Genomic DNA, 115077 nt, shown 5'->3' on the forward strand with positions numbered 1-115077 from the left:
GGTTTGCGCCACGGGACCGGGCGCGGCCAGGCCGGTGGTTTCGATGATCACGTGGTCGAAGGCGATCGTCCCGGCTGCGCGTTTCGCGTGCAGCTCGCCCAGGATGCGGATCAGGTCGCCGCGCACGCTGCAGCAGATGCAGCCATTGTTCATTTCCACGATCTGCTCGTCGCTGTCCTGCACCAGCAAGCCATGGTCGATGCTTTCGGCGGCGAATTCATTTTCGATCACGGCGATGCGCACGCCGTGATCGCCCTGCAATATGCGCTTGAGCAAGGTGGTTTTCCCGCTGCCGAGAAAGCCCGTGATGATGGTGACGGGGATCAGTTCTGTCATGGTGTATTCCTGTTCAAGGTTAGTCTTCCAGTTCTTCCATGCGCTGCCATAGTGGAAACGGATCGGGCAGCCGGCGCCAGGCGGCCATGCCCTGGCGCGTTTCCGTGTGGTTGAGTTGACATTTCTTCAAGTTCGCCTTGATGGCGGCCTGGTCCATGTCCTGGCCGATGAAGACGAGTTCCTGGTACCGGTCGCCATAGGGCTCGCTCCAGCCCGTTTTGACTTCCGCCAGCGAGGCGGCATCCGTGGGCCAGCGCTGCTGCGGCACGGACGCCCACCACAGGCCCACGGGTTCGATATTCATCAGCTTGCCCGCGCCGGACAGGCTGGCCACCCATTCGGGGCGGCTGGCCAGCCAAAAGTATCCCTTGCTGCGCACCACGCCTGGAATTGGCTGCGAAATATAGTCATGCAGGCGCTGCGCGTGGAATGGTTCCTTCGCGCGGAACACGAAGCTGCTGATGCCATACGTTTCCGTCTCCGGCGTGTGCACGCCGGCCAGCTCCTGGGCCCAGCCCGGCATGCTGGCCGCCTGCTCCAGGTCGAACAACTGCGTGCCCAAGATGGCATCGAGCGGCACGACGGACTGATTCGTTTCGATGATGCGCGCGCCGGGATTCAAGGCTTTTACGATGGCCAGCACGCGCAGGCGCTCGTCCGCATCGACCATGTCGACCTTGTTGAGGACGATGACATTGGCAAACTCGATCTGTTCCGTGAGCAAGTTGGCCAGCTGCCGGTCGTCACCCTCGCCCGCCGTTTCTCCCCGCTGTTCCAGGCTGTCTTCGCTATGAAAGTCCATCAGCAAGTTGGCGCAGTCGACGACGGTGACCATGCAGTCGATGCGCGCCACGTCGTTCAGGCTGTCGCCGTGCTCGTCCTCGAAGTCGAAGGTGGCGGCCACGGGCATCGGCTCGCCCACGCCCGTCGATTCGATCAATAAGTAATCGAAGCGGTCTTCAAACGCCAGGCGCCGCACTTCCAGCAGCAAATCGTCGCGCAGGGTGCAGCAGATGCAGCCGTTCGACATTTCCACGAGTTTTTCTTCCGTGCGCGACAGGGCCGTACCAGCAGCCGCGGCGCTGTCTTTCACCAGCGAAGCATCGATATTGACTTCGCTCATGTCGTTGACGATGACGGCCACGCGCTTGCCTTCGCGGTTGCGCAGTATGTGGTTGAGCAAGGTGGTCTTGCCGGCACCGAGAAATCCGGACAGGACGGTGACGGGAAGTGTGCGCTGTGACATGGGGATTCCTTCGGCTGGCTGAGTTGGCGATGGTCGCATGAATGCAAATGAATTGCGTTTTCGAATTATAATGCAACTCACTTGCATTTGTCTGGCGATCTTTGCCTGCCACCGTGAAAAAGAGGAATCCATGCGCTACCAGCAGGATCAGGATCCCTGCCCTCGACGTGCTAGAGTGCGAGCTCGTCGGCGATGCCATCGAAGTAAGCGCATGGCGGCTGAACTGTTGTCGACAGCCCCTGGATGACGCGATGAAGACTGATTCTGCCCCCGTGCAGACATACAGCCGTGCTTCTCAGCCGCGCGGCCGCGCGAGCATCACATCGGCTGGCTTCGATTTTATTAGCCCTTAGCAAGCCGCTCTTAAATATTTTATTCTCGCCTGGCCAATGAAAAAAATACTGATAATAAGCCTGCTCGCTCTCATCTCCATATATTCTTTTAAGAAAATGATTTACAACCCGTATATATGGAAACAAACCATGAACAGCCCTGAGCACAAATTGCAAATGGGAAGTTTTATTTTCAGCAAAACAACAGGGGTTAATGGTGGAAGCCAAAGCATTCAAACGGATTATTACATTTTCAAAGTAATAGAGATCAATGGCGATCATGTTAGGCTTTCTGTGGTCAGGCAATTGTCGAAAAGTAACACAATTTCACAATCCGACTTCTCGACCACAAAAGAGAATTTTGAATATTTAAAAAAACATATCAATAAAATTACAATTACAGGAATTTTGACAAAAGACTTATTCGTGGGAAATTATGAGCCATATACCGTGAATGATTATTTGCTAAAGAAGTATCCGTCATTGGAAAAATCAAGGTATTACTTCGAAGATATCCCAGAAGAGATGAAAAATTTGCCGTTACCGACAGACAATAACAAATTACAGGATTATTTTAGTATAATCTATTCCAAAAAAGAAATTATTGAAAATGGCAAACTTGCTCTCTGGGTTTTAAATAATAGCAATAATCCTGAATTGGCCAAAAGATCAGCAGAAAATATAGATTTGATACAAAATTAGAGTTTGTCGCGCTTGATCAATTGTGCTTGCATGGCGCCTGAAGATACTCCATCTTGCCACAGTTCAATTTTCACAATCACCAAGGAATCGATGTTCTTGCGCAACTCCACATGGCTTCTTGCCTTACTTGTTTTGATGATGGGCAGCGCCATTGCCGCAGACATAAAAAAGCCGATCCAGCACTATCTTTACTTTAATCACCGTGAACTGAACGGGGAAAACATCCGCTCGGATAAAGCGTTAAACGATCCCCGCTTCCGTGGCGCGCAAATCGTCTACACCTGGCGCAGCCTGGAGCCGCAACAGGACCGGTATGATTTTTCGGCGATCCGCCACGACATCGCCTATCTCGATTCAATCGGCAAAAAACTGTGGATACAACTGCAGGAAAAATCCTTCACGCCGCGCCATAATGTGCCGGCCTATCTGCTCAGCGATCCTCGCTACCAGGGCGGCATCATCAAGCAAAGCATGCTCTCGGCGCCGGAGCGTGACCCGCACAAACCGGTGACGGATGATGAATACGGCTGGTCGCCAAAGATGTGGGAACAACCGGTGCGCGACCGTTACCAGCGCTTGATCCGGGCGCTGGGCCAGGAATTCGACGGGAAAATCGAGGGCATTAATTTCAGCGAAAGCTTGATCGACATCGGCATCGAGGACAGTAAAGGAAATACGATTTTTCCCGATGATTTCAAGCCGCAACAGTATGTCGATGCCATCAAGGAAAACATGCGGGTGCTGGCCGGCGCCTTTCCTCACACCAATACCATGGTGTATTTGAATTTTTTGCCAGGTGAATGGCTTCCGTGGAGCGACAAGGGTTATATGCGCAGCGTGTTTGCGCAAGCGCAAACGCTACAGATGGGCGTGGGCGGCCCCGACCTGATGCCGTATCGAAAAAGCCATATGGGCCAAAGCTACGGCTTCATCAAGGACTACCCGGCCGATCTGGTCAAAGGCATGGCCGTGCAAGACGGCAATCTGCGCCAGATCAATCCCCGCACCGGGAAAAAAAACTCGGTCGAGGATGTCCTCGACTTTGCCCGCAACTACTTGGGCCTGGACTATATTTTCTGGGTGGAGGATGAACCATACTTCAGCAATGAGGTGTTGAAAAAGCTGCCGGCGCATTGATGCGCCGGCACGACGCCATGCGCCATGCCACACTGTCATGGTGGCGTCATATGCCGGCGTTACAGTCGCGTCTTTTGAATCATTCTAAGGGCGGCAATGAAAACAAATTGGATCATGCTGGCGGCGCTGGCAAGTGCAGGTTTAACTGGCTGCAACGGCGGCTCGACGACGGCGCAGGTCATCCCAGAAGGCACGACGGTCAGCGTGGCATTGCTGGAAACCACCGATATCCACTCAAACGTCCTCAGTTACAATTATTACGCGCTGGCCGAAGACACCAGCCTGGGCCTGGAGCGCACGTCGACCCTGATCCAGGCGGCGCGCGCGGAAAATCCGAACAACGTCTTGCTCGACGATGGCGACGTCATCCAGGGCACCTTGCTGGCCGATTTACAAGCCGTGGCCGCGCCCGTGCCCTGCTCCGGCACGCTGGCCGTGCACAAGGCCATGAACGCGCTGAAATACGATGCGGGCGGCATGGGCAACCATGAATTCAACTATGGCCTTGGCTATTTGAGCCAGATCACCAACACGGATTTCGGCATACCGGGCGTGGCCAAGCCGACGGGCACCTGCGGCGCGCCCGCCTTCCCTTCCGTGCTGAGCAATGTCGTCGGCGTGTCCAGCGGCAAGCCCATCTTCCAGCCGTATACGCTGCTGCCCCGCGATTTCGCCGCCACGGCACCCGATGGCAGCAAGCTGAGCGTGAAGATCAATGTGGGCGTGCTGAGCTTTGTGCCGCCGCAAATCCTCGAATGGGATCAAAAAGTGCTCGCTGGCAAGGTCAGCGTGACGGGCGTGCAGGAAGCGGCAAAACAGTACGTGCCCGAATTGCGCAACAAGGGCGCCGACCTCGTCGTGGCCCTGTCGCATGGCGGCCTGGACACGAGCACCTACAGCCCGAAGATGGAAAACGGCAGCTATCACCTGACCAGCACGGGCATCGACGCGCTGATGATCGGCCACTCGCACTTGATCTTCCCGAAAGGCAAGGAAGAAGGCGCGGCCGCGCTGGATGCCTCGTTTGCCGCCTTCCCGGCCAGCGCGAAGATCGACGCCGTCAACGGTTTTGTGAACGGCGTGCCGACCGTCATGGCGCAAAGCTGGGGCCGCCGTCTGGGCATCATCAAGCTGACGATGGTGTATCAGGCCGGAAAGTGGGTGGTGCAACCGGCCAAGACCACGGTGGAATCGCGCGGCTTCAAGTACACCGATGGCAAGACCCTGGTGAAAGCCGACCCGGCCATCGCACCGCTGGTGGCCACCGAGCACGCGGCCACCATCGCCTACGCCAAGCAGCCGCTGGGCATCAGCACGGATTTCGAAATGTCGGCGTACTTTGCGCTGGTGGGCGACGTCAGCGCCATCCAGCTGGTGAACCAGGCGCAGCTCGACTACGTGAAAAATTTCATCGCCACCAGCACGGATGCCACCTTGTCCAGCTACAAGAGCATCCCCGTCATCTCGTGCAGCGCGCCGTTCAAGGCGGGCCGCAACGGGCCGTCGGACTTCACGGACGTGGCCGCAGGTGCGACGCCTGCCGCGCCAATCGGCTTGCAAGTGCGCAACCCAGGCGACCTGTATTTGTATAGCAACAACAACCTGCAAGCCGTGAAAATCAAGGGCGCGGACTTGAAGGCGTGGCTGGAAACGTCGGCCAGGCAATTTGGCCAGATCGACCCGGCCAGTACTGCCGAGCAAGACCTGGTGCCGTCGTATGCCACGATCTATAACTATGACGTGTTCTATGCGGAAAACAATGCGCTCACGTACCAGATCGACGTGACGAAAAAGCCGGGCAGCCGCATCATCAACCTGACCTACAAGGGCGCACCCGTGGCCGATGGCGATGATTTCATCGTCGCCACCAACGACTACCGCGCCGGTGGCGGCGGCGCCGTGCCCGGCATCGATGGCAGCAAGACCATCATCAAGTCGCCCGATGCGAACCAGGCCGTGGTCAGCAACTACCTGGCGTCGCTGAGCACCAAGGGCGGCAAGGTGAGCCTGGCGGCCAATGGCAGCGCGCGCAGCTGGAGCTTCGTCAAGACGGCCACGGCCGGTCCCGTGATCCTGCGCTCGGCGCCCGGCCACCTGGCGCTGGCGCAAGGCAGCGGCATCGCCAACGTGGCGGCCGAAGGCGGCCTCGACGCCAGCGGTTTCGCCAAGTACCGCATCGACCTGAGCAAATAAGGTCCATGGGCCGGGACTGTGGCAGTTCCGGCCCCTCATTCTGCAAGGTGATCCAGATGAAACACGCACTCTCCCTCCCCGCCGTCGTGCTGGCCGCCGTCCTGGCCGCCTGCCAGGCGTCGCCGCCGCCGACGCCGGCGGAAATCGAAGCGGTCGCCATGCACGCGCGCCAGGCGGGCGACCAGCAGGCCGAGCGCAAGGTCCGCGGCTGGGCCGGCAAGGACATGCCCGTCGCCGAGCGCGAACTGGCGCTGATTTACCAGGCCCGGCCGGAACGCCGCGCCGAGGCGCTGCATCTGTTCGAACAGGCGGCCCGCGCCGGGGATACGGAAGCGGCCTTCGAGCTGGGCCAGATGCGGCGCGCGGCCACGCCCGACCAGGCCTGGCTGTGGTACCGGCAGGCGGCGCTGCAAGGCCATGCCAAGGCGGCATTGATGCTGGGCCTGCTGGCGGCGAATGGCGAAGGCGTGCCGCAAGATCCCGTGATTGCGGCACGCTGGCTGGAAAAATCGAGCGAGCTGGGCAATCCGCATGCCATGTTCCTGCTCTACAACGCCTACCGCGAAGGCCGCGGCGTGCCGCGCGATCTGGTCAAGGGCCATGCACTGCTGGAAGAAGCGGCCCACCATGAGTACCCGCCCGCCATCCAGGAACTGGCCATGACGGTGCAGGCGGACGACGCCCTGCGCGCGGGCCACCTGATGAAGGAAGCGACGGAACACCGGCACAATAACTGGAACAAGTTTTAAGCCAGGTCAAGGCCCAGCCATATTGCGGGATGGCCACATATCGCTAACGCGCCAGAAAATCACGCTGCACTTTGCGCCAGATCAATCGTGTTGGACTAGACATAGCCGAGGGGCTATGATGGCCTAGCTGCGTCCCTGGACGCGGCGGGGCTGTCGCCAGCCTCGAAATCGCACGCTGAATTTGCTTTTTAGAAATTTGTTACTCTGGACCAGCCTCGGTGAGTATGTCGCATACGCTCAGCCCAGCCAGTGTTTGGGCAGGCCCTGGCTCGTCCGTCGACCTCCCTATAAAGAAAGAGTCCAATGAAAAAGCTGACCACCGCCTTTGGCGCGCCTGTCGTCGACAACCAGAACATCCAGACGGCCGGCCCACGCGGCCCTGCCCTGCTGCAAGATGTGTGGTTTCTGGAAAAGCTGGCCCACTTCGACCGCGAAGTCATCCCCGAGCGCCGCATGCATGCCAAGGGTTCCGGCGCGCATGGCACGTTTACCGTCACGCACGACATCACGCGCTACACGCGGGCGAAAATCTTTGGCGCCGTAGGCAAGCAAACGCCCATGTTCGCGCGCTTTTCCACGGTGGCCGGCGAACGGGGCGCGGCGGACGCGGAGCGCGATATCCGCGGCTTCGCCCTGAAGTTCTACACGGAAGAAGGCAACTGGGACCTGGTCGGCAACAACACGCCCGTGTTCTTCATGCGCGACCCGCTGAAATTCCCCGACTTGAACCACGCCATCAAGCGCGACCCGCGCACGGGCCTGCGCAGCGCCAACAGCAACTGGGACTTCTGGACCTCGCTGCCCGAAGCGCTGCACCAGGTGACGGTGGTGATGAGCGACCGGGGCTTGCCGCGCAGCTTCCGCCACATGCACGGCTTCGGCAGCCATACCTTCAGCTTCCTGAACGCGCAAAACGAGCGTTTCTGGGTCAAGTTCACCTTTAAAACCCAGCAAGGGATTGAAAACCTGACGGACGCCGAAGCCGAGGCGCTGGTGGGCAAGGACCGCGAAAGCTCGCACCGCGACCTGTACGAGAGCATCGAAAACAAGGATTTCCCCCGCTGGACGCTGTACGTGCAGATCATGCCGGAAAAAGAGGCCGGCACGTATCACCTGAACCCCTTCGATCTGTCGAAAGTGTGGCCGCACGGCGACTATCCGCTGATCGAGGTGGGCGTACTGGAACTGAACCGCAATGCCGACAACCACTTTGCCGAAGTGGAGCAGGCGGCCTTCAACCCGGCCAACGTGGTGCCCGGCATCAGTTTTTCGCCGGACAAGATGCTGCAGGGGCGCCTGTTTTCATATGGCGACGCGCAGCGCTACCGCCTCGGTGTCAACCACAGCCATATCCCCGTCAACGCGCCGAAGTGCCCGTTCCACAGCTACCACCGCGACGGCCAGATGCGCGTCGACGGCAACCAGGGCGGCACCCTGGGCTATGAACCGAACAGCGAGCAGGAATGGGCCGAGCAGCCTGACTTCCGCGAGCCGCCGCTGAGTATCGAAGGCGCGGCCGACCACTGGAACCACAGGGTCGACGAGGATTACTATTCGCAGCCGCGGGCCCTGTTCCATCTGATGACTGCGGCGCAGCAGCAAGCCTTGTTCGACAACACGGCGCGCGCCATCTCGGGCGCCTCTGAGCAAGTCAAGCAACGCCACATCGGCAACTGCACCCTGTGCGACCCCGCATATGGCGCGGGCGTGGCCGAAGCGATAGCCCGTCTGAGCAAATAGGGTCAGCGCATGCAGGGCAAGGAAGGCCCGCAAGCGGGCTTTTCTTGCCATCCATATACCCTACCCGCGCTGGATGTCGATCTGGCCCGTGATGCTCGTTTCCACCGGATAACCATCGACCTGCGACGGCACGCGCCGCTTGACGGAGGCATCGCGCAAATACACGACGAGAGCTTCGCCGCCGATGGCAGTCTGCCCCAGGCTGACGCCTTCGACGCCATCGATCGCCATCAAGGCCCGCTCATTGCGCCGCTTTGCCGCTTCCAGCCGGCCGGGCGGCGGTGGCGCGGCATGCGCGAGGCCCGCCACCGCGTGGCCACTCGCCTCGTCCGGCACATACGGCATGGCCGCATCCTCGAAGACGGCGTATGGCCCTGTTACAAATTTACTGTTTGACATGACACATCCTCCTGATGCTGCCCATGGCACGCGTGGGACAAGCAGGCACGGCGCGCCTCTTGCCCGCCAGGCCATGCATGGCAGCCACACCTGACCCTATCATCATCGTGCAAAAGGCGGCGCAGTGCAAGGAAGCATCACGCCGCCGCGCCGTTTTCCATGACCCTGCTCAAGTGTACAAAGTGATGTCGAGCGCCACCACCACCCGGCGCATCTGGTTGGCAAAGGTGATATTGCCGCCGCCGGCAAACAGCAGACCGACGGGATTGCGCTGCTGGTTCCAGGTCCAGATGGACGAGCCGGAGTCGCCGCCCGCGCTGAATGCCCCGCTGAGACCCGTAATGGCGATCTGGTCCTGGAACAGCGCGATCCTGCCGCCGCCATAATTGACGTTGATGGTGGCGCCCAGGCCCGTGATGCGGCCCTGCGTCAATTGCGTCGTGCGCCCGGATTTGCCGACCAGCATGCCCAGCGCGGGCGCTGCCAGCGCGTTGCTGATGCGGAAATAGGCCGGCACGCCACCGCTCAGGTAGACCAGTTCGGGACGCACGCGGTCTGGCCATGCCCAGCCGGTGGCGCAATCGACAAAATTGACGCCGCCACTGAAATTGATGGGCACGAAGCGCTCGAGCACGGCCACCTGGTCTTGCGGGCAGCGCCCGCCATCGATGGGGCCCGGCTGCACGATGCAGTCGTTGAACACGCCGCCGTTGGAATTGGCCAGCACGTGATTATTGCTCAGAATCATCAAACGGCTGTTGCGCGGCGCGCTGCGCCCCACGGCCAGGCAGCCGATGGTGCCGGCCGTGATGCGGAAATGCCCGACCGACACGCCGCCCGGCGCCGGACGCAGCCGGAAACGGTGCGGCTGCGCGTCGATCACGCCCGTGACGACGATATTCACGGGCACCCGGTCGCTGGCCACGGCGCGCACGCCCATGGCTCCCACGATGGCGGCCTTGGCGCGGTCGACGGAAGTCGGTTCGGCCACGTACAGGGTCAGGGCCGGCAAGCCCGGCTCGCCGGACGAGGTGTCGCTGGCGCCCTCGCCCAGGCCGATGGACACGCCCTGGATATTGCCGCCGTCGCTGAAGGCGTCGGCCGCGCGCACGCCGGCCGCCTGGGAAATGGCTTGGCGCATGCCGTCTTCGATGCTGCGCTTGATTTCCAGCAATTCCATGCTGACGCCGCTCAAGGCGTCGGGCACGTCCGAGACGGATGCGCTCTCGATCGTATTGTCGTCTTCGCCGGGGGCGGAGAATTGGCCGATGGCCTCTTCATCGTCCGCGCTTTGCCCCCGGCCACTGCTGCCGGGCGGGGCGCTGAAACCGTTCTCATTGCCGATCATCATGTTCTCCTCGTGGGGTGCTTGGGATATCCAGTGTGGACGGGCCGCGCCGGCCGGTATTGATCTGGATTGAATTGCGCAGGCGCGTGGCAGTCCTGCGCTAAAGGGGCCAAAGGAGGGCAAAAATAGTTCCCTCGTCAAGGTTGAGCGAGATCAGGCGTGCGGGCAGAGGCGCCGCCGTATACTTGGCCGACAGGCTGGAACCGGGCCTGCTCCACGGCAGCAAGGTTAGCAACAACAGCAACGCCAGCAACGGCATGGATGGGGAAACAATGACGAGCCCTGGTATGACACGCCACGACGACGCGCCTGCGGGCGAGCAAGCAGGCCAGCATGCCGGTTTTGTGCACGGCATGGCGGCCTGGGCGGAAAAACACCGCATCAACCCCTGGCGCGGCAGTTTTGCCGACTTTATCGAGCAAATCCTGCCCGGCCGCGCGGCTCTGCTGACGCGCAGCGCGCACCAGTACCTGTGGGACATGATGCGCTGGAACGGCCAGACCGATGACAGCGGGCGCTTCCGCTGCCGCCTGTTCGACGACGAACTGTTCGGCATCGACGAGGCGATCGACCGCGTGGCCGCCTACTTCAAGGCGGCGGCCGCCGGCTCCGAAGTGGGCCGGCGCATGCTGCTGCTGCTGGGCCCGCCGTCGGGCGGCAAGTCGACCCTGGTGATCCTGCTCAAACGTGGGCTGGAAGAATACAGCCACAGCAGCGAAGGCGCGCTGTACGGCATCGCCGGCTGCCCCGTGCATGAATCGCCGCTACACCTGGTACCGCACAGCATGCGCGCCGACTTTCGCGCCAGCTATGACGCCGAGCTGCATGGCGAACTGTGTCCCCATTGCCGCGCGCGGCTGGAAGAACAGTATGCGGGCGACTTCCTGCGCATGCCCGTCGAACGCATCCACCTGTCCGAGGCGGGCCGCTGCGGCATCGGCACGTATGCGCCGCACGACCCCACCACGGCCGACCTGGCCGACCTGGTCGGCTCCGTCGACCTGTCGAAAGTGGCGCAGTACGGCGACGAAGGCGATCCGCGCGCCTGGTCCTGGTCCGGCGCCGTGTATGCGGCCAGCCGCGGTATGCTGGAAATGATCGAAATCCTCAAGGTCAAGCGTGAATTCCTCTATTTACTGCTCACCCTGACGCAGGAAAAGAATGTCAAGGTGTCGCGCTTTCCCCTGATTTACCTCGACGAAACCATCCTCGCGCACACGAATCTGGCCGAATTTCGCAAATTCCTGCAAGAAAGCGAAAACGAGGCGCTGCTCGACCGCATGGTCATCGTGCAAGTGCCATACACGCTCAATTACCGCGAAGAGGCGCGCATTTACCGCAAGCTGATCCAGGCGGCCGCGCCCGCCTTCCGCGACGTGCACCTCGATCCGCACGTGCTGCATGCGGCGGCCGTGTTCGCCATCCTCAGCCGCCTGTCCGAAGGCGAGGACAAGGAAGCCGAGCTGGTCAAGAAGCTGCGCGTATATGCGGACGAAGACGTCGACGACTTGCAGCATGCCGACATCCGCCGCCTGCGCGCGCGCGACAAGGCACCCGACGAAGGCTTGTCGGGCGTGTCGCCCCGTTTCGTCATCAATGCCCTGTCGCACGCCATCATTTCCGCCCAGCGCAACAGCCTCTCCACCATGGATGTGCTGCTGGCCCTGAAGGATGGCATCGAAAGCGATGCGCGCATCGAACCGCGGCGCAAGCGCCAGTGGGTCGATTACCTGGTGCTCACGCGCAAGGATTTTTATAACCGCTGGGTCAAGGCCGACGTGCACAAGGCCCTGTTCGTGTCGTTCGAGCAAGAAGCACAGGACTTGCTGAACAAATATCTCGATGAAGTTGAAGCCATGCTCGACAACCGCCAGATCCGCGACCCCATCACCAGCGAAGAACGCCGTCCCGACGAGCGCTTCCTGCGCGCCGTGGAAGAAAAAATCCATATCAGCGACGCGGGCAAACAGTCTTTCCGGCAAGAAGTGGTACGCAAGGCCATGAGCGCCTTCAAGCGCGGCGAACCTTTTGGCCTGGGCAGCCACGCGCAATTGCACGATGCCATCCAGCAATATCTGTTCGAGCAGCGGCGCGATGTGCTGCGCCTGGTCGGTTCAGCCAAGCGCCCCGACGATGACGTGCGGGCCAGGATCTCCGCCGTCGAGCAGCGCCTGGTGGACGAATACGGCTATGACGCCCATAGTGCGCGCGAAGCGCTCAACTACGTGACCACCTTGCTGGGGCAGGAATAGCCATGGCCGCCACGACGTCGCCAGTGTCCACCGCCCCTGCCCTGGCCCAGCCCTGGTACGGCTTGTTCTCGCGCGGCGCGCGCGACTGGCTGCGCCACAACCAGAAAGTACGCGACGCCGTGCAGGCGCACTTGCCCGAGCTGATCGCCACGCCTGACCTGATCGGCGGACCGCAGCAGCGCACGGTGCAAGTGCCCATGCGCCTGCTCGAACATGCGCGTTTCCGCCTGGCGCCCGCGCGCAACGGCGTGGGCGCGGGCCAGGGTGACGGCCAGCCCGGCGATATCCTGCGCGCGGCCCATCCCGCCGCCACAGGCGGGACCGGAACGCCAGGCGAAGGCGGCGATGGCGAAGGCGCCGTGCGCCTGCTGCTGGAATTTCCCATCGACGACATCCTCGACTGGCTGTGGGACGCCTTCGAGTTGCCGCACCTGAAGCCGCGCCACCCGGGCGCGATCGATGACGTGCGGCTGGTACGCAGCGGCCTGGACCGGCATGGCGCCCGCTCGCGCCTGGACCGGCGCCGCACCGTCAAGGAAGCGATCAAGCGGCGCGCCCTGCAAGCGCAGCCCGTGCCCTTCACCAATGACGACTTGCGTTACCGCCAGGTGCTGGCCCAGCCCCGGCCCAGCACGAATGCCGTCGTGTTTTTCGTGCTGGACGTGTCGGCCAGCATGGCGCAAGCCGAGCGCAAGTTGGCCAAATCCTTCTTTTTCTTTGCCTTGCAGGGCTTGCGGCGCAGGTATGCGCGCGTGGAAACGCGCTTCATCGCCCATACGACGCGGGCCTGGGAGTTTTCCGAAGCCGAATTCTTCCAGGTCAATGGCATGGGCGGCACCATGGCGTCGACCGCCTTTCGCCTGAGCCGCGAACTGCTGCAGGAACACTACGCGCCGGGGCGCTACAACGCCTATCTGTTCTATGCCTCCGATGGCGAAAATTTCAGCGAAGACCGGGCCGCCGCCAGCGTGGGCCTGGGCGAACTGGCCGCCTTGCTCAACTACATGGGCTATGTGGAAACCTTGCCCGGCGTGCCACGCAGCCTGGAAACGGAAATGCACAGCCTGTGCGCCGAGCAGGAACGACGGGGCTTGCCTTTGCACAGCAGCATCCTCAGCAAGCCTGACGATGTGTGGGCGGCCATCCGCACGTTCTTCCAGCACGAAGCGGCCGACACGGAGCAAGCATCATGACACGGCCTGACGCGCGCAAGCACGGCGGTGCGCCAGACCAGGCCGGCCAGGTCGACAGCGTCGACACCATGGGCCTGGACGGCTACGCGGCGCGCATCGAAGCACTGGCGCGCAAGCTGGGCCTGGCATTTGCGCCCGTCGAGTTCGAACTGGTGCCGGACAATTTCATGAACGAGATCGCCATCTATGGCTTGCCCGTGCGCATGCGTCACTGGTCGTTCGGCGTGCGCTACATCCACCAGCTCGTGCATCAGAAGATGGGCAATTCGCACATTTTCGAGGTCATGTTTCCCGGCGACCCTTGCCATGCCTACATGGCGGAACACAATTCCGTGGCCGAAAACACCCTCGTCACGGCGCATGTGCTCGGTCACGCCGACTTTGCCAGTCGCAATGCCCTGTTCCTGCGCTTCGGCGCCATGGCGGGCCAGCACATCCTGCAACAAAGCGCGGCGCGGGCGCAGCGTCTGGAAATAGCGCTGCAACGGCACGGGCAAGAGCAGGTGGAAGCCGTGCTCGACGCGGCACTGGCGCTGGAACAGCATGTGGACATCCATGCCGAGCTGCACCGCCCACCCTATGCCGCGGCATCGGGGCCAGCCGGCCTCGCGGGCACGCCAGACCACGCCGCCGCAGACGCCCCGTTTGACCGGCGCTACCGGCGCTTGCCCGGTGAGGCCACCACGCTGGCGGCGCGCGAGGCGGCCAGGGCGCGGCTGGCGCAGCGCCCGCTCCTGCCGCCGCAAGCCGAGTACGACTTGCTGTGGTTCATCGCACAACATGGGCCGGAGCTGGCCGACTGGGAACGCGACATTTTCTTGGCCGTGCGCGAAGAGTCGTTTTACTTCTATCCCGTGTACGCCTGCCAGATCATGAACGAAGGCTGGGCCTCGTACTGGCATGCGCGGCTGCTGCGCGAAGCCGACTTCCTGCCGCCCGCGTTGTATCTGTCCGCCATCAAGTCGCATTCGGACGTGGTGCGCCCTTATGCGGGCGAGCACCAGAAGGCGCTGGCCGTCAATCCCTATCACCTGGGCTTTTGCATGTGGGAACACATCATCGAGCGCGAAGGACTGGCGCGGGCGCGCCAGATTTGCCGCGACGACGATGACTGCAGTTTCATCCGCAACTATCTGGACGGGGAACTGGCTGACCGCCTGGGCCTGTTCGTGCATGAAAGCCGCCACGATGGCGAAACGCGCCTGGTCAGCCGCGACTTGCGGGCCATCCGCGAAGCCATCCTGGCGCCCAAATACAACTATGGCGCGCCGTGCATCGCCGTCACCCTGCTCAACGACGACGGCAGCCTGGTGCTGCGCCACGATCACCAGCGCGATGGGCGCGGCCTCGACCTGGAGCGGGCGGAACAGGTGCTGGCGTATATCGCCCGCATCTGGCGCCGCCCCGTCACCCTGCATACGGCCGATTTCCGCGGCACGCCCCGTGCCCTGCACAGCAAGAGCGACGGCGTGCCCGAACCGCCCAAGCCGGCAACACCGCCAGCCCAGACAGCGGCGCCCGTGCAGCGTTAGGCGCCAAACCTGGGGCAAGCCCTGTGCAGTAGCGATGCAGGCATTGCGCAGCAGGGACGCCGGCCGCCAGTGAGGGCATCTGGCAGGCTCCTCATGCGGACATCATGCGCAATTGATGCGCAATTGATGCGCAGCTGATGGGTACTTGATGTGCACTTGAAGTGCATTTAAGACACATTTGATGTGCATTTGACGTGTATCTGATGCGCCCCCTCACGCCAGGCCCGCCTGCGCCACATACCAGGCGATGGTGTGCCGCAAGCCTTGCGCCAGGTCGTGCGTGGGCACATAGCCGAGCAAGCGGGCCGCCTTGGCGATGTCCGCCTGCGAATGGCGCACGTCGCCGGCGCGAAATTCGCCATACTCAGGTGCCAGCGGCACGTGCTGCGGGAGGGTGGCCAGCAACATCTGCTGCATGCTGGCGTGCAATTGCGTCAGACTGGTGCGGGCGTTGACGGCCACGTTGTAGACCTGGTTGACGGCTGCCGGGTCGGTGCGCGTGGCGGCCAGGAGATTGGCTTGCACGGCATTGTGCACAAAACAGAAATCGCGGCTGGTGGCGCCGTCTCCATGGATGTGCACGGCCTGACCGTCCAGCATGGCGGCGATCCAGCAGGGAATGACGGCCGCGTAAGCGCCCAGCGGGTCTTGCCTGGGGCCAAAGACATTGAAATAGCGCAGCCCGACCGTCTGCATGGCGTAGCAGCGCGCGTACACCTGCGCGTACAGTTCATTGACATATTTACTCAAGGCATATGGCGACAGGGGCGCGCCGATGTGCTCTTCCACTTTCGGCAAGGCCGGATGGTCGCCATAGGTGGCGCTGGACGCAGCATACACGAAGCGCTGCACGCCCGCCTCGCGCGCGGCGGCCAGCATGTTCAGGAAACCGCTGACATTGACGGCATGGCACAGCAGCGGGTCTTCCAGCGAACGCGAGACGGAACCGAGCGCCGCCTGGTGCAGCACAAAATCGACGGCGACGGGGCCGCCCGGATCGGCACGGCCATGCTCGCTCAAAGTGCCGCCGCCATCTGCCTCACCGTCGCCACTACTGGTGGCCGACGCCGGCGCGCCGCACGCGCGCGCGCACGCCTGCGGGTCGCGGATGTCGCCTTCGATGAAGGTGAAACGCCGCCATGCCGCTTCGCCCACGCTGGCGCGCACCTGCTCCAGGTTATGCCGGTGGCCCGTCATAAAGTTGTCCAGGCCGCGCACTTCCTGGCCCAGTTCCAGCAAGGTTTCCAGCAGGTGCGAGCCGATGAAGCCGGCCACGCCCGTCACCAGCCAGCGGCGCGGTTCGCTGGCCAGTTGCGCACACGCTTGCGCGTAGGCGCCGGCAGCCGGGCCCGCCACGCCACCGGCTGACCCCTGCGCCGTGTCTGCTGCGGCGTCGAAAGCGTCGGCCGCCATCACAGCCGCCACACGTGCAGGCCGCCGTCCGCCAGCGGACGGGGGTCGAAATGCGACTTGATGTCGATGAAGCAGCCGTTTTCCAGCACCTTGGCCTGGAAGTCGGCCAGCGGACGGGCCAGCAAGGCCTGGTGCGAGACGGCGCTGATGATGGCCTCGGCCCGCGGCAGCTGTTCCCAGCTTTCCAGGGTCAAGCCGTACTCTTCCAGCGCTTCGCGGCCATCGGCGACGGGGTCATGCACATGCACCTGCACGCCGTACGATTGCAGTTCGTGGATCATGTCGACCACTTTCGAGTTACGCAAGTCCGGACAATTTTCCTTGAAGGTCAGGCCCAGCACGTTGACGTGCGACCCTTTCAATTTGAAACCGGCGCGCACCATTTCCTTGATGGTCTTTTCCGCCACGAATTTGGCCATGCCGTCGTTGATGCGGCGCCCGGCCAGGATCACATGCGGATGGTAGCCCAGCATTTCCGCCTTGTGCGTCAAATAATACGGGTCGACGCCGATGCAGTGGCCGCCCACCAGGCCGGGACGGAACGGCAGGAAATTCCATTTGGTGCCCGCCGCCTGCAGCACCTCCAGGGTATCGATGCCGATGCGGTCGAAGATGATGGCCAGTTCGTTCATCAGTGCGATGTTCAGGTCGCGCTGCGTGTTTTCGATGACCTTGGCCGCTTCGGCCACGCGGATGCTCGACGCCCGGTGCACGCCGGCCGCGACCACGCCTTCGTACAGGGAGGCCACCTTGTCCAGGGTGGCGTCGTCGTCGCCCGAGACCACCTTGCGGATGCTGTGCAGGGTGTGGTCCTTGTCGCCAGGGTTGATGCGCTCGGGCGAAAAACCCACATGAAAATCTTCCTTCCAGCGCAGGCCAGAATGCCGCTCGAGGATGGGGATGCAGATTTCCTCGGTGGCGCCCGGATACACGGTGGACTCGTAGATGACCGTGGCGCCGCGCCGCATGTGGCGGCCGACGGCCGCGCTGGCGCCGGCCAGGGCGGAGAAATCGGGATTGTGCGCGCTGTCGACGGGCGTGGGTACGGCCACGACGATGAAATCGGCCAGTTGCAGCTCGGCCGGATCGCAGCCCACGCTCAGCCACTGCGCCGCGCGCAGCTGTTCCGTGCTCACTTCGCCCGTGGGGTCGACATGGTTGCGGTAACTTTCTACCTTGCGTGCCGACAAGTCAACGCCGATGGTGCGCTGGCGCATGCCGAACGCCACGGCCAGCTGCAAGCCGACATAACCGAGCCCCACCACCGCCACCACGTCCGCCTTGCTATCCACCTTGCTGTCCATATGCATGTGCTCCCAATGGTTGCGGCCTGAGCATCGCCGTCCGGGAAATTCTACGGTCGCCGGCCCGGCCATTCTTGAGCAGGAACAAGGAACACCGAGCGGCGGCAGGCAGGCGCGCGGACAATCGGCGGCTTGTTGAGCGCAATCAAGGAGAGCGGCGCCCATCTTTTTAAGCTAGGCCATGCCCATCCTTCATGCACGCCGCTACCGGAGACTTCCATGGCCCGTACCCTGCCCCGCCCTTTCCCCGGCTTGCCGGCCGCCGCGCTGTGCTGCACCCTGCTGCTGCCCTTGCTGGCGGGGTGCCACGGCACGCAGAACAGCGCATCGCTGCTGGCCGACGCGCAGCAGTACCGCCAGAAGGGCGAGGCGCGCGCCGCCATCATCCAGTTGAAGAACCTGCTGCAACAGGAGCCGGACAATGCCGCGGCGCGCTTGCTGCTGGGCAGCATCTATATCGACACGGGCGAAGCGCTGTCGGCCGAGAAAGAATTGCGCAAGGCAAAGTCGCTGGGCCTGGCGGCGCAGCAAGTGATGCCGTTGCTGGGCAAGGCCTGGCTGATGCTGGGCCAGTTCGACAAGGTGCTGGCCGAGATCGCCGATGATGCGGCGCAGCCCGCCAGCGTGCTGGCCCTGCGCGGCGATGCCTTGCTGGCCCTGGGCCGCAAGGACGAGGCGCGCGCCGTGTTTGCGCACCTGCTCGAAGCCCATCCCGGCCAGGTCGAGGCCTTGCTGGGCCTGGCGCGGCTGGCGACAATGGAGCAGCAGGTGTCGGCAGCCGAGCTGCTGCTGGTCCAGGCGTTGAAAAGCGCGCCCGCCAACCTCGACGCCTTGCGTCTGCAGGGCGACCTGCAGCGCCTGCAGGGCAAGAACGGCGCGGCGCGCCTCGCCTACATGCAGATCCTCAAGCTCAAGCCGGACAATACCCAGGCGCATATCGACCTGGCCAACCTCGATCTCCTGGAAAACCGCTACCTGGAAGCGGCGGCCCAGCTGGCCACGGCGCGCAAGACGGCGCCCAACAGCCTGGGCTTGCTGCAGGCCCAGGCGCTGCTCGATTTCCGCCAGGGCAAGAACAAGGCGGCCCTGCAATCGTTGCAGCTGGTGCTCAAGGCGGCGCCCGAGCACATGCCGTCCATCCTGCTGGCCGGCGCCGTGCAGCTGAAGCTGGGCTCGCCGCAACTGGCGGAAAGCTATCTGCAGCGCTTCCTGGCCGTCTATCCCAAACATGTGTACGCGCTCAAGATGATGGCGTCGATCGAACTGATGCGCGGCAAGACGGATGCCGCCCTCGACCTGCTGCTGCCCGTGCTGGCCACCGTTCCCGACGACGTGGAACTGCTGTCGCTGGCGGGCGAGGCGCATTTGCGCGCGCGCCGCTACGACAAGGCCGCGGCGTATTTCGAAAAGGCCAATACCCTGGCGCCGGACACGGCCAGGCTGCATGCGGCGCTGGGCATCAGCCGCCTGGGCTTGGGCGAGAACAGCCGTGCCATCGGCGAACTGGAACGCGCCAGCATGCTCGACAAGAGCACGCCGCAGGTGGGCACCATGCTGGTGCTGACCTTGCTGCGCAACAAACAGAACGACAAGGCCCTGGCCACCGTCAAGATGCTGGAACAACAGCAGAAAGGCACGAATCCCCTGCTGCTGAACCTGAAAGGCGGCGTCTACATGGCCTTGCGCGACGTACCCGCCGCGCGCGCCAGTTTCGAGCAGGCGCTGGGGATGGACCCTGTCTATCTACCCGCGCTGAACAACCTGGCGCAACTCGACCTGGCCGGAAAAAAACCGGAACAAGCGAAACAGCGCTTCGAGCGGGCGCTGGCGAAAGCGCCGAAAAATGCCGACCTGTGTGCGGCGCTGGCCAAGCTGGCCGCCTCGCAGGGCAACACGGACGAGGCGCGGCGCTGGCTGGAGCGGGCCCACCGCGACAATCCCGACGCCGTCGCGCCGGCCCTGCTGCTGAGTAACTTTTACCTGCAGACGGGCGCGCCTGACAAGGCACTGGAACTGGCACGCACCCTGCAATCGGGCCACCCGGGCGACGCCGATGCGCTGGCCCTGCGGGCACAGGTCGAATACGGCGCCGGCCAGACGCAGGCGGCGCTCGACAGCTACAGCAAGCTGGCCAGCATACAGACGACGTCGGCACCGCTGCAGATGCGCATCGCCAGCGTGCACCTGGCGCTGGGCGACCGCCACAGCGCGCTGCAAGCCGCCAAGCGGGCGCAATTGCTCGATCCCACCCTGCTCGAAGCACGCGTGGTCGAAGTGGCGCTGCTGCTGGGCCTGAACCGCCAGCACGACGCGCTGGCCGTGGCGCGCCAGGTGCAGCAACAGCAGCCGACGCTGGCGGCCGGCTACAAGCTCGAAGGCGACGTGCTGATGGCGCAGAAACTGCCGCAGGAAGCCGTCAAGCTGTACCAACACGCCATCCAGCTCAGCAATATCGGCCCCATGCAGGTGCAGTTGCACCGCGCCATGCTGGCCGCGGGCCAGGTGCGCGAGGCCGATGCGCGCATGGCGGCCTGGCTGAAGGACAAACCCGATGACCTGGGCGTGCGCGCCTACCTGGCCGGCGCCAAACTGGCGGCAAAGCAATACGGCGCGGCCATCGAACAGCTGCAGTACATCGTTGCCAAGGACGCGGCCAATGTGGCGGCGCTGAACGACCTGGCCTGGGCGTATCAGCAGGAAAAAGATCCGCGCGCGCAGGCGACGGCCGAGCAGGCGCTCAAGCTGGTGCCGGACAACCCCATCGTGCTCGACACCCTGGGCTGGATCGTGCTGGAACAGGGCGATGTCAAGCGCGCGACCACGCTGTTGCGCAAGGCGGCCGGCCTGGCGCCGAAGCTGCCCGAAATTCAGTACCACCTGGGGGCGGCGCTGGCGAAATCGGGCGACAAGCCGGGCGCCCGCAAGCAACTGGAACAGCTGCTTGCCGCCAACAAGGAGTTCCCGCAGCGGGCCGAGGCGCAGGCCTTGCTGACCCAGCTCTAGGCCATGCTGGCGCACACGGCCCTGCCCGGCCTGGCAGCACGGCTGCTGGCCTTGCTGGCGGGCGCGGCCTGCATGCTGGCCCTGCGCCATTATCCGCTGGGCCACGGCTGGCCCGGCCTGCTGTTTGCCGCCCTGCTGCCCGCCTATTTCCTGCTGTTGTGCTGGCGTCCCGCCTGCTGGCTGTTCTGCCTGCCCGCCCTGCTGCCCGTGCTCGACCTGGCGCCGTGGACGGGCTGGTTCTTCCTCGAAGAAATCGACGTGCTGCTGTTGCTGACGGTAGCCTGCGGCTATTGGCGCCTGGGCGGACCGCCCCGGAGCGCCGCGGCGCAGCTGTCGCCCGCCGCCCGCGCCTGCCTGCTGCTGTGCAGCCTGGCCTGGCTGGCAGCGCTGCTGCGCGGCGTGCTGCCGCTGGCGCCCCTCGATGTGTATGCCTGGGATAATTACCTGAGCCCCTACAACAGCTTGCGACTGGGCAAGGCCTGGGCCTGGAGCATGCTGCTGCTGCCGCTGCTGCTGCGCGACGGGGATCCGTCCGTCCTGCGCCGCTATGCGCTGCCGGGCATGCTGGCCGGGCTGGCCATGGTGTCCCTGTTCGCGCTGTGGGAACGGGCCGTGTTTCCCGGTGTGACGAACCTGTCCAGCGACTATCGCATCACGGCGCCGTTTTCCGCCATGCACACGGGCGGCGCCGCGCTCGATGGCTATCTGGCCCTGAGCCTGCCATTTGCGGCACTGTGGCTGGCGCGCGCGCGCAGCCGCTGGCAAGCGGCGCTGGCCTTGCTGCTGCTGGCACTGGCCCTGCACGCGGCATGTACCACCTTTTCACGGGGCCTGTACGCGGCCCTGGCGGCGGCGGTGCTGCTGGCCTTGCGCACAGCCCCCGGCGCGGCGCAGCGCCCGACGGGCCGGCGACCCGTACGGAAACCCTGGCCGCTGCTGCTGCTGGCCGGCCTGGGCACCGTCCTGCTCGTGACCATGTTCAGCGTGGCCGGCTACCGGGGCTTGCTCGCCGCCGTCATCCTGCTCACGGCCAGCTTCGTGCTGGCGGCGCAGCCCTTGCCGTGGCGCCTGGCGCCGGCCAGCCTGCTGTGTGCGCTGTGCCTGCAGGGGCTGCTGGCCAGCTGGTGGCCGGAAGGGGCCGGCCAGCCGGCTGCCGGCTGGCTGAAAGGCCCGTATTTCCTGTTCCTGCTGGCCGCCGTGCTGCTGGCGGGCGCGCTGCTGCCCGGCACCCTGTGGCCGGGCGGCGCTGCCGGCATAGGCCCTGCCAGGCTGGTCCTGGCGATGATGGCGTGGACCATGCTGGCGTGCAATCTCGTCTGGATAGGCTGGCACTGGGCCGGTGCTCCCGCCCTGGCGCCGGCCGGGCTGGTCGTGTTGCTGGCCATGCTGATGCTGTGCAATGGACGCTTGCGCGCGCCGCTATGGCGGCTGGACCGGGCCAGCCTGAGCATCGCGGGCGCGGCCGGCATCCTGCTGCTGCTGGCCATCCCCGTCTCGGCCAGCTATTACGCCACCGAACGTTTCGCCACCACGGCCTTCGACCTGCAAGGCCGCTTGCGCCATTGGCGGCAAGTGCTGGCCATGCAGCCGTCCGACTGGGGCGATCAGCTGTTCGGCATGGGCATGGGCAGCTTTCCCGCCACATATTACTGGCACAATCCCGGGCGCGAGGTGCCGGCCAGCATCGCCTATGCACAAGAAGAGGGTGCGCCTGGCAATGCCGGCAACACGTTTGTCCGCCTGGCCAGTCCCGGCTACAGCGCCGGCTATGGCGAACTGCTGCGGCTGCTGCAACGCCTGCCGCTGCAGCCGGCCACGCACTACACGCTGGCGCTGGACGCGCGCCGAAGCGGTCCCATGCCCGTGCTGCTGGTGCGCCTGTGCCAGAGACAATTGCTGTACGCACAAGGTTGCGTGCCTATCCCCCTGCGCCTGCAGCCGCCCCCGCCTGGCAATCCCGTGCCGGCCTGGCAGCACTATGAAGTGCCGTTCGACAGCAAATGGCTGGGCGCTGGCGCCTGGCTGCTGCGCCCGCCCGTGCAGCTGGAACTGGCGGCCAGCGGCACGGCCACCTCGTCCGTGATCGACGTGGACAATCTGAGCCTGCGCGCACCGGGCGGCGAGGAATTGATCGCCAACGGACGCTTTACGCAGGCCAACAATTACTGGTTTTTCAGCAGCGACCACCATCACTTGCCGTGGCATATCAAGAGCCTGGCGCTGCATGTGCTGGTGGAAACGGGCTGGTGCGGGGCACTTTCCCTGCTGGCCCTGCTTTCCCTGGCCGGCCTGCGCCTGCTGCGCCAGGCCACGGGGGGTAACCCGTGCGCGCTGGCCTGCGCCGCCGCCCTGCTGGGTTTTCTCGTCGTCGGCCTGTTCGACAGCCTGCTCGACGTGCCGCGTATCGCCCTGCTGTGCTATCTGATGCTGCTGTGCGCATTGCTGCAGCCCCCGCAACCTCCTCCCCCTGAAAGTGCGCCGCCATGAAAGCCCTGCCGTTGAGATTCTCCTCTGCCCTGCTGTCCGGCCTGATCCTGGCTGTGGCCAGCGCGCCTTGCCGTGCCGACCAGGCGCTGGCGCAAGTCATTGCGCGCGTGAAGCCGTCCATCGTCGGCGTGGGCAGCCTGCAAGCGACGCGCACGCCGCCGATGAATTTCCTCGGCACGGGTTTCGTGGCAGGCGACGGCTTGAGCGTGCTCACCTGCGCCCATGTGATTCAAAAACTGCTCGATGCCAATCCCAACGAAGTGATCGGCATACTCACGGGCCAGGGCGAGGCGGCGCAATTTCGCCCCGCCAAAATCCAGGCGCTGGACACGGAGCACGACCTGGCCTTGCTGCGCCTGGCGGGCGCGCCCCTGCCGGCCCTGACGCTGGGCGACGCGGGCACGGTGCGCGAAGGCCAGGCCATGGCCTTTACCGGGTTCCCGCTGGGCACCTTGCTGGGCTTGCACCACGTGACGCACCGCGCCACCGTATCGTCGCTGACGCCGGTGGTCAGGCCCAGCGCAACGGCGCAGCGCCTCGACACCCGGCGCCTGGCGCAACTGCAAAAAGCGCCGTACACGGTATTCCAGCTGGACGCGACGGCGTATCCGGGCAGCAGTGGCAGCCCCCTGTTCGATCCCGAGACCGGTCTCGTCTACGGCATCGTCAACATGGTGTATGTGAAGGGACTGAAAGAGGCGGCCATCACCGCGCCCAGCGGCATCACCTACGCGATTCCGGGCAGCCACATGCAGGCGATCTTGCTGAAAAATAAATGAGTCAGTTGCGCCCCTGCCTGAGCCGGTCGGTGATGCCTGGTTCATCCCATGTCGGAAAAAAAAAGGGGTAAAACGATCGTTCACCCCCATGCTGCTCCATCATGCCGCCGTACTTGCGGATCTGGGCCCCCATGTAGTCGAGGTCCAGGCGCAGCAAGACGGCCGGCGCCCCCACGCGCGTGCACTCTCGCTCGCCGCCAAAATCCTTGAAACCCAGCATGCGCTTGTAAAACACCACATGGCGTGGATTGACTTCGATCACGTAATCCGTAAAGCCGTGAATATTGTGGGCATAAATATAAGAAATGTGAATCAGTGCCGCAAACACGCGCTTGCTCACGCCCTTGTCGATGGCCAGGCGCGACGGTTCGCACAGGCGCCGGCCCTCCGCCCGCAGCACGTCGAGCTTGTCGCGGAAATTTTCATCGGCGGGCAAGCCCGTCTCGTCATTGTCCAGACACAGGGTCATGGTGCCGACGGTGGCGCCTGCCGTTTCCGCAAACAGCGTGATTTTATTCAGCGCATGCGCGATGCCGGGATCGACGGCATAGCCGCGCCAGCCGTACATCTTGCGGATCAGCAAACTGGCCGCCTCGCGCCGGCCACGCGAATTGGCCATGCGGATATGAAAGCGCTGCAGGTCGAGCTCGTGCTCCATGGCCGGGTCGATCTGGCCCTCGCCCACCACCAGGTCACTGAACGTACCGGGCGTGTCGAAGGAAATAATAGGTTCATCTTCAAAGCTCATCTTGTCCTCACGTTCATCGGCAGCCGTCGAGACGGACTGAAGCCAATGCCTTGTGACAAGATAAAAAGCAGAGAAGTTCCCGCGTCAGGCAAAAAAAACAGAAGAAAGTGCTATTCCATAGCAAAATTGCATGCTGAAATTTGCCAAAAAGTACAAAAAAGCAAATATAAATGCTGTTTTGATATTGCTGAGATCCCTTCTAAAAAAAGCTCTCCGGTATCAACAGCACATCGCCCGGCCGCATCATGACATTCGCGGAAATATCGCCACTCTTGAGCAAGTCGTCCAGGCGCACGCGCAGCTGCTGCTGGCTGCCGTCGCGCATGCGGATGATGCTGGCCTTGTTGCCGGCGGCAAAGTCCGTGATGCCGCCCACGGCGATAAGCACGTCCATCAGCGACATGCCGAGGCGATACGGCAGCGCCTGCGGCTTGGCCGCCTCGCCGATGACCCGGATCTGCTCGCCATACGGGCCCGAGAAATTGGTGACGATGACCGTCACCACCGGTTGCTGGATGAACTTGCCCAAGGCTTGCTCGATATCGCGCGCCAGCTGGGTCGAAGTCTTGCCGCTGGCGGCCAAATCCTCCACCAGCGGCGTGGTGATCTTGCCATCGGGCCGCACGGCCACCGTCAGCGACACTTCCGGATTGCGCCAGACGATGATGTTGACGGAGTCGCCCGGGCCGATCAGGTAGTCGTGCATGGGGGCGCTGTCGTCGGCGGGCGCCAGCGGATAGCGTGTGCGGCAGCCCCCCAGCAAGCTGGCGCTACAGGCCAGGAGCAGCGTGTGGCAGACAAAAGCACGGCGAAACGGATTCATGCGGGGCCTCTTCGAGTCGATGGTGCGTCCATGGCAGGCCCCGCAGAACCAGCCTGGGCCGCGAACTTCCTATGATTATTAAAACCCGGCAAGTGAACCTTGAGGCGTATCAAGAAGCAATCATCTTGGGAAATCTTGCTTCCCAGGCGCCCTATACTTTGCTTACTCAACAGGCAAGCATTTCTTGCAAGACGCCGTTGTCCGCGCCGCCCAGCCATCGACCGTGCAGCACCGTCACCTGAAGGAAGCGACATGGAGCAATTGATACAGCAACTGCTTTCCAGCCTGAAAGGCATCTGGAAGTACCGCTGGCATGCGGTGCTGGTGGCGTGGCTGGTGGCGATCGTCGGCTTCATCAAGGTCATTACCCTACCCGACGACTTCCAGACGTCGGCGCGCGTGTTTGTCGATACGCAAACCATCCTCAAGCCGCTGTTGGCCGGCATGACCAGCGTGCCGAACACGGAACAGCAGGTGGCCATCATGAGCCGCACCCTGCTCAGCCGCCCGAACGTGGAGCGCGTCATGCGCATGGTCGACCTCGACCTCGATTCGAGGACCGTGCGCGAACACGAAGCCCGGCTCGATGAGCTGATGAGCCGCATCAAGATCACCGGCACCAGCGCCTACGATATCTACACCATCAGCTACAGCGGGCGCGACCCGAAACTGGTGCGCGACGTGGTGCAAAGCCTGCTGACCATCTTTGTCGAAGGCAGTTTCCAGGGGAAAAAGGGCGATTCGCAGAAAGCCGTGCAATTCATCGACGAGCAGATCAAGAATTACGAGGACAAGCTGAGCGCGGCGGAAAACCTGGTGAAGGAATTCAAGATCCGCAACAACCTGCTGCTGCCGCGCCAGGGCATCGACTATGGCAGCCAGCTGCTGATGTCATCCGATAGCCTGAACAATGCCAAGCTGGAACTGGTCGAGGCGGAACAGGCGCGCAAGGCCATCCTGAGCCAGATCGAAGGCGACGAACCCGTGCTCGACCTGGAGCCGAACGCTTCGGCCATCACGAACCCGGAACTCGACGAGCGCATCGCCTCGCTCAACAAGAATCTGGACAGCCTGCGCATGCAATTTACGGAATTGCATCCCGACATCATCGCCTCGAAGCGCCTCATTGCCCAACTGGAAGAGCGCAAGATCGAGGAAAGCAAGCTGAAAACGGCGTCCGGCGACCCGGGCAAGAACTACAGCCCCATGCTGCAGCAGTTGAAGGTGGCGCTGACGGACGCGGATGCCAAGGTGGCCGCCATCCGCGCCCGCGTGCAGGAATACAACGCGCGCAATGAGCGCCTGCTGGCGCAAAGCAATGCCGTGCCCGAGGTGGAATCGCAGCTGGCACAACTGAACCGCGACTACATCATCAACAAGGAAAACTATGAAAAGCTGATCGGCCGGCGCGAAGCGGCCAAGCTGTCGGGCGAACTCAGCTCCACCACCGAGATGATGGCCTTCAAGATCATCGACCCGCCCACGGTGCAATATGCGCCCGTCGGCCCGAACCGTCCGCTGCTGTTTTCCGCGGCGCTGGGCGCGGCCCTGGTGGCCGGCATCGCCACGGCACTGCTGATCAGCCAGGTGCGCCCCACCTTCCTCAGCCCGGCCGAACTGCGCGATGCCACGGGCTTGAATGTGCTGGGCACGGTATCGATGAACTGGACGCCGCTGCAGCAGGTGCGCCGCCGCCGCGCCCGCTATGCCTTTGCCGGCTGTCTGGGCAGCCTGTTCCTGCTGTACGGCGGGGTCATGACGGCCGCGCTGCTGAAATTCTAGAACCACCAAGGGAGCGACGATGAGCAGCAAGGACAACGGCAAGCAGGAACCCACGATCCTGGGCGTGGCCGAGGCCAGCGTGGCTTATGGTCCAGATGTTGCGGAGGGTGCGGATGGCGCGGATGGCGCGGCGGCGGCCGCCCCCCGGTACCGTCCGCTGAACCTGGCCCGGCTGGCGCAGCAAGGCATGCTCACGCAGGAAGGCGGACGCAGTTCGGTGGCCGAAGATTTTCGCATCATCAAGCGCCCGCTGCTGCGCCAGGCGCGCGCCAGCGGCGCCGAGGCCATCCGCCACGGCAACCTGATCGTCGTCACCAGCGCCATGCCCGGCGAAGGCAAGACGTATTGCGCCATCAACCTGGCCATGAGCATCGCCATGGAAATGGATATCACGGTGCTGCTGGTCGATGCCGACGTGGCGCGTCCGTCCGTGCTGAAAGTGCTGGGCCTGCCGCCCGAGCCTGGACTGATGGACGTGCTGCTCGACCCGCAGTTGGCCATGGGGGACGTGATCCTGAAAACCAACGTGGCCAACCTGCGCATCCTGCCCGCCGGGCGCAGCAACAAGCACGCGACGGAACTGCTGGCCAGCCGGGCCATGAGCCGCCTGCTGGCGGAAATTGCCAGCCGCTACAGCGACCGCGTCGTCGTCTTCGATTCGCCGCCCTTGCTCATTACCAGCGAAGCCCACGCGCTGGTCGGGCAGATGGGCCAAGTGGTGATGGTGGTCGAGGCGGAAACGACGACGCAGCACGCCGTCAAGGAAGCGCTGCGCCAGATCGAAGCGTGCGAACACATTCATCTGATCTACAACAAGACCAAATCGTTCCCCGGCAGCGACTACTACGGCTATGGCTATTACGACTAGCCGCCGGGTTCCGCTGCCGCTGCTGCCGTTCCTGTCCCTGCTGCTGCCCCTGCCGGCCTGTGCTGTCGACTGGCTGGTGAAACCGTCGCTGCGCCTGCGCGAAAGCTACACGGACAATGCCCTGCGCGCGCCGCCCGGCAAGACGCAAGCGGACTTCATCACGGAAATCGCGCCCGCCATCGCCCTCATCGGCACGGGCCCGCGCCTGCGCGTGGACCTCGATTACAGCTGGCACAAATTCCTCTCGGGGCAGCGCGGCAATAGCGACAACCACGACTTGCACGCCGCGGCCGACGCCGAGCTGGTGCAGGACTGGTTCTTCATCGATGCCAACGCCAGCGTGAGCCGGCGCAACATCTCGCCGTTCGGCCCGCAACTGATAGACGAGCTGCCCGACACGGACAATAGCAGCACCGTGCGCACCACCAGCATCAGCCCCTACCTGCGCCACCGCTTGCGCGGCGTGGCCACGGCCGAGCTGCGCTACACGCGCAATACGGTAGCCAGCGGCGGCGCATTGCTGTCCGTGCATAGCGACGAGCTGGAATTGCTGCTCAGCGGCGAACCGCGCGGCCAGGGCTGGACCTGGAACGCCAGCCACGATGTGCGCCGCACGCAGGACAGCAAGCTGGCGCCCGTGCGCATGCAGCGCAGCAGCGTGGGCCTGCGCTATCCGTTCAGCAGAAAATGGGCGGCCACGGCCAGCGGCGGCATGGAAAAGGAAGGCTATCTGTCGAGCAACGGCAAGGCGCCGGAAGGCCGCTTCTGGTCGCTGGGCGGCGTGTGGACGCCGTCGTCGCGCACCAGCCTGGCCTTCAGCACGGGCAAGCGCTTTTTTGGCACCACCTACAGCCTCGATGCCAACTTCCTGCAGCGCCATACCAACTGGCAACTGAGCTACAGCGAAGACATCACCACCATGCCCACGCAGTTTGCGCGTCTGGGCGATCGCGATGCGGGCCAGCTGCTCGATCAATTATGGCGCGGCATCTTTCCCGACGCGCGCGAAAGGCGCTTGCGCATCAATGCCTTCCTGCGCTACGCCAACAGCCTGGGGCCGGAACGGGGCGCCATCAATTACTTCAGCCACCGCTACTTCCTGCAAAAGCAGCTGAAGCTGACGATGGCGCGCGCCACGGGCAAAAGCACGCTGGTCGCCGGCGTCACGGCCGTCGACCGCACGGCGCAAACGGCCAGCGGCATCGACAGCGCCTTGCTGCCCGGCATGGAGTTCGGCAGCGAAGACCGCACGCGCCAGATCGGCGCCAACGTGGGCTGGAGCTGGCAAGCCAATTCGCGCACCAGCGTGAATGTCAATGCCGGCTACGCCGGCGTGCGCTCGCTGAGCGTGCCCCGGCGCGACAACAACATCACCGTGACGGCCGGCTACAGCCGCATCCTGCAGCCGAACATCACGGCCAGCATCGATGTGCGGCATACGCGGCACGCCAGCAACCGGGGCGGCAACTACCGCGAAAACGGCGTCAGCGCCACGCTCACCATGCAATTCTAAGGAGGCTGCAGCATGTCCAGCATGTCCGATCGTTCGCTACCGTCCGCCGCGCCCGCGCCCGCGCACCTGCTGTGCGTGGTGGCCGCGCGCCCCAACCTGATGAAAATGGCGCCCATCCTGGCCGCCCTGGCGCGCCAGGCGCCCACCGTGCGCGTGACCTTGTTGCATACCGGCCAGCACTACGACACGGCCATGAACGGCCAGCTGTTTCTGGACCTGAACCTGCGTGCGCCCGACATCGCCCTCGACGTCGGCTCCGGCAACCATGCGCAGCAGACGGCCGAGATCATGCGCCGCTTCGATGCCGTGCTCGACGCCTGGCCGCCGCTGGCCCCCGATTGCGTGCTGGTGGTGGGCGACGTCAATTCCACGCTGGCCTGCGCGCTGGTGGCGGCCAAGCGCGGCACGCCCGTGATCCACGTCGAGGCGGGCCTGCGCAGCGGCGACCGGCGCATGCCCGAGGAAATCAACCGCGTGCTGACGGATCAATTGTCCGATCTGCTGCTGACCAGCGAGGAAGGCGCGCGCGCCAACCTGCTGCGCGAAGGCATCGCCCCCGAACGCATCCACTTCACGGGCAACGTCATGATCGACAGCCTGCGACAGCAACTGCCGCGCGCAGTCAAGCCTGCCACCACCCTGCGCGCGCATGGCCACGCCTGTCCGCCCGCATATGGCCTGTTGACCTTGCACCGGCCGTCGAACGTCGATGATGCGGCGCAGCTGCAAGCGCTGCTGCAGGCGCTCGGGCAATTGTCATGCCAGCTGCCGCTGCTGTTTCCCATCCACCCGCGCACCCTGGCCGGCTTGCGCCTGGCGGGCCTGGAACCCTTGCTTGCGCGCCAGGCCATCGTCTGCCTGCCGCCGCTGGGCTACCTGGAAATGCTGGGCCTGATGCAGGACGCGCGCCTGGTGCTGACCGATTCCGGCGGCATCCAGGAAGAAAGCACGGCCCTGGGCGTGCCTTGCCTGACCCTGCGCGACACGACGGAGCGCCCCGTCACCGTCAGTGCCGGCACGAATACCCTGGCCGGCACGCAGCCGGCAACCATTCTCGCGCTGGCACGCGCCATCCTCGAGACGGGAGGCAAGCGGGGCCGCATTCCGCCCCTGTGGGATGGCCACGCAGCCGAGCGCATCGCCGCCGTCATCGCGCCCTGGCTGGCGGCGCGCCGGGGCGCGCCATGACGCCGCCTGTGGTTTTACGCAACGCGCTGACCATCGACGTGGAAGACTATTTCCAGGTGTCCGCCTTCGCGCCGCACATCGCGCGCGCCGACTGGCCCCGCCTGGAATGCCGGGTCGAGGCGAACATCGAGCGCATCCTGCTGCTGCTGGAAAGCCGGCGCATCCACGCCACCTTTTTTACATTGGGCTGGATCGCCGAACGCTATCCGGCCATGCTGCGCCGCGTGGCCGGCGCGGGGCACGAGGTGGCCAGCCACGGCTATGCGCACCTGCGCGCCTGCGACCAGTCGGCCGCCCAGTTCGCCGACGATGTGCGCCGCAGCAAGACCATCCTGGAGCAATTGACGGGGCTGCCCGTGCACGGCTACCGGGCGCCCAGTTTTTCCATCGGCGCGGCCAATCTGTGGGCCTTCGACGTGCTGCAGGAAGCGGGCTACCGCTACAGTTCCAGCATCTATCCGATCCGCCACGACCATTACGGCATGCCCGATGCTCCGCGCTTCGCCTGGCGCCCACGCGGCCCGCACGGCATGCTGGAATTGCCCGTCAGCACCGTGCGCTTGCGCGGGCGCAACCTGCCGGCCGGCGGCGGCGGTTACTTCAGATTGATGCCGTATGCACTGTCGCGCTGGCTTTTGCGACGCATCAATTCGCGCGACGGGCAAGCTGGCATATTCTACTTTCATCCCTGGGAACTCGATCCCGGCCAGCCGCGCCCGCCGGGCCTGAGCGCGAAAACGCGCTTTCGCCACTACCTGAACCTGGGACGCATGGAAGCGCGGCTGGCGCGCCTGACGGGCGACTTCAGCTGGGACCGCATGGACCGTATTTTTTTGGAAAGCACATGATGCACGAGGCCAGCCTTCCTGCCGACCGGGCGCCGTCCAGCGCCGCCATTGCCGTGCGGTCCCTGCAGGCGCACGAGCATGCGCGCTGGGATGCCTTTGTCGAGGCCTGTCCCGACGCCACCTTCTTTCACCGCGCCGGCTGGCACACAATCCTGCAGCAAGGTTTTAAACACGACAGCCATTTCCTGTACGCGGAACAGGACGGGCGCATCGCCGCTGTCTTGCCGCTGGCGCATGTGCGCAGCCGACTGTTCGGCTCGTCCCTCGTCTCGCTGCCGTTTTGCGTGTATGGCGGCATCGCCGGCGGCAGCCAGGCCGTGCGACTGGCCCTCGACGAAGCGGCGCTGGCGCTGGCGCGGCGCCTCGGCGTGGGCCACCTGGAATACCGCTGGCGCGAGGTGGAGGAAAACGCGTCGGGAAACGCGTCGAAAAACGCAGACGCTGCCTGGCTGCACAAACCGCTGTACGCCACCTTCCGCCGTCCGCTGCATCCCGATGCCGAACAGAACTTGCTGGCGATTCCCCGCAAGCAGCGCGCCGTCGTGCGCAAGGCCATGGCCGGCGGCCTGCACAGCGCCATCGACTATGACTTGCAGCGCTTTTACCCGATCTATGCGGCCAGCGTGCACCGGCTGGGCACGCCCGTCTTCGCGCGCCGCCATTTTGCCCTGCTGCGCGCGGTGTTTGGCGACGCCTGCGACATCCTCACCGTCTACCACGGCCAGCAGGCGCAGGCCAGCGTGCTGCTGTTCTATTTCCGCGATGAAGTGCTGCCGTATTACGGCGGCGGCACGCCGCTGGCGCGCAGCACGGGCGCCAACGACTTCATGTACTGGGAAGCGATGCGCCGCGCCTGCGAACGCGGCTACCGCCTGTTCGATTTCGGCCGCAGCAAGCTCGGTACGGGGGCCTGGGACTTCAAGAAGAACTGGGGGTTTACGCCGCAGCCGCTGCCGTATGCCTACCAGCTGGTGCGCGCCACGGCCTTGCCGGAAGTCAATCCGCTGAATCCCAAATACGCGCTGTTCATCCGCGCCTGGCGCCGCCTGCCGCTGCCGCTGGCCAATCTGCTGGGGCCGCATATCGTGCGGCAACTGGGCTGAGCAAGGGGACACACCATGCGCGAACTATTATTCCTCGCCCACCGCCTGCCGTATCCGCCCAACAAGGGCGACAAGATACGCTCGTGGCACATGCTGCAGTACCTGAGCCGGCATTTCCGCGTGCACCTGGGCTGTTTCATCGACGATGACGACGACTGGCGGCACGCGAAAACCGTGGCCGCCCTGTGTGCCAGCACGCGCTTCATCGAATTGCGGCGCGGCACGGCCCGCTGGCGCGCCCTGCAGGCGCTGCTGTCGCGGCAAGCCATGAGCGTGCAGTACTACCGCGATGCACGTCTGCTGCAATGGGTCGATGGCCTGGTGTCTGGCGGCAAGGTACGCCACGCGCTGGCCTTTTCCGGGCCCATGGCGCAATACATCGACGGCAGCGCGGGCCGCGCCCTGCACCGCGTGATCGATTTCGTCGACGTCGATTCCGACAAATGGCGCCAGTACGGCGACAGCAAGCCCTGGCCCCTGTCGCTGCTGTACCGGCGCGAAGCACAGCTGCTGCTGCAGTACGAGCGCCATATCGCCCAGCAGTTCACGGCCGCCAGCTTCGTTTCGCCCGCCGAAGCGGCCCTGTTCCGCCAGTGCGCGCCGATGGCGCGGCGCAAGACGGGATTTTTCAATAACGGCGTCGACACGGCGTATTTCACGCCCATGCCGGCGCAGAGCGCAATCTATCCGCCCGGCGTGCAGGCGCTGGTGTTTACAGGCGCCATGGATTACTGGCCCAACATCGACGCCGTGCAATGGTTCGTGCGCCACGTCTGGCCCGCGCTGCGGCGCCAGTTTCCCCAGTTGCAGTTCTATATCGTCGGCAGCGCGCCCGTGCCCGCCGTGACGGCGCTGACCAGGGTGGCCGGCGTGGTGGTGACGGGCAAGGTGCCCGACATCCGGCCCTACCTGGCTGGCGCGGCGCTGGCCGTGGCGCCCCTGCGCATCGCCCGCGGCGTGCAAAACAAGGTGCTCGAAGCGATGGCGATGGGCAAGATCGTGCTGGCCACGCCGCAGGCGCTGGAAGGCATCGCCGCCCAGCCGGGCCTGGAACTGCTGCTGGCGCGCGACGACGCCGAATTCATCCACCATGCGGCGCGCGTGCTGCGCAATGCCAGCGGCGGCGGGGCCGAAGGCAGTGGCGCGGCCATCGGCGCGGCGGCGCGCCAGCTGGTGTTGCAAGATTACAACTGGGAACGCAACCTGCGCGGCCTGGGCGCCATGCTGGGCCTGCCTGCCGAGGCCGGTGCTGGAGCCAGCGCTGCCGCCATGCCGACGCTGCCCGTGCGGGAGCCATCCACATGAGCGTGCAGCTCGACCGGGTCGCCCGCTTGCCGGACGCGGCCATCCTGCCGCATGCACAGGGCCAGCAGCAAGCCCTGGCGATCCTGCTGCTGGCCCTGGCCGCCGTCGTGCTGCTGTACCACGCCACCTTCTGGTCGATGCTGGAACTGTGGTCGCGCTCGCAGACCTTCGCGCACGGCTTCCTGATCGTGCCCATCAGCTGCTGGCTGGCCTGGCGCCAGCGCGCCCGCCTGGCCGCGCTGGCGCCCCAGCCGTCGTGGCAAGGCTTGCTGCTGCTTGGTGCGCTGGGCCTGGCCTGGCTGCTGGCCGACGCCGCCAACGTGCCCGTGGTGGAACAATATGCGGCCACGGCCATGCTGCCCGCCTGCGTGCTGGCCATCCTCGGCTGGCCGGCCGTGCGCCTGCTGGCCTTTCCCCTCGCGTATCTGTTCCTGGCCGTGCCGTTTGGCGAAGTCTTCCTCGATCCCCTGATCGACTTCACGGCGGCCTTCACCGTGACCGCGCTGCAATGGACGGGCGTACCGGTGTTTCGCGATGGCAACAATTTTTCGCTGCCTACCGGCAACTGGTCGGTGGTGGAAGCGTGCAGCGGCTTGCGCTACCTGATCGCCGCGCTGGCCCTGGGCGCCCTGTACGCCCATGTGCACTGCCACAGCGTGCGGCGGCGCCTGGCCGTCATGGCCACCGCCCTGCTGGTGCCCATCCTGGCCAATGGCGTGCGCGCCTACCTGATCGTGATGCTGGGTCACCTGAGCAACATGCGCCTGGCCGTGGGCGTCGACCACCTGATCTATGGCTGGCTATTCTTCGGCCTGGTGGTGCTGCTGCTGTTCTGGCTGGCCGCGCGCTGGCGCGAATCGCCGCTGGCGCGCGCCGTGCCATCCACGGCCGGGCGCGGCGCCAGCCCGCAGGCCGTCGTGCGCGCCAGCCTGGCTTGCCTGCTGCTGGCGGCGCTATGGCCGGCGCTGGCCCTGGCCAGCCAGCGCGACGCCGGCGCCGTGCCGCCAGGCTCCCCCGTTGTGCTGGCCTTGCCCGATCCGCCCGCCTGGCAGCGCCTGCGCGATGCGGCACCCGCCTGGCAGGCGCCGTATGCGGGCACGCCCGCGCGGTTTGCCGCCACGTATGCACGCCAGACCGGCGACGGCGCGCCGGTGGGACTGCAGCTGCACTGGTATGCACGCCAGGCACGCGATGCCGAACTGCTGACGCACCAGTCCTCGCCATATGGCCCGCGCTGGATGGCGCTGGCGCAACGCGTGCAACACGTCAAGCTGGCCGGCGGCACCCTGGCCGTGCGCGAAAGCGTGCTGGGGCGCGGTGGCGAACGCCTGCTGGTGTGGCGCATCTACCGCCAGGGCGGCATCGTCACGGCCCGACCCGTGCTGGTAAAACTGCTGCTGGCGCAAGCCAAGCTGCTGGGCAGGCGCCAGGATGGCGCCGACATCCTCGTCTTTGCCGCCTACGACGAGCTGGCCCCGCCGCCGCGCGCGCGCCTGCACGCCTTCCTGCAGGCGGCGCTGCCCGTCATCGAACAACGCCTGCAGGAGCTGCCGCATGGCCCCTGACACCGATGCTGGCCGCACACGCGAGGCTGCTGTAGCGGCCAATGACGTCCCGCTGATCGTGCACGTGATCCACCAGCTCGACGTGGGCGGGCTGGAAAACGGCCTGGTGAACCTGATCAACCATCTGCCACCCGAACGCTACCGGCACGCCATCGTCTGCCTGAAGAACGCCACCGCGTTTCGCCAGCGCCTGACCACGCCCGGTGTCGCTATCATCAGCCTGGACAAGCGCGAAGGCAAGGACTGGCGCCACTACCTGCGCCTGTACCGCGTACTGAAACAGCTGCGCCCGGCACTGGTGCACACGCGCAACCTGGGCTGCCTCGAAGCGCAACTGCTGGCCTGCCTGGCCGGCGTGCGCCTGCGCGTGCATGGCGAACACGGGCGCGACATGAGCGACTTGCACGGCACCCGCCGCAAATACCGGCTGCTGCGCAAATGCATGCTGCCGCTGGTGCAGCACTTCATCGCCGTCAGCGCCGACCTGGGCCACTGGCTGGTGGACAGCATCGGCGCGGCGCCCGCACAGGTATCGCACATCGGCAATGGCGTCGACAGCGTGCAATTCCATCCGCGCCTGGGGCCGCCGGCCGCCGTCGGGCCGCCCGGCTTCCTGTGCAACGGCGCCTTCGTCATCGGCAGCGTGGGCCGCATGGCCGCCGTCAAGGACCATGCCTCGCTGGTGCGGGCGTTCCTGCTGTTGCTGGCGCAGCCGGGCGCCCGCGCGCGCCTGCGCCTGATCATCGTCGGCGACGGGCCGTGCCGCCAGGCGTGCCTGGAGCTGCTGCAGCAGGCTGGCGTGGCCCATCTGGCCTGGCTGCCCGGCGCGCGCGACGACGTGGCGCAGTTGCTGCGCGCCATGGATCTGTTCGTGCTGCCCTCGCTGGCCGAAGGCAGTTCGAACACCATCCTCGAAGCGATGGCGACGGGGCTGCCCATCGTCGCCACGCAGGTGGGCGGCAATGCGGAACTGGTGCAGTCGGGCTGGAGCGGCACCCTGGTGCCACCCGGTTCTGCCGAGATGCTGGCCGACGCCATGCTCGACTACTACAGCATGCCAGAACTGGGCCCGCGCCACGGCGCGCGCGGGCGGCGCCAGGTGCTGGCCGAGCACAGCCTGCCCGCCATGGCCGGCGCCTACCTGGCCGTGTACGACCGCCTGACGGGCGCGCGCCAGCCCTCACCCCTGTCCACCTATCCCTGAAAGGCCTCCCATGTGCGGCATCAGCGGCATCTTTGATTTGCAGGGCCAGCGCGACATCGATGTGCTGCTGCTGGCGCGCATGAACCACAGCCTGCAGCACCGGGGGCCGGATGAAGGGGGACTGCACCGCGAGCCGGGACTGGGCCTGGCGCACCGGCGATTGTCCGTGATCGACCTGGCCAGCGGCCAGCAGCCGCTGTTCAACGCCGACCGCAGCATCGCCATCGTCTTCAATGGCGAAATCTATAATTACCGCAGCCTGATGGCCGAACTGCGCCAGTTCGGCCACCAGTTCCGCACCAGCAGCGACACGGAAGTCATCGTCCACGCCTGGGAACAGTGGGGAGAGCACTGCGTGCAACGCCTGCGCGGCATGTTCGCCTTCGCCCTGTGGGACCGCCGGCGCCACCTGCTGTTCCTGGCGCGCGACCGCCTGGGCGTGAAACCGCTGTACTACGGCGAGGCGCAGGATGGCACCCTGCTGTTCGGCTCCGAACTCAAAGCCCTGCTCGCGCATCCGGCCATGCCGCGCGTGCTCGATCCGCTGGCCGTGGAAGAGTATTTCGCCTACGGCTATGTGCCCGAGCCGCGCAGCATCTTCCAGCACGCGCGCAAGCTGCCGCCCGGGCATACGCTGTCGATCCGCGCCGGCCAGCCGCTGCCCGCGCCGCAAGCCTACTGGGACATTCCATTCACGCCGAATCCACCGGCCAGCGAGGCGCAGGCGGCCGACGAACTGCTGGCGCGCCTGCGCGAAGCGGTGCGCATCCGCATGGTGGCCGAAGTGCCGCTCGGCGCCTTCCTCTCCGGCGGCGTCGATTCGAGCGCCGTGGTGGCGCTGATGGCCGGGGCCAGCGCCACGCCCGTCAACACCTGCTCCATCTCGTTCGGCGACCCGGCGTACAACGAGGCGCGCTACGCCGACCTGGTGGCGCGCCGCTACGCCACGGCGCACCACGCGCGCCAGGTCGAGCAGGACGACTTCGGGCTGATCGACCTGCTGGCCAATCTGTACGACGAACCGTTCGCCGACAGTTCCGCCATGCCCACGTACCGCGTCTGCCAGCTGGCGCGCCAGCGCGTCACGGTGGCCCTGTCGGGCGACGGCGGCGATGAAAGCCTGGCCGGCTACCGGCGCTACCGCCTGCACACGCGCGAAGAAAAAGTGCGCAAGGCGATGGACCCCTTGCTGCCGGCCGGCTTGCGCCAGTCGCTGTTCGGCACCCTGGGGCGGCTGTACCCGAAGGCCGACTGGGCGCCGCGCTTCCTGCGCGCCAAGACCACCTTCGAGGGCCTGGCGCGCGACACGACGGATGCGTATTTTCACGGCGTCAGCCTGCTGGGCGACGCCATGCGCGCGCGCCTGTTCAGCCCCGAGCTGCGACGCAGCCTGCACGGCTACCGCGCCGTGGAAGTGCTGCGCCGCCACGCGCTGGCCAGCCCCGCGCAGGATCCCCTGTCGCAGGTGCAGTACCTGGACCTGAAAACCTACCTGCCCGGCGACATCCTCACGAAAGTCGACCGGGCCAGCATGGCGCATGCGCTGGAAGTGCGCTCGCCCCTGCTCGACCATGAACTGGTGGCGTGGATGTCCGGCCTGCCGCCGCAGTTCAAGCTGCGGCGCGGCGAAGGCAAGTACCTGCTGAAAAAAGCCCTGCGCCCGCTGCTGCCGGACACCGTGCTGTACCGCCAGAAGATGGGCTTTGCCATCCCGCTGGCCGACTGGCTGCGCGGCCCGCTGCGCCAGCGCCTGCAACAGCGGCTGCTGGGCCCCACCCTGGCGCAGTGCGGCCTGTTCGACATGGACTACGTGCGCCTGCTGCTCGAGCAGCATGCCAGCGGACGGCGCGACTACAGCGCGCCGCTGTGGGCGCTGCTGATGTTCGAGTCCTTCCTGCGCCAGGTGCTGCCCGTCGATGGCCGCCAGGCGCCGGCGCCCGCGCCCGCCATGGCGGTGGAGTAAATCCATGCGCATCCTGCACATCCTCGACCACTCGCTGCCCCTGCACAGCGGCTACACGTTTCGCACCCTGGCCATCCTGCGGCAGCAGCGCGCGCTGGGCTGGCACACGACGCAACTCACCAGCGCCAAACAGGGGCCGTCCGACAGCGCGCAGCAGCTGGTCGACGGCTGGCATTTCTACCGCACGGCGCCCGATGCGCGCTGGTGGGCGCGCCTGCCCGTGCTGCGGCAAGTGGCCGTCATCATCGGCCTGGCCGTGCGCCTGCGCCAGTTGGCGCAGCAAGCCAGGCCCGACATCCTGCATGCGCATTCGCCCGCCCTGAACGCCATCGCCGCCATCAATGCGGGCCGCGCGCTGGGCATTCCCGTCGTCTATGAAGTGCGCGCCTTCTGGGAAGACGCGGCCGCCGACCATGGCAGCAGCCGGCCCGGTGGCCTGCGCTACCGGCTCACGCGGGCGCTGGAAACCTATGCGCTGCGCCGCGCCGACGCCGTCACCACCATCTGCGACGGTTTGCGGCGCGAGTTGTGCGCGCGCGGCGTGCCCGCGCATAAAATCACCGTCATCCCGAACGCCGTCGATGCGGGCGCCTTCAAGGCCCCTCATAACCCGGCATTGGCCCGCACGCTGGGTTTGGATGGTCATCCTGTGATCGGCTTCATCGGCTCGTTCTATGCCTACGAGGGACTGGCGCTGCTGCTGCGCGCCATGCCGCGCATGCTGGCGGCGCAGCCGGCACTGCGGCTGCTGCTGGCCGGTGGCGGCCCGCAGGACGCGGCCCTGCGCGCGCTGGCGGCGCAGCTGGGCATCGAGTACGCCGTGGTCTTCGCGGGCAGAGTGCCGCATGCGCAGGTGGCCGCGTATTATCAGCTGGTCGACATCTGCGTGTATCCGCGCCTTCCCATGCGCCTGACGGAACTGGTGACGCCCTTGAAACCGTTGGAGGCGATGGCGCAGGGCCGCCTGGTGGTGGCGTCCGACGTGGGCGGCCACCGCGAACTGGTCGAACATGGCAAGACGGGTATGCTGTTTCGCGCCGGCGATGCCGAAGCGCTGGCGCTGGCGGTATTGAACCTGCTGCTGGCGCCCGCCAGCTGCGCGGTACTGCGGCGCCAGGCGCGCACCTTCGTCGAGACGGAGCGCAGCTGGGGCGCCAGCGTGGGCCGCTATGCGCCCGTGTATGCGCGCCTGGCCGCGGCGCGCAGGGTGGCGGGAGTGGCGGGAGCGGCGCCATGATCTTCATGGGCTTGCGCATCGCGCTGGTCGGCCCTCTGCCGCCGCCGGCCGGCGGCATGGCGAACCAGACGGCGCAACTGGCGCGCAAGCTGCGCGACGACGGCGCGCAAGTGCAGCTGCTGGCCGTCAACGGCCCCGTGCTGCCGCCCTGGCTGGAACGCATCAGCTATCTGCGCGCGGCGCTGCGCCTGCCCGTGCACCTGTGGCGCCTGTGGCGGACTGCCAATACGGTGGACCTGTTCCACATCATGGCCAATTCCGGCTGGTCCTGGCATCTGCACGCGGCGCCGGCATTGTGGATCGCCAGCCTGAAAGGCAAGCCGGCCCTGCTCAACTACCGGGGCGGCGAAGCGGCAGCCTTCTTTGCCCGTTCGCCGCGCCTGGTGGCATTGAGCCTGCGCCGCGCCAGCGCCATCGTCGTGCCCTCGGCCTACCTGGCCGGCATTTTCGAACAATATGGCCATACGGCCCACATCGTGCCGAACGTGGTGGACTTGCAGCGTTTTACCCCTGCCGCGCCAGGCGCGTCAGCGTCCGCCGATGGCCCGCGCATCCTCGTGGCGCGCCACCTGGAAAGCCTGTACGACAACGCCAGCGCCGTGCGCGCCTTTGCCCTCGTGCGATCCAGCTATCCCGCGGCGCGCCTGGTGCTGGCCGGCGGCGGGCCGCAGCGCGCGGCGCTGGCACGCCTGGCCAGGTCGCTCGGCGTTCTTGCCTCCGTGCGCTTCGCCGGCCCCGTCGACAATGCCGCCATGCCGGCCCTGTACCAGGCCAGCGACATCGTCCTCAATCCTAGCCTGGCCGACAACATGCCCAATTCCGTGCTCGAAGCGCTGGCCTGCGGCATCCCCGTCGTCAGCACCAACGTGGGCGGCATCCCCGCGCTGCTGCAGGACGGCGTGACGGCGCTGCTGGTGCCGCCCGGCGATCCGGCCGCCATGGCGCAGGCTATCCTGGCGCTGCTGCGCGACCCGCCGCGCGCGCAGGCGCTGGTCGACGCGGGCCTGGCGCACGCCGCCACTTTCGGCTGGCCCGGCATCGCGCCCCTGCTGGCCGCGCATTACCGCCGCATTCGCGCCGCGCCGCGCCCCGGCGTCTACACGCGCTGCGTGGCCCGCTGGCTGTTTCCCCTGCATGAATGGCTCAAGGGCCACCACAGCGCGCGCCTGCTGCGCCGGATGGAACGCTCGCAGTGGTGGAGCGCGCAGCAGCTGCAGGAGTGGCAGCTGGCGCGCCTGCGCGCGCTGCTGCGCCACGCGGGCGCGCACGTGCCCTACTACCGCGCCCTGTTCGCCCGCTGCGGCTTCGACCCGGAACAGGTGCGGCAACTGTCCGATTTGGCGCGCCTGCCGCTGCTGCGCAAAAGCGATATCGCTGGCGCGCGCGACAGCTTCAAGTCTGCCCGCGCCGTGGGCTTGCGCCCGTTCGCCACGGGCGGCTCCAGCGGCGAGCCGCTGCAGTTTTTCCTCGGACGGCGCAGGGTCAGCCACGACATCGCCGCCAAGTGGCGCGCCACGCGCTGGTGGGGCGTCGACATCGGCGACCGCGAAGCCGTCTTGTGGGGCTCGCCCATCGAGCTGCAGGCGCAAGACCGCCTGCGCCGCCTGCGCGATGCGCTGCTGCGCACCACCCTGCTGCCCGCGTTTGCCATGTCGAGCGCGCGCCTCGATGGCTACGTGCGGCACTTGCGCCGCTGGCGTCCGCGCATGCTGTTCGGCTACCCGTCCGCGCTGTGCCGCATCGCCAGCCACGCCGACGCGCGCGACCTGCCGCTCGACGGCCTGGGCGTGAAAGTGGCGTTCGTCACGGCCGAGCGCCTGTACGACGAGCAGCGCGCGCAGATCGCCGCCGCCTTCGGCTGCCCCGTGGCCAACGGCTACGGCGGGCGCGACGCGGGCTTCATCGCCCACGAATGCCCGGAAGGCGGCATGCACATCATGGCCGAAGACATCATCGTGGAAATTCTTGATGACCAGGGCCAGCCGCTGCCGCCAGGGGCCACGGGCCAGATCGTCGTCACCCACCTGGCCACGCGGGACTACCCCTTCATCCGCTACGCCACCGGCGACGTGGGTGCGCTGGGCACGCAGCCTTGCGCCTGCGGCCGCGGTTTGCCCCTGCTGCAGAGAATCGAAGGGCGCAGCACGGATTTCCTCACGGCGGTCGACGGCACCGTCATGCATGGCCTGGCCCTCGTCTACATCGTGCGCGAACTGCCGCAAGTGCGCAGTTTTAAAATCATCCAGGAAAGCCTGCTGCGCACGCGCGTGCTGCTGGTCTGCGTGGCGCGCCTCGATGACGCCACGCGCAGCACCATCGTGCGCGGTTTCCAGGCCAGGCTGGGCGCGCAGGTGGACATCGCCATCGAGGAAGTCGACGAGATCGCGGCCGAAGCGTCGGGCAAGTACCGCTATGTGGTGAGCAAGGTGGCGTAGGCGGGCAGCCCGCAGCGCGATGACATGGCGTTGTCCATGCTCATGCATATATCTTGCCACATCGCTTGCAATGGGCGCACCGTCGACAAGCGCGATCTCGCCTGCGAAGCCATCTCAGAATGCATGCACGCTACGGATCGGGATAGCAACGCCAGTCTGGCTGGCGATTTTCGCACGCAAGTCGCTGTGCTTGAAGTATTCGGCACCGTGCGCTCACACATTGATGTAGATCAATCAATTTTCGAATCGCATGCAGCAGAATATGATCATTCGCAAGTGTCTGTTGACCAGCCCATGGCAGGGCGCGTGACTGACGCCCCTCCAACTTCATAAGGAATAACATGATCCCCACTACCATGCAAGCCGCCGTCGTCGAACAACTGGGCCAGCCGCTGGTGCTGCGCGAGGTACCCGTGCCGGTGCCCGGCCCCGGCCAGATCCTGGTCAAGACGGAAGCGTGCGGCGTGTGCCACACGGACTTGCACGCGGCGCGCGGCGACTGGCCCGTCAAGCCGACGCCGCCGTTCATTCCCGGCCACGAAGGCATCGGCCTGGTGGTGGCCATGGGCACGGGCGTGACCGAAGTACAGCTGGGCGACCGGGTCGGCGTGCCCTGGCTGTACTCGGCGTGCGGCCATTGCGAACATTGCCTGGCCGCCTGGGAAACCGTGTGCGCCGAGGCGCAGTTCGGCGGCTACACCAAAAATGGCGGCTTTGCCGAATACATCCTGGCCGACCCGCGCTACGTCGCGCATATTCCGGCAGGGCTGTCCGCCGTGCAGGCAGCACCCATCATCTGCGCCGGCGTGACCAGCTACAAGGGCATCAAGGAAACGGGCGCGCGGCCGGGCCAGTGGCTGGCCGTGTCCGGCATCGGCGGCCTGGGCCACCTGGCCATCGAGTATGCGGTGGCCATGGGCTTGCGCGTGGCGGCCGTCGACATCGATGAAGGCAAGCTGGAGCACGCGCGCGCCCTCGGCGCCGAAGTGACCATCAACGCGCGCCAGGGCGACCCTGTGGCGGCCCTGCGCGAAGCGACCGGGGGCGGCGCCCACGGCGTGCTGATCACGGCGCCGTCGATTGATGCCTTCCAACAAGGCGTGGCGATGACGCGCAAGCGCGGCACCTGCGTATTGGTCGGCTTGCCGCCGGGCGACTTCCCGACGCCGCTGTTCGACGTCGTCGCCAACTGCGTGACGATACGCGGCTCTTTTGTGGGCACGCGCCAGGACATGGCCGAGGCGCTCGCCTTTGCCGCCAACGGCAAGGTCAAGGCCGGCATCGAATTGCAGCCGCTGTCGGCCATCAATGAGATCTTCAGCCGCCTCGAGCATGGCAAGGTGGCCTCGCGCGTGGTGCTCGATTTCAGCGGCAATTGAGCTACGCCTGAGCAGCGCGCCAACTGCGCCGGTGTGTCGTGCGACGGCAATTGCATTTTCATTGCCATAATTGCACATTACAAAGGACACACCGATGAAAATTTCTCTTGCTGGCTGGCTGGCCTGCGCCGCCCTCGCCTGCTCCGCTCCCGCCAGCGCGGCCGAGCCGGCCGCGTCCGCCTTGCCCGGGCACTATTACCTGCAAGGCGTCATGGAAACGGGCTCCGAACTGCTGCTGAAAAAGGATGGCACGTTCGAATGGATGCTCAGTTATGGCAATACCGACGAGCAAGCCAGCGGCGCGTGGCGCGTTGTCGGCGACACAGTGACCCTGGTGGCGGGCAACGGCGGCAAGGAGCCGCAATTCCGCCTGTTCGAGGAAGCGGAAATGCGCATCCGGAAACCCGCCGAAGCGGGACTGTGGGTGGCCATCGTCGGCTTTCCCCAAGTGGGGCCGATGCCCGGCGTGGAGGTAAAATTCGAAGCGCACAGCGGCAAGACGGCCACGGCCGTCAGCGTGGCGAACGGCGACGCCATCGTGCGCATGCCGGCGTCGGAGCGCTGGGTGCGCGCCGGCTTGCGCCGCCAGGGCTCGAAAGCCGAGTATCAATGGCTGGCCGTGCCGCCCGAGCGCGCGCAGCAACGCCTCGCCGCCTTCGCCGTCACCGACCCGCAATGGCTAAGAGGCCAGGCATTCCAGAAGCTGGCCTTGCGCGTCGTCAAAGGCGGGCTGCAAGTGGACGATGCGGACAGCAGCCTGGCCAGGGGCCTGTACGCCAAACCGCCATCAAAGCAGTAGCCCTCACTCTATCTCGTTCCATTTCCCAAACACGCCGCCCTGGTCAGTATTCTTGACCAGGGCGGCGCCGTTTGCGCCCACGCGCTGCCGTGCGCCGTTGACACCCCGCACGGTCTGTCCTATAGTCGCCGGGTTAACAAGAAATGAGAATGAGAATCATGTTCATTAAAGTGAAAAAATGGCTCGTCTGCTATCCGCTCGTCGCTGCCAGCCTCAGCCTGCTGCTGGCCGGTGGCGCGCAGGCGCAAGTGGCCGATCCTGGCGCCGGTGCCAAGCAATTGTGGCAGTTGATTGATTATGTGGCCGTCGATTACAGCGGCGCCATCGAGCAGGGCAAGGTGGTCAGCGAAGCGGAATACGCGGAAATGCTCGACTTTACCGACAACGCGACGACGCAGATCGCCGCCCTGCCCGCCCACGCGTCGCAGGCGGCCATCGCCGCCGCCATCGCCGACCTGCGCCAAGCCGTCGTGGCCAAGGCCGACGGCGTGGAAGTCAAGCGCCTGGCGCACCACGCGAACGGCTTGCTGATCGCCGCCTACCCGATTCCCGTGGCGCCGAAAGTGCTGCCCAACCTCATGCGCGGCGCGGCCCTGTATGCGGCCCAGTGCGCTTCTTGCCACGGCGTGGCCGGCGGCGGCGACGGTCCGCTGGCGGCCAGCCTGGAACCGAAACCGATCGCCTTCACGGATGGCGAACGGGCGCAGTCGCGCAGCGTGATGGCGCTGTACCAGGTCATTTCGCAAGGTGTGGCGGGCACCTCGATGGCCAGTTTCGGCCAGCTGTCCGACAACGAGCGCTGGGACCTGGCCTTCTTTGTGGGCGGCATGTCGCACGACGCGGCGGCGCGCGCACACGGCGAAAAGCTGTGGCAGGACGATCCACGGGCCAAGACACTGTACGCGGACCTGGCCGCCGTGACGACCCTGACGCAGGAAGCCGCGGCAGCCAAGCTGGGCGCGGACGAGGCGCAAGCCTTGACGGCGTACCTGCGCAGCGCCCCCGACAAGGCCGAGGCGCACAAGCCGGCCGGCCTGGCCCTGTCCCGTTTGCGCCTGGCGGAAAGCCTGGCCGCCGTGCACGCGGGCGACCGCGCGGCCGCCACGCGCCTGGGCCTGTCGGCCTACCTGGACGGTTTCGAGCCAATCGAGCCGATGGTCGGCGCGCGCAACAAGTCCTTGCTGCTGGCCGTGGAAAACGCCATGCTGGCCTACCGTTCCGCCGTTGCCAAGGGCACGGTGGCCGACGCCGAAGCGGCGGGCGACAAGCTGCAGCAACTATTTACCCACGTGGAAGCGGAGCTGGGCGACGCCAAGGCCGAGCCGATGACGACCTTTATCGGCGCCCTGACGATCTTGCTGCGCGAAGGCGTGGAAGCGCTGCTGATCGTGATCGGCATCATCGCCTTCCTGCGCAAGGCCAAGCGCAACGATGTCATGCCCTACGTGCATGGCGGCTGGATCAGCGCGCTGGTGGCGGGCGGCCTGACATGGGTGGCGGCAACGTACCTGGTCACCATCAGCGGCGCCAGCCGGGAAGTGAGCGAAGGGCTCGGTTCCGTGTTCGCGGCCCTGGTCCTGCTCAGCGTGGGCTTGTGGATGCACCAGAAGAGCAGCGCCGGGCGCTGGCAGGAATACCTGCACGAGAAACTCACGGCGGCCATGACGCGCCGCTCCGCCTGGGGCCTGTTCGCCCTGGCCTTCATTGCCGTCTACCGCGAAGTGTTTGAAACCGTGCTGTTCTATTCCGCCCTGGCGGCGGACGGCAATGGCGGCGCGCTGCTGGGCGGCTTCCTGGTGGCCATCGTGCTGCTGGTCGTGATCGCCTGGGCCTTGCTGCGCACCAGCGCCCGCATGCCGATTGGCCAGTTCTTCTCGTGGACGTCCGCCTTCGTGGCCGTGCTGGCCGTGATTTTGATGGGCAAAGGCGTGGCCGCGCTGCAGGAAGCAGGCTGGATCGGCGTCACTCCGGTCGACTTCATGCGCATTGATCTCTTGGGCATCCTGCCGACCCTGGAAACCCTGCTGGCGCAGGCGGCCATCGTGGCCATCATCGTCGCCGGCTATGGCTGGAACCGTTATTCGGCAGGCAAGCACAAGCTTGCCTGATCTTGTCATCACCGGCACGGGCAAGCTGCCTGTGCCGGTGCCGGCGAGCTGGTCAAGGAAGCGTCTCGCGCGCATCCACATAGGCCCAGGCTTGCGCGCCCGACGCCAGGGTGACGCGCTCGCGCCGGTAGGCGGCCACCTCGTATGCGTCCGCCTGGCGCAATTCCTCCAGCGTCACAGCCAGCACGGCGCCCGGCACGCCATCCGCCGGTTCGCCGCGCGAGGCGATCGGATGATGCGTCTTGCCGCTGGTCGCCACCACTTGCGCATCGTCGATGGCCAGCATGGCCAGACAATAGCCGGGCAGCCGGTCGGGCCGGCTGTCGAGCAGCCGCCCGAAGGTGGCCAGTTGCACGTCCGCCTGCTGCAAGGTGCCGTAGGAAAACAGGTGTTCCGTCGCTGCCGCTCGATTCGTTGCCATTTTCTTCTCCCCGTCGATTGTCGATAGCGTACATCGTAGCGCCTTTTGCGCCGGGACCGGTCCTGCGCGGTTTTGAAAATTGAGATATGATGACCATCATGCAGAAATCACCCAACAAGTCAGCGGCCAAAATCACGGCGCAAAGCCGCAAGGAAGCCACCCACGAACGCATCGTCGAGGTGGCCACGCGCGCCATCCGCCGCAGCGGCTATGCGGGCACGGGCGTGGCCGACATCATGAAGGAAGCGGGCCTGACGCACGGCGGCTTTTATGCGCACTTCGCCTCGCGCGACGCGCTGCTGGCCGAAGCGGGCGACCGCGCGGGCGCCGAATCGGTGGCGCTGGCGGCCAGGGTGGCGGCCGCCGCCCCGCCGGGCCAGGCGCTGCAGGCCATGCTGGCCGCCTACCTGTCGCCCGCACACATCGCCGCCATCGAAGTGGGCTGCCCCGTCTCGGCGCTGGGTTCGGAAATGCCGCGCCAGGCGCCCGAGGTGCGGCGCGCCGCCACCATCCACATCAAGGAAATGATCGACTTGTTCGCACGCCAGATGCCCAACTGGGGCCAGCCCGAAGCCCACGCGCAAGCCATGGCGACGGTGTGCGCCATGATCGGCGCCACCATCCTGGCGCGCGCCGTCGACGAGCCGGCCCTGTCGGACGCGCTGTGTGCGGCCACCCTGGCGCAGTTTCAAGACACCAACTAGCCGCAGCGCCCGGGGCCTTGAAGCGTCCCGGTTTTTTTTCAAACAACAATATGACGACCGTCATATTTTATGCAGTCAACCACTGAAGGACTACCATGAAAAACAACAAGATTGCCCTGGTCACCGGCGCTTCGCACGGCATCGGCGCGGCCACGGCCCGGCGTCTGGCGCACGCGGGCTACACGGTGTATGGCACCAGCCGCCGCGCTAGCCAGGCGGGCGCAGCCGCAGCCAGCCATGCGATGCTGGCGCTCGACGTCACCAGCGATGCATCTGTCGCGGCCGCCGTGGCCGAGGTGATGCGGCGCGAAGGCCGCATCGACCTGCTGGTCAACAACGCCGGTTTCGGCGTGGCGCCGGCGGGCGCCGAGGAAAGCAGCATGGCGCAGGCACAAGCCATCTTCGACACGAATTTTTATGGCGTCGTGCGCATGACCCTGGCCGTGCTGCCGCACATGCGGGCGCAGGGCGGCGGGCGCATCCTCAATATCGGTTCCGTCGTCGGCTTCTTGCCCATGCCCTACGGCGCGCTGTATTCGGCCACCAAGCACGCGATCGAAGGGTACACCGAATCGCTCGACCATGAAGTGCGCGGCTGGGGCATCCGCGCCAGCGTCATCGAACCGGCCTACACGAAGACCACGTTCGAAGCCAACCTGCTGGCGCCAGATAGCCCGCTGGCCGCCTACCGGCAAGTGCGCGCCGCCGTCACAAGCCGGCTGCAGGCGCTGATGGCCGGCGCCGATGACCCGGCCATCGTGGCCGACACGGTATTGGCGGCGGCGCAGGCAAGCCAGCCGACATTGCGCTACACGGCCGGGCCGCTGGCGGCACGCTTGCGCCTGATGCGCCGGTTCCTGCCCGCCGCGCTGCTGGACGCCGGCTTGCGCAAGGACCTGCGCCTGGCCTGAACGCCAGCATTTCACAGCATTCAGAGAGAACATCATGCAAGCATTGCAACTCAAACAATATGGCGGCCTCGATCATGTGGCGTTTGCCGAACTGCCCCGCCCCAGACCCGGCCCCGGCGAACTGCTGGTGCAGGTGCATGCCGTGGGACTCAATCCCATCGACAACCTGATCCCCAGGGGCGACTTCAAGCCGATAATCAAGCTGCGCTTGCCGGCCACCCTCGGCAGCGACCTGGCCGGCGTGGTGGTGGAAGTCGGCAGCGGCGTCACGCGTTTCAAGGTTGGCGACGCCGTGTATGCGAGCATTTTCGATACGCCACATGGCAGCCTGGCCGAATTTGCCGTCGTGTCCGAACAGGCGGCCGCCCTCAAGCCCGCCAACCTCGATTTCGTGCAGGCCGCCTCAATTCCCATGGTGGGCTTGACGGCATGGCAAGCCATGCATGAGCGCATGCAGCTCCAGCCTGGCCAGAAAGTGTTCATCCCGGCCGGTTCCGGCGGCATCGGCACGTTTGCCATCCAGCTGGCCAAACATCTGGGCGCCCGCGTGGGCACGACCACCAGCACGGCGAATGTGGCACTGGTGCGCGGCCTGGGTGCCGATGAAGTCATCGACTACACGCAACAGCCGTTCGAGCAGGTGCTGCGCGATTACGACGCCGTGCTGGGCACGCTGCGCGGCGACGGCCTGGAAAAGGCCATGCGCATCGTCAAGCCCGGCAGCCGCGTCGTGTCGCTGATCGGCCCGCCGGACCTAGCTTTCGCCCGCGCGCGCGGCATGCATGTGGTGCTGAAGCTGGTGTTCGGTTTGCTCAGCCGCAAGATTATCGGCCTGGCGCGGCGGCGCGGCGCCAGTTATGCCTTCCACTTCGTGCGTCCCGACGGCGGCCAGCTGGCGCAGATCGCCGCGTTGGTCGAAGCGGGAAGCATCCGCCCCGTCATCGACCAGGTGTTTCCTTTTCTTGAGGCGAAACAGGCGCTGGCCTGCCTGGCGCAAGGCCGCGCGCGCGGCAAGGTGGTGGTGCGGATGACCGTTCCCTGAGGCGCCTATGCAACTGTGACTATGTGTGAGTTTTGCGTTGGCAATTTCCTCCATACTCGTTGTCAAGCCCGTACCTGTTGATACCGGTCAACCTCAATAAAGGTAGCTCATGCGCTTTTTCCCGCGCTTTTTTCCGCCATGCTGCTGGTTCGCCATCAGCCTCGCGGCCGGCATCGGCCATGCCGCCGAACCGGGCGTGAGCGATACGCACATCCGGCTCGGCATGGTCAATGCCCAGACCGGGGCGGCCTCCGGGCTGGGACGGGCCATGCTCGATGGCGCGACGGCCGTTTTCCAGGAAGCAAACCAGCGCGGCGGCATCCATGGCCGCAGCATCGAGCTGGTGGTCGCCGACGATGGCTACGATCCGGACCGGGCCATCAGCGAAACACTCAGGCTGGTCGAGGAAAAACAGGTATTCGCCCTGTTCGGCAACGTGGGCACGCCCACGACCAACGCCGTCATACCGATCGTCGAGGAAATGAAGGTGCCGCTGGTGGGCGCGTTTACGGGCGCCATGACCTTGCGCCGCCCCGTGGTGCATGAAATCATCAACTTTCGTGCCAGTTATGACGATGAGTCCGATGCCCTGGTGCAGTATTTCGTCAGCCGGGGCATCCAGCGCTTCGGTGTCCTGTACCAGGACGATGGCTTCGGCAATGCCGTGCTCGATGGCACCGTGCGCGCGCTGCAGCGGCGCGGCATGCAACTCGTCGCCAAGGGCGCCTTCCAGCGCGGCACCACCGCCGTCAAGGCGGGACTGGCGGCCCTGATCGGGCACGACTTGCAGGTGGTCATCATGGCCGGTCCCTACACCCCGGTGGCGGCGTTCGTGCGCGAGGCAAGCCAGGCCAAGCTGAAGGCGGCCCTGGCCACGGTATCGTTTGTCGGCACGGACAGCCTGCTGCAACTGCTGGGCACGGAAGGCAACAACATCCTGATCTCGCAGGTGGTGCCGCTGCCCGAGGAACGCACGCTGCCCATCGCCGCCGAATGCGCCGACCTGCTGGCCCGGCACGTGCCGGCGGCCAGGCTGTCGTTTGTCAGTTTCGAGGGCTGCATCTCGGCCACCCTGATGGTGGCGGCGCTGCGCCGCACGGGCGCGGACCTCACGCGCGAACGCCTGATCCGGAGTTTCGAAACCTTCGAGCGGCTCGATCTCGGCGGCTTGCAGGTGACGCTGCGGCCAGACGACCACCAGGCATCGACGGCCGTTTTCCTGACCCGCATCGCCGATGGCAGGATCGTCCCGGCCGACCTGGCGCCTGGCGCGAAGTGATGCGCCCCCCCGCCCCTGGAGCATGGCGTGAAAATCAAGACCAAGCTGATCGTCAGTAGCACCGTCCTGCTGGCGGGCGTGGCGGCCATGGCGGCGACCGGCCTGCTGCTGGTGAAGGGCATCGAAACCCATGTGCATGGCTTGACCGACGAGACGGTACCGCTGTACACGGACGTATTGCGCCTGCGCTATACCGTGCAGGATATGGCCTCGGACTTTTTCGAGCTGGGCAAGGCGCAAGACCTGGCGCAGCTCGAGCAGGTGTCGAACAAGATCGTCGCCAATATCCAGACCGCCGAGAGCATCAGCGACGATTTGCGGCGCCACGGCCAATTGCAGGCGCCCCGCTACCACGCGGCCTTCGAACGGGAATTCCAGCGCATGCGCGTGGCCGTGCGCAAACGCCTGGAAAACGAGGCGTATTACAAGGCGCAGGCAACGGAGATGCGCCAGCTGCTGGCGCAGATCAAGGCCGCCGCCAAGGGCGCGCGCGGCAATATCCGCCTGGTCGACAGCCAGGCCCAGGCCACGGCCGCCGAGGTGCAGCTGCAAAGCCAGCGTCTGAACCAGAACGCCCGCTACCTGACGGATTTGCGCCAGAGCATCTACGACATGCAGATTGCGCTGGCCGAAACGCAGGCCGTGCAGAGCCGTTTCCGCATCGCCCCCTTGCGCGAGCGCCTGGCCGCGGCCGTGGCGCACCTGGCGGGCCCCAGCGAGCGCGACATCAGCCCGTCGCAGCTGACCCTGCGGGCGACGCTGCAGGCCACGACGCGCCAGCTGCTCGATCCTGGCACCGGCTTGCTGGCCTTGCGCGCGGGGCTGCTGGCCGAGGGCGGCGCCAGCGCGGCGCAGCAGGCTGCTTACCTTACTCTCAAGAAACAAATCAGCACCGCCCTGGCCACCGCCCACCTGCGCCTGGCCGAAGAACTCGATCCCATCGAATTGCAACTGGCGATAGGGCGCGACCGGCTGGCACAGGCCAGCCGCTACATGCACACCTCGGCCCGCATCGAGGATGCCAGCGGCGAAATCAACCTGGCCGTCGACGCCATCAGCATCGACGTGGGCGAAGTCATGCTCGCCACGGCCGCCGGCGACGTCACGCGCCTGGGCCACGATATCGCCCGTCGCATCAGCGCCCTGCAGCGCGACATGGCCACCATGCAGACCTTGCTGCAAAGCATAGGCCAACTGGGCTTGCTGGCAGAAACGCGCACCGTCAACACCTACCTGGACGCGGTGGAGCGCTCGGGACAGCGGCTGGTGCACGCCAAGCGCAGCGTGCTCGACAGCCAGGCGGCGCTGGACGAGGTCATCGATCATGTGCGCGCCTTCGAACGCGAACAGGCCGCCTATTCGGCACAGCAAGTGGCGCGCATCACGGGCCAGCAGCAGCAGGCGGTGGCCAAGGTGCGCGATGGCGTGCGGCATGCCTTCGTGCTGATCCTCGGCATCGCGCTGGTGCTGCTGCTGGCCTGCGTGGCCATCACAGGCCTGATCAGCGCGTCCATCGCCGGGCCGCTGGCGCGCCTGTCCTACGCCATCGCGCATATCCGCGACGGCAAGGCGCTATCGGTGCGCGTGGCGCAGCACGGCAGCGATGAACTGGGGCAGCTGATCACGGGCTTCAACGGCATGCTCGAACACGTGGAACAGCGCGACCTGGCGCTCACGCAGGCCAAGGCCGAGGCCGACGCCGCCAACCGCGCCAAATCGGAATTCCTGGCCAAGATGAGCCATGAAATCCGCACGCCGATGAATGGCGTGCTGGGCATGACGGAATTGCTGCAGCGTACGGAACTGAGCCCAAAGCAGCAGCGTTTCGTGCACACGGTGCACCGCTCGGGCGAAAGCTTGCTGAGCATCATCGACGACATCCTCGATTTTTCCAAGATCGAGGCGGGCAAGCTGGTGCTCGAACACATCCCCTTCGACCTGCGCCAGCTGATCGACGACGTGGTGGCGCTGTTTGCCAACGGCATCGAGCGCAAGGCCATCGCATTTACCTGCCGCATCGCCCCCGACGTGCCGCAGCACGTGCGCGGCGACCCCGTGCGCCTGCGCCAGATCCTCACCAACCTGCTCAATAACGCCACCAAATTCACCGAACGGGGCGAGATTGGCGTCGATGTCAGCTGTCCCGCCGCCGGCCAGCTGCGCCTGGAAGTGCGCGACACGGGCATCGGCATGGCGCCGGAGGCGGCGGCGGCCGTCTTCCAGCCCTTCCGCCAGGCCGACAGCACCACCTCGCGCAAATACGGCGGAACGGGACTGGGCCTGGCCATCATCAAGCAGCTGGTGGAGATGATGGGCGGCAACATCGTGCTCCATTCCGTGGCGGGCCAGGGTTCCAGCTTCGCCGTGACCGTCGTCGTGGGCAAGGTGGCGCCCGAGGACGTACCGCTGGCGCTGTCTGCCCTGCCCGCTCCGCCTGACACCGGGGCCGCAGGCCAGGCGCCGCTGCGCATGCTGCTGGTGGAAGACAATGCGATCAACCAGGAAATCGCCCTGGCCATGCTGGAAGATAGCGGCTATGACGCCACGCCGGCCGACAACGGGCGGCGCGCGCTGGCCCTGTGGGAGCGCTACCCGTTCGATGTGATCCTGATGGATTGCCAGATGCCGGAAATGGACGGCTTCGAAGCGACGCGGCGCGTGCGCCGCATGGAAGCCCAGCAGGGCCGTGACCGCACGCCCATCATCGCCGTGACGGCCAATGCCATCCTGGGCGACCGCGAACTGTGCCTGGACGCGGGCATGGACGACTACCTCGCCAAACCGTATACGCGCGCCGCCCTGCTGGCCGTGCTGGCCCGCTGGCGCCCGGCGTCCGCCGCACCAAAGGCAGCGCAGACGCCGGCAGTGACGGCGCAGGCTGTGCAGCAGGCGCCGGCCGAACCGGCTGCCCTCCTCGACGCGGCCGCCCTGCAAAACCTGCGCGCCATGCGCCGTCCCGGCCGTCCCGATGTGCTGGGCCGCATCATCGACCTGTTCTACAGCGACGCCCCGCGCCTGCTGGGCCAGCTGGAAGTGGCGGCCGGGGCCAGCGACGCCGCGGCGCTGCAACTGGCGGCGCACACGCTCAAGTCCAGCTGCGCCAACGTGGGCGCGCTGGGCTTGTCGGCCACCTGCCGTGAAATCGAACAATACGCGCGCGGCAATGACGTCGCCAGCGCACTGCAGCATATCCGCGGCATCCAGCAAGAACTCGACCGTGTCCTTGCCGCCCTGGCCATTGAAAAGGAAGCCATATGAATACCGCACTGCCCCCGCAAGCACGGGTCCTGGTGGTCGATGACGACACCATGACGCGCTTCCTGGTGACGGAAGCGCTGGAGCCGGAAGGCTTCCGCATCGAGGAAGCGGCCAGCGGCCTGGAAGCGCTGGCCGCTTTCCAGCGCGGCGTGCCCGACCTGATCCTGCTCGACGTCGCCATGCCCGGCATGAGCGGCTTCGAATGCTGCGCACAGCTGCGCCGGCTGCCCGGCGGCGCGCACGTGCCCATCGTCGTGCTGACCGGCAACGATGACGATGACTCCATCAAGCAGGCGCTGGAAGCGGGCGCCAGCGATTTCATCTCCAAGCCGATGCAATGGCGTCTGCTGGCGCACCGGCTGCGCTACCTGCTGCGCGCCAGCAGCGCGCTGACCGAGCTGAACCGTATCCAGGCAAGCCTCAGCCACGCGCAGGCGCTGGCCCGCCTGGGCAACTGGGAATACCGGCTTGCCGATGGCGACGGCTACTGGTCGCCGGAACTGTTGCGCATCCTGGGCCTGGACGCCGATTCCGGCCCCACCAGCTTCGAACGCCTGTTGCAATGCCTGCCCGAAGACCAGCGCCCCATGCTGCTCGAGGCCTTCATGGAACTGCATGCCAGCGGCACCGGCTACAGCCTGGAACACAAGGTGCTGCAGCCGGGCGGCGGCGAGTGCATCGTCTTCCACCAGGCCGAGGCCGTATGCGAAGGCCAGCAGGTGCTGCTGATGCGCGGTACCGTGCAGGACATCACGGAACGCAAGCGGCAGGAATGGCGCATCGAATACCTGGCCAACCATGATGCGCTGACGGACTTGCCCAACCGCCAGTTGCTGAACGACCGCATCGGCCAGGCCATCGTCCACGCCCGCCGCACCCGCCTGCACCTGGCCACCCTGATGCTGGACCTCGATCGTTTCAAATTCGTCAACGACAGCTACGGCCACCCGGTGGGCGATGCGCTGCTGCAGGAAGTGGCGCGGCGACTGCAGCACGCGGTGCGCGAAGGCGACACCGTGGCCCGCCAGGGCGGCGACGAATTCGTCATCCTGCTGACGGACTTGCCCGATAGCGACACGGCCGAGGACATCGCCAAAAAGGTGCTGGCGGTGTTCGCCGAGCCCTTTTTGCTGGGCGAACATACCTTGCATGTCAGCACCAGTATCGGCGCCAGCCTGTTTCCCGCCGATGGCGACAGCGGCGACATGCTGCTCAAGACGGCCGATGCGGCCCTTTACAGCGCCAAGGACAAGGGCCGCAACGTTTACCAGTTCTACAACCACAAGATGGGCGTGCTGGTGGAAGAGCGGGCCGAGATCGAACACGCCTTGCACCAGGCGCTGGCGCAGGGCGAGCTGGAATTGCACTATCAGCCCAAGGTCAACCTTGTCACTGGACAAATCTATGGCATGGAAGCGCTGCTGCGCTGGCGCCGGCCCGGCATCGGCCTGGTGCCGCCGGAGCGCTTCATTCCCCTGGCCGAGGAAACGGGCATGATCATTGCCATCGGCGAATGGGTACTGCGCACGGCCTGCGCGCAACTGGGCGTCTGGCATGCCTACGGCTTTGCGCACCTGACGATGGCCGTCAACGTCTCGGCGCGCCAGTTCCGCCAGGTCGACATGCCGCAACTGGTGCGCGCAGTGCTGGCCGACAGCAACCTGCCGGCCCACTGCCTGGAACTGGAGCTGACGGAGAGCGTGCTGATGCAAAACCGCGACCTGGTGGTGCGGGCGCTGGAACAGTTGAAGGAAATCGGCGTCACCCTGGCGCTGGACGACTTCGGTACCGGCTATTCCAGCTTGTCCTATCTCAAGCAATTCCCCATCGACGTGGTGAAGATCGATCAATCGTTCATCCGCGACGTGACCGACAGCGTGGACGGCGCTTCGCTGACCCGCTCCATCATCGCCATGGCCAAGTCGCTGCACCTGAGCACAGTGGCCGAGGGCGTGGAAACGGAGGAACAATTGGGATTTCTCAATACCAATCACTGCGACGCCATGCAAGGCTATTACTTCAGCCGCCCACTGCCCGGCGCCGAGATGGATCTGATGTTGTATGCCGGCACCCATTTGCCGCCCGAGAACTGCCATGCCGTGGCGCCGCAGCGCGTGCTGCTGCTGGTGGACGACGAGGAGCATATCCTGTCCGCCCTGCGCCGCTCGCTGCGCAAGGAGGGCTACCAGATACTCAGCACCACCAATCCGCAGGCAGCGCTGGAACTGGTCGCCTCCCACGCGGTGGGCGTGATCCTCACGGATGCGCGCATGCCGGGCATGTCCGGCAACGAACTATTGCGCCGCATCAAGGGCATCTATCCGGAGATCGTGCGCGTGATGCTGTCCGGCTATCCTGAGCTGCATTCAGTCACGGCGGCCATCAACGAAGGCTCGGTGTACAAGTTCATCACCAAGCCGTGGGACGAAACCCTGCTGAAAGACCACTTGCTGGAAGCCTTCCTGCGTTTCGAATCGGGCGTGCAACGGCCGCCACGGGGGCCCCATGGCGTCGAGATCGGCAACCGTGCCGCCTAGCCGGCGTGGCCACTTACCAGTAACCGAGCACCTTCCACCACGTCGTGCCGACGACGGCGAAGATCAGCAGTTCCACCACGCACATGATGAAGCCGACTCTCCACCAGTTACCCATCGTCACGAAGCCGCTGCCGAAGATGATGGGCGAGGTGCCCGTGGCGTAGTGGGTCAGCGTCATCATGATGGCCGAGCCGGCCGTCATCATCAGCATGAACGGCACGTGGTACTGGGCGGGAATCAGGTGCAGGCCCACCGTCAGGAAGGCCAGCAGCATGGCGCTGATGTGGGCCGTCGTGCTGGCAAAGAAGTAATGTGAAAAGACGAACACCAGCACCAGGACACCGGCGATCGGCAGCCAGTCCATGCCGCTGGCGACGATGGCCGCCTTCATGCCGGCCGAGAACCAGGCGATCACGCCCGTCTTGTTCAACTGCTCGGCCATCATGACGAGCGCGCCGAACCACACCAGGGTATCCCAGGCGCTTTTTTCCGACAGCACGTCGTCCCAGTCGATGGTGCCGGTAATGATCAGCACGAACAAGCCGACGAAGGCAACGACCGTCGCATCGAGCGAAAACGCGGGGCCGAACAGCATGGCGGGCACATTGGCCCACAGCAACAGCAGCAGGGCAAAGGTGCCCAGCATGACTTTTTCCGACGGCGACAGCGGGCCCATGCTTTTCAATTCCGCCTTGGCGTAGGTGACGGCGTCGGGCGTGGCTTTCAGTTCCGGCGGCGACAGCCAGTAGATAATCAGCGGCATCACCAGCAGGCAGACCAGGCCGGGCAGCAGCATGCACAGGGCCCAGGTGGTCCACGTCAGGTGGAAACTCTGGCCGCTGGCCTTGGCCACGAAATCGACGACCAGCGGATTGGGCGCCGTGGCGGTGAGGAACATGGCCGACGTGATCGGGTTGGCGTGGTAGTTGACGAGGGCCAGATACGTGCCCACTTTACCTTCCGTGCCCTTGGCCGGGTCCGAATCGAAGGCGTTGGCAATCGATTTCATGACGGGATGGACGATGCCGCCGCCGCGCGCGGTGTTACTCGGCGTAAATGGCGCCAGCACCAGTTCGCAAATCGCCAGGCCATAGCCGATGCCCATGGTGCGCTTGCCCAGCAGGGAGATGAACAGCAGGCCGATGCGGCTGCCCAGCCCCGTCTTTTTCAGGCCGCGCGATATCAGAATCGCCACGACGATCAGCCAGATCAGGGGATTCGAAAAACTGCTGAGCGCATCCGTGATGGCGCCCTTGGACGAGCTTGACGTCACTTGCGACAAGGACACGATGACGATCGCCATCATGGCCATCACGCCGATCGGCATGACTTTCAGGATGATCGCCAGAATCGTGGTGAGGAAGATCGCCACCAGGCCCCAGGCCTTGGGCGTCAAGCCATCGGGCGCCGGCAGCAATAGCATGCTCACCAGCAAGGCCGTGCAAATCAGGGCGGGGACGAGGCGGAATGGGACGGCTTCCTTGAAATGCAGGAACATGTCGCGCACTGTTTTATACATAGGTTTTCCTTTACTGGACAGGCATCCTGGCGGGCGGTGGCGCCCGCGTGGATTGGTGATAATTCTTTTTAGCAACATCATACAACCTCATACGCCGGTGCCCTGCTCCATTACGCCAGCGCGTGCCGGTAAATTCCAGAATCGTTGACTTGCGCGGCATCACATGGCCGGAAGATATTCGCAGCAAGTGACAATAGGTGACTTTTTTGTTAATTTTTCTCTGTATCTTTCCCAGTAGCTGCCGCCAGATATGCCACCAGGATTGCCAACCTTTCAGGGGAAAACTTGATGAATAGCACGGAACAGTACTCGATACACCCATCGATCGGCATTGCCCGCGTGGGCAACAGCCATGATTCGTTCTACCTGGCGCCGGAAACGATCGGCGGGCTGCCGATCGAAGCGGACGGCAACAACGATCCGCAACTGGTCGATGGCAAGCCGGTCCGCGTGACCCAATTCAAGGATGCGGCCGGCCGCGTGCGGCGCCAGGCCGCCAGCTTCCGCATTTACAAGTCGGTGGCGGGCCGTCCCGGCGAAAAAGTCCTGGTCGACCTGCAAGATCCGAGCATTGCCAGGATCGAGTGGACCGTGCACGTGGCAAACAAGAAGGCGGCGTGGTGGAACTTCATTCCCCTGCTGGGCGACCTGATGTTTGGCCCGTACAACAGCTATGAAACCTGGGAAAACACCCCGCCAGCCTGGAATCTGACGCCCACGTCCTGGACCAATCTGCGCAATGGCGATGTGACGGGCGAGGCGGCCCGGCAAAAACTGATCGTCGACCCGGGACCGCGCACGCTGGACGCGCCGCTGGGCAAGGCCCATTTCGACAAGGATGGCGCCGGTTCCTATGCGCACGTGTCCTTCCCCGATCCGCAGGCCATCACGCAAGGCTATCCCGTGCGTACCCTCGGTGAAATGCGCACGGATTCGCGCGGCAACCTGCTGGTGATCGGCGCGTATGGCCGCGCCGGCGGCGCCGAAAGCATCACCGGCTTTGGCGGTGGCGACACGTGGAATGACGACGTGGCCGATGGCCCCGTCAGCGCCACCATCCATTTCAAGGATGGCAGCCCGTCCGTGGAACTGACAGCGTGGGTCGTCATCGGCTCGCCGAAGTTCGCGCCCGAGCTGGTGAACATTTCCACCTGGGATGACGTCGTGGCTGACATGGCCATCCAATACAAGAACGCGCTGCCCGAGGCCTACGACACGGCCCGCTGGAGCGGCAGCGATGGCTGGAACCCCGACTATGTCGTCAATTACGCGCAGGACATCCAGCCATTCCTTGCCAGGATAGGCGATTACCAGTGGGTGGCGACGGTGCCCTCGATGACGGCCTTCATCCGCCCCAATTTCGACGTGGCCGATGCATCGGAAGCGAACCGGCCGCAGCGCGAAAAATTCTTCAGTTACTTCAGGAAGCCGTCGGCCATCCGCCCCGGCACGCAGGAACAGGTGCCGGGATTCACGGGCGGCCAGGGCGGCCAATTGTTCAGTGAAGCCAGCACGGAGAACCCCGGCGCCGGCATTCCCCTCGTGCCCCTGAATTCGGGCAGCAATTCCGTGCGCAACAACGTCATCAGCAAGTTTTCCGTGCTGACGGATACGCAATATTTTGCTTTGCAGCAATGGGCTGCCGGCAAATTCGCCGCCGATGCGCCGGGCCTGGCCTTGCCGGGCATCGACCCGCTCGATCAGGCGGCGATCGGCAATTGCGTGGGCGAACCCATGTGCCCCGGCATCGAAGTGACGTGGAGCGTGCGCAATCCCATCATCTACGCGAAACCGTACGCCATCCTGCACCGCGTGGATGCCGACTACGCAAAAAACGGCCTGTCGCCGGGCCGCGACGAGTGCGAACCGCTGGACTGGAACGACCCGACCGTCGGCACCGGCTGCGAACCGGGCGACCTGACCAAGCGCATGGCCATCCCGTGGCAGGCCGACTTCTATGACTGCTCCGTGCAGATGATCAACTTCGATAATCCGGACCTGGTCAAGAATCCCGACACGCTCATTCCCGTGCCGCCCACCTACTACGCCTACTGGTGGCCCCCGCAAAGCCCGTGGAACGTGATCAATGGCGCCACCACCAAGGAAGAACAGGCGCTCGCGGGCGTGCCGGCCGGCATGCAGGTGATGTACAGCCGCGGCATGAACAGTTTTTCGCAGATGATCAGCTCCTGGCACTACCTGGGTTTCATCGTGAACCAGAACCACGATGCCGAGTCGGGCCGCCAGTACCCGTATTTTGTCGAGAAGGAGCGCAATCACGCCAAGTTCGTGGCCGCCAGCGTCGGTGTCGGCAATGCCAGCAGTTTCATCACGGGCGACGATTCGAACTACCTGCCCGCGTGGTTCCTCAAGGACGAGGATCCGCAGACGGCGCCCGAGAAGGCATCGCAGCTGTTTGCCAGCGGCGGCGCGCAAGTGGCCGTGCATGACACGCCGAAGAAAATCCAGCCTGCCAACCGGCGCCGGTTTTCCCATTGAGTGTCGCGCCAGGCATGTCGTCATCGCGCGACTACGACGTCGTCATTGTCGGCGGTGGTGCCGCCGGCACTGCCGCCGCCCTGACCCTGGCCCGCTACACGGGCTTGCGCGTCGCCTTGCTGGAAAAGCAGCTGTTCGACGATTACCGGGCTGGCGAAACGGTATCGTCGTCGATCTTTTCGATGCTCGATTTTCTGGGCGTTGGGCGCGACCTGCTCGACGGCGCCCAGCTGCCCGCATTTTCCCACGCGGCCGCGTGGGGCAGCGCCGAGCTGATGTCGCGCGACGCCGTCTTCAGCAGCCACGGCCACGGCTTGCACCTGGACCGCAGGCGGTATGACGCCATCCTGCTTGAGCAGGCGCGGCTGGCGGGCGTGGCGCTGCTGCGTCCCGCGCAACTGGTGCAGCTCGAACACGGCGACCCGTGGCGTCTGCGCGTGGCGAGCGAGGGGCAGGAAACGGACCTGACGGCCCGCTACCTGATCGATTGCAGCGGCAAGCAGGCGGCCATCGTGCGCCAGCGCAAACGCCCGATCCACACGGAAGACTCGCTGGTGGCGCTGTACGCCTATTATCAGCTGGCAGAGCCGCAATTCCTGCCGCACCGCACACTGGTGGAAACGACGCGGCACGGCTGGTATTACGCGGCGCCCCTGCCGGGCGAGCGCGTGGCGCTGGCCTTCATCACGGATGCCGACATCCTCAAGCGCCTGCGGTTGAAGGAGCCGGCGCCCTGGCGCGAGGCCGCCGCGGACACCTCGCACGTGCGCGCTATCGTGGCGCGCCTGCCCGCGCCAAGCGCCCTGCGCCACTACGCCATCCACAGCCGGGTGGCGTCGCTGCCGGCCGATGAAAACTGGACGGCGGCGGGCGACGCGGCCGCCTGCTTCGACCCGATCTCCTCGCTGGGCATCGGCCAGGCCATGGCGTCGGGCATCCATGCGGCGCGCGTGGCGGAGGCGTTCCTGGCCGGCGACCGGGACCTGGCGGCGGGCTACCGGCGCAGTGTCTTCGCCGCGTTTGAAACCTATCTGCAGATGCGGCGCGGCTTCTACGGCGCCGAGCAGCGCTGGCGCGATGCTCCGTTCTGGCAGCGCCGGGCCGCGTCCTGACGCCCCCGGCAAAAAACTGAGCCAGGTCAAGAGTCTGCATGCCCACAGCCCGTTTCCGGGCGAATTTCAGCCCCGCCTTGCCATTCGCACTATAATGTCGGCACCGCGTGCGGCAGCAATGGCGGCGATAGACGGTAACAATTTCGTGTGGACGCCAGTACAATAGCGTCTGGGCCTACACAGGGTTTCACTTTTGCCAGCAGTTGCCAGCAACTAACCATTTTTTTGACCAGCCAACAAATACTATGAGTTCGATGAATGAAGAGCGCGTTTTAAGCGTGCACCACTGGACGGATACCCTGTTCTCCTTTACCACCACGCGCGACCCGTCGCTGCGTTTCTCGAATGGCCATTTCACCATGATCGGCCTGCGCGTCGATGGCAAGCCATTGCTGCGCGCCTACAGTATCGCCAGCGCGAATTACGAAGAGCACCTGGAATTTTTCAGCATCAAGGTGCCGGGCGGTCCATTGACGTCGCGTTTGCAACACTTGCAAGTGGGCGACACCGTCATCGTCGGCCGCAAGCCGACGGGCACCCTGGTGTCCGACTACCTGCTGCCAGGCAAGCGCCTGTACATGCTGTCGACGGGCACGGGCCTGGCGCCTTTCCTCAGCATCGTGCGCGATCCGGACATCTACGAGCGCTTCGACCAGCTGATCCTCGTGCACGGCGTGCGCCAGGTCGATGAACTGGCCTACCGCGAGCTGCTGGAAGAGCACCTGCCGAAGCATGAATTCCTGGGCGAAATGGTCAGCGACAAGCTGCGCTATTACCCGACCGTCACACGCGAAGATTTCCGCAACATGGGCCGTATCACGGCACTGATCGAGAACGGCAAACTGGCCGAAGACCTGGGCTTGCCGGCGCTGAACCCGGCCGAAGACCGCGTCATGATCTGCGGCAGCTCGGACATGCTGCGTGACCTGAAGGAAATGCTGGAAGCGCGTGGCTTCAAGGAAGGCAATACCTCGACGCCTGGCGACTTCGTCGTCGAGCGCGCGTTCGCCGAAAAGTAATCCGGCGTGTTCGCCAGGGGCCCGGTCCCGCCGCAGCTTGCGGCGGCGCCGGGCCTTATGCATTGGCGGCTCAGCGCACCAGCGCCGGCGTGCCGCGCTGGTAGTGCAATCCATTCATGAAGCGCTGCACGGGCAAAAAGGCGCCGCTGAGGATATCGTCATGCGCCGCGTAATAGCGCGTCTCGATCTTCAGCAAGCCCAGCACGGTCGCATCGAGCTTGTCCGTCTGATACGGCCGGCTTTCGAGCGCGGCGCGCGCGGCCGTCGATTGCGGTGCTTGCTGGTTGTTCCAGATCAACATGGGAATTTCATAGCCGCTCTTGTCGGAGGCGGAATGGCCCGCGTGATTGCGGCTGTAGCCCACTTCCTGGCCATGGTCGGAGACGAACAGCAGCGAGGCGGCGCGCCCGGCCTTGGCGGTGTCGGCCATGCCGATCAGGGTGCCCAGCACGTAATCGCCATAGCGGATGGCGTTATCGTACTCATCGCGCTGGTGGCGTATCCAGCTGGACCTGCCCTGGCTGGCCATCTGCGCGCTGACGGCGTCCTGCACCTGGTCGAAATGCGCAAAACGGCGGGGATAGCGCATGTCATAGCTGGGATGGGCGCCCAGCAAATGCACGACGATGAGCTTTTTCGGCGCCGTATCGGCCAGCGCATGGGCGAACGGCTGGAACAGGTTGCCGTCGAAATTGTTTTCGCCGCGGCCAGTACCATAGTTGATGAAGTCGCTTTCATCGGCCTGGCCCGCCAGCAGGCCGATCCAGCCGTCGTTGCGCGTCTGGTTCGAGACCCAGAACGTCTTGTAGCCGGCCGCCTCGGCCAGCATCAGCAAATTCGGCTTGGCCATCCACGCATCGGGGTTGCCGATATCGGCCGGCGTGAGCATCGTCATCATCGATTCCACCGTGCTGGACGCGGGCGAAATCACATCATTGAACACCAGCAGTTTTGCACGCATGGCATCGAGCCGGGGCGTGGTGGCGCGCGGGTAGCCGTACAGCGACATCGAGGCGCGATTGGTGCTCTCGCCGATCACCAGGATGACGGTGCGCGCATCCTCGCCCGCATAGCGCACATGCCAGTCGCGCGGCGCGGCCATGGCCGTCGTCAGCGCCTGCTGCATCGATTGCATCGCTGCCAGCTGCGCGCTGTACTGCTGGTAGCGCAGCGGCCAGAACAGGGCCGGATTTTCGCGCCGCATGGTGGTGTTGACGTGCAGCAGCACAAGAAAGACGGCCATGCCGACGGCAAAGCATTTTTGCGCCAGGCCCGGCGCGCGACTGGCGCGCGCCGCTTGCCGGCGCAACAGCTGGCGGTCGGCCAGCAGCACGGCCGCCGTCACGAGGACAAACCAGCCCGCCGCTTGCGCCAGCGCGACGCTATTGTGCAGGAAAAATTCTCCCGTCTCGGCTTGATCTGTCGCAAACATGGCCTGCAAAACGGCATTCGGATTGGGCCGCATGCCAAAATAGCCACGCAAGAAGCCCTTGATGGCGGCGTCGAGGTAAAACACGGGCACCACGATGCGCAGCAGCACGGTGACCGCGCTGGCGCTGGAACTGCCGCGCCACGCGTGCAGCATGCCGCCCACGCCCAGCAGGAAGGCCGCCAGCAAGACGCACAATTTCAGGCATTCGTTCGCACTTAACTGATCGAAGAGGAAGAACAGCAACAGGCCAGCAATGCTGAGCAGGACACGACAAAACAGAATCAGCATGGGGGTGATGGCAAGTAAACAATGAACGGGGACAGGCTCGCGCGAACGGGCCAGCGATTGTAGCGTAGTCCCTTGTCACCTGCACCATCATTTCACGCGCGCTCCTGACAGAAATTGTCAGTGCTTTTCATTATGCTGTCGGCACCAGCAGGCTGGGTAGCCAGCCTGCAACATTGATCTACCCACCTGCGACAGGACATTCCATGACACGTGCCATCACCATACTGACCGAGAACTTTGCCGATTGGGAAACCGCCCTGATCAACTCCACGGCGCGCCTGTATTACGGCTTTTACACGCAGTTCGCCTCGCCGGGCGGCCTGCCCGTCACCTCGTCCGGTGGCATGCTGGTCACGCCGCAACTGGCGCTGGAAGAGATTGTGCTCGATGAACTCGATTTGCTGATGGTGTGTGGCGGCAGCCACTGGCAAAGCGGCAAGGCGCCCGACCTGGGCCCCTTGCTGCGCGCCGCCCGCGACAAGAATATTGTGCTGGCCGGCATTTGCGACGGCACGCGCGTGCTGGCGCAGGCAGGCGTGCTCGACACCGTGCGCCATACGTCCAACAGTGCGGACAACCTGTTACAAACGGGCTATGCGGGCGCGGCCCTGTACCAGGATGTGCCCTGGGCCGTAGCCGACCAGCGCATCGTCACTGCACCGGGCACGGCGCCCGTCACCTTTACAAAGGAGGTCTTGCGCGCCCTGGGCATCGCCGATGAAAACCTGACGGCTTATCTGGCCATGCATGGGGCCGAGCACGGCCAGGCGGCAGCGGCGCGCTAATCGGCGCCCAGCGCTCGCAGGCGCGCCACGGCGTGCGTGTTGCCGGGGTCGAGCTCCGGCGAACGGCGGTAATGCGTGATTATCAACGTCAATGACAATCTTGCCGGTAAGAAAGCTACTCTTCCAGCCACACGTCCTCGTAGCCCTCGCGGTCGAGGATGAACTTGGCGCCGCTGGGCAAGGCCAGGTAATCGACCACTTGCGGCAGCATGTCATGCAGGTGTTCCGCATGCAGCGGCTGATAAAAGCCGCTGGCGTCGTCGTGTTCGCCGCAGTGGATAAACCAGCTGATGCTGCCGTTGTCCGGCAGCACGATGCGCGTGCCGTAGATGGGCGACTGGTCCAGGCTGCCGATGGCCAGGGCCACCATCGGTTCGGGCGCCTGCGCCGGCAAGCCGAATTTGTCGCAGATGCGCTGCTGTATTTTGCTGATCGGTGTGGTCATGCTGCCCTCAGGATCCAATGTATTGATAATGCAGGCGCAGCGCGCCGTCGTCGCCGGACATTTCCAGGTGCAAGATCGCTTCGCCCGGCTTGCCATCGGCCAGCAACAGGCATTCCAGACCCAGCGGCCCGCAATCGGTGGCATACACATCGACGGCGGGACGGCCACCCTTGCCCGGCACAAAGGCCTCGGCCAGCGGCGCCAGGGACAGCGCCTGGTGCACCGCAAAATAGCTGTCGAGCATCTCGATGATCTCGTCGGCCACGCCCGGCGCCAGCGACCAGTCGCGTTGCAGCGCAAGCCGATCGCGCCGGTCGAGCGTGTGCACGAAGGCCGCCGCCTGTGCATAGGCCTGTTGCCGCAGGCTGTCGGTCATGCGCATGTCCATGCTGCGACTCCTCTCTCTTGAACAGGCGCCATTATAGTGCGCCTCGCCACGCCGGCAGTTGATGACAGTACGGCAACCCTGTAAACTGGGTCACGATGAAAAAAACCTACCATGGCAGTTGCCACTGCGGCGCCGTGCGCTTCGCGGCCGAGATCGACCTGGCGGCCCCGAGTTTGCGCTGCAATTGTTCCTATTGCCTGAAAATTCGCTGCTGGGCCAGCCTGGTGCCGCCCACGGCCTTCCGCCTGCTGGCCGGCGAAGCGGACTTGAGCGAATACCGCTTCGGCGCCGGCCGCGAGCGCCATTATTTTTGCCGCCATTGCGGCGTGCGTCCGTTCGGTCGCGGCGATTCTCCCCGCAGCGGCCCGTTTGTCGGCATCGGCGTGAACTGCCTCGACGATGCCGCGGTGGCCGAACTGGCCCGGGTGCCCGTCACCTTTGTCGACGGCTGGCATGACGCGTGGGACACGCCGCCGCAGGAAACGCGGCATCTGTAAGGGCGGAAGGACGGCAGGGAAAGCAGATACGGGGGGGCGCCATGTCGCGGGCGGCCAGATAAGCATGCGCTCCCCGTTGTCTGGATTGGCATTCTGGGCGATAATTACGCCCATGAACGATACCACCACCTTACCCCCATTGCCCGATCGCCTGTCGATCGACCCCAGCAGCCCTTACCACGTTGCAGCCGTGTTCGAGAACGACGTCGGCATCCGCTTCAACGACAAGGAACGTCTTGACGTGGAAGAATATTGCATCAGCGAACGCTGGATCAAGGTCGCTTCCACCAAGTCGCTGGACCGCCGCGGCCGTCCGCTGCAGATCAAGCTGAAGGGCAAAGTCGAAGCGTTTTACCGCTAAGCAACGCCTACAGCTGTCATCGAGGCCGATCTTCATCGGCCTTTTTTACGTCTGCAGGTATTGCTCAGCCTGCCGATCCAGCGGACGGCGGCGGCTGGAAGGCGCAGAAACCGGGCCACTGGTCGCGGCTGTCGCACACTTTCAGGCAACCCTTGTTTTCCTTGAAGATGGCGACGACCTTGATGGGGAAGCCATATGTGGGCGTGCTGGCCAGGAAGGCGGACGGGCAGCTTTGCTCGTTGCTGAAGCGGAAAGTGATTGCTTCGCGCCGACCCTTGCGTTCAAAGCTCAGCATGAAGGTTTCATTGCTGTTCCACTGCGCCTTGCCCGGCACCCGAAAGCGGTAGCGCGGGCTGCCCGGCTGCTGGCCGTCGAGTTTCTGGCCGAAGACGCGGCTGCTGGCCGTGGCCGTTTCGACCTTGGCGACCGGATACACCACGGCAAACAGGTAGGTGCCGGCAAAACCCTGGTCAAAACCAAGGCCCTTCTGGTAGAACGGCACGACGATGTGCGGCGCGCCCGCGTATTCCACGCTGTTGCGTGCCGTCACGCGCGACGTCAGCTTGTCATCGGGCGCGTTGCCGAAGACCACGTCCAGCTCCAGCAACGCTTGTTGCTTGTCGATCTCTTGCGCCAGATAATCCCTGGGGGCAATCTCACTGTGCACGCAGCCGGCCAGCAGTGAGACGGCGCAGCAGCCGGCGATCAGTTCAGGCATTGTCATGGCTGTTTTCCTTCTGGCGGCGTTGAACTGAGGCCCAGCCCCGTCACTTGCCAGCCGCCCTTGCCTTGTTTCCATTGAAATTGCTGGCCGAACCAGGCCAGCTCCAGTTCGCGCTGGATGCGGTTCGAATCCGTGCGGCCCTGGCCCGCCTTGATGGCGGCGCGCGCCTGCGCGGAAGCGGCTTCCGACAACGGCTTCAACCACCGTTGATAGGTATCGGGCGGCAAGGCCAGCACGCCGGCGACGCCGTCGTCGCGCGTGGCAACGATAATCTGCAGCGTGGTCAGCTTCCTGGCGAGATAGGCGCCGCGCCGCCCGTCGGGCGAGACGGAGACCAGCATGGCATGCGGATAGTCGCCGCTGACGCTGCCCGGCACGTCAAACCACAGCAGTTCGCCCGTGCCCGTATCGAGCGCGCGGCCGTCGCGGGGAAACAGCAGCACCTCGCTGTTGCCCGGCTGCGGCACGCCCCATTCGGGGTCGCGCTCCGTGCGCACCATGCTGTCGCGCTGCAGGGGGCTGACTGGGCGCATCAGCGGTTCGCCGTTCTGCACGCCGATGAGGATGGTGCCCTGCCCCGTATCGCCCTTGGTAAAGGCCAGCAGCATGGGCTGGCCTTCGCGCCTGGCCTTCAGGGGCCGCACTTCCACCACTTCGCGCGCGCCGCCGGGCCAGTAGCCGTGCTGGCGAAAAGTCAAGGTAACGAGCGGGTCGTGGCGGTCACGCGTGACGACGAAGTCGCCGTATTGCTGCATCACCGGCACGTAGGGTGTTTGCGCCTGCGCGGCGGGCAAGACGGCGGCCAGCAAGCTGGCGGTGGCCGCGAAGCGGCATAAAGGAAGGGACAGCATGGCATCCTGCAAGGGTCGCACGGGGCGAAGGAACTGCATCATAGACGATTCCTCGCCAGCAACACTGTCCGATAGCCAACATCAACGGCGCTGGATTTCGATCAGTTCGATCTCGAACAGCTTGGGCCACAATTTTCCCGTGACAAACAGGCGCTTGCCGCGCGCATCCCAGGCGATGCCGTTGAGCACGGCGTCGGGATTGGCCGTGCCCCGCTGTTCCGGCGGCAGCAAGCCCGTCAGGTCGATCCAGCCCACCACCTTGCCGCTGGCCGGGTCGATGCGGGCGATCGCGTCCGCGCCCCACACATTGGCAAACAGTTCCCCGTCGACCATTTCCAGTTCATTCAGGCGGTCGATGGGGCGGCCTTCCGCCTTCACTTCGACGCGGCGCACCTCGGCCAGGGTTTTCGGATTGAGCACGCGGATGGCAGAAGTGCCGTCGCTCATGTAGACAAATTTACCATCACTGGCCAGACCCCAGCCTTCGCCCTGGTAGCTGAAGGTGCGTTTCAGTTTGAACGTCTTCTGGTCGAAGACATAGCCGGTCTGCGAAATCCATGTCAGGCCCAGGATCTCATCGCCCACGTCCGTGATGCCTTCGCCGAACACTTTTTTGTCGAGCATGCTTTTCTGCAAGACCTTGCCCGTCGTCAATTCCACCTTGCGCAAGGAGGACTGGCCGTTCTGGCCCGTGCTTTCATACAGGTGACCATCTTTGAACAGCAAACCCTGGGTGAACGCCTGGGGATCGTGCGGGTAGGTATTCTTGACAAAGTATCCATACACGGGAATGGCGGCCTGGGCGTAGCCCATTTCGCTCATCAGGCCCACGGTGCATAACAATCCCAGCAGCAGCGAGCCTGCCGTGCGTTTCAGACTTGTTTTACCGATATTCTTCATATTCTTGGCGGTGGTTGGCGAGCGCCTATTGTAAACGTGCCGCGTCCGCCATGTGCGCCCTGACGAGGTCCAGCCAGGCGCGCGCCGCGAACGACAGCCGCCCGCCACGACGCCAGGCCAGCATCAGGTTCCACTCCACGGGCGGGCCGGCCAGGGGAATCACGGCAAACTGCGACGGCTCCAGGGTGTCGCAATACATCTTTGGCAGCAGGCAGATGCCCACGCCCAGCCGCACCAGCGAGGCGATGAAATCCCACTGGCCGCTGCGGCCCGTGATGCGCGGGGCGAATCCGGCCCGCTGGCAGGCATCGAGCACGATATCGTTCAGGGCGAACGCGGCGCCATAGAAGATGAAGGGGCTGTCGGCCAGCTCGGCCAGGGCCACGGAAGCGCGTCCCTGCCACGGCGAGCCGGGCGCCGCCAGCAGGCACAGCGGTGAGCGCACGAGGGGCAGCGCCTCGAAATCCTGCCAGGTGGCCGCGTTGCCCGGATAGTCGAGCATGGTGCCCAGTTCCACCGTGCCCGTGCGCAAGTCGCGCTCGATCGCCTGCGTGCCGCTTTCATACATTTTCAGTTCGATGCCCGGATAGCGCTGGTGGTATTCGGCCAGCCATGGCGCCAGCGTGGAGTGGGTTTGCGGTGACACGCCGACGCGCAGCTCCCCCCGTTCCAGATGTTGCAAGTCGCGCAATTCGACCTTCAGTTCCGCGTGCAGGGCCAGCAGCTCATGCGCACGCGACAGCACCACCTTGCCCGCGTCCGTCAAGGTAAAACGCTTGCCGGCGCGGTCCAGCAAGGCCAGGTCCAGCGACTGTTCCAATTGCTGGATCATCTTGCTGACGGTGGGCTGCGTCACGTGCAGCCTGGCGGCCGCGCGCGTAAAACTGGCTTGTTCGACCACTTCGACGAAGTAGCGCAGGGAGCGGATATCCATGATGCATTCCAATCTCGAATGATAATCATGAGTTTAAGTCATTTTATCTTTTGATGTGAGGTCACTACAATGAAAACTTACCCCAGCCGTTTGAAAGCCTGCCGTGAAAGCCTTGCACTGTTCCACCGCCCCCCTGCCCTCCATCCCCGTCTGGCGCCAGCCCGCGCAGACCGCATGGCAAGTGGGCGTACTGATCGCCGCCTGGTGGCTGGCCGACGAGGCCGCTTCCGCCCTGCACTTGCCGTTTTCCGGCGGCGTGGTGGGCCTGTTCGTGCTGGTGGCCCTGCTGCTGTCGGGCTGGGTGCGTCCGGCCACCATCGAACTGGGCGCGAACTGGCTGCTGGCCAACATGCTGCTGTTCTTCATTCCGCTGGTGGTGTCCGTGGTGCAATTTACGCAACTGTTGAAGGCGCAAGGTCTGATGCTGTTCGTGAATATTGGCCTCGGCTTTGCCAGCGTGATGCTGGCCACGGCGTTGACGGTGGAATGGGTGTGTCGCTATGAACGCAAGTTGCGCCTGCAAAAACTGCTGCGCCAGCGCGCAGCCAGGGCGGCAGCATGAGTACCCTGGTCCTGTCGTTGCTGTTTTTGCTGCTGACCCTGGTCTTGTTCTACGCCAACCAGGCCTTACACCGCCGCCACCCGCATTTCTTGCTCACGCCCGCCATCTGCACCTCGGCGATATTGATCGTCATCGTGCAGGCCACCTCGACGCCGTTCGCCACGTATTTCGGCGAGACGCGCTGGCTGCCGTGGCTGCTGGGGCCGGCCACCATCGCCTTCGCGCTGCCCATCTTCCAGGAGCGCAAGCTGATCCGCAAGCACTGGCTGGCCTTGTCGCTGGGCAGCTGCGCCGGCATCGTCGCCTCCGTGGCCGCCACCCTGTTGCTGGACCGGGTATTTGGCGTACACGGCGACATGGCGCGCAGCCTGCTGGCGCGATCCGTCTCGACGCCGTTCGCGCTGGAAGCGTCGCGCCACATGGGCGGCTCGGCCCAGCTGACGGGCATCTTCGTGGTGATGACGGGCTTGTTCGGCTTGATGCTGGGCAAACCGCTGCTGAAACTGCTGCCCTTGCGCATGCGCATCGCCCGTGGCGCCCCGTATGGCGCGGCCGCGCACGGCTTTGGCTTGTCCGTGGCGCGCCGGGTCGGCACGGAAGAAGGCGCCGTGGCCAGCCTGACGATGATCTTTTCGGGCATCGTGACGGTACTGCTGGCGCCGTTGCTGGGGCATCTGCTGGGCTAAACCGCCACGCCAGTGACGTTTATCGAGGATAATACGCCTTTCCCTCTTGCCAGCGCCCGTGCCCCGATGAAATACCCTGCAGTCCTGCCTTTCAGCGACATCCTGCCCCGCTTGCATGAGTTCGATGCCATCATCGACGTGCGCAGCCCGTCCGAGTTCGCGGAAGACCATTTGCCGGGCGCCATCAACCTGCCCGTGCTGGACGACGAGCAGCGCGTGCGCATCGGCACCTTATATAAACAGACGAGCGCCTTCGAAGCGAAGAAACTGGGCGCGGCGCTGATCGCGAAAAATATCGCGCGGCACATCGAAGACGGATTGATCGCGCATCCGCATTCCTGGTCGCCGCTCGTCTACTGCTGGCGCGGCGGCAACCGCAGCGGCGCCATGGCGCACATCCTGGCGCGCATCGGCTGGCCCGTCACGCAGCTCGACGGCGGCTACAAGGATTACCGGCGCCACGTCAATGCCGAGCTGGCCACCCTGCCCGAGCGTTTCGACTTCATCAATGTGCTGTGCGGCCCCACGGGCAGCGGCAAGAGCCGTTTGTTGCAGGTGCTGGACAAACAAGGCGCGCAAGTGATCGACCTGGAAGATCTGGCGGCCCACCGCGGCTCCGTGCTGGGCGGCTTGCCGGACGCGCACCAGCCTTCACAAAAGGCGTTTGAAAGCGCGCTGTGGCAGCAGTTGCGCCATTTCGACCCTACGCTCCCCGTCTTCATCGAGTCCGAAAGCAAGAAAGTAGGCCGGCTGCGCGTACCCGATGCGCTGATGGAAAAGATGCGCGCGGCCGATTGCACCGACGTGCGCCTGGACATTGGGGAGCGCGTGCAATTGCTGATGCAAGACTATGCGCATTTCGTCGGCGACCCGGCGCGCCTGAACGTGCAGCTGGCCCTGTTGACGCAGCTGCATGGCAAGGAGAAAATTGCCCACTGGCAGCAACTGGCGACCTCGGGCCACATGGCCGAGCTGGTGGAAGAGCTGCTGGTGCAGCATTACGACCCCGTCTACCGGCAATCGATCGCCCGCAACTTCAGCCGCTACGCCCAGGCGACGCCGCTGGTCTTGCCGGACATTTCAGAACATGCCTTTGAGCAAGCCGCGCGCGCATTATGTGCTATCGTCGGCGAACCCCGTAACGCCAGCGCCGCGTAAGCGCCGGCGCAGCTTCCCATGACCTTTTTAGCAGGATGACGACCATGTCCGATAGCGCAGCAACACCCAATACCCCGATCCGGTTGACCGAATTTGCCCATGGCGGCGGCTGCGGCTGCAAAATTGCGCCCGGCGTGCTGGCCGACATCTTGAAGGGCAGCGGCGGCTTTCCCCTGCCGAAAGAATTGCTGGTCGGCATAGAAACCTCCGATGACGCGGCCGTGTACCAGCTCAACGACGAGCAGGCGCTGATCGCCACCACGGATTTCTTCATGCCCATCGTCGATGACCCCTTCGATTTTGGCCGCATCGCCGCCACCAACGCCATTTCCGACGTGTACGCCATGGGCGGCACGCCCATCATGGCGCTGGCCCTGGTGGGCATGCCGATCAACAAGCTGCCGGTGGAAACCATCGGCCTCATCTTGAAGGGCGGCGAAACCATCTGCGCCCAGGCCGGCATCCCCATCGCGGGCGGCCACACCATCGATTCCGTCGAGCCGATCTACGGCTTGGTCGTGCTGGGCCTGGTCCACCCTTCGCAAGTGAAACGCAACGCGGGCGCGCGCGCCCGCGACAAGCTGGTATTGGGCAAACCGATCGGCGTGGGTATCCTGTCGGCCGCGCTGAAGAAGAATGCGCTGGACGCGGCTGGCTACGCGTCCTTGATCGATAACACCACCAAATTGAATACCCCGGGCAAGAAACTGGCCCTGCTCGATGGCGTGCATGCGCTGACGGACGTGACGGGCTTCGGCTTGCTCGGCCACACCCTGGAACTGGCGCGCGGCGCCAAGTTGCAGGCGCGCATCACCATGGCTGACGTGCCGCTGCTGCCGCAAGTGCAGCAACTGGCGCAAAATGGCAACATCACGGGTGCTTCCGGCCGCAACTGGCAGGGGTACGGCGCGCAAGTGGCGCTGGCCGACAGCCTGAGCGCCATCGACAAGGCGATTTTGACGGACCCGCAAACGGCCGGCCCCCTGCTGGTGGCCTGCGCGCCGGAAGCCGTCGAGCAAGTGCTGGCGATTTTCCGCGCCGAAGGCTTTGGCGACGCGGTGGTCATCGGCGAGATGCAGGATGGCAGTACCGGGGTTTCCGTATATTAATGAACAATTTTTCTAAAGGCAGTCCCATGACCAAATTCTCCAACTCATTTTCCAAATTCCCCGCCATTCTGGCCACCGTCGCCGCCACCCTGGCCATCCACAGCGGCCTGGCGCAAGCGCAGCAAGTGTTGCGCGTGTCCGCCATTCCCGACGAAGCACCGACGGAGTTGCAGCGCAAGTTCAAGCCGCTGGGCAACTACCTGGAAAAAAAGCTGGGCATGAAGGTGGAATTTACGCCCGTCACCGATTACGCGGCGTCCGTAGAAGGCTTGATCAATAACAAGCTCGACATGGTCTGGTTCGGCGGTTTTACTTTCGTGCAAGCGAACGTGCGCAGCGGCGGCAAGATCGTGCCGCTGGTGCAGCGCGAGGAAGACACGAAGTTCCGCTCGGTTTTTGTGACCACCAGCAAGGATATCAATCAATTGTCCGACCTGAAAGGCAAGAATTTCACCTTCGGTTCGGAATCGTCGACCTCCGGCCACTTGATGCCCCGCTACTACTTGCTGGCCGCCAAGATCAATCCGGATACCGACATGAAACGCATCGCGTTTTCCGGCGCGCATGACGCCACCGTGGCGGCCGTGGCCGGCGGCAAGGTCGATGCGGGCACCTTGAACATTTCCGTCTGGGAAAAACTGGTGGAAGCGAAAAAGGTCGATCCCGCCAAGGTGCGCGTGTTCTACACGACGCCGGGCTACTACGATTACAACTGGAGCGTGCGCGCCGACATGAATCCAGTCGTGCGCAAGAAGCTGACGGACGCCTTCCTGGCGCTGGACCCATCCACGCCGGAAGGCAAGGAAATCCTCGAGCTGCAGCGCGCCACGAAGTTCATCCCGACCAAGGCCGAGAACTACAAGGATATCGAAGCGGCCGCGCGCGATGCGAAGTTGTTGAAGTAATTTAAGCCGACGCGTTTCACCGTAGGTCGGATTAGGCCGGAGGCCGTAATCCGACAACATTGTTGGCTTCACTGTGTCGGATTACGCGGCTTCACCGCTAATCCGACCTACGTTGCCCTTGCATGGCGTAATCCGACACCGCCCCAAAAAAACCGAAACATCGCATGACATTCCAACTTCACAAGATCTGCGTCCACCACGCGGGCGCCGCTGGCAATGCGCTGGCCCTGCGCGAACTGGACCTGGACGTGGCGCAAGGTGAACAGATCGCCCTGATCGGCCCTTCCGGCGCCGGCAAGACCAGCCTGCTGCACACGCTGGCCTGCGCGCTGCGCCCCGAGTCCGGCACCCTGGACATCCTGGGCAATTCTCCGTGGCAGATCGGCAGCGCCGCGCGCCATGCCTTGCGCGCGCGCCTGTTTTTGGCGCCGCAAACGCCGCCCCTGCCGCCGCGCCAGCGCGTCGTCAACGCCGTGCTGGCGGGCAGGCTGCCGCAATGGAGCTTGTGGACGGCGATGCGTTCCCTGCTGGCGCCCGTCGACCCGCGCGCCGCGTGGGAGGCTTTAGGTAAATTCAACCTGCAGGACAAACTGTATGCACGCGTCGACCGCCTGTCCGGCGGCGAACGCCAGCGCTGCGGCATGGCGCGCGCACTGGTGTCGAATGCGCAAGTGTTTCTCGTCGACGAACCGCTGTCCGCGCTCGACCCCACACTCGCTTTGCAGACAATTAATGTGCTGCAAGCGGAAGCAACGGCGCGCAACGCCACCCTGATCTGCAGCCTGCACCAGGTCGACATCGCGCGCGCCTGCTTTACGCGCATCGTCGCCCTGCGCGACGGCAAGATCGTCTTCGACTTGCCTGCCAGCGAGGTCAGCGACGCCATGATCGAGCAGCTGTACCGCAACAAGGCCGATCCCGCGCCCCAGTTCGAGGCGGTGGATGCGAAACTGGACGCCGCGAGGCCGCTTTGCTGAAGAGCGCCAACGCCGCCCTGCCGCGCGATCCCGCCTGGCGCGGCCGCCTGACCGGCGCTGCCATCGTGCTGCTGGTGCTGTGGCCGATGCTGGTGCAGGCCGAATTCAAGCCGTGGATACTGTTCGATGCGCAAAGCCTGGCAGCCACATGGCAATTCCTTGCCAGCTTCGTGCCGCCCGCTCACTCGCTGGAATTTCTGCAACTGGTGGCCATTTCCAGCTGGGAAACCATCGCCATGGCCACGGCCGGCATGGCGCTGGCCATGCTGGGGGCCATACCGCTGACTTTATTGGTGACGGAGCGCTTGTCGATTTCGCGCATCGGCTCTGGCCAGGTGTCGCCGCTGGCCGCCAGCGTGCGCCACAGTGTGCGCGCGGTGCTGGTGCTGCTGCGCAGCGTGCCGGAACTGGTCTGGGCACTATTGCTGGTACGCATCGTCGGCCTGGGACCGACGGCCGGCGTGATCGCCATCGCCCTCACGTATTGCGGCATGCTGGGCAAGGTGTATGCGGAAATCCTCGAGTCGTCGGATGCGTCCGCCTGCAACGCGCTATTGCACAACGGCGGCGGCAGATTGAAGGCCCTGCTGTACGGCGCCCTGCCCGAATCGGCCGCCGAACTGGTGTCATACACGATTTACCGCTGGGAGTGCGCGATCCGCGGCTCCGTCGTCATGGGTTTTGTCGGTGCGGGCGGCCTGGGCCAGCGCATGGATGAATCGATGAAGATGATGGCCGGCAATGAACTGGCCACCATGCTGATGGTGTTCGTGCTGCTGGTGGCGGGCGCCGATGCGGTCTCGGCCATGCTGCGCCGAAGGCTGGCATGAAGCATCCCGTTGACGCCATGCTGCCTGCATTGCCTCCTCCTGCGCCTGTGCGCTGGTCCACCTGGGCCTTGCTGGCCGGTTTGCTGCTGCTGGTCGTCGCCAGCTTCGCCACCCTGCCCCTGAAATGGGGCGAGTTCTTCAGCGCCGACGCCGTGCGCACCAGCGCCGATTTCCTGCACGGCTTCGCCCCGCCCGAACTGGCGCCCGCGTTTCTCACCAAGGTTGGCATCGCCACCTTTGAAACCCTGGCCATGTCGGCCATCGGCACGGTCATCGCCGCGCTGCTGGGCGCGCTGCTGGCCCTGCCCGCCAGCGGCCGTTTCGGCAAGCTGGCGCGCAACGCGACGCGTGGCGTGTTGAACGTGCTGCGCTCGATCCCCGAACTGGTGTGGGCCTCGATCTTGCTGATCGCCGCCGGCCTGGGCCCGTTCGCGGGCACCCTGGCCTTGGCGCTGCACACGGTGGGCGTCCTGGGCCGATTGTTTGCCGATGCGTTTGAGAATTGCCCGCCCCTGCCCGCCGCCACCTTGCGCATCAATGGCGCTCGGCCCGCCGTGGCCTTTTTGTACGCCACCTTGCCGCAATGCGGGCCGCAGATGATGTCGTATACGCTGTACCGCTGGGAAAACAATATCCGCGCCGCCGCCATCCTCGGCGTCGTCGGTGCGGGCGGCCTGGGGCAGATGCTGAAATACCATCTGTCGCTGTTCCAGATGCAGAGCGCCGCGACCGTCATCGTCGCCATGCTGCTGATGGTGGCCGCCGTCGATGGCCTCAGCTATGTGCTGCGCCGCGCCATGACCCGCTGATTTTTTCACTTTTCACAAGGAATACCCATGTCAGGCTGGTGGACCATTATCTCGACGCAAACGCCGGAACAGATGGCCGATATGACGAAAGTCAACAAGGAAACGTTTCTCGCCACCTGGGAAGCGGGCCTGTTCGGCGCAGACTGGATCGCACAACTGTGTGAACAAGGCAAGGCGACCCAGCTGACCTGCAACGGCTTTCCGAACCGCTACACGGCCTCGGCGGACGTCATCGCGCCCCTGCTGCTGGCGGGCATCGCCGAGGCGCAGGATGGCGAATTTCCACAGGACCAGCTGACGGGCTGGCCTGGCTGCATCACCGTGCATCGGGAGCGCATCGCCGCCTGTGCGCCGGGACAGTTGCTGACGATTGAAGTGTGGGACCAGTCTTAATTCGTATGCAACAAATACGAATACGCAAGCATGCTTACCTGTTAATATTGTCAAATACTTCGATGGATGGCGCCATCCCATAGCTGAGCGCCACGCCATTCAGGCATGATGGACGTATTTTCCTGCACCGCAGGCCACTCTTGCATAGGCTGTCTACACCATGAAAAAACTGCTCCTGGGCGCCCTCACCGCCTGCTGCGCACTGCATGCCGGCGCCGCCCCTGTCGAAGACTTTATCGGCACGTGGAAACTGGAACGCACCACCGTGCCGAATTATGTTGTCATCAAGCAGGAAGGCGACCGGCTCGTGGCGCTGCGCTACGCACGCAATGTCGTCACCAACAAGATCACCGAGCGGCGCTTTCCCGCCAGCTATGCGAACGGCGATGTCACCATTCAAGCCGGCGAGACCATCATTGAGGCGCACAGCGTGAACGACGTGGCGACCGTCACGATGCTGGCGGAAGCGTACAAGAAGATTTCGTCCTCCACGGCCGCGCCGACCAGTTAAGGAATGTCGCAGATTTGAAGAATATGATTATCCGCCGCACCGACGATGCCGACTGGCCGGCGCTGAAGTCCGCGCGCCTGGCCGCCCTGCTCGACGCCCCCACGGCTTTCGGCGCCAGCCATGCCAGCGCGGCCGCTTTTTCCGATGCCGACTGGCAACAGCGCGCCATCAGCACGCCGCAGCGCACATTCTTCCTCGCCTTCGATGGAGAGCAGCCCATCGGCCTGGCCGCACAGGTGGTGGCCGGCAATGGCGAGTGCCACCTGATCGCCATGTGGGTGCAGTCCGACTATCGGGGCCTGGCCGTGGCGCAAGGACTGGTCGATGCCGTCAAACGGTGCACCATGGACAACGGCCATCCTCGCCTGGTGCTCGACGTGGCGCCGGAGAACACCCGCGCGGCCGCGTTTTACCAGAAACAGGGCTTTGTCTTCTTGCCGGAATGGGAAGCGCTGGAAAGCCATCCGCATATCCGGGTGCAAAAGATGGAATGGCTGGCGGCGGCATTGAGGTAAGTACAGATGCGCAGAGTGTAGAAAAACAGCGATTTCAAGCATTTCATTCATCCCAATTGACATTCCGTCTTAAAAGCCTGCCCGCACCTCTGTTTTTTTCTACACTCACGTTTTCATCAATAAATAGAAAGATGGGTATGCGTGCAATCGCTGGACTTCTGCTGTGTCTGTGCGGCGCTGCGGTACAGGCTCGGGTCGACACGACGCAAGCCACGGAGCCATCCGTGCAGGAGGCGGCGGCGTCCGTCAATGTCAAAGGCATCCGGGATCCGGACTGGAAACCCTACAGCGCCATGCTCAAAGGAGTGAAACGCTTCGAGGAAAAGCACGGCCTGGCGCCCGGCGCCGAATTGCGCTTCATCCTGGAACCGCGCCGTGCCGACGTCGACATGCACGCCATCACGCTCAGGCTGGAAAGCGATGAGGCGGGCATGGTGATACCGCTGGGGGAGCGCAATATCTTCACCCTGCCCGTCGGGCAAGGTCCGCGGTATGAAAAGGCCGAGCTGACCGTGAACCGCAAGGCGGGCTCGGTCAGATGGATACCCTACGTCAGGAGCACGGCCACCAGCGACACCATCCGCCGCCTGGGCGACCTGCGGCTGGCGTGCGAAGTCCATTGGGCCATCGACAAGGAAACCCTGCCTTTCGCCATGCGCACGGCGATGAGCGCATTGGGCGGCCCGTGCAATTTCGTGTCGCAAAAAGGAACCTACAGCTTTGCCGAGGCGCGGCGCATCACGGCGGCAACGATCAGCTTTAATGGCAAAAGCGCGCCCGTGCCCTTCAGCGGCGCGTCGTTCACACCACCGCTGCGGGAGCAGGACTGGAGCGATGACAGCGTGCTCGAACTGACGTTCGACAATGATTAGCCTGGCCGTCACGAAAAAATAGGGGCATCATATTGAAAATGAGAAGCATCATATGCTTTGCAATCGTGATCGGTATCATGTCGCCTTCCTTCGCCCGGACTGGCAAGACGGCCAATTGCGGTATCGATGATATCGAACAGTGCATGGCATCGGACGGCGCATCGTTTGTTCGCGCCATCCAAAAAGAGTTGCCTGATGTATTACAAATGCCATCCGACGGCAAAGTTCCGGCATTCACGATAGTTGAACTCCATTCAGCTGCATCCGAAACAGCGCTGTCCATGGCATTGGCGCGCGCCTGGAAACGAAGCTTGATAGATAAGGGGGTGGATAACGCAAAGGGTGCGCTACTGGCCTGCCAGCGCGAAACTTCGCTGCTGCTGACCGTGCCATTTATGCGCAGCGAAGGCCAGCAGGCACACTGCTTCAGATTTTAAGACCGTGTACCTTGAATCCACTGTCCTGGCAGCATAGCGCGGCGAAGGCGCTTTCCCATTCGTTCGCCACCAGCCAGGTCAACAATTTCAGCAGCTATTTCACCCGCTGCTTCTCCAGCTTCCTCGCCAGCGTGCGCCGGTGCATGCCCAGCCTTCTCGCCGTTTCCGAGATATTGAAATCCGTCTCGGCCAGCATTTCATGGATGCGTTCCCATTCCAGGGTCTTGATGTTGGTGGCGCGGTTGCTCAGTTCGATGTCGGCGCTGCCGGCCACGTGGCCGAAGGCCGCTTCGATGTCATCGGTGTTGGACGGTTTCGCCAGGTACTGGCAAGCGCCCAGCTTGATCGCTTCGACGGCCGTGCCGATGCTGGCGTAGCCGGTCAGCACGACGATCAGCATCTCCGGGTCGTGCTGGTGCAGCATCTGCACGCAGGCCAGGCCGGACGTATTGCCATTGAGTTTCAGGTCGACCACGGCGTAGTCGGGGCAATGCTGTTCCAGCAAGGCGCTCGCTTCATCGAAATTGGTGGCCAGGATGACCTGGTAGCCGCGCCGCTCGAACGAGCGGCCCAGGGTGCGGGCAAACGCGGCGTCGTCTTCGATGATCAGTAACAGACGGTCATCCTGCATGGTGGTCGCTTTCTCTTTCCAGTTTGATGGCCGCCAGCGGCAAGGCCAGGTGCACCACCGCCCCGCCCTGCACCCGGTTGCGCGCCGTCACCGTACCACCTAAAGTACGCGCGACATTCACCACCAGGAACAGTCCGAGGCCGCCACCGGGTTTGCCCTTGCTGCTTTGATACGGCTTGCCCAGGTGCGTCAGCATCGACGGCTCGAAGCCGGGGCCCGCATCGGTAATGACCAGGTGCAAGGCATCGGCCTCGCGCGTGGCTTCGAAGCGCAGCCAGTCGGGCGACGCTTCCAGCGCATTGTCGAGCACATTGCAAATGGTTTGTTTCAGGGTCGAATCGAAGACGACGGGCACGTCGTGCGCGATGCGGTTATCGTACTCGAAACTCTGGATCGGGCGGCTGCTGCGCCACTCGTCGACCAGGTCGTTGAGGAAGGTGTTGATCGTCGTCTTCACGGACGATTCGCCGCGCGCCTCGCCCGCCGACAACAAAATGCCGCTGACGATGCTCTTGCAGCGCCGCAACTGCGCCTGCATTTCCGTGATTTCTTCCAGCAATTCGCTGTTCTTGCTCAATTCCGGCATGCGGCGCCAGTCGCCGAGGATGACGGACAGCGTCGCCAGCGGCGTGCCCAGCTCGTGCGCGGCGCCCGAGGCCAGCAAGCCCATGCGGATGATGTGCTCTTCTTCCGCCGCGCGCTGGCGCAAGTCCGCCACCTTGGCGTCGCCGGCGCGCTGGTTGCGGTTGATGCGCGTGATGAACACCACCAGCAAGGCGGCGTTCAAAATAAAACAGATCAGCAAGCCTTGCACGTACAGGCTGGCAAAGCCCCGCTCGGGGTCGATCGGCAGAATCAGGGGGCCGGGCAGCAAGGCCAGGCCCGCCAGGCACAGGCTGGTAATGGCCACCATGATCCAGGTCGACCACACTTCCAGCAGCACGGCGCTGAGGATGACTTGCAATAAGTACAGGAAGGCGAACGGGTTGCTGATGCCGCCGCTCAGGTAGAGCTGGGCCGTCAGCACGGTGACGTCGACCAGCAAGGCGAGGAACAGGGCCGTGTTCGACACGGGCTGGCGTTCGTGCCAGCGCAAGAGGCTGGCCAGGTTGAAAGCGATGAGGCAGGACAGCACTTCGAGCATGTAGGGCACGGGCAAGGCGATGCCCAGTCCCACGCCCACGCCGAAGATGGTGCTGATCTGGCCGATGACGGCCAGCCAGCGCAGCTGGATCAGCAGCTTCATGTTCTGGTGGCCGGCCGGATGTTCCATCTCGGCCGCCACCGCACCGCGCTCCAGTACTTCGCGGTTGGGCAGGATCTCAATCCTGCCCGGCATGGTCGCTTTCCTGGCGCTGGGCGCCACGGGCGCGGCGGCGCTTGTCTTCGCGCACGATCCACCAGCTGATGCCAGCGACCATCAGGGCCAGCGCGAACCAGGTCAGCGCGTACACCAGGTGGTTGTTGGGGAACGAGATCACGGTCAGGCCGCCGACGGGCGCATCCACGGCCGTTTCCGATTTGGCCTGCGCATCGACGAAGTATGGCGCCACATTGGTGAGCATGTGCGAGCCGGCGATGGCGGCCACGTCGCGCGAATACCAGTGCTGGGTGGCAGGACTGTTCTCGCGCAGGAAACCGCCGCCCGTCTCGCTGATGCGCAGCAAGCCGTCGACATTGACGATGCCGGCCGGTGTGCTGGCGGCGATGCTGGCGCGTTTCGGCACGAAGCCGCGGTTGACCAGCACGGTGCTGCCATCGGCCAGGCGCAAGGGCGTCACCAGCCAGTAGCCGCTGCCCAGTGCCGTCGTTGCCTGCACCAGGGTATTGAAAATCGGGAGATAGGTACCGGAGAGTCGCACGTGGCGGTATTCATCCGTTTGTGGCGTAATGCTGGCCCAGGCTGCAGGTCCAGGTGCGTCCGTTGCGGGCGCATGTACGCGTTGTTCGACGCGCTCGATCAGGTCAAGCTTCCAGAACAGGCGCTTGACTTGCCAGGTGCCCAGGGCACAGAAACCGGCAAAAACGATCCCCGCCAGCAAGGCCAATGCATATCGCACAGCCATGCCGCGTGGGCCTGGCGCAGCATCTTGCGATGCGGCGCCAGGGGCGCGCCCGGTGTTGCTTGGGCGCGGTTGACTCATCATGGAGCCGTTTTCGTATGCATGTACTCAGGCATCAGATCCGGCATCATGTTGTGGTTCATGTTGTACATGACCCACAGGGAACCGGCCATGGCAATGCCGACGATCATGATCGTGAAGATCAGCGCCATCATGTTCCAGCCGCCCTCGGACTTGGTGTTCATGTGCAGGAAGTACACCATGTGCACCACCACTTGAACAGCCGCGAACGCCAGCAGGACCAGGCCCATGGTGCCCGAGTCGGTGATGACTTTCGCCATCACCAGCCAGAACGGAATGGCCGTCAGGATCACCGACAGGATGAAGCCGATGGTGTAGCTTTTCAGGCTGCCATGATCGTGCTGGTCATGGTGGTGGCTATCGCCGTGTGTGTGGTGGTCGCTCATGGCAGCACTCCCATCAGATAAACAAAGGTGAAGACGCCGATCCAGATGACGTCCAGGAAGTGCCAGAACAGCGACAGGCACATCATGCGACGGCCGTTTTCCGGGGTCAGGCCATGCTTGTTCAACTGGAACATCAGGGTCACGAGCCAGATCACGCCGAACGTCACGTGCAAGCCGTGGGTACCGACCAGGGCGAAGAACGACGACAGGAACGCGCTGCGCTGCGGACCGGCGCCTTCATGGATCAGATGAATGAATTCATACATTTCCAGCGACAGGAAGGCCAGGCCGAACAGGCCCGTGATGCCCAGCCAGACCAGGGTGCTGCGCAATTGCTTGCGCTGCATGGCCAGCATGGCGAAGCCGTAGGTGATCGACGACAGCAGCAGCATGGCCGTGTTGACGGCCACCAGCGGCAGGTCGAACAGCGCGGCGCCCGTCGGGCCGTCCGCGTAGTTGCGGCCCACCACGGCGTACGTGGCGAACAGACAGGCGAAGATCAGGCAATCGCTCATCAGGTAGAGCCAGAAACCGAGCAAGCTGCCGTTTTCCGGGTGGTGCTCGCGCACAAAGTAGCTGCGCGTGCTTGGTGCGGCGCCAGCGGCGCCGGTGTTATGGGCGATGGTATCAGACATGGCTGCTCAGCAATTTAGTATAAGCGTCTTCGGTACGGACCACTTCTTCCGCAGGAATGTAGTAATCGCGCTTGTAGTTAAAGGTATGGACGATGATGGTAATCATCATGATCACGAAGCCGATGCTGGCGACGAGCCACATTTGCCAGATCAGGCCAAAACCCACCAGTGCGGACAGTGCGGCGATCACGAAACCAGCCCAGGTGTTCTTCGGCATGTGGATCTTCGTGAAACCGGACGTCGGACGCTGGTAACCGTGTTTCTTCATGTCAGTCCATGCATCGAGTTCGTGCACTTGTGGCGTGAAGGCGAAATTATAGTCTGGCGGAGGCGACGACGTCGACCATTCCAGCGTACGGCCACCCCATGGGTCACCGGTGACGTCGCGCAGGGCGTGACGGTTGCGGTAGCTGACATAGAACTGGATCAGCATGGAAGCGATACCGAGCGCGATCGAGACGGCGCCAAACCAGGCGATGATGGTCCAGATTTGCAAGGATGGATCTTCAAAGTGGTTGACACGACGGGTCACGCCCATCAGGCCCAGCACGTACAGCGGCATGAAGGCCAGGTAGAAGCCGACGAACCAGAACCAGAACGAGCACTTGCCCCAGAACGCGTCGAGCTTGTAGCCGAACGCTTTCGGGTACCAGTAGTTGATCGCAGCAAACACGCCGAAGACCACGCCGCCGATAATCACGTTATGGAAGTGGGCAATCAGGAACAGGCTGTTGTGCAGCACGAAGTCGGCTGGTGGTACGGCCAGCAGCACGCCGGTCATGCCGCCGATGGTGAAGGTGACCATGAAGCCGATCGTCCACAGCATCGGCAGTTCAAAGCGGATACGGCCGCGGTACATGGTAAACAGCCAGTTGAAGATCTTCGCGCCCGTCGGGATCGAGATGATCATCGTCGTGATGCCGAAGAAGGAGTTGACGCTGGCGCCCGAACCCATGGTGAAGAAGTGATGCAGCCATACCAGGTACGACAGGATCATGATGACGCAGGTGGCGTACACCATCGAGGCGTAGCCGAACAGGCGCTTGCTGCTGAACGTGGCGACGACTTCCGAGAACACGCCGAACAGTGGCAGAATCAGAATGTAGACCTCCGGGTGACCCCAGATCCAGATCAGGTTGACGTACATCATGGCGTTGCCGCCCAGTTCCGTCGTGAAGAAGTTAAAGCCTGCAACGCGGTCCAGCGACAGCATGGCCAGCACCGCCGTCAGCACCGGGAAGGCGGCGACGATCAGGATGTTGGTGCACAGTGCGGTCCAGGTAAAGACGGGCATTTTCATCCAGGTCATGCCAGGCGCGCGCATCTTGACGATGGTGGCGATCAGGTTGACACCGGACAATAGCGTCCCGACCCCGGCAATCTGCAAGGACCAGATGTAATAGTCTACCCCCACGTCCGGACTGCCGACGATGCCCGACAGCGGTGGATACGCCAGCCAGCCCGTGCGGGCGAATTCGCCGACGAACAGCGAAGCCATGACCAGGGCGGCGCCCATGGTGGTCATCCAGAAGCTGAAGTTGTTAAGGAATGGGAAAGCCACGTCGCGCGCGCCGATTTGCAGCGGCACCACGTAGTTCATCAGACCCGTCACGAAAGGCATCGCAACGAAGAAGATCATGATCACGCCGTGGGCGGTGAAGATCTGGTCGTAGTGATGCGGTGGCAGGAAGCCGGCATTGTCGCCAAAGGCGATCGCCTGCTGGGTACGCATCATGAGCGCGTCGGCAAAGCCGCGCAGCAGCATGACCAGGCCCAGGATCATGTACATGATACCGATTTTTTTATGGTCGATACTGGTAATCCAGTCGCGCCACAGGGTACCCCAGACGCGGAAATACGTCAGTGCCGCAACGAGTGCGATACCGCCCAGGGCAACCATCGCAAAGGTCGCCAGCAGGATAGGTTCGTGAAATGGAATTGCATCCCAAGTCAGACGGCCGAAGATAAGCTTCGTCAGATCAATATGGTCTAGCATTGTTACTCTCAGAGAAAAAAGGGAGGCGCCAGGCAAGCGGCGCCAGTATCTGCAGCGCAATGCGCTGCGGGATTCATGCAGTTGTTACTTGGCTTGAACGCCCTTTTCAACCACTGCATCGCTAGCGACTACTGGCGTGACAAACGCTACCGGGCTATTTGCCATCGACAATTTGTATGGCTCGACCGGCGTCACGCACAGCGCGTCGGAAACGATGGTGCGGTTCAGGATTGCCTTGTACAGATCGCTAGGTACGGCGCTGTAGCGGCGCACCGGATCGCGCTCGCTCGGCTGGGCCAGCGACAGGTAGTCGTCGCGGTTCAGCGCGCCGCCACCGGCACGTGCCGATGCCACCCATTTGTCAAAGTCCGCATCGTTCACGCCGTGGAACTTGAAGCGCATGCCCGAGAAACCGGCACCGCTGTAGTTGGCGGAGAAGCCCTTGTAGACGCCAGGCTTGTTGATGACGGCATTCAACTGCGTTTCCATGCCCGGCATGGCGTAGATCTGACCTGCCAGTGCGGGGATGAAGAACGAGTTCATGACGGACGAGGCGGTGATCTTGAAGCGGATCGGACGATCGACGGGCGCGTACAGTTCATTCACGGAAGCGATGCCTTGCTCCGGGTAGATGAACAGCCATTTCCAGTCCAGCGCCACGACTTCGACGATCATCGGCTTGTGGCTGGCAGGAATCGGGCGGTTGGCGTCGATACGGCTCAATGGGCGGTATGGATCGAGGGTGTGGGTGCTGATCCAGGTCAGCAGGCCCAGCACGATGATGATCAGCAGGGGCGCACCCCAGATAATCAGCTCGAGGCGAGTCGAGTGGTCCCAGTCCGGCTCGTATTTGGCCGCGGTATTGTTTTTTCTATAGCGCCATGCAAACAGCAGGGTCAGGGCGATTACCGGAACGATAATCAACAGCATCAGCAATGTCGAGATGACAATCAGATTGCCTTGCTGAACTGCGATGTCACCGGACGCATTCAGTACAACCGTATTGCAACCAGCCAACAATGCGAGAGGTAAGAGTAGCAGTCCGCGACGAACTTTTAATGAAAACATACAGGAAAGTCCAGTACAGGGGATGAAGATATGGTACTGTATTCTCACTGGAGCGCGTTGGCAATTGGACGTTTTGTCCTACCCCTTGCTCGGACTTTCACTGCGTAGGCGCGGAGTTTTCCTACGACTACCTGATGAATAGTCCTACTCCGGGCGTGAGACACCCGGAGTATGTTACGCGTTGGCCGAACTCGAAACTATATTGGAGACGATCATCATGTCCAGCACGCGCACACACAGCGGCGATGTACCCGCCGACTTTTCCCCCCACTCCCTGCGCGACGCCAGCGGGGCCGGCACGGTCGAATCGCATATCGACCCCGGTGAGATCGCCGTCGGCGTGATCATCGGCCGCGCTTCCGAATACTTTGACTTCTTTGTCTACGCCATCGCCTCGGTGCTGGTGTTTCCGCGCGTCTTCTTTCCGTTCGAAGAACGCCTGGAGGGCACATTGTATGCCTTCCTGATTTTCTCGTTTGCCTTCATCGCCCGCCCGTTCGGCACCGTGATCTTCATGGAGATCCAGCGCCGCATGGGGCGCAGCGCCAAGCTGACGATCGCCCTCTTCCTGCTGGGCGTGTCGACGGCCGGCATCGCCTTCCTGCCGACCTACGCGCACCTGGGCTTTGCCGCCATCATCTGGCTGTCCGTGCTGCGCATCGGCCAGGGCGTGGCGCTGGGCGGTTCGTGGGATGGCTTGCCATCGCTGCTGGCCCTGAACGCGCCGGAAAACAAGCGCGGCTGGTACGCCATGCTGGGCCAGCTTGGCGCGCCCTTCGGCTTCCTGCTTGCCGCCGGCCTGTTCTGCTTCATGCTGACCAACCTGACGGATGAAGAATTCCTCGACTGGGGCTGGCGCTATCCTTTCTATGTCGCCTTCGCCATCAACGTGGTAGCCCTGTTTGCCCGCCTGCGCCTGGTGTCGACGAATGAATATGCGCGCCTGCTGGACGAACGCGAACTGCAACCCGTGAGCGTGTTTGAAATGGGCCGTGGCCAGGGTCGCAACGTGCTGATCGGCGCCCTCGCCGCGCTGGCCAGCTACGCGCTGTTCCACCTGGTCACCGTGTTCCCGCTGTCCTGGATTTCCGTCTACCAGACGCGTTCGGCTTCGGACTTCCTGCAAGTGCAGATGCTGGGCGCCGTGCTGGCTGCCGTCGGCGTGGTGATTTCCGGCTTGCTGGCCGATAAAGTGGGCCGCCGCACCACCCTGGGCGTGCTGGCCGTGCTGATCGCCATCTTCAGCGCCTTCGTGCCGACCCTGATGGGCGGCGGCAATGCGGGCCAGGACGTGTTCATCCTCGTGGGCTTCAGCCTGCTGGGTCTGTCCTACGGCCAGGCAGCCGGTGCCGTGACGGCCAACTTCCCCGCCCGCTTCCGCTACACGGGCGCGGCCCTGACGTCCGATCTGGCCTGGCTGGTGGGTGCCGGCTTCGCCCCGCTGGTGGCGCTTGGCCTGTCGGCCAACTTCGGCCTCGCCTATGTCAGCTTCTACCTGCTGTCGGGCGCCGTCGCCTCGCTGGCCGCCCTGAGCCTGAACCGGGCACTGGAAATCCGCGACTGACATATATATAGAGGTAAATATAGAAGCAGCGCGCAAGCAACTGAAAAACGCCGGCACCGTCCGGCGTTTTTTTATGCCTCGCAGCCATTGCACGCCACCTCTTCTGTTCGATGGCGCGCATTGCATGACCTTGCGCGTCGGCAATCTATCGCAAGGCTGTTATGCTAGCGCACGCTTTGCTTGAGCTACAGAAAACTTGCATTTCAATTAAAATTGCTTTTCGCGACATCCCACCACGGACATGATGAATACCAAGACCCCGATCGATTCCTTCAGCTTTCGCCGCATCCTCGCCCGCAACGTGACCTTGCCGCTGGTCATCGGGGTCGTCACCGCCCTCGTGTTTGTCGGCCTGATCGCCTACCTGCTCTCGGCCCTGCGCTCGGTCGAGCATTCGGAACGGGTGATCGGCAATGCCAATGAAGTCATGAAACTGTCGGTCGACCTGGAAACGGGCATGCGCGGCTACTTGCTGACGGGCGACGAAACGTTTTTGGCGCCGTATAAATCGGGCAAGGCCAAGATCGCCGTGGAAATGACGACCCTGCTGGACCTCGTGTCCGACAGTCCCATCCAGACGGACCGCCTGCGCCGCATCCGCGCGCTGCAAAACCAGTGGATGGAGTATGCGGAAGGCGTGATCGCGCAGCGCCGCAGCAACCAGGATTTCCTCGCGCGCGTGCGCCAGGGTGAAGGCAAGCTGGAATTCGATGAAATCCGCCGCGAATTCCTCGCCTTCCTGTCCATGGAACAACGGCTGCGCCAGGAACGTGCCGACACGGCCGAGGGCCGCACCATACTGGCCGTGGTGGTGTTCCTGATCCTCAGCCTGGGCTTGTCTGGTCTGATGGCCTACCTGGGCCGGCGCGAACTGCTGCGCCTGTCCGACACCTACAACGAGGCGCTCGAGCAGCGCGGCAAGGACAACGAGGTGCTGCAGGAGCAAGCCTGGCTGCGCACGGGACAGACGGAGCTGGCGGCCCATACGAGCGGCCAGCTGGGCTTGCCGCAACTGGGACGCCACGTGCTCGATTTCCTGGCCCATCGCCTCGACGTGGCCGTCGCCACCCTGTACGTCGTCGATGAGGATGGCAGCCTGCGCCGCACGGCCGTGTACGGCTTCAATGAACAGGGCGTGAAGGAAAAACAGGTCTTCAAGCTGGGCGAAGGCCTGGTGGGCGAGACGGCGCGCGAGAAACGCCTCAAGCATGTGCAGCAAGTCCCCGACAATTACCTGACCGTGACGTCGAGCCTGGGCCAAGGCGCGCCGCTGGAACTGGTCCTGGCGCCCGTCAACAATGAAGGCGTCGTCAACGGCGTCATCGAACTGGGCTTTACGCATCCGGTCAGCGCCCGCGCCAAGGAATGGCTGAGCCTGATTGCCACCAATATCGGCACGTCGCTGGAAGCGGCCCTGTACCGCCAGCGCCTGCAAAATGTGCTGGAAGAAACCCAGCAACTGAATGAAGAGCTGGAAGTGCAGCAGGAAGAATTGCGCACGGCCAATGAAGAGCTGGGCGAGCAGTCGCGCGTGCTGGAACAGTCGCAAGCCCACCTGGAAGAGCAAAAAGCGGCGCTGGAGCAGTCGAACGAGCAGCTGGCCGTGCAGGCGCTGTCGCTGGACCAGAAGAACATGGCGATCGGCCAGGCGCACGCCCAGCTGGAAGCGCGCGCGGAAGAACTGCAGCGCGCCAGCCGCTACAAATCCGAATTCCTGGCGAACATGTCGCACGAGCTGCGCACGCCGTTGAACAGCTCGCTGATCCTGTCCAAGCTGCTGTCGGACAACAGCAGCGGCAACCTGACGCCGGAGCAAGTGACGTTTGCGCAAACCATTTATTCGGCCGGCAATGATTTGTTGACCCTCATCAACGATATCCTCGACATTTCCAAGGTCGAGGCGGGCAAGCTGGAATTGACGCCGGACGCCGTGCCCTTCGACGAACTGCTCAGCAGCATGAAGATGCTGTTCGGCGCCCAGGCACAGCAAAAGAAACTGGCATTGCATATCAGCGTGGCGCCGGACGCGCCGCCGTCCTTCGTCAGCGACCGCCAGCGCCTGGAACAAATCCTGAAAAATCTGCTGTCGAACGCCATCAAATTTACCGATACGGGCACCGTGTCGCTGCACGTGAGCACCGATGCGGCGGGCCAAGTGCGCTTCCAGGTGCAAGATACCGGCATTGGCATCGCCGATGACCAGCAGCAAAAGGTGTTCGACGCCTTCCACCAGGCCGACGGCACCACCAGCCGCCGCTATGGCGGCACGGGCCTGGGCCTGTCGATTTCGCGCGACCTGGCCGCCTTGCTGGGCGGTAGCATCGAGCTGGCCAGCACGCCAGGCCAGGGCAGCACATTTACCTTGGTGCTGCCGGCCGTCATGCCGGAACGCGCCGTGGAAGCGGCGACAGTGCCGGCGGCGGCGCCACAAGCGCCCGCAAAAATCGCCGCCGCGCCCAAGGCGGCGCCGGCCGCCAAACCGGTGCCGCTGCCCACCTTCGAGGATGACCGGAACAGCGCGCCAGCAGGCAAGACGGGCCAGCGTTCCGTGCTGGTGATCGAGGATGAGCCGTCGTTTGCCGGCATTCTGTTTGACCTCGCGCATGAAATGCAATACCGCTGCCTGGTGGCGCACGGCGCCGACGAAGGCTTGCGCCTGGCGCAAGAGTTCTTGCCCGACGCCATCCTGCTCGACATGGGCTTGCCGGACCGCCCGGGCTTGCTGGTCCTGCATCAATTGAAGGAAAACCCGCTGACGCGCCACATTCCCGTGCACATCGTCTCCGGCAATGACCAGATCCAGGAAGCCATGCAACTGGGCGCCATCGGCTATGCCACCAAGCCGCGCACGCGCGAGCAGCTCAAGGAAGTGTTCCGCAAGCTCGAGTCGAAATTCACGCAGCAGATGAAGCGCATCCTGCTGGTCGAGGATGACGAACGCCAGCGCGAAAGCGTGGTCCACCTGATCAGCGACGACGACGTGGAAATCACCGCCGTGGCGCTGGGCGAGCAAGCGCTGGAATTGCTCAAAACGCAGATTTTCGACTGCATGATCATCGACCTGAAGCTGCCCGATATCCAGGGCAACGAATTGCTCGAACGCATGGAACATGAAGAACTGTGCTCGTTCCCGCCCGTCATCGTCTACACGGGCCGCAACCTGAGCCGCGAGGAAGAGGCGGACCTGATGAAATACTCGCGCTCGATCATCATCAAGGGCGCGCGTTCGCCAGAACGCCTGCTCGACGAAGTCACCCTCTTCCTGCACAAGGTGGAGTCGGAACTGTCGAGCGAGCGCCAAGGCATGCTGCAGCAGGTGCGCAGCCGCGAACGCGTGTTTGAAGGGCGCAAGATTTTGCTGGTGGACGACGACGTGCGCAATATCTTTGCGCTGACCAATGCGCTGGAACAGAAAGGCGTGGTGGTGGAAATCGGCCGCAACGGCTTCGAAGCCATCAGCAAGCTCAACAGCGTGGACGATATCGACCTGGTCTTGATGGACGTCATGATGCCGGGCATGGATGGCCTGGAAGCGACGCGCCTGATCCGCGCCGATGGCCGCTACAACAAGCTGCCCATCATCGCCATTACCGCCAAGGCCATGAAAAATGACCAGGAAGAATGCCTGCAGGCGGGCGCGTCCGATTACCTGGCCAAGCCGATCGACCTGGACCGCTTGTATTCGCTGCTGCGCGTGTGGATGCCGAAGATGGAACGCATGTGATGCCCCTGCGCACCACGGACGCGCAACTGCATGCGCTGATGGACGCGATCTGTCAGCGCTACAACTATGATTTTCGCGACTACTCGTTACCCTCGCAGCGCCGGCGCCTGCATCAGGCGCTCGAGCGCCTCCATTGCGCCGACCTGCCCGCCTTGCAGCAACTGGTGCTGGACGACCCGGCCGCCTTTGGCAAGCTGCTGCAGATTTTGACTGTACCGGTCACGCAAATGTTCCGCGACCCGGCGTTTTTCCGCGCCTTGCGCGAACAGGTGGTGCCCGTGCTGAAAACCTACCCGTCGCCGACGCTCTGGGTCGCCGGCTGCTGCACGGGCGAAGAAGCGCTGTCGCTGGCCATCGTGCTGCACGAGGAAGGCTTGCTTGAGCGCAGCACGATTTACGCCACCGACATCAACCCGCAAGCGCTGGCCACGGCCGCGCGCGGCGTGTATCGGCTGCACCGCATGGCCGACTACGGCGACAACTACCTGGCCGCAGGCGGCCTGGGCCAGCTGGCCGACTACTACACGGTCGAACATGCCACCGCGCATTTCCAGCAACGCCTGCTCGACAGGATCAACTTTGCCGATCACAGCCTGTCCACGGACAGCGTCTTTATTGAAACGCAATTGATTTTGTGCCGTAACGTACTGATCTACTTCAATAAAACCTTGCAGGAACGGGCGCTGGGCCTGTTCCACGACTCGCTGTGCCACCGGGGCTTCCTGGGCCTGGGCAGCAAGGAAAGCACACATTTCACCCGCTTTGCCGCCGACTTCGAGCCATTGCCGGGTCCCGAAAAGCTCTACCGCAAACGTGCGCCGTCGCACGCCGCTTCCCACTACGCTGGACGGCATGGTCATGCCAGGAATGAAACATGATGAATGAAACAAGTACCAAGCTGCTGATCGTCGACGATTTGCCGGAAAACTTGCGCGCGCTCAATGCGCTGATCCGCGAGAGCGACCGCAGCGTCTACCAGGCCTCTTCGGGCGAAGAGGCGCTGGCCCTGCTGCTGGAGCACGATTTCGCGCTGGCCATACTCGACGTGCAAATGCCGGAAATGGATGGTTTTGAGCTGGCGCAATTGATGCGCGGCACGGAGAAGACGCGCCACATCCCCATCGTCTTCGTCACGGCGGCGGGCAAGGAAATGAATTTCGCCTTCCAGGGCTATGAAAGCGGCGCCGTCGACTTCCTGCACAAGCCACTCGATATCAATGCCGTGCAAAGCAAGGTCAACGTCTTCGTGGCCCTGCACCAGCAGCGCAGCGAAACGCGGCGCCAGGTGCAGGCGCTCGAGCACAGCCGCCAGCAGCAGGAAGCCTTATTGAAGGAATTGCGCGCCACCCAGGCCGAACTGCAGCGCTCGCTGCGCCTGCGCGACGAATTCATGTCCATGGTGGCGCACGAACTGCGCACGCCCCTGAACACGCTGTTCCTGGAAACGCAGATGCGCACCGTCAACCTCGAACGGGGCAACCTGGCCGCCTTCGAGCCGGACAAGCTGAACAAGATGGTGGCGCGCGACGGGCGGCAAATCCGCAGCATGGTGCGCCTGATCGACGACATGCTCGACGTCTCGCGCATCACCAGCGGCAAGCTGTCGATCCGCCGCGAAGCCGTTGACCTGACCAGCCTGGTGCGCCGCGTGGCGGACGACCTGGCGCCGTATGCGGCCACGACGGGCAGTGTGCTGGAAGTGATGGCCTTCGAGCCGATCCAGGGGTTCTGGGATGCCTTCCGCGTCGAGCAGATCGTTGTCAACCTGATCAGCAATGCCGTGCGCTACGGCCACGGCCAGCCCGTGGAAATCAGCCTGGCGCACACGCAGAACAGCGCCGTCATCGAAGTGCGCGACCATGGCATCGGCATCAATGCGCGCGACCAGGAACGCATCTTCGACGCGTTCGAGCGCGTCCTGCACCAGGACCGCACGGGCGGCCTGGGCCTGGGACTGTTCATCACCAAGCAACTGGTCGATGCGCATGGCGGCGCCATCACCCTGCAAAGCCAGCCCGGCAATGGCGCCCTGTTCAGCGTCACCCTGCCCCTGGCCGGCAGCTGAGGCCGGCATGACCCGTACACCGTCTCCCCGCAACCAGGCCGGCGCCAGCGGCGTGGCCTTTCTGCTGCAACTGGAACGCCGCTTGCGCCTGCTGCAAGACACGGGCGAGATTCTCGCCTTGTCGGCGCAATTGCTGGGACAGCGTCTGGGCGCCCAGCAAGTGGCCTGTTTCGATATCGACCAGACCCTGCAATGCCCCACCCTGCAGCATGCGTGGAGCGATGGCCTGGCGCCCGGCGCGGCCGGCGAATATTTCCTCGGCGATTATGCCGCCCGCCTGGCCGATGCGCTGGCCGCCGGCCAGGCGCTGGCCGTCAGCGACGTGGCCAACGACCCGCGCACGTCCATGCCGGCCGCGCTGGCCACGTTCGCCCGCCTGGGCATCCGTGCCTTCCTGAACATTCCCATCGCCAAGGAAGGCCGGCTGGCGGCCCTGTTCGTCGTGCACAGCAACGCGGCGCGCCTGTGGCATGCGGACGAGATCGAACTGGCCGTGCAAGTGTCGGAGCGGGTCTGGTCGACCATCTTGCGGGCCCAGGCGGAATCGCGGCTGCGCGCGCTCACTGCCAGCATGGAAATGCAGGTGGCCGAGCGCACGCGCGAGTTCGGCCGCACGTGGAACGTCAGCCCCGATTTGCTGGGGGTGCTCAACCTCGACGGCTATTTCGAGCACTCGAACCCCGCCTGGCAATCCACGCTGGGCTGGTCGGCAGAGGAAATCCGCACGACGAAATTTCTTGAACTGATCCACCCGGACGACTTGCCGCGCACGCATGCGGCCTGGGAAGCGGCCAACCAGGGCCAGCCGGCACTGCGCTTCGAGAACCGCTACCGCCACAAGCTGGGCGGCTGGCACTGGCTGTCGTGGGTGGCCGTGCCCGAAGGCGAGAAGGTGTATTGCAGCGCGCGCGACATCACGGTGGAAAAGAAGCTGGAAGCGGAGCTGGCCGCGCGCAACAGCGAGCGCGAGCGGCTGTGGCGCAGCGCGCAAGACCTGATGGTGGCCATCGATGCCGAAGGCTGCTTTGCCGCCGTCAACCCGGCCTCGGCCGCCATCCTGGGCTGGCTGCCCGAGGAAATGCTGGGCCGCAGCCTGTTCGACTTCGTACTGCCCGAGGATGCCGCCGCCACCCGCCTGGCGCTGGCAAACGTGAGCCAGGAAGCCATGCCCAGCTTTGAAAACCGCTACCGGCACCGCGAGGGCGGCCACCGCTGGCTGTCATGGGTGGCAGCGCCCGAAGGCGACCTGGTGTTTGCCACCGGACGCCACGTCACGCTGGAAAAAGAGGCGCAGGACACCTTGCGCACCATGCAGGAATCGTTGCGCCACAGCGAAATGGCCCTGCTGCAATCGCAAAAACTCGAAGCGCTGGGCAAGCTGACGGGCGGCGTGGCCCATGATTTCAATAACGTACTGCAAATTATCTCCGGCAATCTGCAGTTGCTGCAGCTGGGCCTGGACGGCGACCCGCTGGCCGCCAGGCGCATCGCCAGCGCCTCGGCCGCCGTGGAACGGGGCGCCAAGCTGTCGGCCCAGCTGCTGGCCTTTGCGCGGCGTCAACCATTGAAACCGCTGGTGACGGACCTGGCGCAACTGCTGCGTTCGACGGAAGAGCTGCTGCGGCGCGCCACGGGAGAAAGCATCGAAACGCGCTGGCTGCTGGCCGACGATTGCTGGCGCGCCCTGGTCGACCCGCACCAGCTGGAAAACGTCATCCTCAACCTGGCCATCAACGCGCGCGACGCCATGGATGGCCAGGGCCAGCTGACCATCGAACTGAGCAACAGCGTGCTGGGCAGCGACCATGCGGCGCGCCATGCGGATGTGGCGCCCGGCGACTACGTGCAACTGGCCGTCTCGGACACGGGCTCGGGCATTCCCGCCGACTTGCTGGACAAGATTTTCGAACCCTTCTTCACGACCAAGAAGGAAGGCGAAGGCACGGGCCTGGGTTTGAGCATGGCGTACGGCTTCCTGCGCCAGAGCGGCGGCCACCTGATGGTCGACAGCCTGCCCGGCCATGGCAGCACCTTCCGCATCTACCTGCCGCGCTCGCTCGAAGCGGAAACGGAATTGCCGCTGCAGCTGGACGGCCCCGTGCTCGGCGGCAAGGAAACCATCCTCGTCGTGGAAGACGACGTGCAGGTGCAAACAACGGTGGTCGACATGTTGCGCGGCCTCGGCTATGGCGTGCTGCGCGCCAGCGATGGCGAAAGCGCGCTGACCATCATCGGCAGCGGCGTCCCCATCGATTTGCTGTTTACGGATGTGGTGATGCCGGGCAAGGTCGCCAGCACGGAACTGGCGCGCCAGGCCAGGCTGCTGCTGCCGCAGCTGGCCGTGTTGTTTACGTCGGGCTACACGCAGGACGCCATCATGCAGGGCGGCCGCCTGGAGCCGGGCGTGGAACTGTTGAGCAAGCCGTACCGGCGCGAAGACCTGGCGCGGCGCATCCGCCACTTGCTGGCCAATCGCCACCACGTGACGGCGCTGCACCAATACCGCGCACAGCTGGCGCCGCAGCCGCCCGCGCTGCCGGGGGCGCGATCCATCCTGCTGGTGGAAGACAATGCGGACGCGCGCGCCATGACGAGCGAACTGCTGGTCATGCTGGGACACTCGGTGCTGGCCGTGAGCACGGCCGAAGAAGCCTTGCCCCTGCTGGGTACGCCGGGACTGGAACTGCTGCTGACCGATATCAGCCTGCCGCAGATGTCGGGCGCCGGGCTGGCCGAGCTGGCGGCGCGCGACTATCCACGGCTGGAAGTGGTGTTTTCCACCGGCCATGCACCGGCCAATTCCGGCGTGCTGGACCCGGCCGCACGCTTCCTGGTGAAACCATTTACCGTCGAGCAATTGCAGCACGCCTTGCTGCCGCCAGCCCAGTAAGCCAGGGCAAGCTATTAAACGTCGATCCGGCGTGCCTTCAGTGCGCCGGCCAGTTCTTCCAGGCCAAACGGTTTGCGCAGGAAGCGCGCGCTGGCGTCCTGCATCAGGCTGGCGCCCCAGTCGTGCCCGGAAGCAAACACCACCTCCAGTTGCGGCCAGTGCGCGCGCGCATGGCGCGCCAGTTCCAGGCCGGACATGGTGGGCAGGCTGATGTCCGTCACCAGCACTTCCAGGCCCGGCATGCCCAGCAGGGGCAAGGCTGCCTCGGCGCTGGCCACGCCATGCACGGTATGCCCCAGGATATTGAGCATTTCCGTCGTCATTTCGCGCGCATCGTCATTGTCTTCCACCAGCAGGATGCGCCGCCCCGACGGGTCGGGCGCGCCCACCAGGCGGCGGTCGGCCAGCACATGGCGGATGCGCCGCGCCAGGTCTTCGCGCTGGTAAGGCTTGCTGATCAACTCGACGCCCGGGTCCAGGCGCCCGCCCTGCATGATGGCATTGTGCGTGTAGCCCGAGGTAAACAGCACGGCCAGCTCCGGCAGCAGCAGCCGGGCCTGCTGCGCCAGCTCCTTGCTGCTGACGGGACCGGGCATGACCACGTCCGTAAACAGCAGATCGACGGCCACGCCCGTGCCCAGCAGGGCCAGCGCCGAGGCGCCGTCGTCCGCATGCAGCACCTCGTAGCCGAGGCCGCGCAGCATGTCGACCACCGTGTGCTGCACGGGCGCATCGTCTTCCACCACGAGGATGCTCTCGCCGCCGCCCAGCACGGGGCCCGTCAGGCCCGCTGGCGGTTCGGCCAGCTTTTCCAGCGAACGGGGCAGGTAAATCTTAAACGTCGTGCCGGCACCGGGCGCGCTGTGCACCTTGATGTGGCCCGCGCTCTGGCGGATGAAGCCGTAGGCCATGGACAGGCCCAGGCCCGTCCCCTCGCCTTCGCGCTTGGTGGTGAAAAACGGTTCGAAAATCTGGTCGATCACGTCGCGTTCCATGCCATGGCCCGTGTCGGTGATGGTCAGCAGCACGTATTGCCCCTCCAGTACATCGGCATGCAGGCTGGCGTAGGCCGCATCGAGCGTGACATTGCTCAAGGTGAACGTCAGGCGTCCGCCCTTGTCCATCGCGTCGCGCGCATTGATGGCCATGTTCAGCAGCACGTTTTCCATCTGGTTCGGGTCGACCAGGGTATGCCACAAGCCGTCGCTGATGAAGGTTTCCTCGGTCACCGCCTCGCCCAGGGCGCGGCGGATCAGCTCATGCATGCGGCGCAGCAGGCGTCCCAGGTCCGTCACCAGCGGCTTCAACGGTTGACGCCGCGCAAAGGCCAGCAGTTGCGACGACAGCTTGGCGCCCCGCTCGACGGCCGAGGCAGCCGAATCGAGGCGCCTGGCCGCCTGGGGATTGTCGGCCACCGTCAGTTTCAGCAACTGCAAGTTGCCGGAAATGATTTGCAGCACATTATTGAAATCGTGGGCCACGCCGCCCGTCAGCTTGCCGATCGATTCCAGCTTTTGCGCCTGCAATAGCGCTTGCTCGCTGCGCACCAGCGCCAGCCGCGCCTCTTTTTCATCGGTGACGTCGCGGCCGATGGCGTGGATCAGCTTTTGCGCCGGCACGGCCGTCCAGGAAATCCAGCGGTAGCCGCCGTCGCGGCGCCGGTAGCGGTTTTCCATGCGCAAGGTGGGCGCGCCATGGGCCAGGCGCGACAAATCCTGCAAGGCCGCCATGCGGTCGTCCGGATGCACGAGGCTGATGAAATCCATGCCCAGCGATTCGATTTCCGGCCGCTCCAGGATCTTGCTCCAGGCGGGATTGACGGCGATGATCATGCCGGCCAGGTCCGCCACCAGCATGATGTCGGTCGACAGCCGCCACATGCGGTCGCGGTCGGCCGTGCGGTTGGCCATTTCCACTTCCAGCGAGGAATTCAGGTAGGCCATCTTTTCCAGCACGTTTTTCTGTTCCTGCACGTCCGTATTCGTGCCCACCCAGCGCAGCACCGTGCCCGTCTCGTCGAACAGGGGCAAGGCGCGCGCCAGGAACCAGCGGTAGGCGCCGTCGCTGGCGCGACGCATGCGGAACTCGTGTTCGTAGGCGCTGGCCGTGGCGACGGCCCGCTCCCAGCTTTTCTGCGTGGCCTGCACGTCGTCCGGATGCACGCAGTGGCGAAAGCCGCTGGTGACCAGCGACTTCAGCGATTGCCCCGTGTACTCGCACACCTGCTCATTGACCCAGTAGGTGGCGCCGCTGCCATGCGCCAGCCAGGCCTGGTTGGGCATGGTCGAGGCGAGCGAACGGAATTGTGCCTCGCTGTCGAGCAAGGCATTGCGCGCCTGCCAGTGCTCGTCGATGTCTTCGCACGAGCCATACCATTTCACGGGCTGGCCGCGCTCGTCGAGCCGGCAATACGCGCGCGAGTGCACCCAGCGGTAGCGGCCGTCCTGGCGGCGCACGCGCATTTCCTGGTCCAGCGGCTGGCCGCTGCCCAGCGCTTCGCTCCACGCCGCCAATGCGCGGGGCACGTCCTCGGGGTGGATGTCGTCCAGCCAGCTGGTGCCCAGGCCATTGCCGCCCGTCCATTCGCGCCAGCGCTGCGCCACATAGTCGAGCTTGCCGTCGATGTCGGCCGTCCACAGCACTTGCGTGTTCAGTTCGATGGCGTAATGAAAGTGTTCGCGGCTGTCGTGCAGCGCTCTTTCCAGCTGGCCCCGCTCGATGACATGCGCGGCCACGCGCGCGGCCAGCGCCAGCAGTTCGATTTCGGGTTGCGTGGGATGGCATGACGCGGGGAAGAACAGGCCCAGCACGCCCAGGATATGCCCCTTGGCGCCGAACACGGGGGCGACCCAGCAGGCGCGGTAGCCGTGCAGCATGGCTTCCTTGCGGCCCGCGCTCCAGTGCACATCGCGCGTGATGTCGCCGCAATAGACGGGCGCGCCAGAAAAGGCCGCCATGCCGAACGGCGAAGGCTGTTCGCCGCCGTGGCGCAGGGCCAGGCACAGGTCTTGTGGCAGGCTGGGCGCGGACAAGCCGCAAAAGCGGTCGGCCTCGTCGATGAGCAGCAGGCAGGCATGCGCGCCGCCCTCGGCCAGGTCTTGCAACGCCAGCAACAAATGCTCCAATGCATGAGCCAGGTCGGCGCCTGCGGCGATACTGCCCAGCGCACTATGCTCGGCGTCCAGCAAGGAAAGAATGTTGTTTGCGTGCACCGTGTCGATAAGGAGGGGAAACTGATGCCCGAAATATACCATGGGGCACCCCTCTTGCAGGAGGAAAACAGCGTGCCGCTTGATCCCGGCGTCCACGCGGCCCTATGCTAAAGTGTTGCTCTCTTCTCAAGCGAAACCAACGATGCCCACGTCCCTGCCATCCTCCCTGATCGCCACCGCCCTGCTCGCCTGCGCCCACGGCGCCGTCGCCGCCCCCATGAGCCTGGACGACTACCTGGCCCTGAACGGCCCCGCCCCCACGGCGCAGATCGCGTATGGCTCCGCGCCGTCGCAATACGCGCAGCTGTTCCGGCCCGAGGGCAGCGGACCGTTCCCCGTCGTCGTGCTGGTGCATGGCGGCTGCTGGACGGTGGCCTTTGGCGGCATCAGGCAGATGCGCAACGTGGCCGGCGCCCTGGTGGCGCAAGGCATCGCCGTATGGAATGTCGAGTACCGCCGGGTCGACGAGCCGGGCGGCGGGTATCCCGGCACGTATGAAGACATGCACGCGGCGCTCGACAGCCTGCAGCGGCACGCGCCCCAGTACCAGCTCGACACGCGCCGCATCCTCGCCATGGGCCATTCGGCCGGCGGCCAGCTGGTGCAATGGATCGCCGGCAGGGACCAACTGCCGAAGACCAGCCCCCTGTACCGCGAACAGTACCTGCCGATCAAGCATATCCTCAGCCTGGGCGGCCTGGCCGACCTGCGCCATGAAAAGGACTTGATCAGGAGCAGCTGCGAGCGCGACATCGCGCAACTGGCAGGCAGCGCCAGCACTGAGCGTCCCGACATCTACAGCGACACCAGCGCGGCCGACCTGATGCCCAACGGCAGCCGCACCGTGCTGGCCACGGGCGAGCTCGACACCATCTCCCCTCCCCGCGTCGCGCATGACTATGCGGCCAGGGCAATCAAAGCCGGCGACCATGCGGAAGTGCTGATCTTGCCCGGCGCCAGCCACTATGACGAGATCGCGGCCACGTCGAATGCATGGCGGATGATCTTGCCGGTGATCAAACAGATGCTGGCAATGGAGGCGAAATGAAGCGCGCCCTCGCCTGCACCGTGCTTGCCGCCTGCTCCGCCATGGCGTTCGCCGCCGATACCCATTCGCTCGAAAGCGGCTTGCTGCATGCCATGCAGCTCAAGAAGGGCACGACCGAGCGCACGGGCACGTCCGGCCAGGCCATCCGCGCCTACCAGCACGCGGGTCTGGTCAGCAAGACGCCCCGCCAGCGCGCCGACTACACCGACTACTACCTGCTGGACAAGCCAGTGCCCTTCATGGGCCACGAACTGGTGCTGATCGAGGAAGAATACATCGACAAATACATAGGCTGCTGCGTCAGCCCCGGCGTCGGGATCACGCTGAAAGTCAATGGCAGCATCACGACGCTGCAACAGTTCGCCCGCACCAACCGCTGCACCCTGACCGACCATGTCGATGTTGCACATGCACTGCGCGAAGTGGCGATCAATAACAAGGTGCCCAAGGCGCACTATGCGTCCCTCAGCTGCCGCGAGCGCGATGCCGAGCGCGATGAGTCGTGACACCAGAAGCGGCCAGTCACGTTGACGTGACAATGCGTGACTTTTCTCGCTCACTAATTCGTTATGCTCATTGCCGCAGTCGGCCGCTACCGCCCAAACGAGGTAGTTGCCAAATTCTTGCACTTGGAGTGGTAAATCTGCAGTCTCCTTTAAGAAAGAGATGCAGCAGTGCTTATTGAAATAGTGGCGATTCAGATCGCATCATTGAGGGTACACATGAAAAAAAAGTTTCCACAGTTCGTCAGCGTTGGTTTGGGAGTTGCGACTGGAACCTTGCTTTACACTCGCTTCCTTGGGGCAGCTCATGAGTTCGATTGGGGGCGTGCTGCCTTTGTCGGTATATTTTGCGCAACGATAGCTTTTATCTGGCCCTCAAAAAAGAATTAAGTTCAAACTGCATTCCGTCAGCAACACGGACACTTTCGCTAGGCGCATTTTATATTTTCAAGCTGTACTGGGCTGATATTGCCGATTGTTGAGTATCGGCGCCGTGCATTGTAGAACCTTCTATGTAGTAGAAAACATCGGCGCGTAGTTCATCCCAGTCCGGTCGTGCCTCTTGCTAAGCCATTCTGTTTTCAACGTCGAGAAGAATCTGCCAATCGCGGCGTTGTCCCAGCAGGTTCCGTGCCTAGCAATGACTTGGTGATCGTCTATCGAAGCAGTAATGGAGAATGCATTGATTGGCACATACGAAATAGCAGACTTGCACTCGATAGGCATACCTGGAGTTGAAGTTGCGGGGAGGGAGTTTCACCTGCGCGACCTGCATGAGATGATTGGTATTGACAGAAATATGACCTGTTTTATGTTCCGGCACAACAGCAAAGCTGAAACTGACTACGGGCACATGGTCACCGGGGTTCTGTTCAACAAAGTTGACATGAACGAGCAAACCGACGAGCTTGCGAATAGTAACTCAGCTTATAACGATCTAACGGTTCTACGCATAGACTGCCGAGATCCTGCGTTAACTGTTCAACAAAGAAAGTCTTTAAAGTACAAGGGCGTCGCTATCAAGGACCTCCTTAAGATTTCTTACGCAACATTTATCCACCAGCCACTCCGTCACCCAACAGGCAAGAAGATTGTGCCGAACATTGTTTTAGTTGAAGCTGATTTTTCAAAGATAGACGTACAGAAGCTACTAGTAAATTATCTGATCATGAAACATAACGGCGGAACTGCGTTGATCGATTATGAAAAAGAAGACCTAGTCGGGACAATGCTGGGGATGCGAAACAATACAATCGATAGTCGCATCCTTGAAACTTTTGGCTTTACTGTGAAGTCTGCAAGCGAGAACGTCAACATTCAACTTGCGTCGTTAAACGCGAAAGCTGCACGAAATGCTCTGACCAAGGAAGAGTTAGAAGCCAAAGCCAGCTACGAATTCGTTAAGCGAGTAGCGGCACTTGGCGCTGTATGCGCTGAATTTGAGAAAGCGAAATTAGGAGACCGGTCATTGACGTTAGACACTGATGCTGCGAAAAGGATACTTGCTAACGCCATCGGGTTTAACCCGTCTGTTCTACTGCACGGGAAAAATCAAGTCTTCTGGGATTTGCAATCCTACCTGCACATTGTAATGCGACACATAGATGCCTATCAGGTTGGTAATTTTAAGGGAAAGACTGTTCTTCCTTATCAGCTGACGGACCTTAAGGACCTGATCGAGAGAGTCTTAGATAGTATTCGCGAAGAGCTTGCTCTTCACTTCGAGACGAACTCGGGAGAGTTTGTCAGATCAGGGCGCATGGCAGTACTCTTCAATGGCGATTACTTCATCTTAAGGATCGATCCTAATGGACGCCTTAGCCAGTTCTACAGTCCTTAGCACTTAGCAGCAAGGCGGATGAAATCGCACACATTTTTCGAACATTACTTTCCATGCGCGACTATTAGTAGATTAGTCAGACTAGCACAGGTAATCCGAACCCAGGCGAGTTGGACCAATTTACTGTCCGCTTTGGGGCTATTTTGTTGAAAATGTCGAGCGGCAACCATTTCGGGATGTCTCGGACCTCAATGCAGTCGGTGATCGTTCAATAGCGGAGGTTCTGGCCAGTCGAGGCTGACAGGTTCTCTATCTCAACGTACCCGCGTTTTTCAACACAATAGGGCGAAAGCAGACGTCCCTCAACCGCAAACTGGCAACGATAGCAAGAACAGGCCCGCCCCTCAAACCAAGGCTCCCCGGGCCCAGCGGGCCTGAAAAATGGCCAGGGCAAGGCGCGCGGGCGAAGACAGTACGGTTAGTACGGCGAGCCCAAGCAACGCAGCCATGGTCATTTTCTCAGGCTCGCGGCTCTGGCCCGCTCTTCAATAAGAAATAAAAACCTACTGAACCCGCGCCAGGTACTGGGCCAGCTGGCCGAAAGTAGCCTTGAACCCCTCCTTCATCGACTCATGCCCTTCCACAAAAGTCCGATGCTGCTCATCGGTGGCCTTGTGCGGCGTCGACCGTAAGGTCATCGTCGTCTTGCCGTTTTCCTCGGTCAGGGTCATGGTATTGAACGATTCCAGCGGCCACGTGGCGCTGACGGCATGCTGCACGGCATTGCCCTGCTTGTCGGCAAACGACAGGATCGAGACGATGCGTTCAGGCGCTTCGATGGCCTGGTAGGTGAACTTGCCCCACATTTCGTAGCCATTGTCGGCGCGCATGCCGTAATGAAAGATGCCGCCCGGCTGCAAGTCCAGCGCCAGCACGCTCAATTCGAAGCCGACGGGGCCCCACCACTGGGCCAGGCGCTCCGGTTCCACCCACGACTGGAACACCAGTTCGCGCGGCGCGTCGAAAGTTTGCGTAATGACAAAGTCGCTGCTGTCGCGGTGCTGTCCTTCCTGCTTCTGTTCTGCGGTGCTCATGCTCTCTCCCTGTGTTGGTGAACTGGCCCTTAATGTACCAGCGGCACCGATAAACGGGAAGGCCCGCACGCCCGGCGGCCGCTACCGCGTCTTGCCTGCCGCCACCTGGTCGAGGATATGCTTGGGCACGGCCGCGTAGTGCTTGAATTCCATCGTATAGGTGGCGCGGCCCTGGGTCAGCGAACGCAAGGTGGTGGAATAGCCGAACATCTCCGCCAGCGGCACCAGGGCCTTGATGATGCGCCCCGCGCCGCCGGGGATATCGTCGACGCCCTGCACCATGCCGCGGCGGGCCGTCAGATCGCCCATGACGTTACCCATGAACTCTCCCGGCGTTTCCGCCTCCACCTGCATCATCGGTTCGAGCAGCACGGCATGGGCCTTGCGCATGCCGTCCTTGAAAGCGATGGAGCCGGCCATGCGAAACGCGTTTTCGTTCGAATCGACGTCGTGGTAGGAGCCGAAGGTGAGCGTCGCCTTGACGTCCACCACCGGGTAGCCGGCCAGCACGCCGGCCTTTAACGTTTCGGCGATGCCCTTGTCGACGGCGGGAATGAATTCGCGCGGCACCACGCCGCCCTTGATGGCGTCGACGAACTGATAGCCTGTGCCTGCCGGCAAGGGTTCGAGCTTGAGCACCACGTGGCCGTACTGGCCCCGTCCGCCCGACTGCTTGACGAACTTGCCCTCGATATCGTCCACCGCGCGCGTGATGGTTTCGCGGTAGGCCACCTGCGGCTTGCCGACATTGGCTTCCACGCCGAATTCGCGCCGCATGCGGTCGACCAGAATTTCCAGGTGCAATTCACCCATGCCCGACATGATGGTCTGGCCCGATTCCTCGTCCGTATGCACCCTGAACGACGGGTCTTCCTGCGCCAGCCGGTTCAAGGCGATGCCCATCTTTTCCTGGTCCGCCTTGGTCTTCGGTTCGACCGCCTGGGAAATCACCGGTTCCGGGAAAATCATCTTTTCCAGCACGATGATGTGGTCGATGGCGCACAGGGTGTCGCCCGTGGTCACGGCTTTCAGGCCCACGGCAGCGGCGATGTCGCCCGCATACACTTCCTTGATTTCCTTGCGTTCATTCGCATGCATCTGCAGGATGCGCCCCAGCCGTTCGCGCGCGCTCTTGGTGGGGTTGTAGACCATGTCGCCCGAGTTAACGACGCCCGAATACACGCGGAAGAAGGTCAGTTGCCCCACGAACGGGTCCGTCATGATCTTGAAGGCCAGGGCCGAGAAATGCTCGTCGTCCGTCGGATGGCGCTCCACCTCGTTGTCGTGCTCGTCGTGGCCCATGATGGGCGGCACTTCCATCGGCGAGGGCAGGTATTCGATGACGGCGTCCAGCATCGCCTGCACGCCTTTGTTTTTAAAGGCGCTGCCGCACAGCATGGGCACGATTTCATTGCGGATGGTGCGCGCGCGCAAGGCTTGCTTGAGTTCCGCTTCCGTGAACGTGTCGCCATTCAGGTAGCGTTCCGTCATGGCGAGGCTGGCTTCGGCCGCGTGCTCGACCATGTGCTCGTGCCATTCCTGCGCCTGCGCCAGCAGTTCGGCGGGAATCTCGCCATAGCTGAACTGCACGCCCTGGCTGGCGTCGTCCCAGGTGATGGCGCGCATTTTCAACAGGTCGATCACGCCCGTGAAATGCTCTTCGGCACCGATGGGCAACTGGATGGGCACGGCCACGCCTTTCAGGCGCTCGCCGATCTGCTGGCGCACGCGCAAGAAATCGGCGCCCACCCGGTCCATCTTGTTGATGAAGGCGATGCGCGGCACGTGGTATTTATTGGCTTGCCGCCAGACGGTTTCCGATTGCGGCTGCACGCCGCCAACGGCATCGTAGACCATCACGGCGCCGTCGAGCACGCGCATCGAGCGTTCGACTTCAATCGTGAAATCCACGTGGCCGGGCGTGTCGATGATGTTGATGCGGTGTTCGGGGAAGTTGCCGGCCATGCCTTTCCAGAACGCCGTGGTGGCGGCCGAGGTGATGGTGATGCCCCGTTCCTGCTCCTGCTCCATCCAGTCCATGGTGGCGGCACCATTGTGCACTTCGCCGATCTTGTGATTCACCCCCGTATAAAACAGGATGCGCTCGGTGGTGGTGGTCTTGCCGGCGTCGATATGGGCGCTGATGCCGATGTTGCGGTAGCGCTCGATAGGTGTTTTGCGGGTCATCACAATCTCCATGGCTAGCCCCGGTGCCCGGCTTTCCAGTGTAGCAGACATCGATTTGCAGGGCGGCGCGTAACCATTTTTTACCATGCGTACAACACTGACATTAGCGCGCACGCGCGTTGCACAGGACAAACAAGAGTTTCGGCTATACTTTCAACTTTATTAATCCAGTAAAGATTAATCAAAATCAATACGCACCGTAAATGATCGTGCAAGGCGACACCGCCGGCATGCCAGCCCAGGTGCGCCCCGAATGACATGCCCCACTCAGCCTATGACTACCCGACTAAGAAAAATAATCCTCTCCTCCCTGCTGGCGTCGCCAGCGCTGGCCATGGCCGGCGAACTGGAACAGCAAATGCAGCGTTGCGCCGTGCTCGGTGACGCCAGCGCCCGCCTGGGCTGCTTCGACACCCTGGCCAAGGCGGCGGAAAAGGCCACCATCGCCGCCGGCGGCGATCCCGCCACGGCTGCCGTGACCCTGGCAGCGGCCGCCGAGGTCGCCCCCCTCACGTTTGTCAGCCCGCCTGGCGTGGCCACGCCGGACGCCGTCAACGCCGCCATTCCCGCCATCGCCCAGGCTGGCGCGGCGCCGCCGGAAGCGCAGATCTCGCGCACGCAGCAATCGTGGGAACTCAACGATGCCTCGAAGCGCGGCCTGTTCAACTTCCGCCCGCACCGCGACACCTATCTGCTGCTGGCCAACTACAGCGACGCCTCGAACGACGAGCCGTTCCAGGATTTCACGCCTGGCGGTGTCAAGAGCCAGCATGTGGAACTGACCTTCCAGCTGAGCTTCAAGATGAAATTGCTGGAAGACATCGCCGGCACGCCCATCGACATGTGGTTCGGCTACACGCAGCAAAGTTTCTGGCAAGCGTATAACCGCAAGGCCTCGAGCCCGTTCCGCGAGACCAATTACCAGCCGGAACTGATGCTGATCTTGCCGATCAACAAGCATTTCGCGGGTCTGGAGTTCAATTACCTGAATTTCGGCCTGGTGCACCAGTCGAATGGCCAGACCTCGACCCTGTCGCGCAGCTGGAACCGCGTGTATGCCGAGCTGGGTGTGGAAAAAGACAACCTGGCCATCACGGGCCGCGTCTGGCACCGTCTCGACAATAGCGCGAACGACAATGACAATATCGACATCACCGATTACATGGGACATGGCGACTTGCGCGTGAGCTACCGCAACAAGGGTCACGAGTATGCCGTGACGGCCCGCCGCAATTTCAGCAAGAAACATGGCTCCATGCAGGCCAGCTGGGCTTTCCCATTGAAAGCCAACCTGAAAGGCTATCTGCAACTGTTCTCCGGCTATGGCCAGAGCTTGATCGACTACAACTATTCGCAGAAGTCGATCGGCGCCGGTTTCATGGTCGACCTGTAAGCGGCACAGTGACAGAAACGAAAATGGCGCCGAGGGCGCCATTTTTTATGGGAAATATCGGCTTCAGCGCCGGCCGCCGCCCAGCACGCGGGCCGGCAGCATGACGATGGCGCGCAGCAATTCAAATACGCCTTCCACGCCGATGCCGATCAGGCGGAATGGCAGCAACAGCAGCCAGGCCAGCGGATACAGCACGAGGGCCAGCAGGGCCAGGGGCCAGCACACCAGCAAGAGCAGCAACCACAGCACAAATCCCGGCATCGCGTTCCCCTCGAATAAAATGTGCGGAGCAAGCCGTGCTTGCCCCGCTACCGTGACAGCACTATAGTCAAGCGCCGCGACGGCGGCAACGGCCATGCGATGAACTGCGTGCTGCGGGGATGAACGGCGCAAAAACGGGAATGAACGGGGACTTACTGGCCGACGCAAATCACTTTCGTGATGTACTCATGCGCATTCGGCTTCTTGCTGCTGGCCCATTTGATGGCCTGGTTGGCCTCTTCGATGGTCAGGATGGAGGCCTTGTCCTTCGACTTGATGAAGGACACGCCTTCAAACACGCCTTCCTTGCTGCGCATTACCTTGGCAAACACGGGCGGCTTGGTCTCGCCATCGCTGATTTTGTTCTGTTGCACGAGGTAACGCTGATCGATCTGTTCCATGATAATAAAGCTGTCCAGTGGGTAAAACACGGAATATACCCTGAATGGACAAACGCCGCAGGACGAAATGCCCGCGGCGTTGCCTTTACATCAATGATACTTACGCGTAGACGGCGTTTTGTACTACCGGTTGCAAGTTGACATCGTAGATGACTTGGGCGCGGATCGACGCTTCCAGCGAGGGGATCGAGCCGCCCGCGCGGTACTGGAAACTCACTTGCAGCACGTCGCCCGCCTTCACGGCCACCGGCGCGGCCAGCGGCAGACACATGTAGTGGTTCAGCCAGTCGATGGTGGTCGAGCGCTCGGGCACCACGGCCAGGATGTTCTTGGTGACAAAACGCAAGGCGTTCAGGGTGCCGCTGCGCTCGACGACAAACTTGCCGTCGAAACCGAATATGCTGTCCGTCGGCTGGCTGAAGTCGATGATGCTGTACACGGCCGGCGGCGCCAGTTCCTGCACGCCAGGGTGGATGGCCGCGGTTTCCTGGAATTGCACGATGGGCGCGTAAAAGCCCTCGAAATCATACTCCTGCTGCATCGGCTGCACGGCCATGATGACGGCTTCGGGCAGGAAGATGGGCAGCGGACCGCCGAAACGGGCCAGGTAGCGGCGCTTGAACGATTCGATCACTTCCACCTGCTTTTCGCGCAGCATGCCCACATGAATCATTTCGCAAATGACCACATCGACGGGCTCGGGCGGCAGGAATTCAAAGGCGTCCGCGTGCACGACTTCGACTTTTTCCCCGTTGGGATTGAGCGCCAGCATCTTGCGCGCTTCCTTGACCATGTCCGGATTGAATTCCACGCACCACACCTTGTCGGCGCGCGCGGCCGCAAACCACGACAGCACGCCCGTGCCGCCGCCCAGTTCCACCACCTTCATGCCGGGTTTTACCGCGTAATCGATCGCCGACTTGAACCCGTGCATGCGGTTCTGGTCCATCAACATATTGTGATGGTAATGGACGGGGATAAATTGCCCCAGGTAACAACTCTCGATTTCTCGTTCATTCAGCATGTCTGTCCTCTTGGAGTCTGGCTCCGATGGCCGATCGGTTTTGTCATTCCAGAAAGCAGTGATATCGCACGGGCTGCGCGAGGGACGGCGACAGTACAGCCGGCGCCTGACGGTGGTGGGATGGCCCATGCGACGATCTCCTGATTAATGCGACACACTCATTATCGTTAATCGGCGGGGAGAACAAAGGGCTGAGGTGAGAGGCAATTCCATGCCAGTTTCAGCGCTGGCATGGAAAATATTGCTGGAAAGATTACTTACAGGGACTTATTTACGTCCCGCGCGCGCCTTCTGTGCCGCTTCGATGATGGCCACCACGCCGGGCTTGTCGCCCGCCTGGGCGAACTGCGCGGCCGTCCAGCCATGGTCGCTTTTCAGACTGGCGTCCGCGCCCCAGGACAGCAGCAGCTTGACGGCGCCCTCCTGCCCTTCGCGGGCGGCGAACATCAGCGGCGTGACGTTGGCCGGCGCGCGCGCATCGACCACGGCTTCGCGCTCCAGAAATATCTTCATGATGGGCAAGTCGCCGGCCGAGGCCGCATAGTGCAGCGCCGTCCAGCCGCTCTGGTTGACCTTCGCGCCCTTGGCCAGCAAGGCGTCCACGGCGTCCTGCTTGTGCTTGTAGGCCGCCATCATCAGCGCCGTGTTGCCATTGGCCGAGCGCGCTTCGAGGTCGATGCCGGGCGCCTCGAGCAGCAGCTTGAACACTTTGTCCGCATCGTCGCGCAGGGCCAGCACGAGGGGAATGTCGCCCCGCTGCGTATCAGGCTGGTTCGGATTCATGCCGTCCGCCAGCATGCTGCGCACGCCGCTGGCGTTGTTGACGGAGACGGCGCGGAAGAAGCTGTCCGGATCCGGCGCCGCGTGGCTGCCGCCAGCGCAGCACAGCAGCATCGCCAGCGCGAGTTTTTTCATCATGGTTAACCTTAAGAAGTTATGGCAACTGATTGAATAGCTTGAAGAAATTATCCGTCGTCTGCTGCGCCACCTGAGCCAGCGGGATGCCTTTCAAGGTCGACAGATATTCGGCCACGTGGGCCACGTAGCCGGGCTCGTTCATGCGGCCGCGGAACGGCACGGGCGCCAGATACGGCGAATCCGTCTCGATCAGGATGCGCTCGAGCGGCACTTCCAGCGCCACGGCCTGTAAATCCTTCGCGCTCTTGAACGTGACGATGCCGGAAAAGGAAATGTAGAAACCCATGGCTATGGCGGCGCGCGCCACTTCCAGGGATTCCGTAAAGCAATGCATGACGCCGGCCACGCCGCCGTCGGATACGCCCGCGCCCTCTTCGCGCATGATGCGGATGGTGTCTTCACTGGCCGCTCTGGTGTGAATAATCAAGGGCTTGCGCGTGATCCTTGACGCCTTGATGTGCGTGCGAAAACGCTCGCGCTGCCATTCGAGGTCGCCCGTCAGGCGGAAATAGTCGAGGCCTGTCTCGCCGATGGCGATGATCTTCGGGTGGTCGGCCAGCCGCACCAGGTCGTCCACGGACGGTTCAGGCGTGTCCTCGTAGTCGGGATGCACGCCGACGGAAGCGAAAATATGCGGATACTGCTCGGCCAGGGCCAGCACCTGCGGGAAGTCTGGCAGGTCGACGGACACGCACAAGGCATGGGTCACCTTGTTCTCGGCCATCTTGGCGAGGATCTCGGGCATGCGAGCGGCCAGCTCGGGGAAATTGATATGGCAATGGGAATCGATATACATAAGGCGGGATTGTACCGGAGGCAGCAAAAACTGGCAGAGGAAGCGCTGGGCGCAGCCCCCTGCCGTGGCGGTGCGGATGCTTAGAGTTGCGAGGCCGGGTGTTCCGCCAGCGGAACGAAGTTGCCGGTCGACTCGTCGAGCGCGTCGAGGGAGCCGTTCTCGATGTCGTACACCCAGCCATGCAGGGTCAGCCGGTTCTGCGCCATGGCCAGCGCCACCGAGGGATGGGTGCGCAGATTATTCAGTTGCGCCACCACGTTGGCGCGCACCATGCCGTCGATGCGCGACTGTTCCGTCGGATGCGCGACCGACTCGTTGATCATGCGCGCCGCGTCGGCATGGTGCAGCCAGCTGCGCACGGCCGGCATGTGGTCGAGGCAGGCGCAGGTGGCGATCGCCTTCATCGCGCCACAATCGGAATGGCCGCAAATGACGATATCGCTCACGTTCAGGGCCGACACGGCAAACTCCACCGTGGCGCTGACGCCGCCCGGTTCCGGGCCGTACGAGGGCACGATGTTGCCCGCGTTGCGGATCACGAAGAGTTCGCCTGGCTCGCGCTGCGTCACCAGCTCCGGCACCATGCGGCTGTCCGAGCAGGAAATGAACAGGGCCTTCGGGGTTTGTCCCGTGGCCAGGGTCTTGAATAACTCGCGGCGCGCGGGAAAAACCTCTTTTTGGAAGCGTAGAAATCCAGCAATAATGTCGCGCATAAATAAATAGAATGGTTGGCAGAGCCGATATTATCGCTGATCTGGCGCCTGGCTGGCCTATTGACCCTCGGGCGGCTGCCACAGCTCGACCTTGTTGCCCTCGGGATCGATGACCCAGCCGAACTGGCCGTATTCCGAATCGGGCACCTTCTCCAGCACCGTGCAGCCTTCGTCGCGCAAGGCTTGCAGCAGCGCGTCGAGGTCGGCGACCCGGTAATTGACCATGAAGGCCGCCTTGCCGGGCGCGAACTGCCCGCTGTCCGCTGATGCCACGGACCAGATGGTAGTGCCGCCCGTGGGCTGGCCATCAGCATCCGTCCAGCTGAAGGCGGCCCCGCCCCAGGGCTGCACGTCCAGGCCCAGGTGGCGCTGGTACCAGGCGCGCAGCGCGGCCGGGTCTTGCGCGTGGAAAAAGATGCCGCCGATGCCAGTGACCCGTTTCATGCCCGCCTCCGTTGCTGTCCAGTGCCTTGACTGTAACACCGGGTCACGGACGTGGCAAACGGACATGGCGCCCTGGCCAAAAAAGTTATCAAGATGTATAGTGAGCGGCCGGTGCGCAGCCATGGGGTTGCGCGCGGAAACGTGGAGAGTGTTCATGCTGAAAGTTGCCGGCCCTTTGATACTGCTGGCCTGCCTGGCCCTGACAACGCCTGCGCAGGCGCAGGTGCAGAACAAGCGCGACGCGCCGAAGGCCATTCCCGAGGCGGGCTTGTGCGCCCCCATGTGCGCGTCGGCACGCCAGGATTGCCGCGCGCAAGTGCAAGACGCGACGGAAAACGACACCAGCCCCATCTTGTCGATGAAACCCAGCAGCAATCCCTATGTCGCGGCCGGCAGGGATGCGGGTGCGCAAGCGGAGCAGCTGCGCCCCACCGAAGCCCAGGCCTTCCGTGCCCGGCGCGCCGAACGCCAGCAAGCGTGCGAAGTGCGCTACCGCAGTTGCACGCGCGCCTGCGGCTGAGTCACTCCAATCGCCAAGCGCGCCAAGCACCAAACAATCTGGATGAACTTGGCAACGTAAGTGCTTGATTCTATTGACAGCTTAATGCGTAGTCGAGCAGCATATCTTCCAGAAACAGCTTGGGCGACAAAGGATGCTCGGCGATCGCCCGGCGCTCGTTGGCGGCCTTGATGGCGGCCATCAAACGACTGACGTTGATGCGTCCTGCCAAGGCTTCCAGCTCGCGCCGGTGGCGCGGGTAGTAGCGGATGGTGCCGGACAACTTGACGGAAAACACGTCGTACAGCCAGCGCTGCAACGATGCCACCAGCGGCGCCAGCGGCGCCTTCTGCAATTTGTCGGCCGCCTTCAACGCCGCTTCCACGCCGGGATTGGCCAGCACTTGCAGCAACTGTTCCGTTTCTTCGCGGCCACCCGATTCGGACTGGGCCAGCGCGGCCAGCGGCGCGCCGCCCTGCTCGCGCAGCCAGCTGTCCGCATCGTTCAAGCCCTGGGCCTTGAGCCAGGTCAAGGCCTGCTCGTGGCTGGGCATGGGCAAGGCAAACTTGCGGCAACGCGACAATATCGTCGGCAACAATCGGTCCAGGCTGTTCGATGCCAGCAGGAACACGGTGCCCGGCGGCGGTTCTTCCAGGGTTTTCAGCAAGGCGTTCGAGGCGGGCGTGTTGAGCGCCTCGGCCGGGTACAGCACCACCACGCGCAAGCCTTGCCGGTGCGTGGAAATGTTCATGAAGTCGGCCAGGTTGCGGATCTGCTCGATCTTGATGTCTTTCGACGGCGTCTTGGTCTTGGCGCTTTTCTTCGCGCCCTCGCCCTCTTCGCCGTCGTCCGCCACCTCGTCTTCCAGCGCTTCCGGACGGACCCGGCGGTAATCGGGATGGTTGCCCTGGCTAAACCAGCCGCACGAGGCGCATGCGCCGCAGGCGTGGCCGTCGGCGCGCACGTCCTCGCACAGCAAGGCCTGCGCGAAATGCTCGATGAAGTCGGCCTTGCCGAT

The 115077-nt window shown here is 63.9% G+C and carries 97 protein-coding genes (2 of these 97 running past the window's edge); 62 read left to right on the plus strand and 35 right to left on the minus strand.

Annotated features, from left to right (window positions below):
- Together ACP7DW_RS04900 and zigA are read right to left on the minus strand one after the other, a co-directional pair.
- A protein-coding gene (locus ACP7DW_RS04900) for a CobW family GTP-binding protein (RefSeq protein WP_426054144.1) crosses the window boundary here: on the minus strand, nt 1-336 show its 5' end (the start). Its footprint begins 669 nt before the window's first position; the window shows 336 of its 1005 coding nt (coding positions 1-336); it begins with the start codon at nt 334-336; its stop codon lies beyond the left edge, outside the window.
- A 19-nt stretch (nt 337-355) separates the two neighbouring features.
- Nucleotides 356-1582: a zinc metallochaperone GTPase ZigA gene (zigA, locus tag ACP7DW_RS04905; RefSeq protein ID WP_426054145.1), complete on the minus strand. Its 1227-nt coding sequence runs from the start codon at nt 1580-1582 to the stop codon at nt 356-358.
- 482 nt (nt 1583-2064) lie between these two features.
- On the opposite strand from zigA, the gene ACP7DW_RS04910 reads away from it, so the two are divergent.
- The 5 genes from ACP7DW_RS04910 to ACP7DW_RS04930 all read left to right on the plus strand — a co-directional run bounded on the left by ACP7DW_RS04910 (nt 2065) and on the right by ACP7DW_RS04930 (nt 8435).
- Nucleotides 2065-2616, plus strand: coding sequence for a hypothetical protein (locus ACP7DW_RS04910; RefSeq protein WP_426054146.1), 552 nt, complete (start codon nt 2065-2067; stop codon nt 2614-2616).
- A gap of 96 nt (nt 2617-2712) precedes the next feature.
- Nucleotides 2713-3753: a hypothetical protein gene (locus ACP7DW_RS04915; protein ID WP_426054147.1), complete on the plus strand. Its 1041-nt coding sequence runs from the start codon at nt 2713-2715 to the stop codon at nt 3751-3753.
- Between the two features lie 96 nt (nt 3754-3849).
- The gene (locus tag ACP7DW_RS04920) at nt 3850-5946 is read left to right on the plus strand and encodes a bifunctional 2',3'-cyclic-nucleotide 2'-phosphodiesterase/3'-nucleotidase (protein ID WP_426054148.1); all 2097 of its coding nucleotides are present in this window, start codon (nt 3850-3852) and stop codon (nt 5944-5946) included.
- Nucleotides 5947-6002: 56 nt separating this feature from the next.
- Nucleotides 6003-6695: a tetratricopeptide repeat protein gene (locus ACP7DW_RS04925; protein ID WP_426054149.1), complete on the plus strand. Its 693-nt coding sequence runs from the start codon at nt 6003-6005 to the stop codon at nt 6693-6695.
- A gap of 303 nt (nt 6696-6998) precedes the next feature.
- Nucleotides 6999-8435, plus strand: a complete 1437-nt coding sequence (locus tag ACP7DW_RS04930) for a catalase (protein ID WP_282407314.1) — start codon at nt 6999-7001, stop codon at nt 8433-8435.
- 60 nt (nt 8436-8495) lie between these two features.
- Here the strand turns inward: ACP7DW_RS04930 and ACP7DW_RS04935 are convergent, their stop codons facing one another.
- Both ACP7DW_RS04935 and ACP7DW_RS04940 read right to left on the minus strand, forming a co-directional pair.
- Nucleotides 8496-8834 (minus strand): hypothetical protein, encoded by a 339-nt coding sequence (locus ACP7DW_RS04935; protein ID WP_426054150.1) that lies wholly within the window; start codon nt 8832-8834, stop codon nt 8496-8498.
- A 169-nt stretch (nt 8835-9003) separates the two neighbouring features.
- Nucleotides 9004-10185 carry a hypothetical protein gene (locus tag ACP7DW_RS04940; protein ID WP_426054151.1) on the minus strand — a complete coding sequence of 394 codons (1182 nt, stop codon included), beginning with the start codon at nt 10183-10185 and terminating at the stop codon, nt 9004-9006.
- A gap of 284 nt (nt 10186-10469) precedes the next feature.
- On the opposite strand from ACP7DW_RS04940, the gene ACP7DW_RS04945 reads away from it, so the two are divergent.
- From ACP7DW_RS04945 to ACP7DW_RS04955, 3 genes are read left to right on the plus strand one after another with little or no spacing between them, the layout of a single operon-like run.
- Nucleotides 10470-12434, plus strand: a complete 1965-nt coding sequence (locus ACP7DW_RS04945; RefSeq protein ID WP_426054152.1) for a serine protein kinase — start codon at nt 10470-10472, stop codon at nt 12432-12434.
- Nucleotides 12435-12436: 2 nt separating this feature from the next.
- Nucleotides 12437-13627 carry a DUF444 family protein gene (locus ACP7DW_RS04950; RefSeq protein ID WP_426054153.1) on the plus strand — a complete coding sequence of 397 codons (1191 nt, stop codon included), beginning with the start codon at nt 12437-12439 and terminating at the stop codon, nt 13625-13627.
- Nucleotides 13624-15159, plus strand: a complete 1536-nt coding sequence (locus tag ACP7DW_RS04955; protein ID WP_426054154.1) for a SpoVR family protein — start codon at nt 13624-13626, stop codon at nt 15157-15159. Before ACP7DW_RS04950 ends, ACP7DW_RS04955 begins: the two co-directional genes overlap by 4 nt.
- 213 nt (nt 15160-15372) lie before the next feature.
- Here ACP7DW_RS04955 and ACP7DW_RS04960 read toward each other — a convergent pair whose 3' ends face one another.
- Together ACP7DW_RS04960 and ACP7DW_RS04965 are read right to left on the minus strand one after the other, a co-directional pair.
- Complete coding sequence (locus tag ACP7DW_RS04960; RefSeq protein ID WP_426054155.1) at nt 15373-16572, minus strand: SDR family oxidoreductase; 1200 nt, start codon at nt 16570-16572, stop codon at nt 15373-15375.
- The gene (locus tag ACP7DW_RS04965) at nt 16572-17876 is read right to left on the minus strand and encodes a nucleotide sugar dehydrogenase (RefSeq protein ID WP_426054425.1); all 1305 of its coding nucleotides are present in this window, start codon (nt 17874-17876) and stop codon (nt 16572-16574) included. The genes ACP7DW_RS04960 and ACP7DW_RS04965 overlap by 1 nt, the downstream gene beginning before the upstream one ends.
- 219 nt (nt 17877-18095) lie before the next feature.
- Between ACP7DW_RS04965 and prsT the strand changes: the two genes are divergently transcribed.
- The 3 genes from prsT to ACP7DW_RS04980 are packed head-to-tail and all read left to right on the plus strand — an operon-like array spanning nt 18096 to nt 24145.
- Entirely contained in the window at nt 18096-20879 is a 2784-nt protein-coding gene (gene prsT, locus ACP7DW_RS04970) for an XrtA/PEP-CTERM system TPR-repeat protein PrsT (RefSeq protein WP_426054156.1), read from the plus strand.
- A 3-nt stretch (nt 20880-20882) separates the two neighbouring features.
- A complete protein-coding gene (locus tag ACP7DW_RS04975; RefSeq protein ID WP_426054157.1) occupies nt 20883-23366 on the plus strand; it encodes a hypothetical protein in 2484 nt (827 codons plus the stop codon).
- Between the two features lie 11 nt (nt 23367-23377).
- Entirely contained in the window at nt 23378-24145 is a 768-nt protein-coding gene (locus ACP7DW_RS04980; protein ID WP_426085192.1) for a S1 family peptidase, read from the plus strand.
- A 1-nt stretch (nt 24146) separates the two neighbouring features.
- Here the strand turns inward: ACP7DW_RS04980 and ACP7DW_RS04985 are convergent, their stop codons facing one another.
- Together ACP7DW_RS04985 and ACP7DW_RS04990 are read right to left on the minus strand one after the other, a co-directional pair.
- Nucleotides 24147-24893 (minus strand): N-acyl amino acid synthase FeeM domain-containing protein, encoded by a 747-nt coding sequence (locus ACP7DW_RS04985; protein WP_426054158.1) that lies wholly within the window; start codon nt 24891-24893, stop codon nt 24147-24149.
- 199 nt (nt 24894-25092) lie between these two features.
- Nucleotides 25093-25716, minus strand: a complete 624-nt coding sequence (locus tag ACP7DW_RS04990; protein ID WP_116744442.1) for an XrtA/PEP-CTERM system exopolysaccharide export protein — start codon at nt 25714-25716, stop codon at nt 25093-25095.
- 252 nt (nt 25717-25968) lie between these two features.
- On the opposite strand from ACP7DW_RS04990, the gene ACP7DW_RS04995 reads away from it, so the two are divergent.
- From ACP7DW_RS04995 to ACP7DW_RS05070, 16 genes are all read left to right on the plus strand, one after another.
- Complete coding sequence (locus ACP7DW_RS04995) at nt 25969-27498, plus strand: XrtA system polysaccharide chain length determinant (protein ID WP_426054159.1); 1530 nt, start codon at nt 25969-25971, stop codon at nt 27496-27498.
- A gap of 19 nt (nt 27499-27517) precedes the next feature.
- Nucleotides 27518-28366, plus strand: coding sequence for an XrtA-associated tyrosine autokinase (locus tag ACP7DW_RS05000; RefSeq protein WP_426054160.1), 849 nt, complete (start codon nt 27518-27520; stop codon nt 28364-28366).
- On the plus strand, nt 28350-29879 hold the full coding sequence (locus ACP7DW_RS05005; protein WP_426054161.1) for a TIGR03016 family PEP-CTERM system-associated outer membrane protein: 1530 nt from the start codon (nt 28350-28352) through the stop codon (nt 29877-29879). Before ACP7DW_RS05000 ends, ACP7DW_RS05005 begins: the two co-directional genes overlap by 17 nt.
- Before the next feature lie 12 nt (nt 29880-29891).
- Nucleotides 29892-31067, plus strand: a complete 1176-nt coding sequence (gene wecB / locus ACP7DW_RS05010) for a non-hydrolyzing UDP-N-acetylglucosamine 2-epimerase (protein WP_426054162.1) — start codon at nt 29892-29894, stop codon at nt 31065-31067.
- Nucleotides 31064-31915: an XrtA system polysaccharide deacetylase gene (locus ACP7DW_RS05015; RefSeq protein ID WP_426054163.1), complete on the plus strand. Its 852-nt coding sequence runs from the start codon at nt 31064-31066 to the stop codon at nt 31913-31915. The genes wecB and ACP7DW_RS05015 overlap by 4 nt, the downstream gene beginning before the upstream one ends.
- Entirely contained in the window at nt 31915-33018 is a 1104-nt protein-coding gene (locus ACP7DW_RS05020) for a FemAB family XrtA/PEP-CTERM system-associated protein (RefSeq protein ID WP_426054426.1), read from the plus strand. Before ACP7DW_RS05015 ends, ACP7DW_RS05020 begins: the two co-directional genes overlap by 1 nt.
- A 15-nt stretch (nt 33019-33033) precedes the next feature.
- The gene (locus ACP7DW_RS05025; RefSeq protein WP_426054164.1) at nt 33034-34323 is read left to right on the plus strand and encodes a TIGR03087 family PEP-CTERM/XrtA system glycosyltransferase; all 1290 of its coding nucleotides are present in this window, start codon (nt 33034-33036) and stop codon (nt 34321-34323) included.
- Complete coding sequence (gene xrtA / locus ACP7DW_RS05030; protein WP_426054165.1) at nt 34320-35888, plus strand: exosortase A; 1569 nt, start codon at nt 34320-34322, stop codon at nt 35886-35888. The genes ACP7DW_RS05025 and xrtA overlap by 4 nt, the downstream gene beginning before the upstream one ends.
- Nucleotides 35878-37092 (plus strand): TIGR03088 family PEP-CTERM/XrtA system glycosyltransferase, encoded by a 1215-nt coding sequence (locus tag ACP7DW_RS05035; RefSeq protein ID WP_426054166.1) that lies wholly within the window; start codon nt 35878-35880, stop codon nt 37090-37092. The genes xrtA and ACP7DW_RS05035 overlap by 11 nt, the downstream gene beginning before the upstream one ends.
- 10 nt (nt 37093-37102) lie before the next feature.
- Nucleotides 37103-39055 carry an XrtA/PEP-CTERM system amidotransferase gene (locus ACP7DW_RS05040; RefSeq protein WP_426054167.1) on the plus strand — a complete coding sequence of 651 codons (1953 nt, stop codon included), beginning with the start codon at nt 37103-37105 and terminating at the stop codon, nt 39053-39055.
- 4 nt (nt 39056-39059) lie between these two features.
- A complete protein-coding gene (locus ACP7DW_RS05045) occupies nt 39060-40292 on the plus strand; it encodes a TIGR04063 family PEP-CTERM/XrtA system glycosyltransferase (protein WP_426054168.1) in 1233 nt (410 codons plus the stop codon).
- Complete coding sequence (locus tag ACP7DW_RS05050; RefSeq protein WP_426054169.1) at nt 40289-42727, plus strand: glycosyltransferase; 2439 nt, start codon at nt 40289-40291, stop codon at nt 42725-42727. The genes ACP7DW_RS05045 and ACP7DW_RS05050 overlap by 4 nt, the downstream gene beginning before the upstream one ends.
- A 36-nt stretch (nt 42728-42763) precedes the next feature.
- Nucleotides 42764-43060, plus strand: coding sequence for a hypothetical protein (locus ACP7DW_RS05055; RefSeq protein ID WP_426054170.1), 297 nt, complete (start codon nt 42764-42766; stop codon nt 43058-43060).
- An 11-nt stretch (nt 43061-43071) separates the two neighbouring features.
- The gene (locus ACP7DW_RS05060) at nt 43072-44106 is read left to right on the plus strand and encodes a zinc-dependent alcohol dehydrogenase (protein WP_426054427.1); all 1035 of its coding nucleotides are present in this window, start codon (nt 43072-43074) and stop codon (nt 44104-44106) included.
- A 94-nt stretch (nt 44107-44200) separates the two neighbouring features.
- Entirely contained in the window at nt 44201-44905 is a 705-nt protein-coding gene (locus tag ACP7DW_RS05065) for a hypothetical protein (RefSeq protein WP_426054171.1), read from the plus strand.
- Nucleotides 44906-45063: 158 nt separating this feature from the next.
- Nucleotides 45064-47013, plus strand: coding sequence for an FTR1 family protein (locus ACP7DW_RS05070; protein WP_426054172.1), 1950 nt, complete (start codon nt 45064-45066; stop codon nt 47011-47013).
- A gap of 52 nt (nt 47014-47065) precedes the next feature.
- Here ACP7DW_RS05070 and ACP7DW_RS05075 read toward each other — a convergent pair whose 3' ends face one another.
- Nucleotides 47066-47434 carry a gamma-glutamylcyclotransferase family protein gene (locus ACP7DW_RS05075; protein ID WP_426054173.1) on the minus strand — a complete coding sequence of 123 codons (369 nt, stop codon included), beginning with the start codon at nt 47432-47434 and terminating at the stop codon, nt 47066-47068.
- Between the two features lie 86 nt (nt 47435-47520).
- Between ACP7DW_RS05075 and ACP7DW_RS05080 the strand changes: the two genes are divergently transcribed.
- From ACP7DW_RS05080 to ACP7DW_RS05105, 6 genes are all read left to right on the plus strand, one after another.
- Complete coding sequence (locus tag ACP7DW_RS05080; RefSeq protein ID WP_426054174.1) at nt 47521-48138, plus strand: TetR/AcrR family transcriptional regulator; 618 nt, start codon at nt 47521-47523, stop codon at nt 48136-48138.
- A 95-nt stretch (nt 48139-48233) separates the two neighbouring features.
- The gene (locus ACP7DW_RS05085; protein WP_426054175.1) at nt 48234-49049 is read left to right on the plus strand and encodes an oxidoreductase; all 816 of its coding nucleotides are present in this window, start codon (nt 48234-48236) and stop codon (nt 49047-49049) included.
- A gap of 34 nt (nt 49050-49083) precedes the next feature.
- Nucleotides 49084-50091: an NADP-dependent oxidoreductase gene (locus ACP7DW_RS05090; protein ID WP_426054176.1), complete on the plus strand. Its 1008-nt coding sequence runs from the start codon at nt 49084-49086 to the stop codon at nt 50089-50091.
- 109 nt (nt 50092-50200) lie between these two features.
- The gene (locus tag ACP7DW_RS05095; protein WP_426054177.1) at nt 50201-51370 is read left to right on the plus strand and encodes an ABC transporter substrate-binding protein; all 1170 of its coding nucleotides are present in this window, start codon (nt 50201-50203) and stop codon (nt 51368-51370) included.
- A gap of 27 nt (nt 51371-51397) precedes the next feature.
- Nucleotides 51398-54628 (plus strand): ATP-binding protein, encoded by a 3231-nt coding sequence (locus ACP7DW_RS05100; RefSeq protein ID WP_426054178.1) that lies wholly within the window; start codon nt 51398-51400, stop codon nt 54626-54628.
- A complete protein-coding gene (locus tag ACP7DW_RS05105) occupies nt 54625-57165 on the plus strand; it encodes an EAL domain-containing protein (protein WP_426054179.1) in 2541 nt (846 codons plus the stop codon). The genes ACP7DW_RS05100 and ACP7DW_RS05105 overlap by 4 nt, the downstream gene beginning before the upstream one ends.
- Before the next feature lie 13 nt (nt 57166-57178).
- On the opposite strand, the gene ACP7DW_RS05110 is transcribed toward ACP7DW_RS05105, so the two are convergent.
- Nucleotides 57179-58684 (minus strand): DASS family sodium-coupled anion symporter, encoded by a 1506-nt coding sequence (locus ACP7DW_RS05110; RefSeq protein WP_426054180.1) that lies wholly within the window; start codon nt 58682-58684, stop codon nt 57179-57181.
- A gap of 288 nt (nt 58685-58972) precedes the next feature.
- Here ACP7DW_RS05110 and lodA point away from each other — a divergent pair, with 288 nt between their 5' ends.
- The 3 genes from lodA to ACP7DW_RS05125 all read left to right on the plus strand — a co-directional run bounded on the left by lodA (nt 58973) and on the right by ACP7DW_RS05125 (nt 63314).
- Nucleotides 58973-61183, plus strand: coding sequence for a CTQ-dependent lysine 6-oxidase LodA (lodA, locus tag ACP7DW_RS05115; RefSeq protein ID WP_426054181.1), 2211 nt, complete (start codon nt 58973-58975; stop codon nt 61181-61183).
- A 14-nt stretch (nt 61184-61197) separates the two neighbouring features.
- Nucleotides 61198-62295 (plus strand): FAD-dependent oxidoreductase, encoded by a 1098-nt coding sequence (locus ACP7DW_RS05120; RefSeq protein WP_426054182.1) that lies wholly within the window; start codon nt 61198-61200, stop codon nt 62293-62295.
- Nucleotides 62296-62540: 245 nt separating this feature from the next.
- On the plus strand, nt 62541-63314 hold the full coding sequence (locus tag ACP7DW_RS05125; protein ID WP_100873082.1) for a ferredoxin--NADP reductase: 774 nt from the start codon (nt 62541-62543) through the stop codon (nt 63312-63314).
- A gap of 70 nt (nt 63315-63384) precedes the next feature.
- Here ACP7DW_RS05125 and ACP7DW_RS05130 read toward each other — a convergent pair whose 3' ends face one another.
- On the minus strand, nt 63385-65034 hold the full coding sequence (locus ACP7DW_RS05130; RefSeq protein ID WP_426054183.1) for a phosphoethanolamine transferase: 1650 nt from the start codon (nt 65032-65034) through the stop codon (nt 63385-63387).
- Nucleotides 65035-65237: 203 nt separating this feature from the next.
- On the opposite strand from ACP7DW_RS05130, the gene ACP7DW_RS05135 reads away from it, so the two are divergent.
- Nucleotides 65238-65819 (plus strand): type 1 glutamine amidotransferase family protein, encoded by a 582-nt coding sequence (locus tag ACP7DW_RS05135; protein WP_426054184.1) that lies wholly within the window; start codon nt 65238-65240, stop codon nt 65817-65819.
- A 115-nt stretch (nt 65820-65934) separates the two neighbouring features.
- On the opposite strand, the gene ACP7DW_RS05140 is transcribed toward ACP7DW_RS05135, so the two are convergent.
- The gene (locus ACP7DW_RS05140; RefSeq protein ID WP_426054185.1) at nt 65935-66264 is read right to left on the minus strand and encodes an immunity protein Imm33 domain-containing protein; all 330 of its coding nucleotides are present in this window, start codon (nt 66262-66264) and stop codon (nt 65935-65937) included.
- Nucleotides 66265-66271: 7 nt separating this feature from the next.
- Nucleotides 66272-66652: a hypothetical protein gene (locus tag ACP7DW_RS05145; protein WP_426054186.1), complete on the minus strand. Its 381-nt coding sequence runs from the start codon at nt 66650-66652 to the stop codon at nt 66272-66274.
- A gap of 95 nt (nt 66653-66747) precedes the next feature.
- Between ACP7DW_RS05145 and ACP7DW_RS05150 the strand changes: the two genes are divergently transcribed.
- Both ACP7DW_RS05150 and ACP7DW_RS05155 read left to right on the plus strand, forming a co-directional pair.
- Nucleotides 66748-67149, plus strand: a complete 402-nt coding sequence (locus tag ACP7DW_RS05150; protein ID WP_426054187.1) for a GFA family protein — start codon at nt 66748-66750, stop codon at nt 67147-67149.
- A gap of 112 nt (nt 67150-67261) precedes the next feature.
- Nucleotides 67262-67510: a DUF3297 family protein gene (locus ACP7DW_RS05155; protein WP_010398340.1), complete on the plus strand. Its 249-nt coding sequence runs from the start codon at nt 67262-67264 to the stop codon at nt 67508-67510.
- A gap of 64 nt (nt 67511-67574) precedes the next feature.
- Here the strand turns inward: ACP7DW_RS05155 and ACP7DW_RS05160 are convergent, their stop codons facing one another.
- From ACP7DW_RS05160 to ACP7DW_RS05175, 4 genes are read right to left on the minus strand one after another with little or no spacing between them, the layout of a single operon-like run.
- Nucleotides 67575-68234 carry a hypothetical protein gene (locus ACP7DW_RS05160; RefSeq protein ID WP_426054188.1) on the minus strand — a complete coding sequence of 220 codons (660 nt, stop codon included), beginning with the start codon at nt 68232-68234 and terminating at the stop codon, nt 67575-67577.
- Nucleotides 68231-69127, minus strand: a complete 897-nt coding sequence (locus tag ACP7DW_RS05165; RefSeq protein ID WP_426054189.1) for a hypothetical protein — start codon at nt 69125-69127, stop codon at nt 68231-68233. Before ACP7DW_RS05165 ends, ACP7DW_RS05160 begins: the two co-directional genes overlap by 4 nt.
- Before the next feature lie 39 nt (nt 69128-69166).
- On the minus strand, nt 69167-69985 hold the full coding sequence (locus ACP7DW_RS05170) for a glutaminyl-peptide cyclotransferase (RefSeq protein WP_426054190.1): 819 nt from the start codon (nt 69983-69985) through the stop codon (nt 69167-69169).
- A 25-nt stretch (nt 69986-70010) separates the two neighbouring features.
- Nucleotides 70011-70919 (minus strand): LysR substrate-binding domain-containing protein, encoded by a 909-nt coding sequence (locus ACP7DW_RS05175; protein WP_426054191.1) that lies wholly within the window; start codon nt 70917-70919, stop codon nt 70011-70013.
- Between the two features lie 103 nt (nt 70920-71022).
- On the opposite strand from ACP7DW_RS05175, the gene ACP7DW_RS05180 reads away from it, so the two are divergent.
- The 13 genes from ACP7DW_RS05180 to ACP7DW_RS05240 all read left to right on the plus strand — a co-directional run bounded on the left by ACP7DW_RS05180 (nt 71023) and on the right by ACP7DW_RS05240 (nt 80683).
- The gene (locus tag ACP7DW_RS05180) at nt 71023-71481 is read left to right on the plus strand and encodes a CidA/LrgA family protein (RefSeq protein WP_426054192.1); all 459 of its coding nucleotides are present in this window, start codon (nt 71023-71025) and stop codon (nt 71479-71481) included.
- Complete coding sequence (locus ACP7DW_RS05185; protein WP_426054193.1) at nt 71478-72167, plus strand: LrgB family protein; 690 nt, start codon at nt 71478-71480, stop codon at nt 72165-72167. The genes ACP7DW_RS05180 and ACP7DW_RS05185 overlap by 4 nt, the downstream gene beginning before the upstream one ends.
- A gap of 66 nt (nt 72168-72233) precedes the next feature.
- On the plus strand, nt 72234-73325 hold the full coding sequence (mnmH, locus tag ACP7DW_RS05190) for a tRNA 2-selenouridine(34) synthase MnmH (RefSeq protein ID WP_426054194.1): 1092 nt from the start codon (nt 72234-72236) through the stop codon (nt 73323-73325).
- A 44-nt stretch (nt 73326-73369) separates the two neighbouring features.
- Nucleotides 73370-74434 (plus strand): selenide, water dikinase SelD, encoded by a 1065-nt coding sequence (selD, locus tag ACP7DW_RS05195; RefSeq protein ID WP_426054195.1) that lies wholly within the window; start codon nt 73370-73372, stop codon nt 74432-74434.
- A gap of 26 nt (nt 74435-74460) precedes the next feature.
- On the plus strand, nt 74461-75339 hold the full coding sequence (locus ACP7DW_RS05200; RefSeq protein ID WP_426054196.1) for a putative selenate ABC transporter substrate-binding protein: 879 nt from the start codon (nt 74461-74463) through the stop codon (nt 75337-75339).
- 164 nt (nt 75340-75503) lie between these two features.
- Entirely contained in the window at nt 75504-76316 is an 813-nt protein-coding gene (locus tag ACP7DW_RS05205) for a phosphonate ABC transporter ATP-binding protein (RefSeq protein ID WP_426054197.1), read from the plus strand.
- On the plus strand, nt 76310-77146 hold the full coding sequence (locus ACP7DW_RS05210) for a PhnE/PtxC family ABC transporter permease (protein WP_426054198.1): 837 nt from the start codon (nt 76310-76312) through the stop codon (nt 77144-77146). The genes ACP7DW_RS05205 and ACP7DW_RS05210 overlap by 7 nt, the downstream gene beginning before the upstream one ends.
- On the plus strand, nt 77143-77955 hold the full coding sequence (gene phnE, locus ACP7DW_RS05215; protein ID WP_426054199.1) for a phosphonate ABC transporter, permease protein PhnE: 813 nt from the start codon (nt 77143-77145) through the stop codon (nt 77953-77955). Before ACP7DW_RS05210 ends, phnE begins: the two co-directional genes overlap by 4 nt.
- 27 nt (nt 77956-77982) lie before the next feature.
- On the plus strand, nt 77983-78348 hold the full coding sequence (locus ACP7DW_RS05220) for a hypothetical protein (RefSeq protein ID WP_426054200.1): 366 nt from the start codon (nt 77983-77985) through the stop codon (nt 78346-78348).
- A 160-nt stretch (nt 78349-78508) separates the two neighbouring features.
- Nucleotides 78509-78859: a hypothetical protein gene (locus tag ACP7DW_RS05225; RefSeq protein ID WP_426054201.1), complete on the plus strand. Its 351-nt coding sequence runs from the start codon at nt 78509-78511 to the stop codon at nt 78857-78859.
- Nucleotides 78860-78882: 23 nt separating this feature from the next.
- Complete coding sequence (locus ACP7DW_RS05230; protein ID WP_426054428.1) at nt 78883-79374, plus strand: GNAT family N-acetyltransferase; 492 nt, start codon at nt 78883-78885, stop codon at nt 79372-79374.
- Between the two features lie 137 nt (nt 79375-79511).
- On the plus strand, nt 79512-80246 hold the full coding sequence (locus ACP7DW_RS05235) for a hypothetical protein (protein ID WP_426054202.1): 735 nt from the start codon (nt 79512-79514) through the stop codon (nt 80244-80246).
- Nucleotides 80247-80323: 77 nt separating this feature from the next.
- Nucleotides 80324-80683 (plus strand): hypothetical protein, encoded by a 360-nt coding sequence (locus tag ACP7DW_RS05240; RefSeq protein ID WP_426054203.1) that lies wholly within the window; start codon nt 80324-80326, stop codon nt 80681-80683.
- A gap of 94 nt (nt 80684-80777) precedes the next feature.
- Here ACP7DW_RS05240 and ACP7DW_RS05245 read toward each other — a convergent pair whose 3' ends face one another.
- The 7 genes from ACP7DW_RS05245 to cyoA form a co-directional block, all read right to left on the minus strand.
- Entirely contained in the window at nt 80778-81314 is a 537-nt protein-coding gene (locus ACP7DW_RS05245) for a response regulator transcription factor (protein ID WP_096235507.1), read from the minus strand.
- The gene (locus ACP7DW_RS05250) at nt 81304-82653 is read right to left on the minus strand and encodes an ATP-binding protein (protein ID WP_426054204.1); all 1350 of its coding nucleotides are present in this window, start codon (nt 82651-82653) and stop codon (nt 81304-81306) included. The genes ACP7DW_RS05245 and ACP7DW_RS05250 overlap by 11 nt, the downstream gene beginning before the upstream one ends.
- Nucleotides 82637-83461 (minus strand): SURF1 family protein, encoded by an 825-nt coding sequence (locus ACP7DW_RS05255; RefSeq protein WP_426054205.1) that lies wholly within the window; start codon nt 83459-83461, stop codon nt 82637-82639. Before ACP7DW_RS05255 ends, ACP7DW_RS05250 begins: the two co-directional genes overlap by 17 nt.
- Entirely contained in the window at nt 83458-83844 is a 387-nt protein-coding gene (gene cyoD, locus ACP7DW_RS05260) for a cytochrome o ubiquinol oxidase subunit IV (protein WP_426054206.1), read from the minus strand. The genes ACP7DW_RS05255 and cyoD overlap by 4 nt, the downstream gene beginning before the upstream one ends.
- Nucleotides 83841-84479, minus strand: coding sequence for a cytochrome o ubiquinol oxidase subunit III (gene cyoC, locus ACP7DW_RS05265; RefSeq protein WP_071077269.1), 639 nt, complete (start codon nt 84477-84479; stop codon nt 83841-83843). Before cyoC ends, cyoD begins: the two co-directional genes overlap by 4 nt.
- Nucleotides 84472-86475, minus strand: a complete 2004-nt coding sequence (gene cyoB / locus ACP7DW_RS05270) for a cytochrome o ubiquinol oxidase subunit I (RefSeq protein WP_426054207.1) — start codon at nt 86473-86475, stop codon at nt 84472-84474. Before cyoB ends, cyoC begins: the two co-directional genes overlap by 8 nt.
- Nucleotides 86476-86559: 84 nt before the next feature.
- Nucleotides 86560-87543, minus strand: coding sequence for a ubiquinol oxidase subunit II (gene cyoA / locus ACP7DW_RS05275; RefSeq protein ID WP_426054208.1), 984 nt, complete (start codon nt 87541-87543; stop codon nt 86560-86562).
- Between the two features lie 217 nt (nt 87544-87760).
- Between cyoA and ACP7DW_RS05280 the strand changes: the two genes are divergently transcribed.
- The 5 genes from ACP7DW_RS05280 (at nt 87761) to ACP7DW_RS05300 (ending at nt 97786) form a co-directional block, all read left to right on the plus strand.
- Nucleotides 87761-89107, plus strand: a complete 1347-nt coding sequence (locus tag ACP7DW_RS05280; RefSeq protein ID WP_426054209.1) for an MFS transporter — start codon at nt 87761-87763, stop codon at nt 89105-89107.
- A gap of 244 nt (nt 89108-89351) precedes the next feature.
- Nucleotides 89352-92831 (plus strand): response regulator, encoded by a 3480-nt coding sequence (locus tag ACP7DW_RS05285; protein ID WP_426054210.1) that lies wholly within the window; start codon nt 89352-89354, stop codon nt 92829-92831.
- Nucleotides 92831-93709: a CheR family methyltransferase gene (locus ACP7DW_RS05290; protein WP_426054211.1), complete on the plus strand. Its 879-nt coding sequence runs from the start codon at nt 92831-92833 to the stop codon at nt 93707-93709. Before ACP7DW_RS05285 ends, ACP7DW_RS05290 begins: the two co-directional genes overlap by 1 nt.
- On the plus strand, nt 93706-94896 hold the full coding sequence (locus tag ACP7DW_RS05295) for a hybrid sensor histidine kinase/response regulator (RefSeq protein ID WP_426054212.1): 1191 nt from the start codon (nt 93706-93708) through the stop codon (nt 94894-94896). Before ACP7DW_RS05290 ends, ACP7DW_RS05295 begins: the two co-directional genes overlap by 4 nt.
- A 7-nt stretch (nt 94897-94903) precedes the next feature.
- Nucleotides 94904-97786: a PAS domain S-box protein gene (locus ACP7DW_RS05300; RefSeq protein ID WP_426054213.1), complete on the plus strand. Its 2883-nt coding sequence runs from the start codon at nt 94904-94906 to the stop codon at nt 97784-97786.
- Between the two features lie 14 nt (nt 97787-97800).
- Here the strand turns inward: ACP7DW_RS05300 and ACP7DW_RS05305 are convergent, their stop codons facing one another.
- Nucleotides 97801-101040 carry a PAS domain-containing protein gene (locus tag ACP7DW_RS05305; RefSeq protein WP_426054214.1) on the minus strand — a complete coding sequence of 1080 codons (3240 nt, stop codon included), beginning with the start codon at nt 101038-101040 and terminating at the stop codon, nt 97801-97803.
- A gap of 100 nt (nt 101041-101140) precedes the next feature.
- On the opposite strand from ACP7DW_RS05305, the gene ACP7DW_RS05310 reads away from it, so the two are divergent.
- From ACP7DW_RS05310 to ACP7DW_RS05320, 3 genes are all read left to right on the plus strand, one after another.
- A complete protein-coding gene (locus tag ACP7DW_RS05310) occupies nt 101141-102046 on the plus strand; it encodes an alpha/beta hydrolase (protein WP_426054215.1) in 906 nt (301 codons plus the stop codon).
- Nucleotides 102043-102552, plus strand: coding sequence for a hypothetical protein (locus ACP7DW_RS05315; RefSeq protein WP_426054216.1), 510 nt, complete (start codon nt 102043-102045; stop codon nt 102550-102552). Before ACP7DW_RS05310 ends, ACP7DW_RS05315 begins: the two co-directional genes overlap by 4 nt.
- 667 nt (nt 102553-103219) lie before the next feature.
- A complete protein-coding gene (locus ACP7DW_RS05320) occupies nt 103220-104389 on the plus strand; it encodes a hypothetical protein (protein ID WP_426054217.1) in 1170 nt (389 codons plus the stop codon).
- A 503-nt stretch (nt 104390-104892) separates the two neighbouring features.
- Here the strand turns inward: ACP7DW_RS05320 and ACP7DW_RS05325 are convergent.
- Both ACP7DW_RS05325 and fusA read right to left on the minus strand, forming a co-directional pair.
- Nucleotides 104893-105423: an SRPBCC family protein gene (locus ACP7DW_RS05325; protein WP_426054218.1), complete on the minus strand. Its 531-nt coding sequence runs from the start codon at nt 105421-105423 to the stop codon at nt 104893-104895.
- A gap of 81 nt (nt 105424-105504) precedes the next feature.
- The gene (fusA, locus tag ACP7DW_RS05330) at nt 105505-107610 is read right to left on the minus strand and encodes an elongation factor G (protein WP_426054219.1); all 2106 of its coding nucleotides are present in this window, start codon (nt 107608-107610) and stop codon (nt 105505-105507) included.
- Between the two features lie 274 nt (nt 107611-107884).
- On the opposite strand from fusA, the gene ACP7DW_RS05335 reads away from it, so the two are divergent.
- Nucleotides 107885-109003, plus strand: coding sequence for a phospholipase A (locus tag ACP7DW_RS05335; RefSeq protein ID WP_426054220.1), 1119 nt, complete (start codon nt 107885-107887; stop codon nt 109001-109003).
- A 63-nt stretch (nt 109004-109066) separates the two neighbouring features.
- Here the strand turns inward: ACP7DW_RS05335 and ACP7DW_RS05340 are convergent, their stop codons facing one another.
- The 7 genes from ACP7DW_RS05340 to ACP7DW_RS05370 all read right to left on the minus strand — a co-directional run bounded on the left by ACP7DW_RS05340 (nt 109067) and on the right by ACP7DW_RS05370 (nt 113560).
- Entirely contained in the window at nt 109067-109264 is a 198-nt protein-coding gene (locus ACP7DW_RS05340; protein ID WP_131686513.1) for a hypothetical protein, read from the minus strand.
- A 152-nt stretch (nt 109265-109416) separates the two neighbouring features.
- The gene (locus ACP7DW_RS05345) at nt 109417-109665 is read right to left on the minus strand and encodes a hypothetical protein (RefSeq protein WP_100873118.1); all 249 of its coding nucleotides are present in this window, start codon (nt 109663-109665) and stop codon (nt 109417-109419) included.
- Between the two features lie 100 nt (nt 109666-109765).
- Nucleotides 109766-110689: a methyltransferase domain-containing protein gene (locus tag ACP7DW_RS05350; RefSeq protein WP_141169347.1), complete on the minus strand. Its 924-nt coding sequence runs from the start codon at nt 110687-110689 to the stop codon at nt 109766-109768.
- A gap of 267 nt (nt 110690-110956) precedes the next feature.
- Complete coding sequence (locus tag ACP7DW_RS05355) at nt 110957-111607, minus strand: ankyrin repeat domain-containing protein (protein WP_426054221.1); 651 nt, start codon at nt 111605-111607, stop codon at nt 110957-110959.
- Between the two features lie 16 nt (nt 111608-111623).
- Nucleotides 111624-112403, minus strand: a complete 780-nt coding sequence (locus tag ACP7DW_RS05360) for a TatD family hydrolase (protein ID WP_426054222.1) — start codon at nt 112401-112403, stop codon at nt 111624-111626.
- Between the two features lie 80 nt (nt 112404-112483).
- Nucleotides 112484-113116 carry a carbonic anhydrase gene (locus ACP7DW_RS05365; RefSeq protein WP_426054223.1) on the minus strand — a complete coding sequence of 211 codons (633 nt, stop codon included), beginning with the start codon at nt 113114-113116 and terminating at the stop codon, nt 112484-112486.
- 57 nt (nt 113117-113173) lie between these two features.
- Nucleotides 113174-113560 carry a VOC family protein gene (locus ACP7DW_RS05370; RefSeq protein WP_426054224.1) on the minus strand — a complete coding sequence of 129 codons (387 nt, stop codon included), beginning with the start codon at nt 113558-113560 and terminating at the stop codon, nt 113174-113176.
- Between the two features lie 154 nt (nt 113561-113714).
- Between ACP7DW_RS05370 and ACP7DW_RS05375 the strand changes: the two genes are divergently transcribed.
- Nucleotides 113715-114080 carry a hypothetical protein gene (locus ACP7DW_RS05375; RefSeq protein WP_426054225.1) on the plus strand — a complete coding sequence of 122 codons (366 nt, stop codon included), beginning with the start codon at nt 113715-113717 and terminating at the stop codon, nt 114078-114080.
- Nucleotides 114081-114150: 70 nt separating this feature from the next.
- Here the strand turns inward: ACP7DW_RS05375 and ACP7DW_RS05380 are convergent, their stop codons facing one another.
- Nucleotides 114151-115077: the 3' portion of a DNA polymerase III subunit delta' gene (locus tag ACP7DW_RS05380; protein ID WP_426054226.1), read on the minus strand. Its footprint extends 102 nt past the window's final position; only the last 927 of its 1029 coding nucleotides appear in the window; the start codon falls outside the window, past its right edge; it ends in the stop codon at nt 114151-114153.

Origin of the sequence: Janthinobacterium sp. PSRC1-1, assembly GCF_049897525.1 — a bacterium.
GTDB lineage: Bacteria > Pseudomonadota > Gammaproteobacteria > Burkholderiales > Burkholderiaceae_D > Janthinobacterium > Janthinobacterium tructae.

What these genes read in the sequence shown, in the direction of transcription:
- ACP7DW_RS05020 (WP_426054426.1), top strand. Translation starts at nt 31,915, where the DNA reads ATGCACGAGGCCAGCCTTCCTGCCGACCGGGCGCCGTCCAGCGCCGCC.
- ACP7DW_RS05155 (WP_010398340.1), top strand. Translation starts at nt 67,262, where the DNA reads ATGAACGATACCACCACCTTACCCCCATTGCCCGATCGCCTGTCGATC.
- ACP7DW_RS05035 (WP_426054166.1), top strand. Translation starts at nt 35,878, where the DNA reads ATGGCCCCTGACACCGATGCTGGCCGCACACGCGAGGCTGCTGTAGCG.
- ACP7DW_RS05360 (WP_426054222.1), bottom strand. Translation starts at nt 112,403, where the DNA reads ATGTATATCGATTCCCATTGCCATATCAATTTCCCCGAGCTGGCCGCT.
- ACP7DW_RS05055 (WP_426054170.1), top strand. Translation starts at nt 42,764, where the DNA reads ATGCTCATGCATATATCTTGCCACATCGCTTGCAATGGGCGCACCGTC.
- ACP7DW_RS05160 (WP_426054188.1), bottom strand. Translation starts at nt 68,234, where the DNA reads ATGACAATGCCTGAACTGATCGCCGGCTGCTGCGCCGTCTCACTGCTG.
- ACP7DW_RS05240 (WP_426054203.1), top strand. Translation starts at nt 80,324, where the DNA reads ATGTCGCCTTCCTTCGCCCGGACTGGCAAGACGGCCAATTGCGGTATC.
- ACP7DW_RS05255 (WP_426054205.1), bottom strand. Translation starts at nt 83,461, where the DNA reads ATGATGAGTCAACCGCGCCCAAGCAACACCGGGCGCGCCCCTGGCGCC.
- prsT (WP_426054156.1), top strand. Translation starts at nt 18,096, where the DNA reads ATGGCCCGTACCCTGCCCCGCCCTTTCCCCGGCTTGCCGGCCGCCGCG.
- ACP7DW_RS05280 (WP_426054209.1), top strand. Translation starts at nt 87,761, where the DNA reads ATGTCCAGCACGCGCACACACAGCGGCGATGTACCCGCCGACTTTTCC.
- ACP7DW_RS05130 (WP_426054183.1), bottom strand. Translation starts at nt 65,034, where the DNA reads ATGCTGATTCTGTTTTGTCGTGTCCTGCTCAGCATTGCTGGCCTGTTG.
- ACP7DW_RS04955 (WP_426054154.1), top strand. Translation starts at nt 13,624, where the DNA reads ATGACACGGCCTGACGCGCGCAAGCACGGCGGTGCGCCAGACCAGGCC.
- ACP7DW_RS05295 (WP_426054212.1), top strand. Translation starts at nt 93,706, where the DNA reads ATGATGAATGAAACAAGTACCAAGCTGCTGATCGTCGACGATTTGCCG.
- ACP7DW_RS04920 (WP_426054148.1), top strand. Translation starts at nt 3,850, where the DNA reads ATGAAAACAAATTGGATCATGCTGGCGGCGCTGGCAAGTGCAGGTTTA.
- cyoA (WP_426054208.1), bottom strand. Translation starts at nt 87,543, where the DNA reads ATGTTTTCATTAAAAGTTCGTCGCGGACTGCTACTCTTACCTCTCGCA.
- ACP7DW_RS05220 (WP_426054200.1), top strand. Translation starts at nt 77,983, where the DNA reads ATGTCAGGCTGGTGGACCATTATCTCGACGCAAACGCCGGAACAGATG.
- ACP7DW_RS05290 (WP_426054211.1), top strand. Translation starts at nt 92,831, where the DNA reads ATGCCCCTGCGCACCACGGACGCGCAACTGCATGCGCTGATGGACGCG.
- ACP7DW_RS05350 (WP_141169347.1), bottom strand. Translation starts at nt 110,689, where the DNA reads ATGCTGAATGAACGAGAAATCGAGAGTTGTTACCTGGGGCAATTTATC.
- ACP7DW_RS05015 (WP_426054163.1), top strand. Translation starts at nt 31,064, where the DNA reads ATGACGCCGCCTGTGGTTTTACGCAACGCGCTGACCATCGACGTGGAA.
- ACP7DW_RS05320 (WP_426054217.1), top strand. Translation starts at nt 103,220, where the DNA reads ATGGAGAATGCATTGATTGGCACATACGAAATAGCAGACTTGCACTCG.
- xrtA (WP_426054165.1), top strand. Translation starts at nt 34,320, where the DNA reads ATGAGCGTGCAGCTCGACCGGGTCGCCCGCTTGCCGGACGCGGCCATC.
- ACP7DW_RS05250 (WP_426054204.1), bottom strand. Translation starts at nt 82,653, where the DNA reads ATGCCGGGCAGGATTGAGATCCTGCCCAACCGCGAAGTACTGGAGCGC.
- ACP7DW_RS05305 (WP_426054214.1), bottom strand. Translation starts at nt 101,040, where the DNA reads ATGGTATATTTCGGGCATCAGTTTCCCCTCCTTATCGACACGGTGCAC.
- ACP7DW_RS05170 (WP_426054190.1), bottom strand. Translation starts at nt 69,985, where the DNA reads ATGAAGAATATCGGTAAAACAAGTCTGAAACGCACGGCAGGCTCGCTG.
- ACP7DW_RS04940 (WP_426054151.1), bottom strand. Translation starts at nt 10,185, where the DNA reads ATGATGATCGGCAATGAGAACGGTTTCAGCGCCCCGCCCGGCAGCAGT.
- ACP7DW_RS05125 (WP_100873082.1), top strand. Translation starts at nt 62,541, where the DNA reads ATGAGTTCGATGAATGAAGAGCGCGTTTTAAGCGTGCACCACTGGACG.
- ACP7DW_RS05095 (WP_426054177.1), top strand. Translation starts at nt 50,201, where the DNA reads ATGCGCTTTTTCCCGCGCTTTTTTCCGCCATGCTGCTGGTTCGCCATC.
- ACP7DW_RS04925 (WP_426054149.1), top strand. Translation starts at nt 6,003, where the DNA reads ATGAAACACGCACTCTCCCTCCCCGCCGTCGTGCTGGCCGCCGTCCTG.
- ACP7DW_RS05145 (WP_426054186.1), bottom strand. Translation starts at nt 66,652, where the DNA reads ATGGACATGCGCATGACCGACAGCCTGCGGCAACAGGCCTATGCACAG.
- ACP7DW_RS04910 (WP_426054146.1), top strand. Translation starts at nt 2,065, where the DNA reads ATGAACAGCCCTGAGCACAAATTGCAAATGGGAAGTTTTATTTTCAGC.
- mnmH (WP_426054194.1), top strand. Translation starts at nt 72,234, where the DNA reads ATGAAATACCCTGCAGTCCTGCCTTTCAGCGACATCCTGCCCCGCTTG.
- ACP7DW_RS05200 (WP_426054196.1), top strand. Translation starts at nt 74,461, where the DNA reads ATGACCAAATTCTCCAACTCATTTTCCAAATTCCCCGCCATTCTGGCC.
- ACP7DW_RS05140 (WP_426054185.1), bottom strand. Translation starts at nt 66,264, where the DNA reads ATGACCACACCGATCAGCAAAATACAGCAGCGCATCTGCGACAAATTC.
- wecB (WP_426054162.1), top strand. Translation starts at nt 29,892, where the DNA reads ATGTCCAGCATGTCCGATCGTTCGCTACCGTCCGCCGCGCCCGCGCCC.
- ACP7DW_RS05225 (WP_426054201.1), top strand. Translation starts at nt 78,509, where the DNA reads ATGAAAAAACTGCTCCTGGGCGCCCTCACCGCCTGCTGCGCACTGCAT.
- ACP7DW_RS05245 (WP_096235507.1), bottom strand. Translation starts at nt 81,314, where the DNA reads ATGCAGGATGACCGTCTGTTACTGATCATCGAAGACGACGCCGCGTTT.
- ACP7DW_RS05230 (WP_426054428.1), top strand. Translation starts at nt 78,883, where the DNA reads ATGATTATCCGCCGCACCGACGATGCCGACTGGCCGGCGCTGAAGTCC.
- ACP7DW_RS05135 (WP_426054184.1), top strand. Translation starts at nt 65,238, where the DNA reads ATGACACGTGCCATCACCATACTGACCGAGAACTTTGCCGATTGGGAA.
- ACP7DW_RS04945 (WP_426054152.1), top strand. Translation starts at nt 10,470, where the DNA reads ATGACACGCCACGACGACGCGCCTGCGGGCGAGCAAGCAGGCCAGCAT.
- ACP7DW_RS05315 (WP_426054216.1), top strand. Translation starts at nt 102,043, where the DNA reads ATGAAGCGCGCCCTCGCCTGCACCGTGCTTGCCGCCTGCTCCGCCATG.
- ACP7DW_RS05075 (WP_426054173.1), bottom strand. Translation starts at nt 47,434, where the DNA reads ATGGCAACGAATCGAGCGGCAGCGACGGAACACCTGTTTTCCTACGGC.
- ACP7DW_RS04975 (WP_426054157.1), top strand. Translation starts at nt 20,883, where the DNA reads ATGCTGGCGCACACGGCCCTGCCCGGCCTGGCAGCACGGCTGCTGGCC.
- ACP7DW_RS05045 (WP_426054168.1), top strand. Translation starts at nt 39,060, where the DNA reads ATGCGCATCCTGCACATCCTCGACCACTCGCTGCCCCTGCACAGCGGC.
- ACP7DW_RS05105 (WP_426054179.1), top strand. Translation starts at nt 54,625, where the DNA reads ATGAATACCGCACTGCCCCCGCAAGCACGGGTCCTGGTGGTCGATGAC.
- ACP7DW_RS05000 (WP_426054160.1), top strand. Translation starts at nt 27,518, where the DNA reads ATGAGCAGCAAGGACAACGGCAAGCAGGAACCCACGATCCTGGGCGTG.
- ACP7DW_RS05065 (WP_426054171.1), top strand. Translation starts at nt 44,201, where the DNA reads ATGAAAATTTCTCTTGCTGGCTGGCTGGCCTGCGCCGCCCTCGCCTGC.
- ACP7DW_RS05355 (WP_426054221.1), bottom strand. Translation starts at nt 111,607, where the DNA reads ATGATGAAAAAACTCGCGCTGGCGATGCTGCTGTGCTGCGCTGGCGGC.
- ACP7DW_RS05310 (WP_426054215.1), top strand. Translation starts at nt 101,141, where the DNA reads ATGCCCACGTCCCTGCCATCCTCCCTGATCGCCACCGCCCTGCTCGCC.
- ACP7DW_RS05175 (WP_426054191.1), bottom strand. Translation starts at nt 70,919, where the DNA reads ATGGATATCCGCTCCCTGCGCTACTTCGTCGAAGTGGTCGAACAAGCC.
- ACP7DW_RS05345 (WP_100873118.1), bottom strand. Translation starts at nt 109,665, where the DNA reads ATGGAACAGATCGATCAGCGTTACCTCGTGCAACAGAACAAAATCAGC.
- fusA (WP_426054219.1), bottom strand. Translation starts at nt 107,610, where the DNA reads ATGACCCGCAAAACACCTATCGAGCGCTACCGCAACATCGGCATCAGC.
- ACP7DW_RS05335 (WP_426054220.1), top strand. Translation starts at nt 107,885, where the DNA reads ATGACTACCCGACTAAGAAAAATAATCCTCTCCTCCCTGCTGGCGTCG.
- ACP7DW_RS05085 (WP_426054175.1), top strand. Translation starts at nt 48,234, where the DNA reads ATGAAAAACAACAAGATTGCCCTGGTCACCGGCGCTTCGCACGGCATC.
- ACP7DW_RS05370 (WP_426054224.1), bottom strand. Translation starts at nt 113,560, where the DNA reads ATGAAACGGGTCACTGGCATCGGCGGCATCTTTTTCCACGCGCAAGAC.
- ACP7DW_RS04950 (WP_426054153.1), top strand. Translation starts at nt 12,437, where the DNA reads ATGGCCGCCACGACGTCGCCAGTGTCCACCGCCCCTGCCCTGGCCCAG.
- zigA (WP_426054145.1), bottom strand. Translation starts at nt 1,582, where the DNA reads ATGTCACAGCGCACACTTCCCGTCACCGTCCTGTCCGGATTTCTCGGT.
- ACP7DW_RS05050 (WP_426054169.1), top strand. Translation starts at nt 40,289, where the DNA reads ATGATCTTCATGGGCTTGCGCATCGCGCTGGTCGGCCCTCTGCCGCCG.
- ACP7DW_RS05340 (WP_131686513.1), bottom strand. Translation starts at nt 109,264, where the DNA reads ATGCCGGGATTTGTGCTGTGGTTGCTGCTCTTGCTGGTGTGCTGGCCC.
- ACP7DW_RS05300 (WP_426054213.1), top strand. Translation starts at nt 94,904, where the DNA reads ATGACCCGTACACCGTCTCCCCGCAACCAGGCCGGCGCCAGCGGCGTG.
- ACP7DW_RS04995 (WP_426054159.1), top strand. Translation starts at nt 25,969, where the DNA reads ATGGAGCAATTGATACAGCAACTGCTTTCCAGCCTGAAAGGCATCTGG.
- ACP7DW_RS05080 (WP_426054174.1), top strand. Translation starts at nt 47,521, where the DNA reads ATGATGACCATCATGCAGAAATCACCCAACAAGTCAGCGGCCAAAATC.
- ACP7DW_RS05205 (WP_426054197.1), top strand. Translation starts at nt 75,504, where the DNA reads ATGACATTCCAACTTCACAAGATCTGCGTCCACCACGCGGGCGCCGCT.
- ACP7DW_RS05070 (WP_426054172.1), top strand. Translation starts at nt 45,064, where the DNA reads ATGTTCATTAAAGTGAAAAAATGGCTCGTCTGCTATCCGCTCGTCGCT.
- ACP7DW_RS05375 (WP_426054225.1), top strand. Translation starts at nt 113,715, where the DNA reads ATGCTGAAAGTTGCCGGCCCTTTGATACTGCTGGCCTGCCTGGCCCTG.
- ACP7DW_RS04930 (WP_282407314.1), top strand. Translation starts at nt 6,999, where the DNA reads ATGAAAAAGCTGACCACCGCCTTTGGCGCGCCTGTCGTCGACAACCAG.
- ACP7DW_RS05150 (WP_426054187.1), top strand. Translation starts at nt 66,748, where the DNA reads ATGAAAAAAACCTACCATGGCAGTTGCCACTGCGGCGCCGTGCGCTTC.
- ACP7DW_RS05040 (WP_426054167.1), top strand. Translation starts at nt 37,103, where the DNA reads ATGTGCGGCATCAGCGGCATCTTTGATTTGCAGGGCCAGCGCGACATC.
- cyoC (WP_071077269.1), bottom strand. Translation starts at nt 84,479, where the DNA reads ATGTCTGATACCATCGCCCATAACACCGGCGCCGCTGGCGCCGCACCA.
- ACP7DW_RS04965 (WP_426054425.1), bottom strand. Translation starts at nt 17,876, where the DNA reads ATGGACAGCAAGGTGGATAGCAAGGCGGACGTGGTGGCGGTGGTGGGG.
- ACP7DW_RS05165 (WP_426054189.1), bottom strand. Translation starts at nt 69,127, where the DNA reads ATGATGCAGTTCCTTCGCCCCGTGCGACCCTTGCAGGATGCCATGCTG.
- ACP7DW_RS05185 (WP_426054193.1), top strand. Translation starts at nt 71,478, where the DNA reads ATGAGTACCCTGGTCCTGTCGTTGCTGTTTTTGCTGCTGACCCTGGTC.
- ACP7DW_RS04985 (WP_426054158.1), bottom strand. Translation starts at nt 24,893, where the DNA reads ATGAGCTTTGAAGATGAACCTATTATTTCCTTCGACACGCCCGGTACG.
- ACP7DW_RS05235 (WP_426054202.1), top strand. Translation starts at nt 79,512, where the DNA reads ATGCGTGCAATCGCTGGACTTCTGCTGTGTCTGTGCGGCGCTGCGGTA.
- ACP7DW_RS05285 (WP_426054210.1), top strand. Translation starts at nt 89,352, where the DNA reads ATGAATACCAAGACCCCGATCGATTCCTTCAGCTTTCGCCGCATCCTC.
- ACP7DW_RS05365 (WP_426054223.1), bottom strand. Translation starts at nt 113,116, where the DNA reads ATGCGCGACATTATTGCTGGATTTCTACGCTTCCAAAAAGAGGTTTTT.
- ACP7DW_RS05025 (WP_426054164.1), top strand. Translation starts at nt 33,034, where the DNA reads ATGCGCGAACTATTATTCCTCGCCCACCGCCTGCCGTATCCGCCCAAC.
- ACP7DW_RS05005 (WP_426054161.1), top strand. Translation starts at nt 28,350, where the DNA reads ATGGCTATTACGACTAGCCGCCGGGTTCCGCTGCCGCTGCTGCCGTTC.
- lodA (WP_426054181.1), top strand. Translation starts at nt 58,973, where the DNA reads ATGAATAGCACGGAACAGTACTCGATACACCCATCGATCGGCATTGCC.
- cyoB (WP_426054207.1), bottom strand. Translation starts at nt 86,475, where the DNA reads ATGCTAGACCATATTGATCTGACGAAGCTTATCTTCGGCCGTCTGACT.
- ACP7DW_RS05090 (WP_426054176.1), top strand. Translation starts at nt 49,084, where the DNA reads ATGCAAGCATTGCAACTCAAACAATATGGCGGCCTCGATCATGTGGCG.
- phnE (WP_426054199.1), top strand. Translation starts at nt 77,143, where the DNA reads ATGAAGCATCCCGTTGACGCCATGCTGCCTGCATTGCCTCCTCCTGCG.
- cyoD (WP_426054206.1), bottom strand. Translation starts at nt 83,844, where the DNA reads ATGAGCGACCACCACACACACGGCGATAGCCACCACCATGACCAGCAC.
- ACP7DW_RS05120 (WP_426054182.1), top strand. Translation starts at nt 61,198, where the DNA reads ATGTCGTCATCGCGCGACTACGACGTCGTCATTGTCGGCGGTGGTGCC.
- ACP7DW_RS04990 (WP_116744442.1), bottom strand. Translation starts at nt 25,716, where the DNA reads ATGAATCCGTTTCGCCGTGCTTTTGTCTGCCACACGCTGCTCCTGGCC.
- ACP7DW_RS05110 (WP_426054180.1), bottom strand. Translation starts at nt 58,684, where the DNA reads ATGTATAAAACAGTGCGCGACATGTTCCTGCATTTCAAGGAAGCCGTC.
- ACP7DW_RS04960 (WP_426054155.1), bottom strand. Translation starts at nt 16,572, where the DNA reads ATGGCGGCCGACGCTTTCGACGCCGCAGCAGACACGGCGCAGGGGTCA.
- selD (WP_426054195.1), top strand. Translation starts at nt 73,370, where the DNA reads ATGTCCGATAGCGCAGCAACACCCAATACCCCGATCCGGTTGACCGAA.
- ACP7DW_RS04935 (WP_426054150.1), bottom strand. Translation starts at nt 8,834, where the DNA reads ATGTCAAACAGTAAATTTGTAACAGGGCCATACGCCGTCTTCGAGGAT.
- ACP7DW_RS05325 (WP_426054218.1), bottom strand. Translation starts at nt 105,423, where the DNA reads ATGAGCACCGCAGAACAGAAGCAGGAAGGACAGCACCGCGACAGCAGC.